Source organism: Chelatococcus sambhunathii, from assembly GCF_001418005.1.
Lineage (GTDB): Bacteria > Pseudomonadota > Alphaproteobacteria > Rhizobiales > Beijerinckiaceae > Chelatococcus_A > Chelatococcus_A sambhunathii.
In genome coordinates this window covers 108554-221004 of record NZ_LIOL01000001.1, presented here as the reverse complement: position 1 = coordinate 221004, position 112451 = coordinate 108554, and the positions used below count along the sequence as shown (strand labels likewise).

General features: G+C 68.2%; 106 protein-coding genes, 1 tRNA gene, 1 other RNA gene and 1 riboswitch (2 of these 109 running past the window's edge). Of the genes, 63 read left to right on the top strand and 45 right to left on the bottom strand.

Going from position 1 to position 112451, the window contains the following annotated elements; translation table 11 throughout:
- The 5 genes from lpxC to ASC46_RS01080 form a co-directional block, all read left to right on the top strand.
- Positions 1-675 carry the 3' portion of a UDP-3-O-acyl-N-acetylglucosamine deacetylase gene (gene lpxC, locus ASC46_RS01100; RefSeq protein ID WP_055457456.1) on the top strand. It extends 273 nt beyond the left edge of the window, so the window shows 675 of its 948 coding nt (coding positions 274-948); the start codon falls outside the window, past its left edge; it ends in the stop codon at positions 673-675.
- Positions 676-896: 221 nt separating this feature from the next.
- Complete coding sequence (locus ASC46_RS01095; RefSeq protein ID WP_055457885.1) at positions 897-1763, top strand: outer membrane protein assembly factor BamD; 867 nt, start codon at positions 897-899, stop codon at positions 1761-1763.
- Positions 1764-1779: 16 nt separating this feature from the next.
- Positions 1780-3447: a DNA repair protein RecN gene (gene recN / locus ASC46_RS01090; protein ID WP_055457455.1), complete on the top strand. Its 1668-nt coding sequence runs from the start codon at positions 1780-1782 to the stop codon at positions 3445-3447.
- 358 nt (positions 3448-3805) lie between these two features.
- Complete coding sequence (ligA, locus tag ASC46_RS01085) at positions 3806-5983, top strand: NAD-dependent DNA ligase LigA (protein ID WP_055457454.1); 2178 nt, start codon at positions 3806-3808, stop codon at positions 5981-5983.
- Positions 5984-6055: 72 nt separating this feature from the next.
- Complete coding sequence (locus ASC46_RS01080) at positions 6056-6973, top strand: 50S ribosomal protein L11 methyltransferase (RefSeq protein WP_055457453.1); 918 nt, start codon at positions 6056-6058, stop codon at positions 6971-6973.
- Positions 6974-6983: 10 nt separating this feature from the next.
- On the opposite strand, the gene ASC46_RS21830 is transcribed toward ASC46_RS01080, so the two are convergent.
- Both ASC46_RS21830 and ASC46_RS01075 read right to left on the bottom strand, forming a co-directional pair.
- Positions 6984-7106 carry a hypothetical protein gene (locus ASC46_RS21830; protein WP_019402720.1) on the bottom strand — a complete coding sequence of 41 codons (123 nt, stop codon included), beginning with the start codon at positions 7104-7106 and terminating at the stop codon, positions 6984-6986.
- Between the two features lie 47 nt (positions 7107-7153).
- Complete coding sequence (locus ASC46_RS01075; protein ID WP_019402719.1) at positions 7154-7366, bottom strand: hypothetical protein; 213 nt, start codon at positions 7364-7366, stop codon at positions 7154-7156.
- A gap of 258 nt (positions 7367-7624) precedes the next feature.
- On the opposite strand from ASC46_RS01075, the gene ASC46_RS01070 reads away from it, so the two are divergent.
- The gene (locus ASC46_RS01070; RefSeq protein ID WP_055457452.1) at positions 7625-9451 is read left to right on the top strand and encodes an aminopeptidase P family protein; all 1827 of its coding nucleotides are present in this window, start codon (positions 7625-7627) and stop codon (positions 9449-9451) included.
- A 181-nt stretch (positions 9452-9632) separates the two neighbouring features.
- Here ASC46_RS01070 and ASC46_RS01065 read toward each other — a convergent pair whose 3' ends face one another.
- The 5 genes from ASC46_RS01065 to ASC46_RS01045 are packed head-to-tail and all read right to left on the bottom strand — an operon-like array spanning position 9633 to position 14300.
- Positions 9633-9935 (bottom strand): AzlD family protein, encoded by a 303-nt coding sequence (locus ASC46_RS01065; protein WP_055457451.1) that lies wholly within the window; start codon positions 9933-9935, stop codon positions 9633-9635.
- On the bottom strand, positions 9932-10663 hold the full coding sequence (locus ASC46_RS01060; protein ID WP_055457450.1) for an AzlC family ABC transporter permease: 732 nt from the start codon (positions 10661-10663) through the stop codon (positions 9932-9934). Before ASC46_RS01060 ends, ASC46_RS01065 begins: the two co-directional genes overlap by 4 nt.
- Complete coding sequence (locus ASC46_RS01055; protein ID WP_055457449.1) at positions 10660-11523, bottom strand: AraC family transcriptional regulator; 864 nt, start codon at positions 11521-11523, stop codon at positions 10660-10662. The genes ASC46_RS01060 and ASC46_RS01055 overlap by 4 nt, the downstream gene beginning before the upstream one ends.
- A 60-nt stretch (positions 11524-11583) precedes the next feature.
- Positions 11584-11886, bottom strand: coding sequence for an HlyU family transcriptional regulator (locus ASC46_RS01050; protein ID WP_055457448.1), 303 nt, complete (start codon positions 11884-11886; stop codon positions 11584-11586).
- A gap of 14 nt (positions 11887-11900) precedes the next feature.
- Positions 11901-14300, bottom strand: a complete 2400-nt coding sequence (locus tag ASC46_RS01045; protein ID WP_055457447.1) for an ATP-dependent helicase — start codon at positions 14298-14300, stop codon at positions 11901-11903.
- 114 nt (positions 14301-14414) lie between these two features.
- On the opposite strand from ASC46_RS01045, the gene ASC46_RS01040 reads away from it, so the two are divergent.
- Positions 14415-14690, top strand: coding sequence for a hypothetical protein (locus ASC46_RS01040; RefSeq protein WP_141659639.1), 276 nt, complete (start codon positions 14415-14417; stop codon positions 14688-14690).
- 6 nt (positions 14691-14696) lie between these two features.
- On the opposite strand, the gene ASC46_RS01035 is transcribed toward ASC46_RS01040, so the two are convergent.
- Complete coding sequence (locus tag ASC46_RS01035) at positions 14697-15248, bottom strand: thioesterase family protein (protein WP_245280432.1); 552 nt, start codon at positions 15246-15248, stop codon at positions 14697-14699.
- Positions 15249-15435: 187 nt separating this feature from the next.
- On the opposite strand from ASC46_RS01035, the gene ASC46_RS01030 reads away from it, so the two are divergent.
- From ASC46_RS01030 to ASC46_RS01020, 3 genes are all read left to right on the top strand, one after another.
- On the top strand, positions 15436-16854 hold the full coding sequence (locus ASC46_RS01030) for an FAD-binding oxidoreductase (RefSeq protein WP_055457445.1): 1419 nt from the start codon (positions 15436-15438) through the stop codon (positions 16852-16854).
- A 158-nt stretch (positions 16855-17012) separates the two neighbouring features.
- Positions 17013-17576 carry a toxin-activating lysine-acyltransferase gene (locus tag ASC46_RS01025; protein WP_055457444.1) on the top strand — a complete coding sequence of 188 codons (564 nt, stop codon included), beginning with the start codon at positions 17013-17015 and terminating at the stop codon, positions 17574-17576.
- Positions 17577-17702: 126 nt separating this feature from the next.
- Positions 17703-21452 carry an AsmA family protein gene (locus tag ASC46_RS01020; protein WP_055457443.1) on the top strand — a complete coding sequence of 1250 codons (3750 nt, stop codon included), beginning with the start codon at positions 17703-17705 and terminating at the stop codon, positions 21450-21452.
- A gap of 6 nt (positions 21453-21458) precedes the next feature.
- Here ASC46_RS01020 and ASC46_RS01015 read toward each other — a convergent pair whose 3' ends face one another.
- The 5 genes from ASC46_RS01015 to ssrA all read right to left on the bottom strand — a co-directional run bounded on the left by ASC46_RS01015 (position 21459) and on the right by ssrA (position 24419).
- Entirely contained in the window at positions 21459-21695 is a 237-nt protein-coding gene (locus tag ASC46_RS01015; RefSeq protein WP_055457442.1) for a ribbon-helix-helix domain-containing protein, read from the bottom strand.
- Complete coding sequence (locus ASC46_RS01010) at positions 21692-21883, bottom strand: DUF4169 family protein (protein WP_055457441.1); 192 nt, start codon at positions 21881-21883, stop codon at positions 21692-21694. Before ASC46_RS01010 ends, ASC46_RS01015 begins: the two co-directional genes overlap by 4 nt.
- A gap of 10 nt (positions 21884-21893) precedes the next feature.
- Complete coding sequence (fumC, locus tag ASC46_RS01005; protein WP_055457440.1) at positions 21894-23333, bottom strand: class II fumarate hydratase; 1440 nt, start codon at positions 23331-23333, stop codon at positions 21894-21896.
- A gap of 88 nt (positions 23334-23421) precedes the next feature.
- Positions 23422-24021 carry an SspB family protein gene (locus tag ASC46_RS01000; protein ID WP_055457439.1) on the bottom strand — a complete coding sequence of 200 codons (600 nt, stop codon included), beginning with the start codon at positions 24019-24021 and terminating at the stop codon, positions 23422-23424.
- Between the two features lie 42 nt (positions 24022-24063).
- Positions 24064-24419: a transfer-messenger RNA gene (gene ssrA / locus ASC46_RS20695) on the bottom strand.
- Positions 24420-24896: 477 nt separating this feature from the next.
- Here ssrA and ASC46_RS00995 point away from each other — a divergent pair.
- From ASC46_RS00995 to ASC46_RS00965, 7 genes are all read left to right on the top strand, one after another.
- The gene (locus ASC46_RS00995) at positions 24897-25691 is read left to right on the top strand and encodes a thymidylate synthase (RefSeq protein WP_055457438.1); all 795 of its coding nucleotides are present in this window, start codon (positions 24897-24899) and stop codon (positions 25689-25691) included.
- Between the two features lie 39 nt (positions 25692-25730).
- A complete protein-coding gene (locus ASC46_RS00990) occupies positions 25731-26216 on the top strand; it encodes a GNAT family N-acetyltransferase (protein WP_055457437.1) in 486 nt (161 codons plus the stop codon).
- Positions 26213-26776, top strand: a complete 564-nt coding sequence (locus ASC46_RS00985; protein ID WP_055457436.1) for a dihydrofolate reductase — start codon at positions 26213-26215, stop codon at positions 26774-26776. The genes ASC46_RS00990 and ASC46_RS00985 overlap by 4 nt, the downstream gene beginning before the upstream one ends.
- A gap of 124 nt (positions 26777-26900) precedes the next feature.
- Positions 26901-28049 carry an FtsH protease activity modulator HflK gene (hflK, locus tag ASC46_RS00980; RefSeq protein ID WP_055457435.1) on the top strand — a complete coding sequence of 383 codons (1149 nt, stop codon included), beginning with the start codon at positions 26901-26903 and terminating at the stop codon, positions 28047-28049.
- The gene (gene hflC / locus ASC46_RS00975; protein WP_055457434.1) at positions 28046-29002 is read left to right on the top strand and encodes a protease modulator HflC; all 957 of its coding nucleotides are present in this window, start codon (positions 28046-28048) and stop codon (positions 29000-29002) included. Before hflK ends, hflC begins: the two co-directional genes overlap by 4 nt.
- A gap of 27 nt (positions 29003-29029) precedes the next feature.
- Positions 29030-29224 (top strand): DUF2065 domain-containing protein, encoded by a 195-nt coding sequence (locus ASC46_RS00970; RefSeq protein WP_055457433.1) that lies wholly within the window; start codon positions 29030-29032, stop codon positions 29222-29224.
- A gap of 222 nt (positions 29225-29446) precedes the next feature.
- On the top strand, positions 29447-30931 hold the full coding sequence (locus ASC46_RS00965) for a Do family serine endopeptidase (RefSeq protein WP_055457432.1): 1485 nt from the start codon (positions 29447-29449) through the stop codon (positions 30929-30931).
- A gap of 62 nt (positions 30932-30993) precedes the next feature.
- On the opposite strand, the gene serB is transcribed toward ASC46_RS00965, so the two are convergent.
- A complete protein-coding gene (serB, locus tag ASC46_RS00960) occupies positions 30994-31893 on the bottom strand; it encodes a phosphoserine phosphatase SerB (protein WP_210165956.1) in 900 nt (299 codons plus the stop codon).
- 26 nt (positions 31894-31919) lie between these two features.
- On the opposite strand from serB, the gene miaA reads away from it, so the two are divergent.
- From miaA to ASC46_RS00935, 5 genes are all read left to right on the top strand, one after another.
- Positions 31920-32861: a tRNA (adenosine(37)-N6)-dimethylallyltransferase MiaA gene (gene miaA, locus ASC46_RS00955; protein ID WP_055457431.1), complete on the top strand. Its 942-nt coding sequence runs from the start codon at positions 31920-31922 to the stop codon at positions 32859-32861.
- Positions 32862-33072: 211 nt separating this feature from the next.
- A complete protein-coding gene (locus ASC46_RS00950) occupies positions 33073-34833 on the top strand; it encodes an acetolactate synthase 3 large subunit (protein WP_055457430.1) in 1761 nt (586 codons plus the stop codon).
- 145 nt (positions 34834-34978) lie between these two features.
- The gene (locus tag ASC46_RS00945; protein WP_055457429.1) at positions 34979-35671 is read left to right on the top strand and encodes a glutathione S-transferase family protein; all 693 of its coding nucleotides are present in this window, start codon (positions 34979-34981) and stop codon (positions 35669-35671) included.
- A gap of 44 nt (positions 35672-35715) precedes the next feature.
- Positions 35716-36249 (top strand): acetolactate synthase small subunit, encoded by a 534-nt coding sequence (gene ilvN / locus ASC46_RS00940; protein ID WP_019404412.1) that lies wholly within the window; start codon positions 35716-35718, stop codon positions 36247-36249.
- 68 nt (positions 36250-36317) lie between these two features.
- Positions 36318-37466, top strand: coding sequence for a glycoside hydrolase family 5 protein (locus ASC46_RS00935; protein WP_245280450.1), 1149 nt, complete (start codon positions 36318-36320; stop codon positions 37464-37466).
- 3 nt (positions 37467-37469) lie between these two features.
- On the opposite strand, the gene ASC46_RS00930 is transcribed toward ASC46_RS00935, so the two are convergent.
- On the bottom strand, positions 37470-38015 hold the full coding sequence (locus ASC46_RS00930; RefSeq protein ID WP_055457427.1) for a DUF924 family protein: 546 nt from the start codon (positions 38013-38015) through the stop codon (positions 37470-37472).
- Between the two features lie 212 nt (positions 38016-38227).
- On the opposite strand from ASC46_RS00930, the gene ilvC reads away from it, so the two are divergent.
- Complete coding sequence (gene ilvC / locus ASC46_RS00925) at positions 38228-39247, top strand: ketol-acid reductoisomerase (RefSeq protein ID WP_055457426.1); 1020 nt, start codon at positions 38228-38230, stop codon at positions 39245-39247.
- A gap of 195 nt (positions 39248-39442) precedes the next feature.
- On the opposite strand, the gene ASC46_RS00920 is transcribed toward ilvC, so the two are convergent.
- The gene (locus ASC46_RS00920) at positions 39443-39961 is read right to left on the bottom strand and encodes a DedA family protein (RefSeq protein WP_055457425.1); all 519 of its coding nucleotides are present in this window, start codon (positions 39959-39961) and stop codon (positions 39443-39445) included.
- Between the two features lie 175 nt (positions 39962-40136).
- On the opposite strand from ASC46_RS00920, the gene ASC46_RS00915 reads away from it, so the two are divergent.
- The 8 genes from ASC46_RS00915 (at position 40137) to ASC46_RS00880 (ending at position 46958) form a co-directional block, all read left to right on the top strand.
- On the top strand, positions 40137-40973 hold the full coding sequence (locus ASC46_RS00915) for an ABC transporter ATP-binding protein (RefSeq protein WP_055457424.1): 837 nt from the start codon (positions 40137-40139) through the stop codon (positions 40971-40973).
- A complete protein-coding gene (locus tag ASC46_RS00910) occupies positions 40970-41767 on the top strand; it encodes an ABC transporter permease (protein ID WP_055457423.1) in 798 nt (265 codons plus the stop codon). Before ASC46_RS00915 ends, ASC46_RS00910 begins: the two co-directional genes overlap by 4 nt.
- 33 nt (positions 41768-41800) lie before the next feature.
- Positions 41801-42817 carry an ABC transporter substrate-binding protein gene (locus ASC46_RS00905; RefSeq protein WP_055457422.1) on the top strand — a complete coding sequence of 339 codons (1017 nt, stop codon included), beginning with the start codon at positions 41801-41803 and terminating at the stop codon, positions 42815-42817.
- A gap of 26 nt (positions 42818-42843) precedes the next feature.
- Complete coding sequence (locus ASC46_RS00900) at positions 42844-43035, top strand: DUF6494 family protein (RefSeq protein WP_055457421.1); 192 nt, start codon at positions 42844-42846, stop codon at positions 43033-43035.
- A 220-nt stretch (positions 43036-43255) separates the two neighbouring features.
- A complete protein-coding gene (gene pdxY, locus ASC46_RS00895; protein ID WP_055457420.1) occupies positions 43256-44104 on the top strand; it encodes a pyridoxal kinase PdxY in 849 nt (282 codons plus the stop codon).
- Positions 44105-44191: 87 nt separating this feature from the next.
- Complete coding sequence (locus ASC46_RS00890) at positions 44192-45328, top strand: endonuclease/exonuclease/phosphatase family protein (protein WP_055457419.1); 1137 nt, start codon at positions 44192-44194, stop codon at positions 45326-45328.
- Positions 45329-45339: 11 nt separating this feature from the next.
- Positions 45340-46245, top strand: a complete 906-nt coding sequence (locus tag ASC46_RS00885; protein WP_055457418.1) for a PhzF family phenazine biosynthesis protein — start codon at positions 45340-45342, stop codon at positions 46243-46245.
- A complete protein-coding gene (locus tag ASC46_RS00880) occupies positions 46242-46958 on the top strand; it encodes a hypothetical protein (protein ID WP_055457417.1) in 717 nt (238 codons plus the stop codon). Before ASC46_RS00885 ends, ASC46_RS00880 begins: the two co-directional genes overlap by 4 nt.
- A gap of 55 nt (positions 46959-47013) precedes the next feature.
- Here the strand turns inward: ASC46_RS00880 and ASC46_RS00875 are convergent, their stop codons facing one another.
- A complete protein-coding gene (locus tag ASC46_RS00875; protein WP_055457416.1) occupies positions 47014-47346 on the bottom strand; it encodes a hypothetical protein in 333 nt (110 codons plus the stop codon).
- A 446-nt stretch (positions 47347-47792) separates the two neighbouring features.
- Here ASC46_RS00875 and ASC46_RS00870 point away from each other — a divergent pair, with 446 nt between their 5' ends.
- Together ASC46_RS00870 and ASC46_RS00865 are read left to right on the top strand one after the other, a co-directional pair.
- Positions 47793-49361, top strand: a complete 1569-nt coding sequence (locus ASC46_RS00870) for a 2-isopropylmalate synthase (RefSeq protein ID WP_055457415.1) — start codon at positions 47793-47795, stop codon at positions 49359-49361.
- 164 nt (positions 49362-49525) lie between these two features.
- Positions 49526-49601: transfer RNA gene (locus ASC46_RS00865), tRNA-Lys, on the top strand.
- Between the two features lie 263 nt (positions 49602-49864).
- Here the strand turns inward: ASC46_RS00865 and ASC46_RS00860 are convergent.
- Entirely contained in the window at positions 49865-50296 is a 432-nt protein-coding gene (locus ASC46_RS00860; RefSeq protein WP_055457882.1) for an SAM-dependent methyltransferase, read from the bottom strand.
- 253 nt (positions 50297-50549) lie between these two features.
- Here ASC46_RS00860 and ASC46_RS00855 point away from each other — a divergent pair, with 253 nt between their 5' ends.
- From ASC46_RS00855 to ASC46_RS00845, 3 genes are read left to right on the top strand one after another with little or no spacing between them, the layout of a single operon-like run.
- On the top strand, positions 50550-51323 hold the full coding sequence (locus ASC46_RS00855) for an SDR family NAD(P)-dependent oxidoreductase (protein WP_055457414.1): 774 nt from the start codon (positions 50550-50552) through the stop codon (positions 51321-51323).
- Between the two features lie 17 nt (positions 51324-51340).
- Entirely contained in the window at positions 51341-51880 is a 540-nt protein-coding gene (locus ASC46_RS00850) for a 2,4'-dihydroxyacetophenone dioxygenase family protein (protein ID WP_055457413.1), read from the top strand.
- Between the two features lie 27 nt (positions 51881-51907).
- Positions 51908-52690: an SDR family oxidoreductase gene (locus ASC46_RS00845; RefSeq protein WP_055457412.1), complete on the top strand. Its 783-nt coding sequence runs from the start codon at positions 51908-51910 to the stop codon at positions 52688-52690.
- A gap of 20 nt (positions 52691-52710) precedes the next feature.
- Here ASC46_RS00845 and ASC46_RS00840 read toward each other — a convergent pair whose 3' ends face one another.
- A complete protein-coding gene (locus ASC46_RS00840; protein WP_055457411.1) occupies positions 52711-53712 on the bottom strand; it encodes a UDP-glucuronic acid decarboxylase family protein in 1002 nt (333 codons plus the stop codon).
- Positions 53713-54167: 455 nt separating this feature from the next.
- On the opposite strand from ASC46_RS00840, the gene ASC46_RS00835 reads away from it, so the two are divergent.
- The 3 genes from ASC46_RS00835 (at position 54168) to ASC46_RS00825 (ending at position 56313) form a co-directional block, all read left to right on the top strand.
- On the top strand, positions 54168-54887 hold the full coding sequence (locus ASC46_RS00835) for a sugar transferase (protein WP_055457410.1): 720 nt from the start codon (positions 54168-54170) through the stop codon (positions 54885-54887).
- A gap of 186 nt (positions 54888-55073) precedes the next feature.
- The gene (locus ASC46_RS00830) at positions 55074-55511 is read left to right on the top strand and encodes a hypothetical protein (protein WP_055457409.1); all 438 of its coding nucleotides are present in this window, start codon (positions 55074-55076) and stop codon (positions 55509-55511) included.
- Positions 55480-56313: a WecB/TagA/CpsF family glycosyltransferase gene (locus ASC46_RS00825; RefSeq protein WP_055457408.1), complete on the top strand. Its 834-nt coding sequence runs from the start codon at positions 55480-55482 to the stop codon at positions 56311-56313. The genes ASC46_RS00830 and ASC46_RS00825 overlap by 32 nt, the downstream gene beginning before the upstream one ends.
- A gap of 3 nt (positions 56314-56316) precedes the next feature.
- On the opposite strand, the gene ASC46_RS00820 is transcribed toward ASC46_RS00825, so the two are convergent.
- Positions 56317-57741 carry an O-antigen ligase family protein gene (locus tag ASC46_RS00820; protein ID WP_055457407.1) on the bottom strand — a complete coding sequence of 475 codons (1425 nt, stop codon included), beginning with the start codon at positions 57739-57741 and terminating at the stop codon, positions 56317-56319.
- Between the two features lie 166 nt (positions 57742-57907).
- Between ASC46_RS00820 and ASC46_RS00815 the strand changes: the two genes are divergently transcribed.
- From ASC46_RS00815 to ASC46_RS00795, 5 genes are all read left to right on the top strand, one after another.
- Positions 57908-59167 carry a glycosyltransferase gene (locus tag ASC46_RS00815; protein ID WP_055457406.1) on the top strand — a complete coding sequence of 420 codons (1260 nt, stop codon included), beginning with the start codon at positions 57908-57910 and terminating at the stop codon, positions 59165-59167.
- A gap of 15 nt (positions 59168-59182) precedes the next feature.
- On the top strand, positions 59183-60700 hold the full coding sequence (locus ASC46_RS00810; RefSeq protein WP_055457405.1) for a hypothetical protein: 1518 nt from the start codon (positions 59183-59185) through the stop codon (positions 60698-60700).
- A complete protein-coding gene (locus ASC46_RS00805) occupies positions 60697-61794 on the top strand; it encodes a glycosyltransferase family 4 protein (protein WP_055457404.1) in 1098 nt (365 codons plus the stop codon). Before ASC46_RS00810 ends, ASC46_RS00805 begins: the two co-directional genes overlap by 4 nt.
- Before the next feature lie 29 nt (positions 61795-61823).
- On the top strand, positions 61824-62576 hold the full coding sequence (locus tag ASC46_RS00800) for a metallophosphoesterase (protein ID WP_055457403.1): 753 nt from the start codon (positions 61824-61826) through the stop codon (positions 62574-62576).
- Between the two features lie 217 nt (positions 62577-62793).
- A complete protein-coding gene (locus tag ASC46_RS00795) occupies positions 62794-64938 on the top strand; it encodes a GumC family protein (protein ID WP_055457402.1) in 2145 nt (714 codons plus the stop codon).
- Positions 64939-64956: 18 nt separating this feature from the next.
- Here the strand turns inward: ASC46_RS00795 and ASC46_RS00790 are convergent, their stop codons facing one another.
- The 7 genes from ASC46_RS00790 to ASC46_RS00755 form a co-directional block, all read right to left on the bottom strand.
- The gene (locus ASC46_RS00790; protein ID WP_055457401.1) at positions 64957-65571 is read right to left on the bottom strand and encodes a transglutaminase-like cysteine peptidase; all 615 of its coding nucleotides are present in this window, start codon (positions 65569-65571) and stop codon (positions 64957-64959) included.
- Positions 65572-66570: 999 nt separating this feature from the next.
- Positions 66571-67461, bottom strand: coding sequence for a glucosamine kinase nucleotide-binding domain-containing protein (locus ASC46_RS00780; protein WP_055457399.1), 891 nt, complete (start codon positions 67459-67461; stop codon positions 66571-66573).
- 69 nt (positions 67462-67530) lie between these two features.
- Positions 67531-68391, bottom strand: coding sequence for an ABC transporter substrate-binding protein (locus tag ASC46_RS00775; protein ID WP_082464651.1), 861 nt, complete (start codon positions 68389-68391; stop codon positions 67531-67533).
- 15 nt (positions 68392-68406) lie between these two features.
- Positions 68407-69144, bottom strand: a complete 738-nt coding sequence (locus ASC46_RS00770; protein WP_055457397.1) for an ATP-binding cassette domain-containing protein — start codon at positions 69142-69144, stop codon at positions 68407-68409.
- 8 nt (positions 69145-69152) lie between these two features.
- Entirely contained in the window at positions 69153-69857 is a 705-nt protein-coding gene (locus ASC46_RS00765; protein WP_055457396.1) for an ABC transporter permease, read from the bottom strand.
- A 168-nt stretch (positions 69858-70025) separates the two neighbouring features.
- Positions 70026-70385: a winged helix-turn-helix domain-containing protein gene (locus ASC46_RS00760; RefSeq protein ID WP_055457395.1), complete on the bottom strand. Its 360-nt coding sequence runs from the start codon at positions 70383-70385 to the stop codon at positions 70026-70028.
- A 37-nt stretch (positions 70386-70422) separates the two neighbouring features.
- Positions 70423-71460, bottom strand: coding sequence for a cysteine synthase A (locus ASC46_RS00755; RefSeq protein WP_055457394.1), 1038 nt, complete (start codon positions 71458-71460; stop codon positions 70423-70425).
- 179 nt (positions 71461-71639) lie between these two features.
- On the opposite strand from ASC46_RS00755, the gene uraH reads away from it, so the two are divergent.
- From uraH to ASC46_RS00715, 8 genes are all read left to right on the top strand, one after another.
- A complete protein-coding gene (gene uraH, locus ASC46_RS00750; RefSeq protein ID WP_055457393.1) occupies positions 71640-71996 on the top strand; it encodes a hydroxyisourate hydrolase in 357 nt (118 codons plus the stop codon).
- Positions 71997-72055: 59 nt separating this feature from the next.
- A complete protein-coding gene (gene lysM / locus ASC46_RS00745; RefSeq protein WP_055457392.1) occupies positions 72056-72502 on the top strand; it encodes a peptidoglycan-binding protein LysM in 447 nt (148 codons plus the stop codon).
- A gap of 143 nt (positions 72503-72645) precedes the next feature.
- Positions 72646-72963 carry a rhodanese-like domain-containing protein gene (locus ASC46_RS00740; RefSeq protein WP_055457391.1) on the top strand — a complete coding sequence of 106 codons (318 nt, stop codon included), beginning with the start codon at positions 72646-72648 and terminating at the stop codon, positions 72961-72963.
- A 331-nt stretch (positions 72964-73294) separates the two neighbouring features.
- Positions 73295-74434, top strand: a complete 1140-nt coding sequence (locus tag ASC46_RS00735; protein ID WP_210165955.1) for an efflux RND transporter periplasmic adaptor subunit — start codon at positions 73295-73297, stop codon at positions 74432-74434.
- 63 nt (positions 74435-74497) lie between these two features.
- Positions 74498-77692, top strand: a complete 3195-nt coding sequence (locus ASC46_RS00730) for an efflux RND transporter permease subunit (protein WP_055457881.1) — start codon at positions 74498-74500, stop codon at positions 77690-77692.
- Between the two features lie 28 nt (positions 77693-77720).
- Positions 77721-80036 (top strand): xanthine dehydrogenase family protein molybdopterin-binding subunit, encoded by a 2316-nt coding sequence (locus tag ASC46_RS00725; RefSeq protein WP_055457389.1) that lies wholly within the window; start codon positions 77721-77723, stop codon positions 80034-80036.
- Between the two features lie 165 nt (positions 80037-80201).
- Positions 80202-80636 carry a c-type cytochrome gene (locus ASC46_RS00720; RefSeq protein WP_055457388.1) on the top strand — a complete coding sequence of 145 codons (435 nt, stop codon included), beginning with the start codon at positions 80202-80204 and terminating at the stop codon, positions 80634-80636.
- Positions 80637-80643: 7 nt separating this feature from the next.
- Positions 80644-81591 (top strand): c-type cytochrome, encoded by a 948-nt coding sequence (locus tag ASC46_RS00715; RefSeq protein WP_055457387.1) that lies wholly within the window; start codon positions 80644-80646, stop codon positions 81589-81591.
- Here ASC46_RS00715 and ASC46_RS00710 read toward each other — a convergent pair.
- From ASC46_RS00710 to ASC46_RS00685, 6 genes are all read right to left on the bottom strand, one after another.
- Positions 81569-82186 (bottom strand): helix-turn-helix domain-containing protein, encoded by a 618-nt coding sequence (locus tag ASC46_RS00710; protein ID WP_055457386.1) that lies wholly within the window; start codon positions 82184-82186, stop codon positions 81569-81571. The two genes, ASC46_RS00715 and ASC46_RS00710, sit on opposite strands and share 23 nt — an antisense overlap.
- A gap of 118 nt (positions 82187-82304) precedes the next feature.
- Positions 82305-83408 (bottom strand): TRAP transporter substrate-binding protein, encoded by a 1104-nt coding sequence (locus tag ASC46_RS00705; protein ID WP_055457385.1) that lies wholly within the window; start codon positions 83406-83408, stop codon positions 82305-82307.
- 1 nt (position 83409) lies between these two features.
- Positions 83410-84213 (bottom strand): bifunctional hydroxymethylpyrimidine kinase/phosphomethylpyrimidine kinase, encoded by an 804-nt coding sequence (gene thiD / locus ASC46_RS00700; RefSeq protein ID WP_055457384.1) that lies wholly within the window; start codon positions 84211-84213, stop codon positions 83410-83412.
- A 19-nt stretch (positions 84214-84232) separates the two neighbouring features.
- Entirely contained in the window at positions 84233-84907 is a 675-nt protein-coding gene (thiE, locus tag ASC46_RS00695; protein ID WP_055457383.1) for a thiamine phosphate synthase, read from the bottom strand.
- Positions 84904-85674 (bottom strand): hydroxyethylthiazole kinase, encoded by a 771-nt coding sequence (gene thiM / locus ASC46_RS00690; RefSeq protein ID WP_055457880.1) that lies wholly within the window; start codon positions 85672-85674, stop codon positions 84904-84906. Before thiM ends, thiE begins: the two co-directional genes overlap by 4 nt.
- 30 nt (positions 85675-85704) lie before the next feature.
- Positions 85705-85811, bottom strand: a riboswitch (TPP riboswitch).
- A gap of 40 nt (positions 85812-85851) precedes the next feature.
- Positions 85852-86781, bottom strand: a complete 930-nt coding sequence (locus ASC46_RS00685; protein ID WP_055457382.1) for a DMT family transporter — start codon at positions 86779-86781, stop codon at positions 85852-85854.
- A 174-nt stretch (positions 86782-86955) separates the two neighbouring features.
- Between ASC46_RS00685 and ASC46_RS00680 the strand changes: the two genes are divergently transcribed.
- Entirely contained in the window at positions 86956-87789 is an 834-nt protein-coding gene (locus ASC46_RS00680; protein WP_055457381.1) for a UDP-2,3-diacylglucosamine diphosphatase, read from the top strand.
- The gene (locus ASC46_RS00675; protein WP_055457879.1) at positions 87789-88823 is read left to right on the top strand and encodes a glycosyltransferase family 4 protein; all 1035 of its coding nucleotides are present in this window, start codon (positions 87789-87791) and stop codon (positions 88821-88823) included. The genes ASC46_RS00680 and ASC46_RS00675 overlap by 1 nt, the downstream gene beginning before the upstream one ends.
- Before the next feature lie 8 nt (positions 88824-88831).
- Here ASC46_RS00675 and ASC46_RS00670 read toward each other — a convergent pair whose 3' ends face one another.
- On the bottom strand, positions 88832-89839 hold the full coding sequence (locus ASC46_RS00670) for a hypothetical protein (RefSeq protein WP_055457380.1): 1008 nt from the start codon (positions 89837-89839) through the stop codon (positions 88832-88834).
- A gap of 166 nt (positions 89840-90005) precedes the next feature.
- Here ASC46_RS00670 and ASC46_RS00665 point away from each other — a divergent pair, with 166 nt between their 5' ends.
- Positions 90006-91187, top strand: coding sequence for an MFS transporter (locus tag ASC46_RS00665; protein WP_055457379.1), 1182 nt, complete (start codon positions 90006-90008; stop codon positions 91185-91187).
- Here ASC46_RS00665 and dgcA read toward each other — a convergent pair.
- Positions 91139-92134, bottom strand: a complete 996-nt coding sequence (gene dgcA / locus ASC46_RS00660; RefSeq protein WP_055457378.1) for an N-acetyl-D-Glu racemase DgcA — start codon at positions 92132-92134, stop codon at positions 91139-91141. The genes ASC46_RS00665 and dgcA overlap by 49 nt on opposite strands.
- 171 nt (positions 92135-92305) lie before the next feature.
- Between dgcA and ASC46_RS00655 the strand changes: the two genes are divergently transcribed.
- The 4 genes from ASC46_RS00655 to ASC46_RS00640 are packed head-to-tail and all read left to right on the top strand — an operon-like array spanning position 92306 to position 96013.
- The gene (locus tag ASC46_RS00655) at positions 92306-93457 is read left to right on the top strand and encodes an ABC transporter permease (protein WP_082464649.1); all 1152 of its coding nucleotides are present in this window, start codon (positions 92306-92308) and stop codon (positions 93455-93457) included.
- A 1-nt stretch (position 93458) separates the two neighbouring features.
- Positions 93459-94265 (top strand): ABC transporter ATP-binding protein, encoded by an 807-nt coding sequence (locus tag ASC46_RS00650; RefSeq protein ID WP_055457377.1) that lies wholly within the window; start codon positions 93459-93461, stop codon positions 94263-94265.
- 19 nt (positions 94266-94284) lie between these two features.
- Complete coding sequence (locus tag ASC46_RS00645; protein WP_055457376.1) at positions 94285-95397, top strand: MlaD family protein; 1113 nt, start codon at positions 94285-94287, stop codon at positions 95395-95397.
- A 1-nt stretch (position 95398) separates the two neighbouring features.
- Positions 95399-96013, top strand: coding sequence for an ABC-type transport auxiliary lipoprotein family protein (locus tag ASC46_RS00640; protein ID WP_055457375.1), 615 nt, complete (start codon positions 95399-95401; stop codon positions 96011-96013).
- Between the two features lie 10 nt (positions 96014-96023).
- On the opposite strand, the gene ASC46_RS00635 is transcribed toward ASC46_RS00640, so the two are convergent.
- The 3 genes from ASC46_RS00635 to ASC46_RS00625 form a co-directional block, all read right to left on the bottom strand.
- Positions 96024-96488, bottom strand: a complete 465-nt coding sequence (locus tag ASC46_RS00635) for an AraC family transcriptional regulator (protein WP_055457374.1) — start codon at positions 96486-96488, stop codon at positions 96024-96026.
- Positions 96489-96569: 81 nt separating this feature from the next.
- Positions 96570-96995 (bottom strand): GNAT family N-acetyltransferase, encoded by a 426-nt coding sequence (locus ASC46_RS00630; RefSeq protein ID WP_055457877.1) that lies wholly within the window; start codon positions 96993-96995, stop codon positions 96570-96572.
- A 165-nt stretch (positions 96996-97160) separates the two neighbouring features.
- Complete coding sequence (locus ASC46_RS00625; RefSeq protein ID WP_141659638.1) at positions 97161-102671, bottom strand: apolipoprotein A-IV repeat region-like domain-containing protein; 5511 nt, start codon at positions 102669-102671, stop codon at positions 97161-97163.
- Positions 102672-103005: 334 nt separating this feature from the next.
- Here ASC46_RS00625 and ASC46_RS00620 point away from each other — a divergent pair, with 334 nt between their 5' ends.
- Both ASC46_RS00620 and ASC46_RS00615 read left to right on the top strand, forming a co-directional pair.
- Positions 103006-103380: an Hpt domain-containing protein gene (locus ASC46_RS00620; protein ID WP_082464647.1), complete on the top strand. Its 375-nt coding sequence runs from the start codon at positions 103006-103008 to the stop codon at positions 103378-103380.
- A 91-nt stretch (positions 103381-103471) separates the two neighbouring features.
- Positions 103472-103792: a 2Fe-2S iron-sulfur cluster-binding protein gene (locus ASC46_RS00615; RefSeq protein ID WP_055457371.1), complete on the top strand. Its 321-nt coding sequence runs from the start codon at positions 103472-103474 to the stop codon at positions 103790-103792.
- A gap of 12 nt (positions 103793-103804) precedes the next feature.
- On the opposite strand, the gene ASC46_RS21825 is transcribed toward ASC46_RS00615, so the two are convergent.
- Positions 103805-104677 (bottom strand): AraC family transcriptional regulator, encoded by an 873-nt coding sequence (locus ASC46_RS21825; RefSeq protein WP_055457370.1) that lies wholly within the window; start codon positions 104675-104677, stop codon positions 103805-103807.
- Between the two features lie 219 nt (positions 104678-104896).
- On the opposite strand from ASC46_RS21825, the gene ASC46_RS00605 reads away from it, so the two are divergent.
- Positions 104897-105340, top strand: coding sequence for a universal stress protein (locus tag ASC46_RS00605; protein ID WP_055457369.1), 444 nt, complete (start codon positions 104897-104899; stop codon positions 105338-105340).
- Between the two features lie 12 nt (positions 105341-105352).
- Here the strand turns inward: ASC46_RS00605 and ASC46_RS00600 are convergent, their stop codons facing one another.
- The 6 genes from ASC46_RS00600 to ASC46_RS00575 all read right to left on the bottom strand — a co-directional run bounded on the left by ASC46_RS00600 (position 105353) and on the right by ASC46_RS00575 (position 112066).
- The gene (locus tag ASC46_RS00600) at positions 105353-106009 is read right to left on the bottom strand and encodes a hypothetical protein (protein WP_210165954.1); all 657 of its coding nucleotides are present in this window, start codon (positions 106007-106009) and stop codon (positions 105353-105355) included.
- Between the two features lie 132 nt (positions 106010-106141).
- Entirely contained in the window at positions 106142-107317 is a 1176-nt protein-coding gene (locus tag ASC46_RS00595; RefSeq protein WP_055457367.1) for a vWA domain-containing protein, read from the bottom strand.
- A 121-nt stretch (positions 107318-107438) separates the two neighbouring features.
- A complete protein-coding gene (locus tag ASC46_RS00590) occupies positions 107439-107990 on the bottom strand; it encodes a Spy/CpxP family protein refolding chaperone (protein WP_055457366.1) in 552 nt (183 codons plus the stop codon).
- Positions 107991-108219: 229 nt separating this feature from the next.
- Complete coding sequence (locus ASC46_RS00585; RefSeq protein WP_055457365.1) at positions 108220-108603, bottom strand: hypothetical protein; 384 nt, start codon at positions 108601-108603, stop codon at positions 108220-108222.
- 127 nt (positions 108604-108730) lie between these two features.
- Positions 108731-110488 carry a cation:proton antiporter domain-containing protein gene (locus tag ASC46_RS00580; protein WP_055457876.1) on the bottom strand — a complete coding sequence of 586 codons (1758 nt, stop codon included), beginning with the start codon at positions 110486-110488 and terminating at the stop codon, positions 108731-108733.
- Positions 110489-110782: 294 nt separating this feature from the next.
- On the bottom strand, positions 110783-112066 hold the full coding sequence (locus ASC46_RS00575) for a cystathionine gamma-synthase family protein (protein WP_055457364.1): 1284 nt from the start codon (positions 112064-112066) through the stop codon (positions 110783-110785).
- A 155-nt stretch (positions 112067-112221) separates the two neighbouring features.
- Here ASC46_RS00575 and ASC46_RS00570 point away from each other — a divergent pair, with 155 nt between their 5' ends.
- Positions 112222-112451 carry the start of an Lrp/AsnC family transcriptional regulator gene (locus ASC46_RS00570; protein ID WP_055457363.1) on the top strand. It continues 247 nt past the right edge of the window, so only the first 230 of its 477 coding nucleotides appear in the window; the start codon lies at positions 112222-112224; the stop codon falls past the right edge of the window.

Below are 112451 nucleotides of genomic sequence, written 5' to 3'. Positions count from 1 at the left end.
GGCATCGACAATGCGCTGATCGAGGTCGACGGTCCGGAGATCCCGATTCTCGACGGCAGCGCCGCCCTCTTCGTCGAGGCCTTCGACCGCGTCGGCCTCGCCTCCCAGTCGGCGGCGCGCCGCTACGTGAAGGTACTGCGCCCGGTGCGCGTGCAGCAGGGCAAGGCCTTCGCCGAGCTCAGGCCGCGCGACAAGGGCTTCCGCCTCGATGTCGAGATCGATTTCGACACGCCGCTGATCGGCCGCCAGCGCAAGATCGTCGATCTGTCGGCGACGGTCTACCGGCGCGAGATCGCCAATGCCCGCACCTTCGGCTTCATGCGCGACGTGGAGCGGCTGTGGAAGGCGGGCTTTGCCCTCGGCGCCTCTCTCGACAACACGGTGGCGCTCGGCGAGGACCGCATCCTCAACGAGGAGGGCCTGCGCCATCCCGACGAGTTCGTGCGCCACAAGCTGCTCGACGCGATCGGCGACCTCGCCCTCTCCGGCCTGCCGCTGATCGGCAACTATCACTCCTATTGCGGCGGGCACCGGCTGAACTTCATGGTTCTCGACGCCCTGTTCTCGGACCGCGCGAACTACGCGATCGTCGAGGGCGAGCCCCGGCGCGAGCATGGCCACGCCGAGATCGCAGGCGGCATCGCGGTGCCGGCCTTCGCACCGGACATTCACTGACGTCTACCTGCGACGCCATCGAAACGCCGTTTTCAGCCTCGCAGGTTGCCGGCGTCGAAAACGGCTCGCAACGCTTTTCCAGACCTTGGCGGAACCGGTGGCTTTGGGTTAAACAGCCCAACCGTCGAGCGATGGTAAGCCGTGGCCGTCGGGCCGCAGTGGAGGAAGGTGAGGTAATGCGCTCTGCATTTTCGTCCAAGACCGCCCGGACCGGCGCGCTGATGCCGAACATCGGCAGGCTGCTCGCATGCGCGGCGCTGGGCCTTTCTCTGACGGCGTGCGACACGCTCTCCTCGCTCAATCCCTTCGAGAAGGACGAGAAGTACAAGCCCGAGCTCGTCCCCGACGTGCCGGCCGCGAACCTCTACAACGAGGGGCTCGCGCTGATGGCCAAGAACGAGTACCCGGACGCCTCGAAGAAGTTCGACCAGATCGACAAGACCTATCCGCGCAGCGAATGGGCGCGCAAGGCGCTGATCATGAAGACCTACGCCTCCTACGAGGGCGGAGAGTTCAGCGAATCGGTCAACGACGCGCGACGCTACCTGACGCTCTATCCCAACGGGGAGGATGCGGCCTACGCGCAGTACCTGCTGGCGATGTCGTACTATCGCGAAGTTCCGGACGTGACGCGCGACCAGGAGCGCACCGAGAAGGCGCTCGCCGCCTTCCAGGAACTCGTCGAGCGTCATCCGCGCTCCGAATATGCCGAAGATGCCAAGTTCAAGCTGCAGGTGGTGCGCGACCAGCTTGCCGGCAAGGAGATGGAGATCGGCCGCTATTACCTTCAGCGGCGGAACTACACGGGCGCCATCAACCGTTTCCGCGACGTCGTCAGCAAGTACCAGACGACCCGGCACGTGGAGGAAGCGCTACAGCGCCTGACGGAGGCCTATCTCGCTCTCGGCGTTGTCAGCGAGGCGCAGACCGCTGCGGCCGTGCTTGGCCACAACTTCCCCGACAGCCCCTGGTACAAGGACGCGTACAAGCTGCTGCAGAGCGGCGGGCATGAGCCGCGCGAGGACACGGGTTCGTGGATCAGCCGGACCTTCCGCGGCTTCACGCGGTCCGTGGGGCTCGGCGGCTGATCGCGGCGCGGGCGGCATGCTCGTCCAGCTCGCCATCCGCGACATCGTTCTGATCGACCGGCTCGATCTCGCCTTCGATCGCGGCCTTAGCGTCCTTACCGGCGAAACCGGTGCCGGCAAGTCCATCCTGCTCGATGCCTTCGCGCTGGCCCTCGGCGGACGTGGCGACGGCGGCCTTGTGCGCCACGGCGCGGCGCAGGGGCAAGTCACCGCCGTCTTCGAGGTGGCGGGCGAGCATCCCGCCTGGCAGGCGGCACGCAGCTTCGGCATCGCCGAGGATGGCGCGCTCATCCTGCGCCGCCTCCAGCATGCGGACGGGCGCACGCGCGCCTTCGTCAACGACCAGCCGGTCAGCGTCCAGGCGCTGAAGACGATCGGCGCCACGCTCGTCGAAATCCACGGCCAGCACGACGACCGGGCGCTCGTCGATGCGGCCACCCACCGCGCCATCCTAGACGTCTTCGGGGAGTTGCAGCAGGAGGCTGCGGCGGTGGAGACGGCCCATGCGCGCCTGCGCGAGACGCGGGCAGCGCTCGTGCGCCATCGTGCTCGGATTGAGGCGGCGCGCAAGGAGGCCGATTTCCTGCGCCATGCGGCGGAGGAACTTGAGGCGCTCAATCCCGACGCCGGCGAGGAGGAGGCGCTCGCTGAGCGGCGCCAGCTCATGATGCAGGCGGAGAAGGTGGCGAGCGACCTGAACGAGGCCTTCGACGCGGTTGCCGGCAATGCCTCGCCCGTGCCGGTCCTGTCGGCCGCCGTGCGCCGGCTGGAGCGGCGGGCGCAGCAGGCGCCGAGCCTCGTCGAGCCCAGTGTCGCGGCGCTCGACGCGGCCCTCGTCGCGCTCGACGATGCGCGCGCCGCCCTGGAGGAGGCGCTGCGCGCGGCGGCCTTCGATCCGCGTGAACTGGAGCGCGTGGAGGAGCGGCTGTTCGCGCTTCGGGCCGCCGCGCGCAAATACGATGTGCCGGCGGACGACCTCGCGCCCCTACGCCAGCGCTTCCTCGCCGATCTCGCCGCTATCGATGCCGGCGAGGCGGAACTCGATCGGCTCTCCGCCGCAGTGGACGAGGCGAGCGCGGTCTATCGCGCAGCGGCGGCGCACCTCAGCGCCGGGCGGGCCGAGGCCGCGGCGCAGCTCGAAGCAGCCGTCAATGCGGAACTGCCGCCGCTCAGGCTGGAGCGGGCGCGCTTCATCGCGCGCATCGACAGCGACGACAGCGCCGAGGCGGCGGAAGGCTTCGACCGGGTGGAATTCTGGGTGCAGACCAATCCGGGCACGCGGCCGGGCCCGCTGATGAAGGTCGCGTCCGGCGGCGAGCTGTCACGCTTCATGCTGGCGCTCAAGGTGGTGCTGGCGGACAAGGGCTCGGCGCCGACGCTGATCTTCGACGAGATCGACACCGGTGTCGGCGGCGCCGTGGCCGATGCCATCGGCCAGCGCCTGAAGCGCCTCGCGGCGCGGGTGCAGGTCGTCGCGGTCACCCACGCCCCGCAGGTCGCCGCGCGCGCCGCGAACCATCTCCTCATCGCCAAGGAGGCGGCAACCGCGGACAAGGTGGCGACGCGCGTGACGCCACTCGCCGAACGCATGCGCCAGGAGGAGATCGCCCGCATGCTCGCTGGGGCAACCATTACGGACGAGGCGCGCGCCGCCGCGGCGCGGCTGCTGGAGACGGAAGGCTGAGCGCCTGAAGGCCAGGCGCGGAGCTCCTTTAATCCCTCGTGCATCATGTCGAAGGACGCGATCGGCTCCGTGACGGTGCCGAAGCATCGCAGGCAGTCGAGCGACAGGGGGAAAGGCCGCCTCGCCGCCGCGGCCGCCGGTGGCCTCCCTGACGGGGGCCACGAAATCCTCGCGCCCGCGACGCTGCCCGCATCGCTCCGCGGAGGCAACGGGGCCTATCCCCATATGCGTGTCGAGCACTGCGAATGGTCCTGCGGGCGGACTGGATGGCGAAGGGCGGGTGGCGATGACGAGGTAGGTGAAGACGGCCGGCTTTGTCATATAGTCTGCGCTCCCCGAATCCCTGAGCGTGACGCCCATGTCCGAACGTTCCTCGTCCTCCACAGCGGGTGCTTCCCTGCGCGACGTCGCCGTCGAGGTATTGACGCCGCGGGAGGCGAAGCGCGAGCACGCGGCCCTCGCCGCCGAGATCGCCGAGCACGACCGCCGCTATTTCGGCGAGGATGCGCCCACCATCTCCGATGCCGATTATGATGCCCTGCGGCGCCGCTACGAGGCGCTGGAGGCTCGCTTTCCCGACCTTGCCACCGACGAGAGCCTGACGAAGAAGGTCGGCACCCGGCCGAGCGAGAAATTCGCCAAGGTGCGCCACCGCGTGCCCATGCTGTCGCTGTCGAATGCCTTCGCCGACGAGGACGTCGCGGAGTTCGTCGTGCGGATCCGCCGCTTTCTGGGCCTCGCCCCCGACGCGCCGCTTGTCATCACCGCCGAGCCGAAGATCGACGGCCTGTCCATCAGCCTGCGCTACGAGAAGGGTCGCCTCGTCACGGCCGCGACGCGCGGCGACGGGGAGGAGGGGGAGGACGTGACGGCCAATGCCCGCGTCGTCGACGCCATCCCCAAGGAGATCGACGCCGCCGACATGCCCGAGGTGTTCGAGGTGCGCGGCGAGGTCTACATGCGCCATGCGGATTTCGCGGCCATCAACCAGCGCCAGGCAGAGGCCGGGAAGCCGCTCTTCGCCAATCCGCGCAATGCCGCGGCGGGCTCGCTACGCCAGCTCGACCCGGCAGTCACCGCACGCCGGCCGCTCGCCTTCTTCGCCTACGCCTGGGGTGACGTGTCGGCCCTGCCGGCCGACACGCAGATGGGGGTGGTTGAGGCGCTGGGGCGCTGGGGCTTTCCCATCAACCCGCTGATGAAGCGCTGCCACAGCGTCGAGGATCTGCTCGCCCGCTATCACGCCATCGAGGCCGACCGGGCCAATCTTGGCTACGACATCGACGGCGTCGTCTACAAGGTGGACAGTTTGGCTCTACAGGAGCGCCTCGGCTTCGTCTCGCGGTCGCCGCGCTGGGCCATCGCTCACAAGTTCCCCGCCGAGCGGGCGATGACCGAGTTGCTCGACATCGAGATCCAGGTGGGGCGGACGGGGGCGCTGACGCCCGTGGCGAAGCTGAAACCCGTCACGGTGGGCGGCGTCGTTGTCGCCAACGCGACGCTGCACAACGAGGACTACATCCGCGGCATCGGCGGCGACGGCCAGCCGATCCGCGGTGGCATCGATATCCGCATTGGCGACACGGTCGAGATCCAACGCGCCGGCGACGTCATCCCGCAGGTGCTCGGCGTCGTTATGGAGAGGCGCCCGGCCGGCTCCGAACCCTACCGCTTCCCGGCCACATGCCCGGCCTGCGGCAGCCATGCGGTGCGCGAGATCAACCCCCGCACGGGGCGGGAGGACGCCGTTCGGCGCTGCACGGGCGGGCTTACCTGCCCGGCGCAGGCCATGGAGCGCCTGAAGCACTTCGTGTCGCGCAACGCGCTCGACATCGACGGCCTCGGCGACAAGCAGATCGAGCTCTTCTTCCGCGAGGGACTGGTGCACGGCCCGCAGGATATCTTCACACTGGCCGAGCGCGATGCGGCGAGCCTGAAGAAGCTGAAGGACCGCGAGGGCTTCGGCGAGACGAGCGTGCGCAACCTCTTCGCGGCCATCGAGGCGCGCCGGCGGGTGCCACTCAACCGCTTCATCTTCGCGCTCGGCATCCGCCATGTGGGCGAGACGACGGCGAAGCTCCTCGCCCGCCACTACGGCACCTTCGAGGCGCTGCGGGCGGCCCTGATCGCCGCCCGCGACCGCGCATCGGAAGCCTGGGCGGAGCTCAACGCCATCGACGGCATCGGCGAGGTGGTGGCGGAGGCGCTGGTGCAGTTCTTCGCCGAACCGCACAATGAGACGACTCTGGACGCGCTGCTTACACAAGTGACGCCGCAGGAGATGGAACGGACGGTGACCATCGAGAGTCCGGTCGCGGGCAAGACGGTGGTCTTCACCGGCACGCTCGTGCGCATGTCTCGCGACGAGGCCAAGGCCATGGCCGAGCGCTACGGCGCCAAGGTAGCGGGTTCGGTATCGAAGAAGACCGACCTCGTGGTGGCCGGGCCGGGCGCTGGCTCCAAGCTCGCCAAGGCGCAGGAGCTCGGTGTGGAGGTCATCGACGAGGACGGCTGGTTCACGCTCGTTGGGGCGTGAACCGCTCCCGCCCTTTCCCCGGGCGGCGACACGGTCTAAGACACGCGCCATTCGTTACTGAAAGCCAGCCCCATGCTCGAAGGCCTGCCGCCGCACAAGCCCACCCATTCCATGCGCCTTGCCGCGGACGAGAGCTCTGCCCAGGCCATGGTCGAGCTTCTCGGGGAGTTCTTCGATCCGGCCGAGACGGCGGTGGCAGCCTTCGAGGCTCCGGACGGGCGCTGGCATCTGGAAGTCTATTTCTCGAGCGCACCGGACGAGGCGGCGATCCTGAACCTGCTGCGCCCCATCGTCGGCGATGCGGTGGACGGCGCGGTCTTCGCGCCGATCGAGGTGAAGGACTGGGTGAAGGCGAGCCTTGAGGGCCTGAAGCCCGTGCGGGCGGGGCGCTTCCTCGTGCACGGCAGCCATGACCGGGCCGTCGTGCGGGCGAATGACATCGCCGTCGAGATCGACGCGGCGCTCGCCTTCGGCACGGGCCACCATGGCACGACGCTCGGCTGTCTCCTGGAACTCGTCGCGGAGCTGAAGCGCGGACGGCCCCGCCATGTGCTCGACGTCGGCACGGGCACTGGCATCCTTGCCATCGCTGCGGCGCGGGCTTTGCACAGGCCGGTGGTGGCGGGTGACATCGATCCGGTGGCCGTCGCGGTCGCGCGCGCCAACGCGAGACTGAACGGCGCGCGCGACCACGTGCGGCTTTACGCAGCGCCGGGCGTGCAGCACCATTTCGCTGCCCGCAAGGGTCACTACGATCTCGTCTTTGCGAATATCCTTGCCCGGCCGCTCAGGCTTCTCGCGCCGTCCCTGCGCAAAGTGCTTGCCCCGCAGGGCACCTTGGTGCTCTCGGGGCTGCTGATCCGCGATGTGCCGGGGGTCGTCAGCGCCTATGCCTCGCAGGGGCTGGCGCTCGTCAGGCGTGCCGAGCGTGAAGGCTGGGCGACGCTGGTTCTGAGGCGGGGAGGCGCTGCCCCCCGCCCGCGTCGATGAAAGGCCGCTGTCAGTAATCGATGGCCGGGTAGCGGCGACGCATCTCGCGGCGCATGGCCTGCGCCTCAGCGACGATCTCGGCCATCGTGACCGTAAAACGGCCGATTGCCCTCAGGATGGTCACGATGAACATGTCTGTTGCCTTTCGATCGATGTGAACCGGCTGCGCGGTCCCTCGCCTCAGCGGGCGAAGGGCAGGGCGCCGGACTTGCCGAGGCTGACCTTGTCGAGGTCCGCGTCCTTCAGGGTCAGCGGGCCGTAGATCGCCTCCAGGCGGCGGATTTCCCGGTCGGCAGCGCGCATGCGCGCCTCGACGAGGGCATTGAGGATGCGCTTGAAGACTCCGGTCTTCTTGGGCGCTACATAAGCGATGTCGGTCGTAACGTAAGCCATGGGTCCATCTCCGCACGTTGGAGGACAGCCCCGGGAACGCTTCCTCGCGTGTTTATGGTCGCAATATAGGGAATGCTGCATGTGCGAAGAAGATGGGTCAGCGCATATGACCTATGCATGCTGAGCGGGCCTGTTTGCGGGATGCTTGCCAGAGCAGCGTGAGGTGCATGACAATTGTGCGACGCTGCCGCCGCATTGGGCGCGCGATGCCAAAAACCGGTTACATATGAAACATTTGCATGAGGGAGCCCGAAGCTGATGAGGCAGAGCCGCTTTCAGGCCTTCGACAACGATCGCGACCCGGCCGCCTGCGGGCCGCATCTTGCTGCGCTGCGGCATGAATTGCGCCGCCGGGGCCTCGACGGCTTCGTCGTGCCGCGCGCCGACGAGCACCAGGGCGAATACGTGCCGCCCCATGCGGAGCGGCTCGCCTGGCTGACGGGCTTCGGCGGCTCGGCCGGCACGGCCGTGGTGCTTATGGACAAGGCGGCGATCTTCGTCGACGGGCGCTATACGCTGCAGGTGCGCGAGCAGGTCGACACCGAGCTTTTCGCACCGGTTGCGAGCAACGAAATGCCGCCAGCGGCCTGGATCGGCGAGAACCTGCCGCAGGGGGCGAAGCTCGGTTACGATCCATGGCTGCACACCCCCGCGGCGGTGGACAGGCTCGCCCGCGCGGCCGAGGACGCGGGCGGCACGCTGGTGCCGGTGGCCGACAATCCCGTCGATGCCATCTGGAGCGACCGTCCGGTACCGCCGCGAGCCCCGGCGCGGCCCTATCCGCTCATCTTCGCCGGCGTCTCCGCTGCCGACAAGCTGTCGCAGCTCAACGAGAAGCTAGCGAAGGCGCGCAGCGATGCCCTCGTCGTCAGCGATCCGCATAATCTCGCCTGGCTCTTCAACCTGCGGGGGGCTGACGTCGCCCATACGCCGCTGGCCCTCGGCTATGCGCTCGTGCCGCGCGGCGGCCGGGCAACAATCTTCATCGACGAGGACAAGATCGGGACGGAGCTGCGCGAGGCGCTGGCGCCGCTCGCCGACATTGCCTCGCCTGACACTTTGCTCGCCGCGCTCGCCACGGCGGCCGCCGGCGGGCGGCGCGTGCGGCTCGACGCGGCGACGGCGGCGGCGGCCTTGCGCGAGACGGTGAGCGCCGCTGGCGGCACGGCTGATGTGGGCGATGATCCGATCAGCCTCATGAAGGCGGTCAAGAACGAGGCGGAGAAGGCCGGCGCCCGTGCCGCACAGCGCCGCGACGCCGTGGCGGTCACCCGCTTCCTCGCCTGGTTTGCCCGCGAGGCGCCCGGCGGTAGCCTCACGGAGATCGACGCCGCGGTCGCGCTGGAGAATTTCCGCGCCGAGACGAACGCGCTCGTCGACATCTCCTTCGACACCATCGCCGGCGCCGGGCCGAATGCGGCCCTGCCGCATTACCATGTCACGATGGCGAGCAACCGCCGCATCGGTGAAGGCATTTTCCTCATCGATTCCGGCGCGCAATACGAGGACGGCACGACGGACATCACGCGCACCCTCGCCGTTGGCACGCCGAGCGCGGAGATGCGGGAGCGCTTCACCCGCGTGCTCAAGGGTCATATCGCCATCGCCACGGCGGTCTTCCCGAAGGGCACCAGCGGCGCGCAGCTCGACAGCTTCGCGCGCCGGCCGCTGTGGGAGGCGGGGCTCGACTTCGACCACGGCACGGGCCACGGCGTCGGCGCCTTCCTCTCGGTGCACGAGGGGCCGCACCGCATCTCCAAGCTCGGCACGACGCCGCTCGAGCCGGGCGTCATCCTCTCCAACGAGCCGGGTTACTACAAGGAAGGCGAATACGGCATCCGCATCGAGAATCTCGTCCTCGTCGAGGAGCGGGACATGCCCGGCGCCGACCGGCCGATGCTCGGCTTCGAGACGCTGACGCTGGCACCGATCGACCTCGCGCTGGTCGAGCCTTCGCTGCTGAGCGACGAAGAGCGTGCGTGGCTCGACGCCTACCATGCCCGCGTGCGCGAGGCGCTGATGCCGGCGCTCGAGGGCGCGGACCGGGCGTGGCTGGTAGAGGCGACACGGACGGTTGGGGGCTGAGCGCGGGCTTTCCGTTATGCCCGCGCTTGTCGCGGGCATCCACGCCATGCTTGCACTCGGCCGAAAGGCGTGGATGGCTGGGACAAGCCCGGCCAAGGCGGGCGAGGAGGTTGCGCGCCGCTGTTCCCCGTTTTCGTGTGCTAAGCGCGGGCATGATGGCTGAAAATCGCGGCTGCCGTGCCTATCCCGCGATCATCCGCAGCAGGACCACGCTCGCGACACCTACGGCGATGGTGGCGAGGAGGGGCAGGCGCGTCGCGGCCACGGCGGTGACGAGGGCGGCGAGCGTCTCCGGCCAGCCGGTGGCGAGCGCGGTCGGTGCGATGACGGCGACGAGCACCGCCGGCGGGATGGCGTCGAAGGCCGCCTTGGCGCGGCCGGAGAGGGCGAGCCGTCCGACGAGGAAGATGCCGGCGATGCGCGTGAGGTAGGTGATCACCGCCATCGCGAGGATGGCGGCGAGCGTGGTCGGGTCGATGGTCATGCGGCCTCCGGAGGCTCCTCGCCGGCGGGGGCGGCGACATAGGCGGCGGCGATGCCGGTGAGTGCGCCGGCCGCCACGTGCCACGGCGGGCCGAAGGCGAAATAGGTGGCGGCCGAGACGGCGGCGCTCGCGCCGATGGCGGCGGCGCTGACGCGGCCGTTCCAGAAGCCGGCGATGAGGCCGATGAAAAGCGCGGTGAAGGCGAAATCCGCGCCGATGCGCGCCGGATCGCCCAGGAACGAGCCGAGGACGGCCCCGGCGATGGTTGCGCCCACCCAGGAGAGGGGCAGCAGTCCCGCGACTGCGAACCAGTAGGCCGGGGTGAGCGGCCGGTCCTTCGCCCGCCGCTCGGCCAGCGCCCAGGATTCGTCGGTGAGGACGTAGAAGCCGGCGAGCTTCTGGCCGAGGGAGAAGCTGCGCATCTTCGGCGCCAGCGAGGCACCCATGAGGATGTGGCGGGCGTTGATGAGCAGGGTCGAGAAGGCGAGCGTGGCGATGGGCACCGGCCACGTCCACAGTTCGAGCGCCGCGAACTGGGCTCCGCCGGCGAAGACGAGGACGGACATGAGGCCGGCCTCGGCCGGGCTCAGCCCCTTGCCGGCGCACAGGGCGCCGAACAGGAGGCCGATGGGGGCGGCGGCGACCATCACGGGCATGATGTCGCGAATGCCGGCCGCGCGCTCGCGCGCCATGTCGACCGGCGCCGAGGGCGCAAAGGGCTTGTTCATCGGGCAAAGGCCATGCGGTAGGCGCCGGGCGTGACGCCGCGGCGCAGCTTGAAGGCGCGGGTGAGGTGGCTCTGATCGGCAAAGCCCGTCGCCTGCGCCACCTCGGCCGGCGAAAGCCCGGCGCGCAGCAGGGTTTCGGCGGCATTGATGCGGCGATTGACGAGAAAGGCGTGCGGGGTCATCCCCGTCTCGCGCGCGAAGGCGCGGATGAGATGATGGCGTGACAGGCGCGCCTCCGCTGCCAGGTCTTCCAGCGTGAGGGGCTCGGCGAAACGCTCGCCGAGCAGCGCCTTGACGCGCGCGACGGGGCCGTGCTCACGCCCGGGCTCGCGCGCGGGCAGGCGGGCATGGCGCACGATGACGAGGGACAGGAACCTGTAGAGGAGTTCGGCGCCCTTGAGGGCGTCCTCATCCTCCTGGAGGGCCACATGGGCCTCCACGAAGAGGGCGAAGCCGGCCGGATCGTGCACCACGGGCTGCGGGAAGAAGGGGATGCCCACGTCTGAGCGCCCGCTGACTTCCGCGGCGACGGCGCCCAGCGTCTCGATGGACGGATAGCTCATGCGGTAGGCATAGCCGCCGTCGTGCGGGGCGCCGTCGTGAACCTCGTGCGGGTTCATGAAGACGAGTTCACCCGGTCCCGCATAGCCGCGGCCCCGGCGGCTGGAGAAGGTCTCGCAGCCCGCGAGGATGGCGCCGACGGCATAGGTCTCGTGCGCATGCGGAGCGTAGCGATGCAAGCGGAAGGTGGCGGTCAGGCACTCCAGCCCGCCGAAGGGCGAAGCCGCGAAGAAACGCGCCCGCTCGTCATCCGCGAGCGGCGTCGCCGCAACAGCCTCTTCCTGAGTCACCGTATCCATGCCGCCATCATACGCGAAAGCGCTCGAGGCCGGTCTTGAACAAAAGTGATGCAAGCGATCTCAATCCTTGAAGATGCGCTCGCCCTGCTCGTCGATGATCTGCCGGCCCTTGGTGAGCGCGAAATTCTCCGCGTCGCCGCGGCTCGCGTGGGTCTCGGCGCGCACGAAGCGATATTCCTTCGTCTCGCCGCCGATCTCCTTCTCGATGATGCCGGCGGTCTGGAACTGGGCGCCGGCGGGGTAGGGCGCGGGGCGGATGCGGAAGCCCTTGTATTCCACGGCCTCGCCCGCAGGCGCATCCTCGGGCGAGGCCTCCCGCCCGCCGCCGAAGAGCCCGCCCAAAAGTCCCTTCCAAAAGCTCATTGGCTCGTCTCCCCTCAGCTGCCGCGTTCGACGAAACTGTCGAGCACCATCTTGCGGCCGGCCTTGTCGAAATCGACGGTGAGCTTGTTGCCGTCCACAGCCGCGACCGTGCCGGGACCGAACTTGAGATGGAACACACGGTCGCCCGTGCCGAAGGCCGAGGCTGTTCCCGTCGACTTGGCGACGAGTTCGCCCTCGATCATCAACGGTCCGCCACGCCTCGCGCCGGCGCCGCGCCCCGACGCGAAGCTGCCGGATTGGCCGCCGCGTCCACCGCCCCAGCCGGCGCTGTTGGCCTGCGCGCGCTGCCAGCCCGGCGTCGCATAGGAGGAGCGGAAGGGCTCGGCCATGTCGAAGCGGCTCTGGCCGTAGCTGCCGTAGGTATAGGCAGCCGGCGCTTCGGTCACCTCGACGCTCGCCTCCGGCAATTCGTCGATGAAGCGGCTCGGGATGGTCGAATTCCACAGGCCGTGGATGCGGCGGTTGGAGGCAAAATAGAGCTTGGCCCGGCGCCGCGCCCGCGTGAGGCCGACATGAGCGAGGCGCCGCTCCTCCTCGAGGCCGGCACGGCCGCTCTCGTCGAGGGCGCGCTGGTTCGGGAACAGCCCTTCCTCCCAGCCGGGCAGGAAGACGGTGTCGAACTCGAGCCCCTTGGCGGCGTGCAGGGTCATGATGCTGACGCGGTCGTCGCTGTCGCTCTCGACCGCGTCCATGACGAGCGAGACATGTTCGAGGAAGCTCGGCAGGTCGGGGAATTCCTCGAGCGAGCGGACGAGCTCCTTGAGGTTTTCGAGCCGGCCCGCGGCCTCGGCCGAGCGGTCCTTCTGCCACATCTCAGTATAGCCCGATTCCTCCAGCACCGTCTCGGCGAGCTCGGTGTGGGGCGTCGCCTCGAGGCTCTGCGACCAGCGCGAGAAATTGGCGAGGAGGTCGCGCAGCGTCCTGCGCGGCTTCGGCTTCAACTCCTCGGTCTCGACGATGAAGCGCGCCGCCTCCATGAGCGGGATGCGCGCAGCGCGGGCATGGGCGTGCAGCACCTGCAGCGTGGCATCACCCAGGCCGCGCTTCGGCGTATTGACGATGCGCTCGAAGGCGAGGTCGTCGGCCGGCTGCACGACGCAGCGCAGATAGGCGAGGGCGTCGCGGATCTCCATGCGCTCGTAGAAGCGCGGGCCGCCGATGACGCGGTAGGGCAGGCCGAGCTGGACGAAGCGGTCCTCGATCTCGCGCATTTGCGCCGAGATACGCACGAGCACGGCCATTTCGGAGAGCGGATGGCCCTTTCCCTGCAAGGCCTCGATCTCCTCGCCGATGAGGCGGGCCTCCTCCTCCGAATCCCAGGCACCGGTGACGGTGACCTTCTCGCCCGGCTCGTCCTCGGTGCGCAGGGTCTTGCCGAGGCGACCCTCGTTATGCGCGATGAGATGCGAAGCGGCGGCAAGGATATGGCCGGTGGAGCGATAGTTGCGCTCGAGCCGCACCACGGTGGCGCCGGGGAAGTCGTGCTCGAAGCGCAGGATGTTGTCCACCTCCGCGCCGCGCCAGCCGTAGATGGACTGGTCGTCGTCGCCGACGCAGCACAGGTTGCGGTGTGCCTGGGCAACGAGGCGCAGCCACAGGTACTGGGCGACGTTGGTGTCCTGGTACTCGTCGACGAGGATGTAGCGGAAGCGGCGCTGGTAGTCGGCGAGGACGTCGGGATGCTCCTGGAAGAGCCGGATCGATTCCAGCAGCAGGTCGCCGAAATCCGCCGCGTTGAGGATCTTCAGCCGCTCCTCATAGAGCGCATAGAGTTCCGCGCCGCGCCCGTGGGCGAAGGCGGCGGCCTCGCCGTGCGGTACCTTCGCGGGCTGCAGGGCGCGGTTCTTCCAGCCGTCGATGAGGCTGGCGAGCTGGCGGGCCGGCCAGCGCTTGTCGTCGATGTTCTCGGCCTGCAGCACCTGTTTCAGCAGCCGGATCTGGTCGTCGACGTCGAGGATGGTGAAGTCGGACTTGAGCCCGACGAGCTCGGCGTGACGGCGCAGGATCTTGGTGCCGATGGCGTGAAAGGTGCCGAGCCAGGGCATGCCCTCCGCCGCGGGGCCGACGAGGTGGGCGACGCGCTCCTTCATCTCGCGCGCGGCCTTGTTGGTGAAGGTCACGGCGAGGATGCCTGACGGCCAGGCGAGCCCGGTCGCGATGAGATGGGCGATGCGCGTCGTCAGGACGCGCGTCTTGCCCGTTCCGGCGCCCGCGAGCACGAGGACCGGGCCTTCGGTCGCCTCCACCGCCCGACGCTGCTCGGCATTGAGACCGGAGAGGTAGGGCGTCGGCGCGGCGGCCGCGCGCGCCCGGGCGGCGAGCGAGCCGGGGCGGGGCGTGTGGGCGAGATCGTCGGGGCCGGACGCAGGGCCCTGTGTGGGTACGCGAGTCATCGGTCGGACCATGGACCAAAAGGCGAACGGCGTCGAGTGTCGCGGTCACTCGCCGGCCTAGGAGGGGAGGCATGCGGCCCCTATATAGGGGGCATGATGAGAGGAGTGGACAGGATGCCCCGCAGAATGGTGTTGCTCGCGCCGGCCCTTGCCGCGGGCGCGGCGCTCATGATCGGCCTCGCCGCCGGTCCGCTGCCGGCGCACGGCCAGGAAGGGGCCCTCAACCGCGTAGAGCGGCAATATCGCCAGTCTGACCGCGATGTGACGCGCGAGCTGCAGCGTTCGCAGGACCGGCAGCAGCAGCAGTTCGAATTCAACCAGATGCGGCAGCAGCAGCAGATCGACCGCTTTCAGCAGCCCCTGCGCACGATGGAATGCCCGCGCTGCTGATGTCGCTCAGTGGCGGGTGCCGGAGGCGATCTGAGGCTCGTACTCGTCCTCGCCCCGCTCCGGCATGGTGATGGACCTGCCGGCGTCTTCCGGATGCGGAAGACGGGCATGCGCCGCACGCATGACGGCGAGGTTCGCCAGGATGTCCGGCGGGAAGGCCGCTACCTTGCGCGTGCGCATGTCGACGTGCAGCGACAGGTTCTCGCAGGAGGCCGCCAGCCAGCCTTCGGCGGCGTGATGCAGCTCCATGAAATAGTGGATGCGCTTCTCGTCGAAGGCGAGGAGTTGCAGCGTGACGCGGACCGGGTCGTTCTCGCGCAGCTCGCGCCGGTAGCGGATATGGCTCTCGACCACGAAGAAGGAGGCCTTGCGCTCCTCGACATAGCCGGGGCCGAGGCCGACGAGCCCGAACGCCTCGTCCACCGCCCGGTCGAAGAAGACGTTGTAGTAGGCGGCGTTAAGGTGGCCGTTATAGTCGATCCAGTGCGCCTCCGCCCGCATGGTCGAGGAGACGAAGGGGGCAAAGAACAGGGCCGGTGCGTCTGCCGGGTTGCGCAAGGAACCTCTCCGGATCGTGCTGGCTGCCGGGCGCCGGGCGAGGCACCCCAGGATCAAAGTTTAAGCATTCCAACCTGAATGCAAACCTAACGAATCGTGTCGCCTTGCGACGAATGCGCACTTGTGCGCGGCGCAAGGGCATAGAAGATGCGCTCGAGCCCATGAGCAATAGCCCGAGGATTCGCGCATGACCTCCGCCGCAGAACAGCCGGCAAGACCGGACGAGACGACCGTGGCGGCCGTCGTCGCCGCGCTCGCCGAGCGCTTCGGCAACCGCCTCGTCACGAGTCAGGCCGTGCGCGAGCAGCACGGCCATACCCTCACGTGGATCCCTAACCAGCCGCCTGACGCTGTGGTCTTCCCCGAGAACACCGAGGAAGTCGCGGAGATCGTGCGGCTATGCGCGGCGCATCGCATGCCCGTCATCCCCTTCGGTACGGGCACCTCGCTCGAAGGCCATGTCAATGCTCCCTACGGCGGCGTGTCCATCGACATGAGCCGCATGAAGCGCATCATCGCCGTCCATGCGGAGGACCTCGACTGCACGGTGGAGGCGGGCGTCACGCGCAAGGAGCTCAACGAGCACCTGCGCGACCAGGGGCTCTTCTTCCCCATCGATCCGGGGGCGGACGCCTCTCTCGGCGGCATGGCGGCGACGCGGGCCTCAGGCACCAATGCGGTCCGCTACGGCACGATGAAGGACAATGTGCTGGCGCTCACGGTGGTCACGCCGGCGGGCGAGATCGTCAAGACCTCGACGCGCGCCCGCAAGACTTCAGCCGGCTATGATCTGACGCGGCTCTACGTGGGCTCCGAGGGCACGCTCGGCGTCATCACCGAGGTCACGCTGAAGCTCGTCGGCATTCCCGAGGCGGTGTCGGCCGGCGTATGCCCGTTCCCCTCCGTGAAGGCCGCGTGCGACGCCGTCATCGCCACGATCCAGATGGGCCTGCCGGTTGCCCGCATCGAGCTGCTCGACGAGGTGATGATTCGCGGCGTCAATCTGCACGCCAAGCTTGGCCTCCAGGAGACGCCGATGCTCTTCGTCGAGTTCCACGGCACGGAAGCGGGCGTGAAGGAGCAGGCGGAGCGCTTCGGCGAGATCGCGGCGGAGTTCGAAGGCGGCGCCTTCGACTGGGCGACCCAGCCCGAGGATCGCTCCCGCCTCTGGCAGGCACGGCACGACGCCTATTGGGCGGCGCTGGCGCTGCGGCCCGGCGCACGCTCGGTTGCCACCGACGTGTGCGTGCCGATCTCCCGCCTCGCCGAATGTGTTGACGAGACGAAGCGCGACATCGAGGCGAGCGGCCTCATCTCGCCAATTGCCGGCCATGTGGGCGACGGCAATTTCCATTGCCAGCCTCTCCTCGACCTCGACAATGCGGACGAGGTGGAGCGGGTGAAGGGCTTCATCGACCGGCTCGTGCGTCGCGCCATCGCCATGGGCGGCACTTGCACCGGCGAGCATGGCGTCGGTCAGAAGAAGATGGTCTATCTCGTCGAGGAGCATGGCGCGCCGGCGCTCGCGGTGATGCACACGCTCAAGGCCGCGCTTGACCCCCTCAACATCATGAATCCCGGCAAGACGCTGCCGCCGCGCTCGTGAAGGCCCGGTGTGGGGAGGCGTATTGCTTCTCCGCCCCGCCCCGACGGCAATCACAAGGCCGGGACCCGACATTCTGCTTCTTCTTTATGCGATCGGGTTGGGCTATAGAGGCGCGCATTGTGATCGCCTCTCTATTTTCAAAGCAAGATCGTTTTCAGATGAAGGCAACCCGTTTCTGGGAGCAGCAGGCGCTCGGCGCCGCGATTTCCCTGCTGCCGCGCTCGCCACGGTATCGCGACATGCGCCTTCAAGATATCGAGCGGCGCCTCGTGCCGGCCATTTCACGCGGGCAGATCAAATTCTACCTTGCCGACGGGGAACCGCAGGCCTTCGCCACCTGGGCCTATCTGACGCGAGAGGCGGCCGATGGGCTCCTGACGGGCGGGCGCGAACTCGTCGAAGCGGATTTCGATGCAGGTGATGAGCTGTGGCTGGTCGATCTCGTGGCAGCGCCGGGCAAGGCTTTGCCCGTCGTCCGCGACCTGCGGGGCACCGTCTTTTCCGGCCGCAGCCTGCGCCGTCTGCGTCGGGGGCCGGGCGGGGGCTGGCGGTGCGTGCACATGTGGAAGGTGCAGGAAGCCGGGAAGACGCAACCGGGATCCGGCGAAGCGCTCGCCGCGCTTGCTGCGCGCCACGCCCGCTTCATGGCGGGAGACGCGGCGAGGCGGTGGCTGCTGCCCGGCGACGCTGGCGAAATCATCGGCCGGCGCCCGGTCCATTGAGCTTGCCCCGTTGTCGTGCCAGAGATGGAAGGGCCGAGCCGCGGTTGGCGATGCAAGGCTCGCCATAGCCGCGCCGTCAAATCCGCTAAAGTGAGGTGAAAACCTCGATCAGCCGAGCCCACGAGCGTGCGCGACTTTCTGACGGTCTTTGCCATCCTCCTCATCCTTGTGTTGAGCGCGGCTCTCGCGGTGCCCTATTTCATCGACTGGGAGGCGCATCGCGGCGAGGTGGAGGGCGTGCTGGGCGAGGCCCTCGGGCTGCCAGTGCGGACGGGCGGTGCCATCGAGCTGCGTCTGCTGCCGACGCCGGAGATCATGCTGAGCGACGTGAGCCTCGGCGAGAGCGGCGGGGCCCGGCTCTCCGCCCGGAGCGTATCGGTCGAGGTCGCGCCCATGCCGCTCGTCAAGGGTGAGGTGCGGGTGATCGAGGCCGCGCTCAATGCGCCGGTACTCACGGTGCGTGTCGGGGAGGACGGGGCACTCGCCGTGCCGCGCCCGCGCTCCGTCTCCGCTGCAAACGTGGAGATCGCCATCGAGCGTCTCGGCATTTCGCGCGGCGAGATCCGCGTGGAAGCTGCAACCGGCAGCGAGATCGCGCGCATCGGCGACATCGAGGCTGAGGTCGTGGCGGCGAGCCTCGCGGGGCCGTGGCGAATCGAGGGCGAGGTGCAGGGCGTGCCGCTGCGCATCGCGACCGGGGTGCGCGAAAACGGCGGCGACATGCGGCTCAAGGCCGTGCTGGGCCGTGCCGCGGCTGGAGGCCTTCTTGACGTCGATGGCGTGCTGAAGCTCGCCGAGGGGCTCAGCGGGCGATTGCTGCCCGGTCTTGCGGCCACCGTGCGATACGCCGAACCCTTGGCCGGCACCGGAGAGCCCCGCCAGATCATGCTCTCCGGCGCCGTGGAAGGCGACATCCGCAGCCTTTCGGCGCGCGATCTCACGCTTGACGTCACCCACGGCGAGGGCAGCAAGGACCTTGCGCTGACGGGCACGGCGACGCTCGACCTCGGCGGCCGGCCGGCCCTCCGGGCGAGCCTCGGCGGCCGGCGCGTCGACCTCGACGTGCTGCGCGAGCGGATCGACGACGGCGCGCTCGGGCTTCACGCGGCCACCGTGCTTGCGCAACTGCCGCTCTACCTCGACCTGTCGCTCGAGGCATTGGCGATCGCGGGCGAGGAGTTCGGCCCGCTCACGGCCGGATTGCATCGCGACGGGGACGTCCTCGCCCTGTCCCGGTTCGATCTCGGGCTGCCGGGGGAAACCCGCATCGCGGCACGCGGCGAGGGGCTCATCCCGCTCGGCGGGCCGAAGCACGACATCTCGGGAACGGGGTCCATTTCGCTCGACAGCGGCCAGCCGCTGGTGTTCGCGCGGGCGCTAGTGCGCATGGGGGCGCCGCAGTCGCTGGCCGAAGCGCTCGCGGGCCTGCCGCGATTGTCCGCCAGCGCCGAGCTCGCGCTCGATCACGGCAGCATCGGCGCGCGCAACATCGCCGTGAAGGCGGGTGAGGCGGAGGTCGGCGGCGCGATCCGTTTCATGCCCGCGGATGGCAGCGGCGGGCGCCCGCGCTACGAGGCCGAGGTGACGGCGAGCAGGGTCGATATCGCCGCCCTGCCACAATTCGACGGGCTGCTCGCCCTGGCTTCCGGCGCCGACATCGGCCTGTCGCTCGATGCGCGCGATCTTGGGCTCGGTGCGCCCGGCGGCGATGCGCTCGGTCGCCTCAGTGCCCTCGTGGAGGCCGGATCGCAGGGCATCGTGGTCGAATATCTCAATGCATCGGGTTTCGGCGGCGCACAGATCGAGGCGCAAGGGCGCATCGATGCCGCTGGCGGGAGGCTGGGCGCGACCATCGACGCCGACCGTCCGCAGGCGCTCGCCGCGCTCGCTGCCCGCTTCCTGCCGGCGCGCGCCGCGGCCGTACTGACGCGCGCGGTCGCGGACGGCAGGGCGCTCCGCCTCAGGCTCGAAGCGGGGCGCGTGGATGCGGGTGCGCCGCTCTTCGTCAAGGCCGACGGCAGGATCGGCGACACCGAGGTGGACATGGGGCTGTCGCTGCCGCCCGCTTCAGGGGTCGGCGCGGAGCTTGAGATCAGCCTCGGGGCCGGCGACGGGGCGCAGCTGCTCGGGCAACTCGGCTTCGATGTCCTGCCCCTGCCGGACGGCGAGGGCGGGCGCCTGTCGGTCTCGGCGCGCGGCCCTTCGCTCGACGACATGGCCGGGCGCTTCTCGCTCGCGGCTGCCGGGGCCAGCCTATCCGGCGAGGGAACCTTCAGCTTTTCCGAGACGGCGCCGCTGTTCGCGGGGCGGGTGACGATGAAGGCGGGCGACCTCGGTCGGCTCGCGGAGGTGCTGGCGCGGCCCTTGCCGGGCGCGGGGGCATTGCCGCTCGAACTGACCGCCGATGCGACGCTCGGCAGCAAGGGGTTGTCGCTCGTCAACCTTGCGGCGACGGCGGGCGGCGTTCCGCTGCACGGGCGCCTGACGGTGGACGAGGGCGGTCGTCTTGAGGGGGCGGTCCATTTCGAGCGTTTGGCGCTCGCCGATGTCGCGACGCTCGCGCTAGGCCCCCTGCCCATGGCGCCCGAGGGGCGCGCATGGTCTGGCGAGCGCCTTGGTGCCGCCGCCCCGCCTGTCGACGGGGCCCTGACGCTGACCGCCGGCAGCCTGGCCCTGACGCCGACGCTCACTTTGCGCGATGCGGCGCTGCGGTTGTCGCTGCATCCGGCCGGGCTCTCCATCGACGATCTCAATGGCGAGCTCTCGGGCGGCCGCATCGAGACCAGTCTGACGATGCGCCGGGAAGGCTCCCTCGCCGCCATATCGGCGCGCGGCAAGCTCACGGCCATTCCGCTTTCGGCCATCGTCGGGCAGAGGCTTCCCGGTACCCTCAGCGGCGATTTCGAGATCGGCACGGCCGGGGAAAGCCCGGCGCGGCTTGTGGCCAATCTTGCCGGCGGCGCCACCCTGTCGGTGGCGGATGCGTCCATCTCGGGGCTCGATCCGTCAGCCGTCTCCCGCATGGTTGCGCAGGCACTCGCCGCCGACACGCTGCGGCCGGACCTGCCGGCCGTGACGACGGCGCTCGCCGAGGCGCTCGACGCGGGCGCATGGCCTTTGCCGCAGCTGTCTGGCCCCGTCAGCCTGTCGGGCGGCGTCCTGCGCTTCGGCCCTCTGACGATGCCGGCGCAAGCCGGCGTGGCCGAAGGGACACTCTCTGGCACGCTTGACCTGCGCAGCCTCACTGTCGACTTGCGCGCGACCGTCATCGCGGCGACGTCGCCCAAGGGCTGGACCGGGCCGGCGCCCCAGGCCATGGCCGTCTGGTCGGGGCCGGTCGATGCGCCGGTGCGCAGCCTCGATGCGGGCAGCCTCGCCAATGGCCTTGCCGCCATCGGCATCGTGCGCGAGCTCGAACGTATCGAGGCGATGGAGGCCGATGCGCGCGAGCGCGCCTTCCACAACCGCCGCCTCAGGGCGGAGCGCGAGCAGCGGGCCCGCGAGGCCGAGCGCCGGGCGGCAGAGGAAGCGAGGCGGCGCGAGGAGGAGGCGCAGCGGCAGCAGGAGTTGCAGCGCCGGGAGGATCAGAGGCGGCTGGAGGAGTTGCTACGCGAGGAGAGCCAGCGGCAGCAGGCGCCTGTCCCATCCGAAACCCCGTTCCGCCTGCAGCCGCAGTCGCAGGAGGGGCGCGGGCCGACACAGCTTCAGCTTCCAGCTATCCATCGCCTGCCGGAGTTTGAGCCGGATGGGGCAGGGGTGACGGCGGTGTCGCCCATGGGCGGCAGTGACGCCTCGCCCCGAGCTCCGACGGCGCCAGCCGTCCGCGCGCCGTCTCCTCAGGGCGGGCCGCTCGATATCCGGCCGACGGCCCGCTGACACAGCTCAGCCACGCGCCGCGTCCCGAACATAGGCAAGCACCGCCACGCGAACGGCGGAGGACAGGTTCCGTCCGCCGCGCTCCTCGTCGATGGCGGCGACCGCCTGGGCGACGGACATGCCGCGCGCCGCAGCCATCTCCCTGAGCGCTGCCCAGAACGGCTCTTCCAGCGACACGCTCGTGCTGTGCCCGGCGATCACCAGCGAGCGCTTGACGATGCCGGCGCGGCCGGGGGGCGTCATGCGTCTTCGTCCGGTGTCGTCAGCCGGTGGCCCTCGTGCGCTCGCGCCAACCTCTCCTGCTCACGCTCGGTCTTGAGACGCTCGGCCTTCGGCCGGCCAAAGCGGACGCGATTGGCGTCGGCCTCAGCCTCCTTCCGGCTGCGGGACTTCGCCTTGCGGGCCATGCGCAGGTTCACGATGTCGGCCATGACGCCCTCCTTATCGCGGGCCGAGCATGCCCGACGGGTCGACCCAGCGGTCGAAGTCCTCGGCGCGGACGAGGCCGGAGGCCAGCGCCTCCTCGCGCAGCGTCGTTCCGTTCCTGTGGGCTGCCTTGGCGATCTTCGCCGCGTTGTCATAGCCGATATGCGGTGCGAGCGCCGTGACAAGCATCAGCGAGCGGCCCATGAGCTCGCCGATGCGCGCCTCGTTGGCGGTGATGCCGGCGACGCAATTGTCGGCAAAGCTCGTCGCCGCGTCGCCCAGGAGGCGGATCGACTGCAGCAGGGCATGGGCGATCACCGGCTTGAAGACATTGAGCTCGAAATGTCCCTGGCTCGCCGCAAAGGCGACGGTGGTGTTGTTGCCCAGCACCTGGGCGCAGACCATGGTCATGGCCTCGGCCTGGGTGGGGTTGACCTTGCCGGGCATGATCGAGGAACCAGGCTCGTTCTCGGGCAGCGACAGCTCGCCGAGGCCCGAGCGCGGCCCCGATCCGAGCAGGCGGATGTCGTTGGCGATCTTGAACAGGGCGGTCGCGGTGCTGGCCAGGGCGCCGTGGGCGAAAACGGCGGCCTCATGGCCGGCGAGGGCGGCGAACTTGTTCGGTGCCGAGGTGAAGGCGAGCCCCGTGTGCTCGGCGACGCGGGCCGCGAACCGCATGGCGAAGTCGCGATGGGCATTGAGCCCGGTGCCGACGGCGGTGCCGCCCTGGGCCAGGGAGAGGAGGCCCGGCTCCGCTGCGCGGATCTGATCCATGGCGAGCGCGATCTGCGCCGCATAGCCGGAGAATTCCTGACCGAGCGTCACCGGCGTCGCATCCTGCAGGTGGGTGCGGCCGATCTTGATGATGTCCGCGAAGGCGCGGGCCTTGGCGTCGATGACGCCGCCGAGATGGGCGAGGGACGGCAGCAGATGGCGTTCGATCTCGGTCGCCGCTGCGATGTGGAGCGCCGTCGGAAAGGTGTCGTTCGACGACTGGCCGAGGTTGACATGGTCGTTGGGGTGGACCGGGCTCTTGCCGCCGCGGCCGGCGCCGAGGATCTCATTGGCGCGACCGGCGATGACCTCGTTGACGTTCATGTTGGTCTGGGTGCCCGAGCCGGTCTGCCAGACGACGAGGGGAAACTCCTCGTCGTGCCGCCCCTCGAGGATCTCGTCGGCGGCGGCGGCGATGGCTTGCGCGAGGCGCGGCTCCAGAAGGCCCAATTCGCCGTTGGTTTCCGCAGCAACGCGCTTGATGAGGGCGAGGGCATGGATGAGCGGCAGCGGCATGCGCTCGTCGCCGATACGGAAATTCTGGATCGACCGCTGGGTCTGGGCGCCCCAGTACCGGGCGGCCGGAACGGTGATGGGACCGAAGCTGTCCTCCTCCTGCCGAACGGCGCTCTCCGCTTTGGAAAACGTGCCGGATGCGATCTTGCCGGATGAGTCGGACATGGCAGTCGCCTTTCACGTCAAAGGGCGAACAGGCGCAGTTCGCGTGGCAGCGGCCGGAGGTACCGTGCAGCGGGAGCGGCCCGGCCCATCAGGTCTTCTTGCGGAAGGCGTCGAGGCTAACCACCTGGGCGCCCTTGCCGTCCGCGTTGTCCTGGGGCTCGCGCTCCGCGACCGGTGTCTCGGCGGCGGTCGCCTTTTCCCCCGCCTTGGGCGCCTCTGCGGCCGGAGTCTCGATCCTCTCCGCGGAGGGCATCACCTCGGCCGGCTCGGGGGCGTCTCGCACCTCTGCGGCAGCCGGTGTCGGTCCCCCGCCTTCGGCCTCGCCGGTCTCGCCATCCTGGCCAAACTTGAGGCCGAACTGGACCGAGGGGTCGTAGAAGCCGACCACGGCCTCGAAGGGGATCATCAGCCGCTCGGGCACGCCCTGGAACGACAGGCCGACCTCGAAGGCCTGGTCCGTGACGGCAAGATCCCAGAACTGGTGCTGCAGCACGATTGTCATCTCGTGCGGATAGCGCTCGCGCTGGCGGCTCGACAGCCGTACGCCGGGATGATCGGTGCGGAAGGAGATGTAGAAATAGTGGTCGCCGGGCAGGCCGTCGCGCACGGCATCGGCCAGCAGCTTGCGCACAACGCCCCTGAGCGCCTCCTGGACGAGCAGGTCGTAGCGGATGAGATCCTTCGCCATGTGTTCCGGAGCGATGCCTTCTGAGCCGGCGATTGACAAGGAAGTGGAGGCTTCTGTTGCCAGGTGCCTCCGAACCCCGCCTGCCGGGGCTAACCGTCAGGACTTTGGATCGGTAACCTAAGCTGCGTTACGCAGCCGCGGCGACCGGAGCATAGTTGTCGTTGGCAACTATAAGTTCGGCCCGATAACGGCGGAACCATGCCGAGCGAAAGCGCACCCTTTACACCCTCGTCGATCCTATTTCGCCCCCGCCGAAACGCGAGGCCCGCTCGCGTTTGGGTGGAGGCGCCGGGTACCGCCCCCGGGTCCGATGGGTTTATTGCGATGGCCGTTTATCGCCATAGCCGCCTTGCGACGGCATCCAGAATATAGGGGCCTTCTCGGCCCGATGGAAGGCCTTGAGCGCCATTCTCGCGCAGTTGCCGACAGGCAAGGGAGGGCCGGCGACATGCCATCCGAACGGCAGCTTGCCACGCCCTCCCGACAGGGCTGTAGCCCTGCAGCCTGCGAGAGCGCGCGTGAGAAGATATGTTGTCGCTATTTATTTTATGAGTAAATTTCAGTTATTAAAGTTATATTTGTTGACATGAGAGATGTGTGAAGCATTATTTGGGTGCTTTTTTGGCATTATGTGTGTATAATTAAACAACAATAACCATACAATTTTGTTCTGACCAGGTCGTTGTCGTGGCGGCCATTCGTGTATTGCGGCGCCACGGCTTCATTGTGAAAGTCGGTTGCCTCCGGGCGCAGGCGGATGAACGTCTGCGCTCGTCCTTTCGTGGCCCGCAACCCGCCTTCGCCGGCGCCGGAGGCATTCACCGGCGCCGCTGCCGATGCTATGCCTCGACGGGACGGAATCACGTGAGGCGACGATGCGCGCTTATCTCGACCTGCTGCGCCGCGTGCTCGACGAGGGCGCGCGCAAGAGCGACCGGACCGGGACGGGCACCTTGTCCGTCTTCGGCCACCAGATGCGCTTCGACCTTGCCGAGGGCTTTCCGCTCGTCACGACCAAGAAGCTTCATCTGCGTTCCATCGTCCACGAGCTGCTGTGGTTCCTGAAGGGCGACACCAACGTGCGCTATCTCCAGGAGAACAAGGTCAGCATCTGGGATGAATGGGCGGACGAGAACGGCAATCTCGGCCCGGTCTACGGCAAGCAGTGGCGCGCGTGGGAAGGTGCCGACGGGCGCACGGTGGACCAGATCGCCTGGGTGGTGGACGAAATCCGCCGCAACCCCGATTCGCGGCGCCTTGTCGTGTCCGCGTGGAATCCGGCGGAGATCGACAGGATGGCGCTGGCGCCCTGCCACTGCCTGTTCCAGTTCCATGTCGCCGACGGGCGCCTGTCCTGCCAGCTCTACCAGCGCTCGGCGGACGTCTTCCTCGGCGTGCCCTTCAACATCGCGAGCTATGCCCTGCTGACGCAGATGATGGCGCAGGTCACGGGTCTCGTGCCCGGCGACTTCGTCCATTCCTTCGGCGATGCGCATCTCTACCTCAATCACCTCGACCAGGCGCGCGAGCAGCTTGCACGCGCGCCGCGGCCGCTGCCGCGCCTCGTGCTCAACCCGGCGGTGCGCTCGATCTTCGACTTCACCTTCGAGGACATTGTCATCGAGGACTATGATCCCCATCCCGCCATCAGGGCGCCCGTCGCCGTTTGAGGGCTCCCGCCCCGGAAGGCTCACCGAAGAAGACCCGCGATGTCCCTCGTCATCCGTCCTGCACAACCGGCCGATCTCGGCCTCATCGCGGCGCTCGTGCGCGAGCTTGCTGACTACGAGAAGCTGGCCCACGAGGTCGAAGCGACCGAGGGCGATCTCGGCGCGGCGCTCTTCGGTGCCAATCCGCGCGTCTTCTGCGACATCGCCGAGTGGCGGGGCGAGCCGGCGGGCTTTGCCCTGTGGTTCTACAATTTCTCCACCTTTCTCGGCCGGCACGGCCTCTATCTCGAGGACCTCTTCGTGCGTCCGGCCTTCCGTGGCGAGGGCATCGGCAGGGCTCTCCTTTCCCATCTCGCCCGGCGCTGCGTCGATGAGGGGCTCGGGCGGCTCGAGTGGTGGGTGCTCGACTGGAACGAGCCCGCGATCGGCTTCTACAAGCGCCAGGGCGCACGCATGATGGATGAATGGACCGTCTGCCGCGTCACGGGCGAAGCGCTGGCGAAACTGGCGGAGCAGGCGCCGTGAGCGGGGGTGGCGCACCCGTTGCGCTCGCCATCATCGTTGCGGCCGCGGATAACGACGTCATCGGCCGGGACAACCAGCTGCTCTGGCGGCTGCGCACGGACATGCGGCGCTTCCGCAGCCTGACGATGGGCCATCCCGTGCTGATGGGGCGCAAGACCTTCGAATCGATCGGCAAGCCGCTCGCCGGCCGCGAGACGATCGTGCTGACGCGCGGGGGCGGCGAACTGCCACCGGACATCGTGCGGGCATCGAGCCTTGACGAGGCACTGGCGCTCGGGCGGGAGGCGGCGCGCCGCCTCGGTGTCGGGCGGTTGATGGTCGCCGGGGGCGCGCAGGTCTACGCCGAGTGCCTGCCGCTTGCGGACGAGATCCTGCTCACCCGCGTCCATGCCGCTCCCGCCGGCGATGCCGTGTTCCCGGCGATCAACCCGGAAATCTTCGCGGAGGCGAGCCGCGAGGCGCACCCGGCCGGCGCCGAGGACGAGCACGCGTTCACCTTCATCAACTACAAGCGCAAACGTGAACGGTCGCCGGGGGCACCAACCGTCGAAAACCGTTGACGTTCAGCGCTTCATTCCCCACTTCCGACCTTGACAGGCCGGGGATGGACAACCCATCAACGCTGGCGGATCGTTGCAACGCTGCGGCTGCGGCCGCCCGGAAACAGGTGAGGAACGTCTCAGCATGCCTTGGAGCAACCAGAGCGGCGGACCGTGGGGCCAGAAGCCCGGCGGCCCGTGGGGTACAGGACCGCAGGGCGGGGGAGGCAACACGCCTCCGGACCTCGAGGAATTGCTCCGGCGCAGCCAGGACCGTCTGAAGACCATGCTGCCCGGCGGCGGCATGGGCGGGCGAGGGGTCGCCTTCATCGTGCTCGGCGCCGTGCTGCTCTGGCTCGCGACGGGCTTCTATACCGTGCGGCCCAACGAGGTCGGCCTCAACCTCATCTTCGGCAAATATGTCGGCAAGACGAACGAGGGCCTGCGCTACAACCTGCCGTATCCGATCGGCACCGTGGTGAAGCCCGAGGTCACGACGGTCAACACCATCGAGGTGGGCATGCGCACCGGCGACACGACGCGCCGTGTCGCGGCCGCTCGCGAGGTGCCGGAAGAAAGCCTGATGCTGACGGGCGACGAGAACATCGTCGACATCAACTTCGCCGTTCAGTGGCAGATCGATCCGGCCAGGCCCGAGGACTATGTCTTCAACCTGCAGAATCCCGATGCTGCCATCAAGGCCGTGGCCGAGAGCGCCATGCGCGAGGTCGTGGGACGGCGCAACATCCAGACCGTGCTGACGACCGACCGTGTCGCCATCGAAGGCGAGGTGCGTCAGCTCATGCAGGAGACGCTGGACAGCTATGGAGCGGGCGTGCAGGTCCGCCTCGTGCAGTTGCAGAAGGTCGACCCGCCGCAGCAGGTCATCGACGCCTTCCGCGACGTGCAAGCGGCTCGGCAGGACCAGGACCGCATGCGCAACGAAGCCGAGACCTACGCAAGCCGCATCGTACCGGAAGCCCGCGGCCAGGCAGCTCAGATCCTGCAATCGGCCGAGGCCTATCGCGAACGAGTCGTCGCCGAGGCCCAGGGTGCGGCATCCCGATTCACGCAGGTCTACGAGACCTATCGCACCGCGCCCGAGCTGACGCGCGAGCGCATCTTCCTCGAAACCATGGAGCGTGTGCTCGGCGGCATGGACAAGGTGATCATCGACCAGAAGGGGGGCGGGCAAGGCGTGCTGCCGTACCTGCCGTTGAACGAGCTCATGCGGCCACAGCCGCAACAGCCGCAGCAGTCGCGCGGCAACCTGCAGCAGGGAGCGGCCCGATGAACGGCAACGTCTGGAAAATGGGCGGCCTCATCCTTGTTGCGGCGGCGCTTATCCTTGTCTACGCCTCGACCTTCATCGTCTATCAGACGCAGTCCGCCCTGGTGCTGCGCTTCGGCGGCGTGCGCAAGGTCGTCATGGAGCCGGGGCTCTACTTCAAGGTGCCGTTGGTCGAGAACGTCGTCTATGTCGACAAGCGCGTGCTCGATCTCGACCTGTCCGAGCAGGAGGTCATCGCCGCCGATCAGAAGCGTCTCGTCGTCGATGCCTTCACGCGCTACCGCATCACCGATCCGGTGCGCTTCTACCAGACGGTGAACAATGTCGCCGGCGCCAACCTGAGGCTCGGCAACATCGTCAATTCCACGGCCCGCGCCGTGCTGGCAGATGCAACCTTTACCGACATCGTGCGCGAACAGCGCGCCAGGCTGATGCGCGAGATCCGCGACGACGTGAACAAGCAGGCTCAGGGCTTCGGCATCACTGTCGTCGATGTGCGGCTGCGCCGTGTCGACCTGCCGCAGGCCAACAGCCAGGCGGTCTTCCAGCGCATGCAGACGGAACGTCAGCGCGAGGCAGCCGACATCCGCGCCAACGGATCCCAGATCGCCCAGAGCATTCGGGCGCGTGCCGATCGCGACGTGACGGTGATCAAGGCCGATGCCGACCGGAGGGCGCAGGAACTGCGCGGTGAGGGCGACGCCGAGAGCAATCGTGTGTTCGCTGAGGCCTACGGGCGCGACCCGGATTTCTTCGCGTTCTACCGCTCCATGCAGGCCTACGAGACGAGCCTGCAGGCTTCGGACACGCGGCTCGTCCTGGCGCCGGAGACGGACTTCTTCCGCTATTTCGGCAACGCCTTCGGGCGCAACTCGGCTCCGGCCGGAGGTGACCGGCCGCCCGCGCCGCAGCAGCAACCTGCGCCGGGGCCGCAGTCGAGCCTGGCGACGCCCTGACGGCGCGAGCGAGGGGGGCGCTGGCGTATGACGGATTTTCTCGCGGCGCTCGGCCTCGTGCTGGCCATTGAAGGGCTCATCTTCGCGGCCTTTCCGACCGCGGCCAAACGGGCGCTGGCGGAGGCGTCCGAGGCGCCCGTGGAGCGCATGCGGCTCGTCGGCGTTGTCTCGGCGGTCGTGGGTGTCGTCATCATCTGGTACGTGCGCTGGGGCGGCGCCTGAGGCGGGGCCGCCCGATGCGGCCGTCCGTTTCGGCACCCTGCTCTGCGCGGGGCGCCTTGCGGCAGCAGGCACGATCACGCACAGTTGCGTGTGCGAGCCGCCGTTCCGCCGCATTTGAAGAATGAAACCTCGGTAGACCGGAAGGTTCCGCGGTGCGGGCCGCTGCCGGGGCAACCAGCGACACGGGGGCGCGGGTCTGCGCCCCAGGGAACGAGGATCACAATGACATTTCTTCCGCCCATTCCACGCGCTATCGGCGGCTCGGGGCTGAGGCGCGCGTTCTCGGCCCTTGCGGTGGCGGCCGTCATGGCCGTCCAGCTCCCTACCGCTGCCTTGGCGCGCGGGCCGGAATCATTGGCCGATGTCGCCCAGGAGGTCATCGATGCCGTGGTGAACATCTCGGCCTCGACCACAGTGGAGGCGCGCGGCCCCTCGTTCCCGCAATTGCCGCCCGGCACGCCGTTCGAGGACCTGTTCGAGGAATTCTTCAACCGCCGCGGACAGGGCGACAACGCGCCGCGCCAGCAGCGCCGCTCCAATTCGCTCGGCTCGGGTTTCGTCATTGATGCCGACGGCATCATCGTCACCAACAACCACGTCATCGGCGAAGCCAACGATATCACGGTCGTCTTCACCGACGGCAGCAAGCTCAAGGCCGAGATCGTCGGCAAGGATTCGAAGCTCGACCTCGCCGTGCTCAGGGTGAAGCCGGATCGGCCGCTCAAGGCCGTCCGCTTCGGCGATTCCGAGGCGCTGCGAATCGGCGACTGGGTGCTCGCCATCGGCAACCCCTTCGGCCTCGGCGGCTCGGTGTCGGCGGGTATCGTCTCGGCCAACAAGCGCGACATCGATTCGTCAGCCTTCGGCAATTACATCCAGACCGATGCCGCCATCAATAAGGGCAATTCGGGCGGTCCGCTGTTCAACATGAACGGCGAGGTCATCGGCATCAACACCGCCATCCTGTCGCCCACGGGCGGCTCGGTCGGCATCGGCTTCGCCGTGCCGTCCTCGCTCGCCGAGCCGACGATCCGCCAGCTCATCGACTTCGGCGAGACGCGCCGCGGCTGGCTCGGCGTGCGCATCCAGAACGTCGACGATGCCACCGCCGAGGCGCTCGGCCTCGACAAGGCGCGCGGCGCGCTCGTTGCCGGTGTCGACGACAAGGGCCCCTCCAAGGCCGGCGGCATCGAAGTCGGCGATGTCATCGTCTCCTTCGACGGCAAGCCGGTGGCGCAATCGCGCGACCTGCCGCTGATGGTGGCGCAGACGCCCGTCGGCAAGGAGGTTGAGGTCGTCATCATCCGCAAGGGCAAGGAAGAGAGGAAGCGCATCGCCCTCGGCCGCCTCGAGGAGGCGACGGACGATGCGACGCCCGGCCAGAGCGGTCAGAGCGACAAGCCGGCGGTCAGCCAGGCGCTCGGCCTCGAAATGTCGGCGCTCAATGGCATGCTGCGCCAGCGCTACAACATCAAGGACGACATCAAGGGCGTCGTCGTCACCAGTGTCGATCCCAATTCGGCCGCAGCCGACAAGCGCATTCAGGCTGGCGATGTCATTGTCGAGGTTAATCAGGAGCCGGTAGCGAGCCCGCAGGACGTGACCAAGCGCATCGACGCCGTGAAGAAGGAGGGCAAGAAGTCCGTGCTTCTGCTCGTCTCTTCCGCCCAGGGCGAAGTGCGTTTCGTGGCCCTCAGCCTGCAGTGAACCGTCTCGCACGGCGTGAGGAAGGGCGGCCCCCGGGCCGCCCTTTCTGTTTGCCGGCGGGCTCAGGTCATGAATTCAGCGCGGCGATAGCCCTGGACGTAGAGCAGGGCGCTCAGGTCACCATAGTCGATGCGGGCATGGGCAGCCGCGGCCACTGCCGGCTTGGCATGGTAGGCGACGCCGAGGCCCGCTTCGGCGAGCATGGCGAGATCGTTGGCGCCGTCGCCGACCGCCAGCGTCTCGCTGCCGGCGAGGTTGAAGCGCGCGCGCAGCTCGTGCAGCGTCGACAGCTTGGCCTCGCGCCCGAGAATGGGCTCCTCCACCCGCCCGGTGAAGGTGCCGTTCTCCGTGACGAGGAGGTTCGAACGGTGCTCGTGAAAGCCGATGCGGGCGGCGATGGGGCCTGTGAACAGGGTGAAGCCGCCGGACACGAGGCAGGTATAGGCTCCCTTCGCGCGCATGGTGCGCACGAGTTCGGTGCCGCCCGGCGTCAGGGTGATGCGCTCGGCGATGATGCGGTCGACCACCGAGACCGGCAGGCCGCCGAGGAGGGCGACGCGCTCGCGCAGCGCGGGCTCGAAGGGCAACTCGCCGCGCATGGCGCGCTCGGTGATGGCCGCGACCTCCGCCTTCAGTCCGACGAGATCCGCGAGCTCGTCGATGCACTCCTGCCCGATCATGGTCGAGTCCATGTCGGCGAGGAACAGGCGCTTGCGCCGGCCAGCGAGGGGCTGCACGACGATGTCGACGGGTGCATCGCTCAGCGTCGCGCGCAGTCTTTCGCGGGCAGACACGCCTTCGCGGGGCGTGAAGTTGATGTCGGCCGCCACGCCTTCGTCCAGCCAGGCCGGCGCCGAGGCCGTCTCGAGACTTCTGGCCGCCGCCGCGACCAGATCTTGGCTGAGGACGGGCGTGGCCGGATTGGTTATGAGAGTAGCGACGTGGGTCAAGGTCTCAGTCATTGCCGGAGAAGATCGTGACGGAAAGGATGCGAGCCGTCCTCATCGCAGGGCCGACGGCTTCCGGCAAGTCCGCATTGGCGCTCGCGCTCGCGCAGGAGCATGGCGGCATCGTCGTCAATGCCGATTCCATGCAGGTCTACGGCGACCTGCGCACCATCACCGCGCGGCCGTCTGCGACCGAGGAGGCAATGGTGCCGCACCGGCTCTACGGACACGTGGACGGGGCGGTGAACTATTCCGTCGGGCGCTACCTCGCCGATGCCGCAACGGTGCTCGCCGAGGCGGAGGCGAAGGGCAGGCTGCCCATCTTCGTTGGCGGCACGGGCCTCTATTTCAAGGCGCTCTGCGAGGGGCTGTCGGAGATCCCGCCGGTGCCGGACGAGGTGCGGGCGGCCGTGCGCGCCGCCGCCGACGGCCGGGGGACACCGCTGCTTTATGCCGATCTTGCCGCGCGCGATCCCATCACGGCGGCCCGGCTCAACCCGACTGACCGGCTGCGCATCCTGCGCGCCATGGAGGTCTTCGCGGCGACCGGCCAGCCGATCGCGAGCTTTCACGGCCGGCGCAGCCGGCCGCTTCTCGCCGGCTGGCGCCTCCACAAATGCTTCCTCGCGCCGGAACGGGCGGCGCTCTTCGCCCGCATCGATGGCCGCTTCACGGCGATGATGGAGGCGGGCGCACTCGAGGAGGTGAGGGCGCTCGCGGCGCGGGGGCTCGATCCCGCGCTGCCGGTGATGCGGGCCCATGGCGTGCCCTGGCTCATCCGCCATATCCGCGGGGAGATCGACCTTGCGGAAGCGATCGAGAAGGCGCAGGCCGACACGCGCCATTATGCCAAGCGGCAGTTCACCTGGGTGCGCCATCAGCTGCCGGATTTCTCGTGGCTCGCCCCGGAGGCCGCGCATGGCGCGATCGGCGAGGCCCTGCAGGCGGAATCCCGAGACGGGCAGGCGCGATCTTCCGCTTGACCACCCGGCGGGGCTCGGCTAGCGTGCCCGCCACAGACGTGGAAGGAACGTGCGGCTTATGCGCGCAATTCTTATTGTAACGGGGGCGCCATCGACGGAGCGGAGATGATCCGCAGGTCCGGCTGGTGGCGCATGCAGGGTCCTTCGGGGCCCTTTTTTGTTGCCCCGGTCCGACCCGTCCGGCCACGCCGACGAGGAAACGGAGAAGACGATGAGCGAGACGATGACCGGCGCCGAGATGGTGGTTCGCGCGCTGCAGGACCAGGGAGTCGAACACATCTTCGGCTATCCCGGCGGCGCCGTGCTGCCGATCTATGACGCGTTGTTCCACCAGGACAAGGTCAAGCACGTGCTTGTGCGGCACGAGCAGGGCGCCGTGCATGCGGCCGAGGGCTATGCGCGCTCCTCCGGCAAGGTCGGCGTCGTGCTGGTGACGTCGGGCCCGGGCGCGACCAATGCGGTCACCGGCCTCACCGATGCGCTGATGGATTCGATCCCGATCGTCTGCCTCACCGGGCAGGTGCCGACGCATCTCATTGGTTCGGACGCCTTTCAGGAGGCGGACACCGTCGGCATCACGCGCCACTGCACGAAGCACAATTATCTCGTCAAGCGCATCGAGGACCTGCCGCGCATCATGCATGAGGCCTTCTACGTCGCGGCGAACGGCCGGCCCGGTCCGGTCGTCATCGACCTGCCGAAGGACATCCAGTTCGCGAGCGGCACCTATGCGCGCCCGGCCAGCAACCAGCACAAGACCTATCGCCCGCAGGTGCAGGGCGACATGGAGAAGATCAAGGCTGCGATCGCGCTGATGGCCTCAGCCAAGCGGCCCGTGTTCTATACCGGCGGCGGCGTCGTTAACGCCGGACCGCAAGCTGCGGCACTGCTGCGTGAACTCGTGCGCCTGACGGGCTTTCCCGTCACCTCGACGCTAATGGGCCTCGGCGCCTATCCGGCTTCCGACCCGCAGTTCCTGGGCATGCTCGGGATGCACGGCACCTACGAGGCCAATCTCGCGATGCACGGCTGCGACGTGATGATCAACATCGGCGCGCGTTTCGACGACCGCATCACGGGCCGGCTCGATGCCTTCTCGCCGCACTCGCGCAAGATCCACGTCGATATCGACCCATCGTCGATCAACAAGAACGTCAAGGTTGACATCGGCATCGTCGGCGACTGCGCCCACGTGCTCGAGGACATGGTGCGCCTGTGGCGCTCCACGGCGCCGCAGGTGGACAAGGTGGCGCTCAAAGGCTGGTGGGACAACATCGCCGGCTGGCGGGGTCGCAAATGCCTCGCCTATCGCAAGTCGAGCGACGTGATCAAGCCTCAGTACGCCATCGAGCGGCTGTACGAATTGACGAAGGACCGGGAGGTCTACGTCACCACGGAGGTCGGTCAGCACCAGATGTGGGCCGCCCAGTTCTTCAAGTTCGAGGAACCGAACCGGTGGATGACCTCCGGCGGTCTCGGGACCATGGGCTACGGCCTGCCGGCAGCCATCGGGGCGCAGCTCGCGCATCCGAATGCGCTCGTCGTCGACATCGCAGGCGAAGCCTCCATCCTCATGAACATGCAGGAAATGTCGACCGCCCTGCAGTACCGCCTGCCGGTCAAGGTCTTCATCCTTAACAATGAATACATGGGGATGGTGCGCCAGTGGCAGGAATTGCTGCACGGCGGGCGCTATTCGGAGAGCTACTCGCATTCGCTGCCGGATTTCGTGAAGCTGGCCGAGGCCTATGGTGGCGTCGGCATCCGTTGCGACAAGCCGGACGTACTCGACGATGCCATCCGCGAGATGATCGACACGCCCCGACCCGTGATCTTCGACTGCGTGGTCGACAAGGCGGAGAACTGTTTCCCGATGATCCCCTCGGGCAAGGCGCACAACGAGATGATCCTGGGCGACGCGGCCGAGGACATTGGTTCGGTCATCGACGCCAAGGGCAAGATGCTGGTGTGAGGCTGGGCACCGCACCCTTCCCCGCAGGGGGAGGGTGCGCCGCGTGCGCGTCAACCGTGATCGTTTGCGTCACATGCCTTGATTGGACCGGCGCCGGTTGCCGCGGCAGTCTCGGCGCCCCACAGTCGAAACCGGACGAAGGCCCATGAAGCTCGTCATCGCCAACAAGTGCTATTCCTCCTGGTCGCTGCGCCCGTGGCTCGTCATGCGCCACTTCGGCATTTTCTTCGAGGAGGTGAAGGTGCCCTTCGGCCCGACCTTTGACGATCCGGCGTGGAAGGCGGAGATCGCCCGCTATACGCCGGCCGGCAAGGTGCCGGCGCTTGTCGACGGCGACATCGTCGTCTGGGAATCGCTTGCCATCATCGACTATCTCGCTGACATGCATCCCGACCTGCCCATCTGGCCGCGCGAGCGGGCGGCACGGGCCATGGCGCGGTCGCTGGCCGCCGAAATGCATGCCGGTTTCTCAGCGCTGCGCTCGGCCTGCCCGATGAATCTCGGCAAGAAGTATGCTGCCATGGACCTCGGCCCGCAGGTCGCGCGCGACGTGGCACGCGCCGCCTTCGCCTGGCGGGAGGCCCGGGAACGCTTCGGCGCCGAGGGCCCCTTCCTGTTCGGCGCCTTCACGGCAGCCGATGCAATGTATGCGCCGGTCGTCACCCGCCTCGAGACCTATTCCTTCCCCGTCGATGCGGCGACACGCGCCTACATGGACGCGGTGCTCGACCTGCCGGCCTTCCGCGCATGGCGCGAAGATGCGCTGGCCGAGCCCTGGATCGTCGCCGAGGACGAGGTGGACGCCGAGCCCATCGCGAATTATCGCAAGAGTGCGTGAGGACAATCATGCAGCATGTTCAGCCCCCCTTTGCAGGTCCGCCGATGAAGTCTCACTATTCAGATGCTCCCGCTGCCGAGCCCATCGCGCGCCATACGCTCGCGGTGATCGTCGACAACGAGCCGGGCGTGCTGGCGCGCATCGCCGGCCTGTTCTCCGGCCGGGGCTACAACATCGAGAGCCTCACGGTTTCCGAGACCGAGCACGAGAAGCATCTGTCGCGCATCACCATCGTGACGACGGGCACGGCGCACGTTATCGAGCAGATCAAGGCTCAGCTCTCGCGCCTCGTGCCCGTGCACCGGGTGGACGACCTGACGGTCAACGGCGACGCCATCGAGCGCGAGCTGGTGCTCGTGAAGGTAGTGGGCAAGGGCGAAGCTCGCGTGGAGGCGATGCGTCTTGCTCAGGCCTTCGGCGCCCGCACGGTCGATGCGACGCTCTCGTCCTTCATCTTCGAGCTGACGGGGACCAGCGACGAGACCGAGCGTTTCATCAGTCTCATGACGGCCTGCGGGCTGACGGAAGTGGCCCGCACCGGCATCGCGGCCATCGGCCGCGGCGCGGAGTCGATGTGAGACAGGTGCGGCGCGCAGGCTGTGGGAGCTTCAGCCGTCGGGTATGGGCGCGGCCGACATTGGCGGCCGTGCTTGCTGCCGGCTTTTTCACCCTGCCGGCCGCCGCTGGCGAGGCAGGAGGCTTTTGGGGGGAGCAGCGGCGTGGCGCCAATTTCTTCAACAAGGTCGAGACGCGCGCCCGCCTCGATGCTGCAAAGAACTTCGGCGTCGATTTCGTGCGCCTGACCTTCGACAAGTGGCGGGGCGAACGGCGCGACTTCCTCGCCGGCAGTCTCGATGTCTATGCGGGGCTCGTGCCGGCCGATCTGGCGCGGCTCGGGCGGGTTCTCGATGCGGCTGCCGCTGCGGGCGTCAAGGTGGTGCTGACGCCGCTCGGGCTACCGGGCGCCCGCTGGGTGCAACTCAACGGCCGCCGCCACGACGGCCGACTCTGGCGCGACAAGGTCTATTGGGATCAGGCCGCAGCGTACTGGCACGACATAGCGACGGCCTTCAAGGGCCATCCCGCCCTTGTGGCCTATAACATCGTCAACGAGCCGGTGCCGGAGAATGGCTACCGGCTTCCCGAGGGTGACATTGCCGAACGTGACCGCTGGTGCGCGGCAGCGAAGGGCACGGCGCGCGACCTCGATGCCTTCTATCGTCACATGGTTGCGGCCATCCGCGTCGTCGATGCTACGATACCCATCGTCCTCGACACCGGGTCCTATGGCCAGCCGGCGGCAGTGCGCTGCCTGACGCCGATCGCAGACGACAATCTCATCTACGCGGTGCATCTCTACGCGCCTTACGATTTCACCAGCCACGAGAACCGGGGACGCTTCACCTATCCTGGCGTGGTGCGGGCCCATGGTCGGGCGGAATACTGGGACAGGGAGAGGCTCGCGAAGCACCTGTCGCCCTTCCTGGAGTGGGCCGAGGCGAAGGACGTGCCGCGCTCGCGCCTGATGGTCGGCGAATTCGGCTGCGTACGCTGGAACAAGGGCTGCGACGCCTATCTTGCCGATGTCGTCTCGCTCGTCGAGGAGGCGGGCCTGCACTGGGCCTTCTACTCCTTTCGTGAGGATGCCTGGGACGGCTACGATTATGAGCTCGGGACCGGGAGCCCGAAGGCCTCCGTCGGCGCCGCGCTGCAGCGACGCGAACAGCCGCGCGGAGCCGAGCGCCGTGAGGCGCTCATGGGGATCCTGCGCAGGGTGCTCGCCGGGCGTTCGTGAACGTCAGCCGGAAAAGCCGCCGTTTGCAAGAAAGGCGGCCTCCTCTTCCGTCGTGGCACGGCCGAGGATGGGGTTGCGATGCGGAAAGCGGCCGAAGCGGGCGATGATGTCACGGTGCTCGACGGCATGGGGCAGGCCCTTCTCGTCGCCCGCCGCCTCGTACAGGGCAACGCAGCGCTCCTGGTCGACGAGGTTCTCCGAATGCATGAACGGCAGGTAGAAGAAGCCCTTCAGTTCCGATGGCACTTTCTGGTCGAAACCCTTGGTCAGCGCCCGGTCGGCGATGGTGCGGGCCAGCGCGTCCGTGGCGAAGGCGCGCGGCGTGCCGCGGAAGAGGTTGCGGGGAAACTGGTCGAGCAGGATGAGCAGGGCGAGGACGCCTTCCGGCGTCTCCTCCCACCGGTTCAGCGCACCGGCGGCCGCTGCCTCGTGGATGGCGAGAAAGCGCGTGCGGATTTCCTCGTCGAAGGCCTCGTCGCGCGTGAACCAGCGCTCGTAGCCGGCCTCGCGCCAGAAGGCGATGACCTCATCGGCATTCGCTGCAACCATGGTGCAACCTCCCTGTCGGATTGTTCCATATTACGGATCGTTAGGACGAATGTCGGAACTCTCTTGGTCCCCCGTGCCGGATTTTACTTGACCCACAGCGCTTCTCGGGCTTTACCGCCGTCACAGAAACGTTCCACGACACGACCCGCGCCGCGCAGGATGGTCGGGGTCAGCGTGCCATCATAACCACCTTGCCAAGGAAAGGGCCCATCATGCGTGTGTATTACGATCGCGACGCCGATCTCAATCTGATCAAGGGCAAGAAGGTGGCCGTCGTCGGCTATGGCAGCCAGGGCCACGCCCATGCGCTCAACCTGCGCGACAGCGGCGTCAAGGACGTGGCGGTCGCCCTGCGCAAGGGCTCGGGTTCGGCGAAGAAGGCCGAGGCCGAGGGCTTCAAGGTGATGGAGGTGGCCGAGGCCGCCAGGTGGGCCGACGTCATCATGATGCTGACGCCGGACGAGCTGCAGGCCGACATCTACCGCGAGCACCTCGCCGACAACATGAAGAACGGCGCCGCGCTGCTCTTCGCGCACGGCCTCAACGTGCACTTCAACCTCATCGAGCCGCGCGCTGACCTCGACGTGCTCATGGTGGCGCCCAAGGGCCCCGGCCATACCGTGCGCTCGGAATACCAGCGCGGCGGCGGCGTGCCTTCGCTCATCGCCATCCATCAGGACGCCTCTGGCAATGCCCACGATCTCGGCCTCTCCTACGCCAGCGCCATTGGCGGTGGCCGCGCCGGCATCATCGAGACGACCTTCAAGGAAGAGTGCGAGACCGACCTCTTCGGCGAGCAGGTGGTGCTGTGCGGTGGCCTTGTCGAGCTCATCCGCGCCGGCTTCGAGACGCTGGTCGAAGCGGGCTACGCTCCCGAGATGGCCTATTTCGAGTGCCTGCACGAAGTGAAGTTGATCGTCGACCTCATCTACGAGGGCGGTATCGCCAACATGAACTACTCGATCTCCAACACGGCCGAGTACGGCGAGTACGTCACCGGCCCGCGCATCATCACGGCGGAGACGAAGGCCGAGATGAAGCGCGTGCTCACCGACATCCAGTCCGGCAAGTTCACGCGCGACTGGATGCTCGAGAACAAGGTCAACCAGACCTCGTTCAAGGCGACCCGCGCGCGCGTCAATGCTCACCAGATCGAAGAAGTCGGCGAGAAGCTGCGCGCCATGATGCCTTGGATCAAGGCCAAGGCGCTGGTCGACAAGTCCAAGAACTGAGCATCCCGGCCGCCACCGTCGTGGCCGGGCTCATCCCGGCCATCCAAACCTTTCAGCCTGGCGCTGCCAGGCATCCGTGGATACCCCGGGAACAAGCCCCGGCATGACGGTGAAGGGAATTCGTCCACAAAACTGCGCGAGCTGGTTCTGCTTGCGCTCCCCATCAGAGCCCCGGTGCACCGTGCCGGGGCCTTTCTACAGCAGCCTGTGAAAGGCGAAGGCACCGGGGGCAAGCAGGACGAAGGCCCAGACCATGGCGGAGGAGACGTTCGCCATCTGGAAGAGGAACCGGGGCATCGCAAAGATGCCGGCGATGAGGGGGACGACAGCCCGCAGCGGCCCGAAGAAGCGGCCGATGAAGATGCCCCAGGGTCCCCAGCGCATGAAGAAGCGATGGCCGCGCTCCACCATCTGCGGGTGGCGTGACAGGGGCCATACGCGCGTCGCCGCATCCTTGAAATGGAAGCCGATGAGGTAGGACACCCAGTCGCCGAGGCTTGCGCCTGCGGCGGCCGCGAGCCAGATCGGCCAGAATTCGAGGCCGCTGACGCCGATGAGGGCGCCGATGCCGACGAGAATGCCCCAGGCGGGCACCAGCAGCGAAATGAAGGCAAAGGATTCCGCGAAGGCGAGCCCGAACACGATGGCCGGGGCCCACTCGCCATGGTCACGGACGAAGGCCACGGTGCCGGAAACGAAATTGTCAAAGGTCATCAGGGGCCCGGGTGGAAGGAACGGCTCCATATGTCGGGAGGCAACGGGATAGTGCAAGTGGCAGAGGGCAGGCGCCGTCACGGAGCCGCGGCGGTTGCGTCGCAGGCCGTATCGGTTAACGTTTCCTGCTTCGAACGAAGACAAGGAATCGAGGACGCGCGATGACAGGACGGGCATGCACGCTCCGGCACAGGTGAAGGAGGCGGACAGCCCGGCGGTGCGGCTGTCGCAGGTGGCGATCACCTTCGCGCTCAAGGGCGGCGGCACCTACCAGGCTGTACGCGACATCGATCTTACCGTCGGTGCCAGCGAGTTCGTTGCCATCGTCGGGCCGACGGGCTGCGGCAAGTCGACCCTGCTCAACGCGGCGGCCGGGCTGCTCAAGCCCTCGGCGGGCGGGGCGGACATCTTCGGCGAGCGATTGTCGGGGCTCAATGCCCGTGCCGGCTATCTCTTCCAGCAGGACGCGCTGATGCCCTGGAAGACAGCCATCGACAACGTCGCCGTGGCGCTGGAGCCGAAGGGTGTGCCGCGGGCCGAGGCGCTGGCGAGGGGCCGGGAATGGCTCGGCCGTGTCGGCCTGGCCGCCTTTGCCGACCGCTATCCGCACATGCTGTCCGGCGGCCAGCGCAAGCGTGTCGCGCTGGCACAGATGCTGATCCGCAACCCGCAGATCCTGCTGATGGACGAGCCTTTCGGGCCGCTCGACGCACAGACCCGTCAGATCATGGGCAACCTGCTGCTCGACCTGTGGGCGCAGGATCGAAAGGCCGTGATGTTCGTCACGCACGATCTCGAGGAGGCTATCGCGCTGGCGGACCGGGTGGTGGTGATGTCGGCGGGACCCGCGGCCCGCATCGTCGGCGACTATCCCGTCTCCCTGCCGCGGCCGCGCGATATCGCGGAGATCCGCCTGGATCCTGCCTTCCACGCCATCCACAAGGCCATCTGGGCGACCCTGCGTGTCGAGGTTCAAAAGGCCTACGCGCAGGGTGAAGGGGCGAACGCATGAGACGCACGACGCTTCTTGCCATGCAGGTGGGCGTCGGGCTTGCCTTCCTCCTCGTCTGGCATCTCCTCACCGCCGTGCCGGTGAGCGGCGGCAAGCCGCTGTTCGATCCCTTCTTCTTCTCGACGCCGCTCGATGTCCTCGCCCGCACGTGGAAGGATCTCGTCTCGGGCGAATTGTGGTATCATCTCGGTATCACCCTGACCGAGACGGTGCTCGCCTTCACCTTCGGCGCCATCGGCGGCATCGCCTTCGGCTTCCTCTTCGCGCGGCGCGAGATTCTCGCCAGTGTGTTCGACCCCTACATCAAGGCGGCGAACGCCCTGCCACGCGTGGTCCTGGCGCCGATTTTCGCCCTGTGGTTCGGCCTCGGCATCTGGTCGAAGGTGGCGCTCGGCTTCACGCTCGTCTTCTTCATCGTCTTCTTCAACGTGTATCAGGGTGTGCGCGAGGTGAGCCCCGTGGTGCTGGCCAATGCCCGCATGCTGGGCATGAACGAACGGCAGCTCCTGCGCCACGTCTACTGGCCGGCGGCGCTCACCTGGATGTTCTCCTCGCTGCACACCTCTGTCGGTTTTGCGCTCGTCGGAGCCGTCGTCGGCGAATATCTCGGTTCTTCGGCCGGGCTCGGCTACAAGATCCACGAGGCCGAGAGTGTCTTCGACGTCACCGGCGTGTTCTCGGGCATGCTGGTGCTCGCCGTCTTCGTCATCGTCATCGACACCTTCGTCACGGCCATCGAGAAACGGCTCACCGTCTGGCAGCCGGGCACCGGGGCGGCGACGGCGCAGGGGTGATTACGGGACAGAACAACAGGTGGGAGGAAACCAATGACATTCTGGAAGACGATCGCGGCAGCGGCCCTGTTGGCGGTTGCCGGCGGCGCGGCCCATGCGGCCGACGTGGAAAAGCCGAAGCTGACGTTGGGCGTCGGCGGCAAGCCGCTGCTCTACTACCTGCCCCTCACCATCGCTGAGCGGAAGGGCTTCTTCAAGGAGGAGGGGCTCGAGGTCGAAATCAACGATTTCGGCGGCGGCGCCAAGTCGCTGCAGGCGCTCGTCGGCGGGTCGGTGGACGTCGTGACCGGCGCCTATGAGCACACCATCCGCATGCAGGCCAAGGGCCAGGACATCCGCGCCGTCATCGAGCTCGGGCGCTTTCCGGGCATCGTGCTGGCCGTGAAGAAGGAGAAGGCCGACGCCATCAAGTCGCCGGCGGACCTCAAGGGCGCCAAGGTCGGCGTCACGGCGCCCGGCTCGTCCACCAACTTCTTCGTCAACTATCTCATCGCCAAGGCGGGCGGTAATCCGAAGGATGCGGCCTATATCGGCGTCGGCGGCGGCGCGGGCGCGGTTGCGGCCATGAAGAAGGGCGAGATCGAGGCCATCTCGAACCTTGACCCGGTCATCTCCAAGCTCGAGGCGGACGGCGACATCGTCGTCATCGCGGATTCGCGCACGGAGAAGGGCACCAAGGAGATTTTCGGCGGCTCCAATCCGGCCGCCGTCGTCTACCTGAAACAGGACTTCATCGAGGCGAATCCGAAGACGGTGCAGGCGATCGTCAACGCCTTCCACAAGTCGCTGAAGTGGCTGGAGACGGCCAGTACGGACGATATCGTCGCGACCGTTCCGGAGGCGTATTATTTGGGCGACCGGGCGCTCTACGAGCGCGCCGTCGAGGCCTCGCGCGAGACCTATTCGCGCACCGGTATCATCCCGGAGGACGGCATGAAGAGCGCGCTCGGCATGTTGACGCAGTTCGACGAGGAACTCGCCAAGGCCAATGTCGACCTGTCGAAGACCTTCACCGACACCTTCGTGAAGAAGGCCGCCGGCGGCAGCTGAGCCGGGGCGTAGGAGAGGAGGCAGCCATGGACGAAGAGAAGTTCAACATGGCCCTGCGCAAGTTCCTGAAGCAGGTGGGCGTCACGTCGCAGCGCGAGATCGAGCGCGTGGTGCGCGAGGGGGCGGTGCCCGGCGGCCGGCTGAAGCTGCGCATGCAGCTCACGGCCGAGGGCGTGCCGCTCGACCATGTTGTCGAGGAGACGATCGAGCTGAAGTAACGGTGTGGTGTGGGTCAGGTGCTCTGGTGGACCCCAAGCGAGGCTCCTCGTCACGCTCGCCGCCGGTGCGGGCGTTACAAGACGCACTCGCCACCGCGTTCCCGGCCGCAACGCATTCGGCCGATCCATCTCGTGGGCGTGGGGCACTCCTCACGCCTTTTCATTTCTCCTTCGCGTCCTGCGCCGCTAAACCGAGGCTCTGCGCTCGGGAGGGCTCGGGATGAACGTTCTTTCCATTCAGTCGCACGTCGCCTTCGGCCATGTCGGCAATGCCTCGGCCGTCTTTCCCATGCAGCGCCTGGGCGTCGAGGTGTGGCCGATCCATACGGTGCAGTTCTCCAACCACACGGGCTACGGTGCCTGGAAAGGGCGCGTGTTCGACGCGCCGATGATCGAGGAACTCGTCGACGGCATCGCCGAGCGCGGCGTGCTGCCGGTCTGCGATGGCGTCCTGTCCGGCTACATGGGCTCGGCCGACATCGGCAACGGCATCCTCTCAGCCGTCGGGCGGGTGAAGAAAGCCAATGCGGCCGCGCTCTATTGCTGCGATCCGGTCATCGGCGATGTGGGGCGCGGCATCTTCGTGCGGCCGGGCATTCCCGAGTTCATGCGCGAGCACGCCGTGCCGGCGGCCGACATCGTCACGCCGAATCAATTCGAGCTCGACTTCCTCTCCGGCCGCAGCTCGGCGAGGCTCGCCGACGCGAAGGCGGCGGTTTCGGCCGTGCGCGCTGCCGGCCCGCGTGTGGTGTTGGTCACGTCCCTCCATACCGAGGAGACGCCGGCAGACGCCATCGACCTCTTGGCGGCCGACGGGGAAGGCACCTGGCGCGTGCGCACGCCGCGCCTGTCGCTGGGTATCAACGGGGCGGGCGATGCGATCGCGGCGCTGTTCTTCGTCCATTTCCTGCGGAGCCGCTCGGCGGCGAAGGCCCTCGGCGCGGCGGCGGCCTCCGTCTATGGTCTGCTCAAACGGACGCAGGAGGCGGGCTCGCGCGAGATCCTCACCGTCGCGGCGCAGGACGAGTTCGTGACGCCGAGCCACAGTTTTCCGGTGGAGGCCGTCTAGGGGCTTCACACCTCGCGCGGCCGGGCGCCTAATAGGACACTGCGGCAGCGTCGCCGGGCGAGGCCGACAGGACGAGGATTTGGGCGGATGCGGCTGCGGGTGGCGACGTTCAATGTCGAGAACCTCATTGCGCGCCACCGCTTCGGCACGGCGGCGCGCATCGAGACGGCGGCCGCCATGTCACTGTTCGAGTTCTCCTCCAAGGAACATCGCGAGGCGGTGGAGCGCTCTGTGGCGGTGGCGCTCGAGGACGACAAGCGGCAGATGACGGCGCTTGCCATCGCCGAGGCTCATGCCGATATCCTGTGCTTGCAGGAGGTGGACAGCCTCTCGGTGCTGGAAGCCTTTTTCGCCAATTACGTGCATCGTCTCGCCGACAAGCGCTACGGCCATTTCCGCCTCAGGCACGGCAATGACGTGCGCGGCATCGATGTGGCCTGCGCCATGCGGCGCGATCTCGTCGCCGGGCCGGGCGCCGTGCGCGCCACCTCGCACGCCGAGCTGACCTTCCGTGACCTCGATGTGTTCGATGACGACCTCGCCGCGATGGGGCGCCTCGAGACGGACCGGCTCTTCCAGCGCGACTGCCTGATGGTCGATGTCGATCTCGGGGAGGCGACGCTCACGCTTTTCGTGTGTCACTTCAAGTCCATGAGCAACGGCCGCGACGACGGGCGCATCGCCACGCGCCCTCTGCGGCGAGCCGAGGCGCGGGCCGTGCGCCGCCTCGTCGAGGCGCGTTTTGGACCCGCCGTCGCCGAGGCGAACTGGCTCATTATCGGCGATCTCAACGGCTGCGAGGAGACCATCGGTCCCGGCGCCCGCGTGATCGCGGAAGGGGAAAGCGGGCTCGAGCCGCTGACGCACGGCTTTGCCGTCAATCCGCTCGCCGACCTGCCGGCGCACGAGCGGTGGACGCATTTCCGCCGCGCATGGTCGGAGAGCGAGGGGCACATCGTCGAGCGGCACATGCAGCTCGACTACATCCTTCTGTCGCCTGCGCTCGCCGCGGCCAATCCGGCACCCGAGGTCGAGATCGTGCGCCGCGGGCTGCCCTATCGCGTGCCGCTCGACCCGCGGCAGGAAAATCGCTCGCTGGCGGCACTTGCGACCTCCTGCGATCGTTATCCTCGTGTCGGCTGGGACCGGCCGAAGGCGAGCGATCATTGTCCGCTCGTCGTCGGGATCGACCTGCCGGCCCGACGCAACCCGCCGCAAGCATAGGAATTGAGACGATGGGACGCCGCTTCTTCACGCTCGACGTCTTCACCGACACCGCGCTCGGTGGCAATCCGCTCGCCGTCGTGCTCGATGGGCAGGGCCTCGGCGATGCCGGCATGCAGGCCATTGCCAAGGAGTTCAATCTGTCCGAGACGGTCTTCGTGCTGCCGCCCGAGGATGCGCACCATCGTGCCAGCCTGCGCATCTTCACGCCGACGGCGGAACTGCCCTTCGCGGGCCATCCCACCGTCGGCACCGCGGTACTGCTCGGGCTCATCGACCACGGGCCGAGCCCCGGTGCCCTCGCCTTTACGCTCGAGGAGAAGGTGGGCCTCGTCCCCTGCGCCGTCGAGATCGCCGGCAAGGGCAATGGGCGGGCGACCTTCACCTTGCCGCGCCTGCCGGAGCGGCTGAGCGAGCTTGCCTCGCCCGCAGCCCTTGCCGCGGCGCTCGACCTCGCCGTCGAGGACATCGGTTTCGGCATGCACCAGCCGGCCAAATACTCGGCCGGCGTGCCCTATGCCATCGTGCCGGTGGCGGGGCGGGCGGCGGTCGACCGGGCGCGGCGGCGGGTCTCCGCCTGGGATGCCGCCTTCGGCGACGGGCCACGCGCCAATGCCTTCATCTATTGCCGCGAGCCGGTGGACGCCGGCCATGCCTATTATGCCCGCATGTTCGCGCCGGACCTCGGCATCGGAGAGGATCCGGCGACGGGCTCGGCGGTGGCGGCCTTCGCCGGCGCGGTCATGGACTACGACACGCCGGCGGACGGGGAACACATCCTCGTCATCGAGCAGGGCTATGCCATGGGGCGCCCCTCCCAGATCGAGCTGACGCTGACGGTCGAGGGCGGGACGCTCGTCAAGGCCGCCATCGGCGGCGCGGCCGTCGTCGTCAGCGAGGGAGCGCTGTTCCTGTGATCGAAGAGCCGATGATCCTGCCGCTCGCCGGCGTCGAGGCCTGGTGCGAAGAGGGGGCCTGGCCCTGGGCCGAGGAGCACAGGGCGGCGATCGACGCGCACTGGGCGCGCCGGACGGCCGAGAGCCCGGCGCTCTACAACGGGCGCGTGCTGATCTGCTGCGAACGGCGGGTAGAGGACGGCATCCTCAAGGTGCGCTACCGGGAAAGCGACTATGCGAGCTTCCTCGCCATGCGCGATCTCGACTTTCCTCCCGGCAGCGCGGGCAACTGCTTCGCCATGGCGGCGCTGCAGGCAGCCGACGGACCCTATCTGCTCGGCATCATGGGCGACCATACGGCGAACGCCGGACGCATCTACTTCCCCGCCGGGACGCCGGATCCGGGTGATGTCCTGCCCGACCGGCGCGTGGACCTCGCCGGCAGCGTCAGCCGGGAACTCCTCGAGGAGACCGGGCTCGGCGAGGACGATGTCGTCATCGCGGAGACGTGGACAGCCGTGTTTCACGGCGCGCGCACCGCACTGATGCGCCCGGTGCGCTCGCCCCTGCCAGCAGACGTGCTTCGCGCGCAGATTGATGCGTGGCTGGCGCGGCAGGAGCAGCCGGAACTGGCGGGAATGCACGTCGTGCGGGCACCGGCGGACATCGATTCGGAGCGAATGCCCTATTTCACGCAGGTCTTCCTGCAGCATCTGCTGGACGGCCCGCGGTGAGGAAGCGGGCAGCAGGCGGCAGGTTCGAAGCGCAGCCTGCCGCCGGTCGTCCGGCTCAGCGATAGCCGTAGCGCGACTTGGTGGCGGCCAGCATGGCGACCGCGTCGCGGTCGGCGCCGCTCGTGCAGGTGCTCGCGGCCTTGTCCACTTCCGGCGTCATCTTGGCGTAGACGGTGGGGCTGAGATAGCCGGTGTCCACGTCGCGGCGGGTGATCTCGCGGAAGGTGTTGATCTCGCGGGCGCAGGCGCTGTCGCCCGGCAACTGCGGCACGGCCGGGGTGGCGGCGGCCTGCTGCTGCGTCGGGCTTCCGCCCGTCGTGTTGCAGGCGGCGAGGGAAAGTGCCAGCACGGTTGCGCCGAAAAGCGTCGGCAGCGCGCGGATCGTCATGTCTCAACCTCTCCATTCTGGTGTGGAATCGCGACACGGCAGCCTTGGCGGGCAATTGGGACGCGTCAATGGCAAGAGCCGGATCGACCGGCCCTGCCGTGCATTCGCCGCTAAAGTGTTGCTTGTCAGCACGGGGTGTCGTCGTTTAGAAGCAATCTGGACATGTCGCCAGCGCATCGGGTGCGCTGGGCGAGCGCGAGGGGAACGGGCCGTGGTCATTTCCGGCTCCAGCATGACGATGGCAGACGCGGCATCCGCCGCCGCATCGTCGCGCGCGCTCGGCGTTCTTCGTCTTTCCGGTCTGCTTCTTCTCCTTAGCCGCCCCTGAGCGCCGGCTGGGCACGCATGCCTGGGCACTCAGGGGACGACGCGAAGATCTCGATCATCGACGAATTTCGACGACGCGCCGGCCGCTGTGCCGTGCTGCCCGAAGAGGACAGTTCACCATGACCCATCCCACGACCGACGCCGATAAGAAGGCGAGCGACCGCGTCATCATCTTCGACACGACGCTGCGCGACGGCGAACAATGCCCCGGCGCCTCCATGACCTTCGAGGAGAAGCTGGAGGTCGCTGAACTCCTTGACACGATGGGAGTGGACGTCATCGAGGCAGGCTTCCCCATCGCCTCGGTCGGCGACTTCGAATCCGTATCGGAGATCGCGCGGCGCACCAAACGCGCCGTGATCGCCGGCCTCGCCCGCGCCATCCCCGGCGACATCGCCCGGGCGGGGGAGGCGGTGCGCCATGCGCAGCGCGGCCGCATCCACACCTTCGTATCGACCTCGCCGATCCACCTCGCCCATCAGATGCGCAAGTCCGAGGAGGAGGTGCTGGAGATCATCGCCGCGACGGTGGCCCAGGCGCGCAACCTCGTCGAGGACGTCGAGTGGTCGGCCATGGACGCGACGCGCACGCCGGTCGAGTACCTGTGCCGCTGCGTGGAGGCCGCCATCAAAGCCGGCGCCACTACCATCAACCTGCCGGATACGGTCGGCTACGCGACGCCCGACGAATACCGCACCATGTTCCGGACCATCCGCGAACGGGTGCCGAATGCCGACAAGGCCATCTTCTCGGTGCATTGCCACGACGACCTCGGCCTCGCGGTCGCCAATTCGCTGGCCGGTGTCGAGGGCGGCGCGCGCCAGGTCGAGTGCACCATCAACGGTCTCGGCGAGCGCGCCGGCAATGCGGCGCTGGAAGAGATCGTCATGGCCATCCGGACGCGCCGTGACATTCTGCCCTACGAGACCGGCATCGACACGACGATGCTGACGCGGGCCTCCAAGCTCGTCTCGGCGGTCACGTCCTTCCCGGTGCAGTACAACAAGGCGATCGTCGGGCGGAACGCCTTCGCGCACGAGAGCGGCATCCACCAGGACGGCATGCTGAAGAACGCCTCCACCTACGAGATCATGACGCCCGAATCCGTCGGCGTGAACAAGACGTCGCTGGTGATGGGCAAGCATTCGGGCCGCCACGCCTTCCGCGAGAAGCTGAAGGCGCTGGGTTACGACCTCGGCGAGAACGCGCTGGAGGATGCCTTCCGCCGCTTCAAGGACCTCGCCGACCGCAAGAAGAACGTCTACGACGAGGACATCGAGGCGCTCGTCGACGAGGAGATCCTGACGGCGCACGACCGCGTCAAGCTGGTGTCGCTGTCAATCATCGCCGGCACGCGCGGCCCGCAGCGGGCGACCATGAAGCTCGACGTCGGCGGCGAGATCCGCACCGAGGAGGCGGAGGGCAACGGCCCGGTCGACGCCACCTTCAACGCCATCAAGGCGCTGGTGCCGCACGAGGCCGTGCTCGACCTCTATCAGGTGCACGCGGTGACCGAGGGCACCGATGCCCAGGCCGAGGTGTCGGTGCGGCTCTCGGCGCAGGGCTCGTCCGTGACCGGCCGGGGCGCCGATCCCGACACGCTGGTCGCCTCGGCGCGCGCCTATCTCGCGGCCCTCAACAAGCTGCTGATGCGCGGCGAGCGGCTGCACGCCCACGCCGCCGAATAAGGAAAGGCGGCCCGGCATTGCCGGGCCGCACCTGTCCCGGCCCGCGGCTATCCACAGCCGCGAGGCCCGTGACGGAAAAATGAACAGGACCTGCTGGACAAGCCCCGCGGTCTTTGCTACTTCCCCGCTCGTTCCGCCGGCAATGGCTGGTGCGGCATGTTGATGGGCGCATAGCTCAGTTGGTAGAGCAGCTGACTCTTAATCAGCGGGTCCTAGGTTCGAGCCCTAGTGCGCCCACCATCAACTCAGTGAAATTGAACCTTTCTGCGATTGTACCGTTCATCGACCGTTTGCCCGGCTGACGTTCCGGCGCGGAGAAGCGGGCGCTGCCGGCCCAATGGGCGACGGAAGGATGTCGTCCGTTCCGCGGCTGCGGCGGCAGGCGATATGACCGGTCCCGTCGCGAGACCAGGTCGCTTCTCCGGGTTACGGGGGAGAGGGCGCGAGACTCTTCCCATCCATGACTGACGGTCAGCAACCGTATCGCTAGCAAAGACAGAGGATCAATCGTCGAGCGCGATCTCACGCAGGGGATCGCCACCGTCGATGAACAGCCGCCCCTGCGGCGACAGGGCCGCGACGAGGCGGCGCCTGATCCTGCGGCCAGCCTCGGGGTAGCGGCCGTCCAGCGCACCGACGCGAATGGCAACCGCGATGTCGTAGGACGCTTCGCCTGGCGCGCGTTCGAATTCCTCGGCCGCGATCTGGCGCAGGCTCAGGCGCCCCGCAGCGATCTCCTCCTGTGAGAGCGCTCGTGCCTGCGCGATGACCTTGGCCGAGCGATCGATCGCCAGCACATGCCCGTCGCCGATGCGTTGCGCGATGGCGCGGGCCATCGCGCCGGGCCCGCAGCCGATTTCCAGTACGCGAAGGCCATTGGACAGTGGAAGGGCATCCACAATGGCGCGCAGGCGCGGCGAGAGTTCCGTCCCCATGCGATGTCCCGGTCGATAGCCCCGTCGGCGGAGGCCGGCAAGCATCATGGAATTCTGGCAAGCGCCCTAGACCGGCGCAAGCCAAGCGCCGGGAGCGCGGCAACGGGCGAGCTGCCGCGCCAGCACAACCCGCGCCTGCATCCCGCGAATGGCGTTCGGCGTCAACATGGTCGATGGTAGGGCAAGGGTTGCGAGCCCGCGCAACAATCGGCCCAAAGAGGCTTCCGCGCCGGCGGCGCGGCCTGGAGGAAACATGACGGCAACGACACCGGGCTCGGGCCCGGCGATCACTCAGGCTTTCGCGTCCGATCTCTTCGCCGGCCGGTCCGTGCTGGTCACGGGTGGCACGAGCGGCATCGGCCTCGGCTGCGCCAGGGCCTTTGCGACTCTTGGCGCGGGCGTCGTCGCGACGGGCGCGACGGCCGCCGAATGCGAGCGTGCCGCGGAGGCTGGCGGGGAGCGGCTCACCTTCGTGCCGCTCGACGTGCGCGACAATGAAGCCATCAGTGGCCTCCTTGCGGGCTTCGAGCGCCTCGACGTGCTGGTGAATGCGGCCGGCGTCATTCGCCGCGATGTCGAGTTCGAGCCCGAGGTCTTCGCCGACGTGGTCGATATCAATCTCAACGGCACGATGCGCATGTGCGCCGGTGCGAAGGCGAAGCTCGCGCAAAGCGGCGGCGCCATTGTCAATGTCGCCTCGATGCTGTCTTTCTTCGGCGGTCCGCGCGTGCCGGCCTACAGTGCCTCCAAGGGTGGCATCGCGCAGCTCACGAAGAGCCTCGCTGCCGCCTGGGCCGCCGACGGCATCCGCGTCAACGCGGTCGCGCCCGGCTGGATCGCGACGCCGCTGACGGAGGCGCTGCAGAAGGATAAGGAGCGCAGCGGCGCCATTCTTTCCCGCACGCCGATGGGGCGCTGGGGCACGCCGGAGGAGGTGGCGGGCGGCGCCGTCTTCCTCGCGTCGCCCGCGGCACGCTTCATCACCGGCGCCATCCTCGCCATCGATGGCGGCTATCTCACGGTCTGATTTCGGGAGGACAAGACATGAACGGGCAAGATCCCGCCGCCAGCGGCATCGATGAGAAGTGGCTGCCCTATCGCCATCCGCAGCCCAGGGAATCGCCGCCGGAGCTCGTCATCCCCAATGCCATTCCCAACGACGAACGCATCTGGGTGCCGGTGGAGGAGAACGTCTGGTTCCGGCCGCTGCTGATGGCCGCCTCGCGCGGCTACTGGATGAACTTGCTCAAGGTGCGCAAGTCGGGTGTGCTCTCGCGCCATCGCCATCCGCAGCCGGTGCACGCCTTCGTGCTGAAGGGCGAGTGGCGCTATCTGGAGCACGACTGGGTGGCGCGCGAGGGCTCCTATGCCTACGAGGCGCCGGGAGAGACGCACACGCTCGTCGTCGACCCGCATGTGGAGGAGATGATCACCCTGTTCCAGGTCAACGGGGCGATGATCTACGTCGATCCGGACGGCAGGACGGTGGGTTATGACGACGTCTTCACGCGCATCGACAAGTGCCGGGCGCATTATTCCAAGAACGGCCTCGGCGCCGACTACATCGACCAGTTCATTCGCTGAGCGGACCGACCACGAGGGAAAAAAGCAATGGATTTCGGCATCGCAGGGCGCAACGCCCTCGTCTGTGCGGCGAGCAAGGGTCTCGGCAAGGGCTGCGCCCTTGCTCTGGCCCGCGAAGGCGTCAATGTCACCATCACGGCGCGCACGCCTGCGGATTTGGAGAGGACGGCGGACGAGATCCGCCGCGCCGCGCCGGGCATCAGGGTGCAGACGGTCGCGGGCGATATCGCGACCGCTGAGGGGCGCGAGGCGGCGCTTGCCGCCTGTCCGGCGCCCGACATCCTCGTCAACAATGCCGGCGGTCCGCCGCCCGGCGACTTCCGCGACTGGTCGCGCGAGGACTGGATCAAGGCGCTCGACGCCAATATGTTGACGCCGATCGCGCTCATACAGGCCACGGTCGACGGCATGATGGAGCGCGGTTTCGGCCGCGTGGTCAATATCACCTCGAGCGCGGTGAAGGCACCGATCGACATCCTCGGCCTCTCCAACGGCGCGCGCTCCGGCCTCACAGGCTTCATCGCCGGCTTGTCGCGCAAGACAGTGCGGTACGGCGTTACCATCAATAACCTGCTGCCAGGACCGTTCGAAACAGACAGGCTGCGCGGTACGGCTGCGGCGCGCGCCGCCCAGAGCGGGCGGACGCTGGAAGAGGAGATCGCGGCCATGGCAGCGGCCAATCCGGCCGGGCGCCTCGGCACAGCGGACGAGTTCGGTGCAGCCTGCGCCTTCCTCTGCAGCGTGCACGCCGGCTACATCACCGGCCAGAACTGGCTGATGGACGGCGGTGCCTATCCGGGCACCTTCTGAGCGCCTGCGCCGGGCGGTCGTTACGGAAAGACCGCTGGCGCACGCTGCGACAGGAGGGCGTCGAAATACTCGATGGTGCGGCCGAGGCCGACCTTCATCGGCACTGTAGGGCGCCAGTCGAGCACCTCGTCGGCCAGCGAGATGTCGGGGCGGCGCTGGCGGGGATCATCCGCTGCCGGCGGGCGTCGCACGATATGCGAGCGCGAGCCGGTGAGCGAAATCACGAGTTCCGCCAGTTCCGCCATCGACACCTCCTCCGGATTGCCGAGATTGATGGGGCCAGTGACATTGCCGTCGGTTTCCATCAGTCCGACAAGGCCGCGGATGAGATCATCGACGTAGCAGAGCGAGCGCGTCTGGGTGCCGTCGCCGAAGATCGTCAGATCCTGCCCGGTCAGCGCCTGCACGATGAAGGTGGAGACCACGCGCCCGTCGTTGGGATGCATGCGCGGCCCGTAGGTGTTGAAGATGCGGGCCACCTTGATCGGTACGCCGTGGGCGCGGTGATAATCGAAGAACAGCGTCTCGGCGCACCGTTTGCCTTCATCATAGCAGGCGCGCGAGCCGATGGGGTTGACATTGCCCCAGTAGCTTTCCCGCTGCGGGTGCTCGGTCGGGTCGCCGTAAACCTCCGAGGTCGAGGCCTGGAGAATCCGGACGCCAAGGCGGCGGGCGAGATCCAGCATGTTGATGGCGCCGAGGACGCTCGTCTTCGTCGTTTCCACCGGCGAAGCCTGATAGTGCAGCGGCGAGGCCGGGCAGGCGAGATTGTAGATCTCGTTCGCCTCGATTTGGACCGGCACGGTCACGTCATGGCGCACGATCTCGAATTTGTCGCTGTGCAGCAGACCTTCGACGTTGCTGCGGTCACCGGTGAAGAAGTTGTCGAGGCAGATGACGTTGTATTTCTTGTGCAGTAGCGCCTCGCAAAGATGGGAGCCGAGGAAGCCTGCACCACCCGTGACGAGGGCCGTGCGCGATGCGCGGGAGGGCAAGCGGTCAGCGATATCGATATGACGCATGGGACGCCCCGTCCGGCCGTGACCGTCGTGCTCGAATTGGGCCCGAACGGAAAGAAGATATCAAGTCAAATTGAATCGGAAGGTGAACGCGGGTGCAACGGCGAGCCGCCGAATTCGGCCGAAAGGCGCGTTACTCTCTTCAACGTGAACGCAGTTCCCGGGACGAGCGGTAACGAATGGACCTGTGCTTGTCGATAAGGCGACCGCTGAAGTTGTTCTGCGTCATTATTCCATTCATGTTAACGATATTCGTCAAAGGTTCAGGATCGCGCGACGGCAAGAACTTTCCGTAGTATCCTGTTTGGAGATCATCTAAACTGTCGTTCTAAGAGCAGGGGCCCGTCCCGTGGGGGATTGGCGTCGGTTCGTATGGCATGATGAGTTGCTTCATGCGGTTGTCGACGTGGAGCGGCGCCCAGAGGGCGACGCTGGGGCAGAAACCGTCGGGAGGTGGCGTGAAGACGCCGTCCTGGCTGGATCGGTTTCTGGCCGCGAGGTGCGGCGGGTACGAAGCGGCCGACCTTGCGGCGCTTGCCGAGGACCTTTCGGAGCGGGGCGTTCGCTGGCCACGAACCGCGCGGGCATGCAAGCGCGGCATGGACATCACCGGCGCGCTCGGCGGCTTGCTGCTGCTGCTGCCCGTCCTCCTCCTCATCGCGCTTCTCATCAAGGCGACGAGCCGGGGGCCGGTCTTCTTCGGCTCGCCGCGCGTCGGCCTTGGCGGCCGACCGTTCTTCATGTTGAAATTCCGGACGATGTACGCTGATAGGGGCGATCCGACGGGCGTGAAACACACCGTTGTCAACGATCCGCGCGTGACGCCGCTCGGATCCGTGCTGCGCCAGCGCAGCCTCGACGAACTGCCCCAACTGATCAACGTGCTGCGGGGCGACATGTCGCTTGTGGGGCCGCGCGCCCATCCCGTCGGTATGCTGGTCAATGGCGAGCGCTACGAAACCGTGGTTCCTGCCTATCCGCTCCGCCATCTGGTGCGGCCCGGCATGACGGGCCTTGCCCAACTGGCTGGTTGGCGGGGTGCGGTCACCGACCCGACGCACGCCACGCGGCGCGTCATCTGCGATCTTGCCTACATCCGTCGTTATTCCCTCCTGCTCGATCTCGTCATTCTCGTTGTGACGGCCGCGCGGGAGTTCTGGACCGGGTCGGGGACGTGACATGCCGCCGATCCTTCTGGCCGCGGTCGATGTGGAACGAAACCTCTTCTTAGCAGTCGGGCGCGAGACTGGAGCTGCATTCGGGACAATGGTAAGGTCTTGTCGATTCAATCAGAGGCCTGAATGCGCTCCGGCAGGGATATCCTGCCCCAATGTTCCGTTCCCAGAACCGTGGAACGTATCGCCATGCTGATCACCATCGCTCTCGGGGCACTGGTCCTTGGTCTCGTCGCCGGTCGGCGCGGCAAGGCCGTCGCCTGGGCCGGCGGATCCTTTCTAGCCGCGGTCGCAGGCGGCATTGCGGGCGGCGCGTCCGGTGGATGGTCCGGCCTTGCGGCCGGCGCCGGAACGGCCGTCCTTGCCTTCAACGGAGGCCTCATGCTCGTCCTGCTGCTAGAGCTGGCGCATTCGCAGCGCAGCGGTGCTGTGCGCCACGCGGCCGCTGGTGGGCCGGACGACGTTGCCGAGCGTCTCGGCGAGGTTGACATCGCTGCTTCTGCCCTCGCGCGCACCGCCGCGATGATGAAGGAGCGGGAAGGCCGGCGGGCCGGCGAGACGGCTCGCAAATCGATCGGCAAGACAGAGGGCCAAGGTGCCGACAGCCCGATCCGCAAGTCCCGCTGAGGCGGCGCGCGAGCCGCTCGCCGCGCCAAGGATCAAGTTCCTCGGCGCCCCCTTCGATCTTCTGCCCAAGGATGCGGTGCTCCACCGGCTGAAGGCCTGCAGCCCGGCAGACCGCTTCGCCTATGTGGCGACGCCGAATGTCGATCATGTCGTGCGTCTGTCCCGCCAGCCGGACCTGTTGGGCGCCTACGAGGCGGCCTGGATGTGCTGGTGCGACAGCCACCAGATCGAGCGTCTCGGCAAGCTCGTGGGGCTCGACCTGCCTCATCTCAACGGCACCGACGTGATGGAGAGGCTGTTCGCCGAGGTGCTCGTGCCGGGCGACACGCTTGCCGTGGTTGGCGCGAATGCCGCGCTCGGCGAGGCGCTGCAGCAGCATTTTCCACAGTACCGCTGGCACTTCCATGCCCCGCCCATGGGATTGGCCCATAACCCGCTGGCGTGGCGGGCTGCGCTCGATTTCGTGGCGGAGCATCCCGCGCGCTTCGTCTTCCTCGCCGTCGGCTCTCCGCAGTCGGAGCGGCTCGCGCTTGCCATTCTGGAGGAGGGGCGCAGCTGCGGCACGGCCTTCTGCATCGGGGCGGCGCTCGAGTTTCTTGCCGGCCGCAAGCGGCGGGCGCCGGCGCTGATGCAGACGCTCGGGCTCGAATGGCTGCACCGCCTCCTGCAGGAGCCGCGTCGCCTCTGGCGCCGCTATGCCGGTTCGCTCCTGCCCTTGATGCTTCTCTTTCTGCGCGAGGTCAGGGAAAACGGCCTGCGCCGTGCGCAGAAAGTGATTCCGGAACGGCAGGCAAGAAGCTGATTTTTATCGGCTTTGGCGTGGTCGTGCTGGTTCGCTCGCCGGCTTGGCCGCACTGACGATGCCCATGGCGAGGGCGGCGGCGGCGGTCAAGGTGATCGCCTGGTACTGGAGCGCGAAATCGACGAGGCCCTGGACCGCGAGCAGGAGCCAGCTCGTCAGGGCGAAGAGCGCGACGTGCCAGTCGCTCTCGGAGCGGCGCAGCGCGCGGGCGCACATCAGCATGAGCAGCATGACGAGCAGGAGCATGGCCGCCGCGGCCGGCAGGCCGAGCTCGACGGCGAGTTCCAGGTAGATGTTATGGGCCTGAGCCCAGATGAGAAACATCTCCTGCCCCGGCTCGCGCCACGCCGGGAAGACGAGCTGGAAGGTGCCGGCGCCGATGCCGGTGAGCGGCCGGGCCGCGATCATCTCGGCGACCGTGCGGTAGAGCCACAGGCGTGACTGGCCCGATCCACCGTCGGCCTCGATGCGCGCCATCAGATGGGCGCCGCTGACATGCAGGGTCGCCAGCGCCAGGCCGACGAGCATGACGGCGAGGAGCGGGACGATCAGGACAGGCGCGCGCCGGACGCTGACGAGGAGCAGCAGGCCGACGCCCGCCGCAAGGGCCGTTGCGGCCGCGCCGGAGCGCGAGCCGGTGAGGACGATGGCGTTGGCCAGGATGGCGAGCGGCACGAGGAGCAGAAGCAGATAGGCGAGCGAAGTCGCCGACCGCCGCCGGACGGCGCAGATCGCTTCCGCGAGCGCGGCGAGAAGGCCGATGCCGAAATAGGCCGCGGCGGCATTCCGGTTGACGAAGGTGGCGGTCAGCGAATCGCGATAGGCCCATTTCTCGAACCAGAGGATGGTGCTGGACCCCATGAGGTTGAGCACCAGGCCGTAGAGCGCATAGGCGGCGCTCGCCCACATGAGCCAGCGCAGGAGGGCCGCGGCGCCGCCCGGGTGCGTGGCGAGCCGCAAGGTCACCCAGAAGACGGCGGCGGCCGTGGCGAAGCGCAGCGCCGCGAGCAGCGTCTGCCAGGGCGCCGCGGTGATGCGGGCCGTCAGCGGCTCGCCAAGGGCCTCCGCAGCCGCCGCCCAGATCGGATCAGCAAGGGGAGAGCCAAGTGCGAGCGGCATCAGCGCCTGCACCAGCATCCAGCCGAGAAGGGCGGTGGCAAGCAGCGCGCTCAGGACAAGGCCGGTGCGAATCAGGCCATCGAAGCGCGTGGGCGCTGGTCGTAGCAGGGCGACGGCCGCGACGAAGCAGCCCGCAACGACAGCGTTGATGCACCAGAACAGCGGACGGTTCGACGCGAGCGGCAGGGGCAGCAGGCCGAGAAAGATGCCCCAGGCAGCGATGAGAAGGCGCGCGGGGGTGGAGAGGACGGCCTGCGGCGCCGTGATCGTGCGGTCCCCTTCCGGATGGCTGGCAACGCTTGCTGTCATGGCTGTTTGGTCGCCTGCCCGTGATCTTCCCGCGCCGCGATCCTAGTTCAGGTCTGCCGCACCGGTCCATGGCGGGCGGCAGTGTGCCCCTTGCGGCCGAGCAAGGCCGGCCCGACAATGATGCCGGCGGGCGGGCGCGGAGGCGTCCCACGCCGGAGGAGATGCGTTGGGGCAGGCGGGGCCGAGAATCCTCATCGTCATGCGGCGGGTGCCGACCCATGCGCGCGTCGGCAACACGGCCGTTCTCGTCGCGCTGGCCGAAGCGCTGCGGGACCGAGGGGCGCGCGTCGACCTCCTCGTCGTCTCTGCGCGCGCCTTCGGGCGGCGGCCGGCCATGCGCATCGACCTACCCGCTGGCAGCTTCGACCGCCTCCATTGCGCGCAGGCTCTGCGGCTGGGCCGGTGGGTCGTCGCGACGCGGCCCGGCCCGTGGATCGGCGCCATCGGAGCGATCGCCGGGCGGATCCTGCGCAGCGGGCGGGGCTCGCCCGGCGTCTGGCCGGCCACCCTGCCCGTGACGGCCGGGGAGATCGCAACGGTCGAGGCCGAGCTGGCGCGTGCACCATGCCGCGCCGTCATCGCGGACTATGTCTTTCTTGCGCCGCTTGCCCGCCTTGCCATGGCACATGGCGCGCGCGGCATCGTCTATCTTCACGATCTCATGTCGCTGCGCCACCACCGTTTCGTGGAGCAGGGGCGTTTGCCTGACGTGCCGGCGATGACGCTCAACGAGGAGGTGGGGCTCGTCAGCGGCCTCGATGCCGCCGTGGCGATCCAGGAGGAGGAGGCGCGGCAGCTCTCGGCCCATCCCGCTGCCCCGCCCGTGCTGGTCGCCTCGATGCCGCGCAGGGCGGTGCGTGTTGCGCAGGCGGCCGCCGATCCCGATCGGCTCGTCTTCGTCGGTTCGCACAATCCGGCCAATGTCGATGCCCTCGAATGGTTTTTGGGCGACGTCTGGCCGCGCCTGCAGGGGCGGCGGCCGAAGATTCGCCTCGATGTCGTCGGCGCCATCGGCACGGCTTTCCCCGATCTGCCGCGGGGGGTGGAGCGGCATGGCGCCGTGGCCGATCTTGCACCGTACCTGTCGCGCGCGGCACTCGCCATCGCGCCGCAGCGCATCGGCAGCGGGCTCAACGTCAAGCTCCTCGACTATCTGGCGCACGGCCTGCCGGTGGTGGCGAGCCCGCTTGCGCGCGCCGGCCTGAAGGAGGAGGCCGCGGGCTGCGTGCTCGAGGCCGCGGACGGCGAGGCCTTCGCCATCCGCATCGAGGCGCTCCTGGCTGATGACGGGAAGAGGGCCGCCTGCCGGGCTGCCGCCTTCGCCTATGTCGAGCGTCATCATTCGCCCGAGGCGGTGTATCAAGGCCTCTTCCGCGTCATCGGTCTCGACTGTCGGCCGGTGCCGTCGGACGTCGCGGGGGACTGATCTGTGCATGCGCCCGTGAGCCTCGGCAGCAGCCTCCTCATCTTCGCCAGCGGGCGCCTCGCCGCCGTCGCGCTCGGCTTTGCCTTCCAGCTCCTCGTCGTACGCGTGCTGCCGCTCGCCGATTATGCCGGCTATGCGGTGGCAATGGCGGCAGCCCTCCTGGCGCAGTCGCTCCTGCTCTTTGGCGTGCCGACGGTGCTCGCCTATGAGGCGAGCGCGCGTCATCATGCGGGCGACGGTCCCGGCCTGCGGCGCTTGCTGGGCCGCGTCGCGGCGGTGCGGCTCGGCGTGCTCGCCCTGTTCGCCCTCGTCGCCTTCCTGGCGTCGGCGGGCGGTTTCCTGCCGGCATTGGCCCACGGCGTGCTGATCGCCGCCGCCGTTGTCTGGGCAGCGGGACTTCTCCTCGCGAGCGACGCCGAAAGCATCTGCCAAGTCCTTGGGCAACAACGGCTGAGCCGCGCCGTCGCCGTCGGCGAGCCACTTGTACGGCTCGCCGCCCTCGTGACGGCCGTTGGGCTCGGCTGGCCCGTGGAGGCAGCGACCGTCGTCATGCTTTGCGCCGCGACCACAGCCCTTGCCGGGCTCGCCCTCGTCGGCGCGGCAGCGGTGGGTGTTGCCCGGCTCGGCGCGATGTCCGGGAGCGGGCAGACGCCGCGGCAGAACCTCGTGGCGCTTGCCGGCGCGAGCTATCTCAGCACGGCCGGCGCCATGGTCATGAGCCCGCCCGCAGTGCGTCTGGCGGTGTCGGGGGCGATGCCGGTCGAACTCCTCGCGGCCTTCTCCTTCATGCAGGGGCTAATGTTGAGCTTCCTGCGCCTGACATCGGGCATTGTGCTGTCGCCCTTCATCGAGCCGGCGGTGATGAGCCATGCGGCGCGCGCCGGCTCGCAGGCCCCAATGGCGGCGGCGCTGTCGCTCGTGTTCAAGCTCGACCTCGTCGTCTTCTCCACGGCTGTCGTCGGCCTGCTTGCCGGCGGGCCGGCGGTGCTGGCGCTGCTCGCCGGCGGGCGTTTTGCGGGTCTCGACTGGCTGCTGCCGGTGCTCTTCGTCCTGCCGCCGCTCTATGGCTTCTATCGCAGCCTGGAGACGGCGGCTGCCGTGATGGCGCGCCGGCGGGCGCTCGCCACCGTCCTGCCCATCGGTCTCTTCTGGCTCGGGATGCTCATCCTGACCGGTCTGGTGATGCCGCTCGTTGCTGCCCTTGTCATCCCGATTCTCGACATCGGCGCGCGTCTGCTCCTGCTCGCGGCGAGCCTCAGGAGGAGCGGCGTGCGCGGCATCTGCGATCTGCCCTTCCTCCTCGTCGTCGTCGCGAGCGCGCTCATTGTCGGCATGGGCGCGCGTCTGATGGCGGCGGATGTGATGCCGGCCATGCAGATCCTCGTCGCGGCGCTGGCGGCGCTCGTGCACCTTGCCGTGGTGCTCGGCCGGGCGCGGCGGCTGCCGGCGGCGGAACACGCCATCGTCGCCGCAGCGATGCCGCGACTTCTGCGTTTCCTGCCCGCGTCCGCAGGGCGAGAGGCCGTGCCATGACAGCCGCAGCCGCCGGGCCGACCCTGACCGTTATCGTGACCCGCCTCGGCATCGACGGGGGCATGGACCGGGTCGTCGAGGCGATGGCCGCAGCGCTCGCCGACAGGGGCGGGGAGGATGTGCGGCTCATCTGCGTGACGACGCGGGGCCGCCTCGGCAAGCTCCTGTCGCCCCTTGTCTTCGCCGGTGCGCTCGCGCGCTGCCTTGCTCTCGGCCTCAGCGGCGGGGCGGATGTGGCGCATCTCAATCTCGCCACTCGTGGCAGCGTGCTGCGCAAGGCGTTGATGGAGCGCGTCCTGTCGCTCGTGGGCGTTCCTGTCGTGGTGCATCTGCACGGAGCCAATTTCGACGATTACTACGCCGCCTGCGGCTCCTTCATGCAGGCGGCGATCCGCACCCTGTTCCGCCGTGCGACCTGCGTTGTGGTGCTTGGCAATCACTGGCGGGATTTCGTCACGCGCATCGCCGGGCCGGAGGTGGCGACGGCGATCGTCTACAATGCCGTGCCACGCGTCCCGGCTGCGGCGGAACATGAGGATGGCGGCGTACATCTCGTCGTGCTTGGCGAGGTCGGCGAGCGCAAGGGCACCGACGTGCTGCTCGACGCGCTGTCCCTGTTGCGCGGGCGCAGCGTTGGTGGCTGGCGCTGCACGATCGCCGGCAACGGAGCTGTGGAGCGCTTTCGCGCGCGGGCGGAAAGCCTCGGCCTGTCGGGGCTCGTCACCTTTCCCGGCTGGCTCGATGCGGGCGCGGCAAAGATGCTGGCGGGGCGGGCCGATATCGTCGTCCTGCCGTCCCGGGCCGAGAACCTGCCGATGAGCATCGTGGAGGCGATGGCGGCGGGCAAGCCGGTTGTGGCGACCCCGGTCGGAGCTGTCCCGGAGATCCTCCATGACGGGGTCGAGGGCCGGCTCGTGCCCGTGGGCGACGCGGGTGCGCTTGCCGATGCGCTCACCGTGCTCATCGGCGACGGGGAGATGCGCCGGCGCATGGGAGAAGCGGCGGCGGTGCGCCATACGGCCGATCTCGACAGCGCGGTCTTCATCGAACGGCTTGTGCAGGTGTGGCGCAGGGCGGCGGGGAGGACGGGATGATCGCGGCGCGACGCGCACGATGGTCGGGGATGTTTTCGGCGCGCCGCCGGCTGCGCACCGTCAGCCTCGGCGCTGCGGCAGTGCCGGAGGGGCTGCGCGTCTATTGCGTCGGCGATGTCCACGGGCGGGCGGATCTGCTCGCCCGCGTGCTTGCCGCCATCGCGGAGGACACACGAGGCCATGGCGGAGAGGTGGCGCTGGTGACGCTCGGGGACTATGTCGACCGGGGGCCGGACTCGGCGCAGGTGCTTGAGATGCTGGCGGCCGGGCCGCTACCGGGCGCCGCCTTCCATCCGCTCATCGGCAACCATGAGGTCATGCTCCTTTCCGCGCTGATGGGCAGCGGCGATGCCATGGCCTGGCTGACGAACGGCGGCGACGCGACGCTCGCATCCTACGGTATCGATTGGCGCAACCTCGCGCCAGAGCGCGGCTTTCCGGAACTGCCAGATGTCCTGCGGCGGCACATGCCGCAGGGTCATGTCGATTTCCTGCGACGCTGCGCGCTGACGCATGTCGTCGGCGACTATCTCTTCGTGCATGCTGGCATCAGGCCGGGGGTGCCACTCGCGCAGCAGCGTCCGGAGGATCTCGTCGGCATCCGCCGGCCGTTCCTGAATGCGGCAGAGGTCTACGAGAAGGTTGTCGTTCACGGCCATACGATCGTCGCGGCGCCCGAGGTCTGTCGGAACCGCATCGGAATCGACACAGGAGCCTTCGCCTCGGACGTGCTGTCGTGCCTGTGCCTCGAGGGGCGGGGGTATCGTTTTCTCACGTCATAGGCAGTCGTCGTGCGCGTTGTCGCCCGCCCCTTCAGCGTGCTAGCCTTTTTGCTGTCAGTTGTCCCGTTCGGGGATAAGGAGAGCTCATGGCGTTCGTGCGTCTTCCGCATTCGCCGCGCAACGCCATCTCCGCTGCGCTCTTCCGAAAGCCGATACCCTGGTCGACGAGTCCCGTGCCGCCCCGCGACGGGGCGACCGGCCGGGAGGAGGGGCACCCTTGAACGAGTTCGATCTCCAGTCGCTTACGGGCCTGCTGCGTCGCCAGCGATTCACCATCGCCGTCACGGTCATCGCCGTTCTGGGGCTCGTCATCCTTGTACTGTCGCAGATCCCCTCGCGCTATTCCGCGACGACGCTCGTCATGATCGACCCGCGGGAGCAGAGGCTGGTCAGCCTCGACAACGTTACGCCCGCTCCGCCCAATATCGGCGCCGTCGACGGTGAGGTGGAGATCATGGCCTCGCCGGTGATCGCGCGGCGCGTCATCGCCCGGCTCAACCTGCAGGACGACGAGGAATTTAACCGGCCGGATCTTCTAACCCAGATCGCCGCGGGATTGTGGCCGGCCGCCGTCGATGGGTCCGAGGGGCAGGCGCAGCCGGGACAGCCCCTTCCGCCGCGCGTCGAGCGGCGCATCATCGACCGGCTGGCGCGGCGCGTCGACATCGCCCGCCGCGGCGTCACCTCGATCATCGCCATCGAAGCCTCCTCGCGCGATCCGGACAAGGCGGCCCGCATCGCCAATGCCTATGCCCAGGCCTATATTGAAGACCAGATCGCGAGCCGGCTGCGGCTCGTGGCGAATGCGGAGCGCGTTCTCGCCAGCCGCGTGACCGACCTCGGCGAGGAACTGCGGCGGGCCGAAGCCGAACTCGACCGATTCACGCTGGAGCAGGCGATGGAGCGGATGGGGGAGGACGGCCGCAACCGCCTGGTTTCGCTCCGGACGGCTCTCGAGGAGGACATTGCCGCACGGACTGATGCGCTCGCGCGGCTGCGAACGCTCGAGCCCCTGGTGCAAGACGCAGACACCACCGGCATCGCAAGGGCCTTGGCAGGGGGCGAGAGCGATGCCCTCACCGAGGAGCGCCGGGAGATCGAGCGGCAACTGTCGGCCGGAAGGTTGCCGCCGGCGCGGGTTACAGCCCTGCGCACACGCATCGCTGCCATCGATGCCCGGATCGTGGCGCTCGGCCGTGCCCGCACCGAGGAACTGCAGCGCGCGGCCGATGCGTCCGAGCAGCGCGCACAGCAGGTGCGCCGCGACCTCGACATGCTCGTCAACACGTCAGACTTGCCGGCTGATGCGTCGGTCCAGCTCTACAAGCTGCGCGAAGAGGTGGCGGCGAACCGCGCGCTCTATCAGAACTACCTCGGTCGCCTTAGACAGGTGAGCCAGCAGCGTGGCCTCGTGCTGGCGGACAGCCGCATCGTCGCCGAGGCGATGGCCGCGGTGCGGCCGAGCTTTCCGCCGACGTTGCCGATCCTCGTCGCCTCGCTGTTCCTCGCCTTCGGTGCGGGTTTCGGTATCGCCTGGGTTCGCGACACCTTTGGACGCGGCTTCCTCAAGGCGGACGAGGTCGAGGAGGCGACGGGGCTCGACGTCGTCGCAAGCCTGCCGCAGGTCGAGTCGGCCAGAGCCGCCGTGCCAGTGCAGGACAAGGTGGTGCGCGAGCCCGGCTCGGGCTACGCCGAGGCGATCCGCCGCCTGCGCCTGGGGCTCGACATCCTGATGAGCGCCGGCGAAGGCGAGGCGGGGGGAAAGGTCGTGCTCGTCACCTCGACGAAGCCGGGGGAGGGCAAGTCCGTCACGGCCGTCGCACTCGGCCGGGCGGCGGCTCTGGCAGGCCGCAGAACGCTCCTCATCGACTGCGACCTGCGCAAGCCGAGTGTGCATCGCCTGCTCAAGGTCGACGTCAAGACGGGCCTTGTCGACATCCTCGCCGACCGGGCCACGACAGCCCATGTCAACGATGTGCGGGTCATAGACCCGCTCAGCGACATGTCGGCCTTCATCAGCGGCGATGCCCAGTTCTTCCCGGCCGAGAGCATCCTCGATTCAGCCCGTTTCCGGGCGTTGCTCGAGGGTTGCCGCAAGGCCTTCGACGTCATCATTCTCGATGCGCCACCGCTGGCCGTCGTCTCCGATCCGTTGCTGCTCGCCGTCTATGCCGACGTGGTGCTCTATGTCGTGCACTGGAAGACGACGACGCAGCGCGAGGTGCTGCAGAGCCTCAAGGAACTTCGCCGGGTCAAGGGCGAGACGGTCTATGTCGCGCTCAACGGGGTCGCTGCGGCATCGGGGGAGGGAAGCTACTATCCCTATGCAGCCAAAGGTCGAAAGCCGGGCGGGAGCGCGTGAGGCCCGCCCGGCGCCAGATCAGACGTTGTGCCAGACCCACATCTGCGTCGGTGACTGTACCTTTTCCCAGGAATAGGACGTGCTGCGCCAGGGCTTGACCTCCTGAACGAGGTTATCGAGGGCATAGTCGCCCCTGTCGGTGCGCACCAGCAGCACGGCGTGCTGCTGGCCCCACGACGTGCGCACAAGCGCGATGAGAAGGGCGCTGGAGGGCCAGCCCTGCGCGAGCAGGCGCTGGCGCTTCGTCAGAGCGAAATCCTCGCAGTCGCCCGACGCACCGCCAATGCTCCACTTGTCCGCGACGCCGAGCCGGTTGATGTCCTCGACAGCGCGCATGCTGCGGTTGACCGCGGCGTTGACGGCCACCATCTGCTGCAGCCTCTTGCGCGACAGGACCACCTGACCGTCGCGTGTGACATCCGCCTGGCCCTTGCGCGGGCGACAGACGGACGGCTGGGCGATGCAAAGTTCGTAATAGCCCTGGGGGATCGGCACGGACATTCCGAGGTGGATGTGCGTCGAAGTGCCGAGCCCAACCTCCTCGAGCGGGTCGACAGAGGGGGCGGTCATGGCTGGGGCCGCAGACATGCACAGCATTGCGGCTGCGGCAATGGCAAGCTCTTTGGTCTTCATGGTGGGACGCCTCTTATTGTTTCGAATGCGGCAATTCTGCGTCCCTTCTTATAAATATCCCCTGCTGATAAAAGCGCAATTGTACGTATTCATTGTCGAAGATTATCATCCTAATCTTAATTCAACTTATGGTAAAATTTGAAGTAACTGTTAACCATAGGGTTTTATGGGTTTGGTGGTTGCCTTTGATCGAGGCGCGCGGCGTTCAATCGTTCAGTGGCGAGGTATTCTCTACCTTGCGGGGCCCCGGCTCCGGCCTCAGTGCGCCGATGGGCGTGCGGCATGACGGCCGCGCGTGTCCTCGCGCGGCGTCGCCGATCCAAGGGGATATCGAGGGCAGCATTCCTGCCCTGGCCCTCGAATCCTGGACGATTTTCTGCGGGAAGGGGCAGGCGGGCTGCCCGGCCTCATGCCGGGGCTGCGTTCCCCTTTGGGGGCTCCAGCCACAGCCGTGCAGACCGGCGGAGCAATGTCGCAAGGAGGGGAAAGGCTGCCGCTCGGGCCGCGCTCAGGAGCAATTTGTCCGGGCGGGGCGGACGGTTGGATGCAAAACAAAACCCGCAGAAGGTCTGCGGGTTTTCAGATGAAACTGCCGAACGCTGTCTCGTCTACGCTTCTTCTTCTGCCGGCTTAGCCGCTGCTGCTCGAGTTGTCAGCAAGCGGAGAGGGCGCGTCAATCGCGGCAGGCCGATCGGCAACCACGGCGACGAATCCGACGGGGCACTGGCCGCCGCGCTCGAGCACGAAAGCCGGAGCCGTGTTTGGCGGAACAGGCTGGCACACGATGGCCTGGAACGGGCCGAGGTTGATCGTCGGAGCCTGCTGGGCACCGGCCGGGACGAAAGACAAGGCATAAGCACCTGCTGCGGCCAAGGCCGCCAAGGTGTAACGAGACCGAATGAGCGGTAACATGGCCGCGCCCCTCCATTAGAGATCGGTAAAAATTTATCAGTTTTTTAGTAAAAGAGAAAGCGGCCTTATTGACCGTAGTCTGCAGGGTCAGTTGCCGCCAGCCGCCCGGCAGGCCATCAGGATAGCCCCTTCGGTCGCGTCGGCCGCCGCCGGGACGATCCTGTCAGTGACATAGGGCGGCAGCCAGGGCCTCAACGCGCCGGCGACGCCGCCCATGAGGCACAGTCGTGGAGCGCCAGCGGAAAGAAGGCGCTCGGCGATGCGGGTGACATCACGCGCGGCTGTCTCCACGAGGCTTATGGCCAAGGGATCACGCTGGTTCGCATAATCGAAGACGAGTGGCGCCAGGCGCGCGAAATCGGCCGGACGGGCAGAGCGCGCCCAGTCGATGATCATCTCGGGATTGCGGCCGAAGCCGTCGAGCAGCGTCTCTGCCAGCGCGGTCATCGTCGCCCGCCCGTCATGGGCCCAGAGCGCCCGCCTGATCGCCTCGCGGCCGATTGCTAGCCCGCTGCCTTCGTCGGAAATCTCGGCCCCCCAGCCACCCACGTAGGTTCGCTCCCCGTTGACGATCGACAGGCCGCAGGAGCCGGTGCCGACGATGAGGATGGCCCCGTTCTCGCCACCGAAAGCGCCGAGCCAAGCGGCATAGGCATCCGTATCGAGCGAGATCGAGCGGAAGGGCAGCCGGCTTGCCAGGAACTGCTCGCGGGCGGAGGTCTGCGCCGCCCCGGCGAGGCCGAAGCCGGCGTGGATGAGCGATGTCGTCTCGCGTGGAAGGCCGGCGCGGTCGAGGATCGCGTGGCAGCCGGCGAGGATGGCGCGGGCTACCGTCTCAGGATCGAAACGGATATTGGAAGGCCCTCCGCTCGCCTCGCCGACGAGGGCGCCGTCGCCGGAGCGCAGGCGCAGGCGGCACTGGGTGCCCCCGCCGTCGACGCCGAGAAGGAAGGTGTCTGCTGCGCCCGATACGAACATTGCGCAAGTATAGACGGATTCGGGCGCGGCGCAGGAAGCGGCGTTGCGGCGCAGGCTGCCGTCGGACGGTCAGGCGCCCTTCCTGCGGGCATTGGGGAAGAAGAGCTGCTCGCCCTCGATCCTGTAGGCGGCGATGGCCGCCTGGCCCTCGGGCGAGATGACCCAGTTGATGAAGGTGCGGGCTTCCTTTTCCTTCACATGCGCGTGGCGCGCCGGATTGACGAGGATGATGCCGTATTGGTTGAAGAGCCGGTCGTCGCCCTCGACGAGGAGAGTGAGATCGCCGCGGTTCTTGAAGCTCAGCCACGTGCCGCGATCGGCGAGGATGTAGGCGTCCATGGCGGCCGCGGTGTTAAGGGCGGGCCCCATGCCCGAGCCCGTCTCGCGATACCAGTTGCCGTCGGCCTTGGGATGGAGCGCCGCGCGTTGCCAAAGGTCGAGCTCGGCCTGGTGCGTGCCGCTGTCGTCGCCGCGCGAGACGAAGGGCGCCTTCTTGCGGGCGATGGCCTGCAGCGCCTTGACGGCATCGCGACTACCCTTGACGCCGGCCGGGTCACTCTTCGGCCCCACGAGGACGAAGTCGTTGTACATGACGTCGGAGCGGCCAACGCCGAAGCCCTTGGCAACAAAGTCCTCCTCCGCGCTTCTGGCGTGGACGAAGACCAGGTCGGCATCGCCGCGCTCGCCGATCTTCAGCGCCTGGCCGGTGCCGACCGCGACGACGCGCACCTCGATGCCGGTCTTCCCGGTGAACTGCGGCAGGAGATGCTTGAAGAGGCCGGATTGCTCGGTGGAGGTCGTGGAGGCGACGGTGATGAAGGGCCTTTCCGCCGTCTGCGCCCCGGCCGGGGCCGCAAATCCCCAGATTGCTGCGCCCACGGCCGCGGCGATGACGGCGCGGCGGGTCGTTTCGAACAGCCTCATTGTCATCGCCGGCCCAATCGTTCAGGCCACGAGGTCGCCGCGCAGGAAGGCGGCCGCCTGCGGCGTGCGCGGGTGCTCGAAGAATTCCCCAGCGGGGGTATGCTCCATGAGCCGGCCGCGGCAGAGAAACAGCACCTCTTCGGCGAGGCGTCGGGCCTGGCCGAGATCGTGCGTCGTCATGATGATCTTGGTGCCGGCGGCGTCGATGGCGCGGATGGCGTCCTCGATCGCGCGGGAGGCGCCGGGATCGAGGCTGGCCGTCGGCTCGTCGAGGAAAAGCACGTCCGGCTCAAGGGCGGCCGCGCGCGCAATCGCGAGGCGCTGCTGCTCTCCACCGGAGAGCACGCGCGCCGGCCGCTCGGCGACATGGGCGAGACCGACGCTCGCGAGCGCTTCGCGGGCACGCGCATCGCGCTCGCCGCGCTCGAGGCGGCCTTGCAGCGCCAGGGCATAGGTGATGTTGGCGAGGGCCGAGCGGCGCAGCAGCACCGGCCGCTGGAAGACCATCGCCTGCCGCCCGGCGGTGTCGCGGCGTCCGAAGGCGTCGGCGCCGGCCCAGCGCACCGCGCCGTCGGTCGGCGCGACCAGGCCGTGGCACAGGCGCAGCAGCAGGCTCTTGCCGGCGCCGTTGGGGCCAAGGACGACGGTGCGGCTCGACGAACCAATGGTGACCGAGATGCCGTCGATGAGTGTCTCGCCGCCGCGCGCATAGGTCACCCGGTCGAGGCTGAGGGGAAGGATGGTGGCCCGGGCATGCATCGGCGGCCTCATCCCGCGGCGCGGCGGGCCGTGGCGCCAAGCATGTGGGCCGCGGCGTTGATGGCGAGCACGATGACGAGCAACACGATGCCGAGGCCGAGGGCAAGGGGCAGGTCGCCCTTGCTCGTCTCGAGCGCGATGGCCGTCGTCATGGTGCGCGTGACGCCGTCGATGTTGCCGCCCACGACGAGGATGGCGCCGACCTCCGCCATGGCGCGGCCGAGCCCGGCAAGGATCGCCGTGACGAGGCTGGAGCGCGCGTCCCACAGAAGCGTCGGCACGGCCCGCAGTCGGCCGGCCCCGAGGGAGGTGAGTTGCTCGCAGTATTCCGCCCAGAGGTCGGTGACCACCTGCCGGGTCAGCGCCGCGATGATCGGGATCACCAGCAGGGTCTGGGCGATCACCATGGCCGTCGGGGTGAACAGCAGGCCGTACGGGCCGAGGGGACCGGCGCGGGAGAGGAGAAGATAGACGAAGAGACCTGCGACCACCGGCGGCAGGCCCATCAGGGCATCGATGACGACGATGACGGGACCGCGACCGGGAAATCGGACGAGCGCCAGGACCGCGCCGAGCGGCAGACCGACCACGGCGGCACAGAAGACGGCGGTAAGGCTGACCTTCAGCGAGAGGGCGACAATCTCGACGAGGGCTGTGTCACCCGTGACGATCAGCCGCCACGCCGCCGCCAATGCTTCATCTAAACCCTGCAATCTGGCCTCTCATCCGGCCACGGTCGCTCCCGCGCGACCGTGCCTCAAGTGCCATGATGCACAGCCGTGCCTTGAAACCGATATGATATCTGCGGCATATCGGGGATAGGCGGCACCTATCCCCCTCCGGTATCGGCACGAGCTGGGCCGGTCTCGGGAAGGGAGGAATCACTCCTCTGGTGCGTCGCGCATCATGGCACGCAGCCCGGCGACTTCGCCGGCGATGGACTGCCGCGCCTTGCGCTCCATCTCCTCATAGAGGACGAGGACGCGCAGGCCCGCGTCGGTGAGGCGCGCGCCGCCGCCGCCAGAGCCGCCCTTGGCGGCATCGACGAGCGGCTCGCGGAAGCAGGTGTTCATGGTACGCACCAGGAGCCAGCTGCGTCGGTAGCTCATGTTCATGCGCCGGCCGGCTGCGGCGATCGAGCCTGTCTCGCGGATGCCGCGTAGCAGCTCCGCCTTGCCGGGGCCGATGGCGATGGACGGGCCCAGCAGGAGGCGCAGGCGGACCTCGACTTGGCTCTCCATGGCGCTGCGACAGCCTCCCGTTCGGAAATCGAGGGGATCATGCGGCGACGAGCGGCGCTTTCACCTGCGGGCCGCGATCGAGCCAGGCTGGCACCGGCAGGCCCTTCTCGCGCAGAAAGTTGGGGTTGAACAGCTTCGACTGATAGCGCGTGCCATAATCGCATAGCACCGTCACGATGGTATGGCCCGGGCCGAGATGCCGGGCAAGGCGAATGGCGCCGGCGACATTGATGCCGGACGAGCCACCGAGGCACAGGCCCTCATGCTCCAGCAGCTCGAAGACGAGGGGAATGGCCTCCTCGTCCGGGATCTGGAAGGCGACGTCGACGGGCGCCCCTTCGACGTTCTTGGTGATACGGCCCTGGCCGATGCCCTCGGTGATGGACGAACCCTCGGCCTTGAGGCTGCCGTGGGCGTAGTAGTGGTAGAGGGCGGCGCCCATGGGATCGGCAAGGCCGACGGTGATCTTCGGGTTGCGCTCCTTCAGCGCCATGGCGACGCCGGCGAGCGTGCCGCCGGTGCCGACGGCGCAGATGAAGCCGTCGACCTTGCCGCCCGTCGCGTCCCAGATTTCGGGGCCCGTAGTCTCGATATGCGCCTGCCGGTTGGCGACATTGTCGAACTGGTTGGCCCAGATCGCGCCCCGGGGATCGCTCGCCGCGATCTCCTCGGCGAGGCGGCCGGAGACCTTCACGTAGTTGTTGGGGTTGGCATAGGGGACGGCCGGCACCTCGACGAGTTCGGCCCCAAGGAGGCGAAGCGTGTCCTTCTTCTCCTGCGACTGGGTGTCGGGAATGACGATGACGGTGCGGAAGCCCATCGCATTGCCGACAAGCGCGAGGCCGATGCCCGTGTTACCGGCCGTGCCCTCGACGATGGTGCCGCCGGGCTTCAGGGTGCCTTTCGCCACCGCGTCCTTGATGATGAACAGCGCCGCCCGGTCCTTGACGGACTGGCCGGGGTTCATGAACTCGGCCTTGCCGAGAATCTCGCAGCCCGTCATCTCGGAGGCCCGCGCGAGGCGGATGAGAGGGGTGTTGCCGATGGCTTCGACGACACTAGGCTTGATGCTCATGGGCAGGCTCCGTTGCAGCTCATCACCGGCTGCTGCAGGCATTAAGGCATGGCGGATGAATTGTCCAACGACGCCGCGGCGGCCGCTTCAAAGCACGTTTTTCGACGGGTTTTAGTCGCCGCCGATATGGTTGACGCGGTCAGCGCCTTGCCCGAAGAATCGTCCAGCAGGAGGAGCCGATGGGCCGGCTGACCACACATGTGCTCGATACCGCCGCCGGCCGCCCGGCCGCCGGCATTCGCATCGAGCTCTTCCGGATCGAGGCGGACGGGACACGGACGCCGGTCACCGAGGCCGTGACGAATGGCGACGGGCGGACCGATGCGCCGCTCCTCGCAGCGGCCGACTACCGGCCCGGGCGCTACGAACTCGTATTCCACGTGGGTGCCTATTTCCGGCGCGACGGGCGCGGCGGGACGGATCTGCCTTTCCTTGATGATGTGCCGGTGCGGTGCGGCCTTGCCGAGCCCGACGGCCATTACCACGTGCCTCTGCTCGTTTCTCCCTGGAGCTATGCCACCTACCGCGGCAGCTGATGCAGTCGATCCCCGCGGATCGGGCGGGCCCAAGTTTTTTTGAAGAGGGAGTTGATGTCATGGGATTGTTCAGCTTCATCAAGGAAGCCGGAGAGAAGCTCTTCGGCGCAAGCGAGGCGAAGGCCGCGACGCCCGAAGAACTGAAGAAGGAAGTCGCCAAGCACGGCCTCAAGGTCGACGGGCTCGACATCGCCGTATCCGGCGACACCGTGAAGGTGTCCGGCAAGACCCTGTCGACGGAGGAGGCCGAGAAGGTCATCCTCGCGCTCGGCAACACTGTCGGCGTCGCGGCAGTGGACGATGCGCTCATCGTGGAGCAGGAAGCGCCCAAGGCGACGATGTACACCGTGGTGAAGGGCGACACGCTGTGGAAGATCGCCGAAAGCCATTACGGCAAGGGCAACGGCGCCAAGCACACCGTGATCTTCGAGGCCAACCGGCCGATGCTGACCCATCCCGATAAGATCTATCCGGGCCAGGTATTGCGCATTCCGCCGATCTCGTAACGTCTTGGCACCTGTCTTGCGGCACGGTCGGGAGACAGGTCGCTCCCGTATCACCGCTCTTGTCTTGTCCGCCGGGAGGCGACAATCTCCGCGTCCGCCTCCGAATCTCCGGAGGTGGAAGGGCGCGACGGCGAGGGCAGGACATGACGACGGTGATTGACCTCGATCGCGAGACCGTGGCGGCGGGACTTGCCGACGGCTCGCTCGTGCTCGTCGATGTGCGCGAGCCGCATGAATTTGCCGCCGGGCACATTCCCGGCAGCGTTTCCCTGCCGCTTTCCAGCTTCGATCCCGGCGCTCTTGCCGCCTATGCGGGACGTCGAATCGTGTTTTCCTGCGCGGCGGGTGTGCGCTCCCAGCAGGCCCTGATGCTGAGCCGGGCAGCAGGCCTTGATCTGTCCGAGCACTATCGCGGCGGCTTCAAGGACTGGATCGCGAGCGGCGGTCCAGTCGAAGGCTAGGCTTTCGCACCTTGACGGAGGCCGCCCCGGTTCAGAGGAAAATATCCTCACCGGCGGGAACGCACTATCATCAGCACGATAGCGGTTTTTCGCCCTGAATGGAATCAAGAGCCTCCACGGCCGTTTGCTGCGCGAATGAGGCTGCCGCGCGGCGGAAAGACGGTCTTCGCGCCATCATTTCGGTGTTGCATTGAAGCAACCATGGCAATTCGGTGGCGAATGTTGCATCCGCTGCCCTTGTTATCCCGGGGCGTGCACTCGATATAGGCTCCTGCCAAACGTCCTTGAGCGGTAGCGTCTCTTTCTCCCCTTGCTGAACTGGTGGATTTCCATGCGCGCGATGCGTCCCCTTTTCCTTTCGCTCATCGTCGCTGGGCTGGCGGCATGTTCCGACACCGGCGGGCAGCAGGCCGGGCAGGGCGCTCCACCGCCTCCCCCGGTGACGGTCGCCAAGCCGGTCGTGAAGCAAGTTGTCGAGCGCGACGACTTCACGGGCCGTTTCGCAGCGGTCGACATGGTTGAGGTGCGCTCGCGCGTCTCGGGCTATCTCGAGCGCGTGGACTTCGAGGACGGCGCCAATGTCAAGGCCGGCGACGTGCTCTTCGTCATCGACCGGCGGCAGTACAAGGCCGCGCTCGACCAGGCTCAGGCAACCCTCGTGTCCGCCCAGGCGCGGCTCAACTTCGCCGAGAGCGATCTGGAGCGCGCCGAATCACTGCGCCGCACGGGCAACATCTCCGACCAGTTGCTCGACCAGCGGCGCCAGAACTTTCTCACTGCCAAGGCCGAGCTCGACCGGGCTCAGGCGGCGATGCAGGAGGCGAGCCTCAACTACGAGTTCAGCGAGGTCAAGGCACCGATCTCGGGCCGCATCAGCCGTCGCTTTGTCAGCGTCGGCAATCTCGTCAACGCCAATGACACGCTGCTGACCACCATCGTCAGCCTCGATCCGATCTACTTCTATTTCGACGTCGATGAGCGCTCGTTCCTGGCGTACAACCGTGTTTTCAACCTCGATGCGTCCAACGGCTCGGGCGAGCCGGTCGCGGTCCAGATCGCGCTGACGGACGAGACGAAGCCGGCTCGCGAGGGCAAGCTCGACTTCGTCGACAACCGGCTCGACGAGGCGAGCGGCACCATGCGCCTGCGCGCCATCGTGCCGAATGCGGAGCTGTTCATCACGCCGGGCCTCTTCGGCCGCGTCTCGGTGCCCGGCTCGCCGCCCTATCAGGGCGTGCTCGTGCCCGACGAGGCGATTGCCACCGACCAGGAGCGCCGGCTCGTCTGGGTTGTCGGCGAGGACAACACGGTCAAGGCGCAGCTCGTGCGCCCCGGTCCGCGCATCGACGGCTACCGCCTGATCCGGGAGGGCCTGAAGGGCGACGAGACCATCGTCGTCAACGGCCTTCAGCGCGTGCGTCCCGGCGCGGCGGTCGCGCCCGAGATGACGACGCTGCCGCCGACGCGCTGACGTTCCCTCTTGACGCCGCGGCCGCCGGCACGGCCGCCCGCATTCCCGCTGGAGTTCTCCGCGATGAAGTTCCCGCATTTCTTCGTCGACCGGCCGATTTTTGCCTCCGTGCTGTCGATCGTGACGCTGCTCGTCGGCTTCATCGCCTACGCCAACCTGCCGGTTGCGCAATATCCCGACATCGCCCCGCCGACCATCGTCGTCAGCGCGCAATATCCAGGCGCCGACGCCAAGACAGTCGCCGAGACGGTGGCGACGCCGATCGAGCAGGAGGTCAACGGCGTCGAGGGCATGCTCTACATGTCCTCGTATTCGACGGCCGACGGGACGATGCAGCTCACGATCACCTTCGACATCGGCACCGATCTCGACCAGGCGAACGTGCTCGTGCAGAACCGCGTGTCCGTCGCGCTGCCGCGGCTGCCGGAAGAGGTGCGCCAGCTCGGCGTGACGACGCGCAAGAGCTCGCCGAACTTCCTCATGGTTGTGCACCTCCTGTCGCCGGACAACACCTTCGACGAACTCTATCTCTCGAACTACGCCCTCATCCGGGTGCGTGACCAGCTTCTGCGCCTCGAAGGTGTCGGCGACATTACCGTCTTCGGCGTGCGCGAATATTCGCTGCGCGTCTGGCTCGATCCCAACCGCCTGTCGTCCTACGGCCTGTCGGCGGGCGACATCGTGCAGGCGCTGCGCGAGCAGAACGTGCAGGTCTCGGGCGGCGCGCTCGGCCAGCAGCCGGCGCCGGCGGACCAGGCTTTCCAGATAACGGTACAGACGCAGGGGCGCTTCAGCGACGTACGCCAGTTCCGCGATATCATCGTCAAGGCAGGCGAGGGCGGGCGGCTGGTGCGTCTGCAGGACGTGGCACGGGTGGAGTTCGGCGCCCGCGACTACGTGACGAACTCCTATCTCGACAACAAGCAGGCCGTTGCCATCGGCATCTTCCAGCGCCCGGGCACCAACGCTCTCCAGGCATCGGAAGACGTCATCGCGAAGATGGAGGAGATCAAGAAGGATTTCCCGCCCGGCATCGACTACACGATCGTCTACAACCCGACGGAATATATCGCGGCATCGGTCAAAGAGGTCTACAAGACCCTTTTTGAGGCAGTCCTGCTCGTCATCATCGTTGTCGTCGTCTTCCTGCAATCCTGGCGCACGGCGATCATTCCCATCGTCGCCATTCCGGTATCGCTGGTCGGCACCTTCGCGGTGATGGCGCTGATGGGCTTCTCGCTCAACACGCTGACGCTGTTCGGCCTCGTGCTCGCCATCGGCATCGTGGTCGACGACGCCATCGTCGTGGTCGAGAACGTCGAGCGCAACATCGCCCTCGGCATGTCGCCGCGCGATGCCGCGCACGAGACGATGGATGAGGTGGGCACGGCGCTCGTCTCGATCGCCCTGGTGCTGTCGGCGGTGTTCATCCCGACGGCGTTCATCCCGGGCATTTCCGGGCGGTTCTACCAGCAGTTCGCACTGACCATCGCCGTCTCGACGATCATCTCGGCCTTCAATTCGTTGACGCTGTCGCCGGCCCTGTGCGCGCTCCTCTTGAAGCCCCACGACCCGCACCATCAGCCGCGCTCGCTGCTCGCGCGCATCGGCAATCGGCTCGCGGGCGGTTTCAACCGGGGCTTCGACAAGGCCTCCAACGGCTATGCACGCTCCGTACGCGGGCTTGTCGGGCGCAAGTCGGTGCTCGTCCTGGCGCTTGCCGTCTATGGCGGCCTCGTCGCGGCGACGGCCCATATCACCCAGCGCGTGCCGACGGGCTTCATTCCCGCGCAGGATCAGGGCTATCTCATCGTCGTGCTGCAACTGCCGGACGGCGCGTCCCTGTCGCGCACGGATGCGGTTGCCAAGCGCGCCAGCGAGATCGCCATGCAGGTACCAGGCGTCGCCCATGCGGTCGGCATCGTGGGCCTCAACGGCGCGACCTTCACGACCAACTCGAACTCGGCCGTGATCTTCGCGACGCTGACGCCCTTCGAGGAGCGCCTGCCTCAGGGGCTCAACGCCAATGCCATCGCCGGCCAGCTCATGGGCCAGCTTCAACAGATCCAGGAGGCGTTCACGATCGCCATTCCGCCGCCGCCCGTGCAGGGCCTCGGCAATGCCGGCGGCTTCAAGCTGCAGCTGCAGGACCGCATCGGGCTCGGGATCGAGCAACTGCTCGCGGTGACGCAGGAGGTGATGATCGCGGCCAACCAGAACCCGAACGTGACCCGCGTGTTCACGACTTTCGGGGCCAACACGCCGCAGATCTACCTCGACATCGACCGCACCAAGGCGCGCATGCTCGACGTGCCGCTGGCGAACGTGTTCGAGGCGCTGCAGATCAACCTCGGCTCCGCCTATGCGAACGACTTCAATGCCTTCGGCCGCATCTACCAGGTGCGCGTGCAGGCGGACGAGCGTTTCCGCATCGAGCGGTCGGACATCGAGCGCCTGAAGGTGCGCAGCGCCAACGGCGCGCTCGTGCCGCTCGGTTCGCTGGTACAGATCCGCGACGTCGCGGGGCCCGTGCTGATCCAGCGTTACAATATGTTCACCAGCGTCCCGCTGCAGGGTGACGCGGCGCCGGGCGTGTCGACGGGTGCGGCGCTCGATGCCATGGAGCAGGTGACGAACACCACCGTGCCGCCAGGCGTCGGCTTCGAATGGACGGACCTCGCCTTCCAGGAGAAGGCAACGGGCAACACGGCGATCTTCATCTTCGCGCTCGCCGTCGTCTTCGTGTTCCTGGTGCTGGCCGCCCAGTACGAGAGCTGGGCCCTGCCGCTCGCTATCGTGCTCATCGTGCCGATGAGCGTGCTGGCCGCCATGATCGGCGTGACGCTGCGGGGGATGGACAACAACATCCTGACGCAGATCGGCCTCGTGGTGCTCATCGGCCTTGCGGCGAAGAACGCGATTCTCATCGTCGAGTTCGCCAAGCAGGCGGAGGAGCAGGGCAAGAAGCCCGTGGAGGCGGTGGTCGAGGCGGCGCGCCTGCGTCTGCGGCCCATCCTGATGACGGCCTTCGCCTTCATTCTCGGCGTCGTGCCGCTCGTCATCGCCAGCGGCCCCGGCGCCGAGATGCGCCAGGCACTGGGCACGGCCGTCTTCTCGGGTATGCTGGGGGTGACGTTCTTCGGCCTCTTCCTGACTCCGGTCTTCTACATCGTGCTGCGCTATCTCGTGATCGCGCTGCGCGGCGGCCGCCGGGGCCTCAGGGAAGCCTCGCAGTCGGCGGGGGGCGAGGCCAGCTGACCGAAACGACCGACGAAAGGACCATGCGATGCGTGCGATGAAGTTCGGTGTGGGGCAGGCGGTGCGGCGCGTCGAGGACGCGCGTTTCGTGACGGGGACCGGACGCTACACGTCCGACATCGCTGCCGAAGGCATGGCCCACGCCGTCGTCGTGCGCAGCCCGCACGCCCACGCGCGCTTCGCGATCGAGAACGTGGCCGAGGTGCGCGCCATGCCAGGCGTGCTCGCGGTCTACACGGCTGAGGACGTCGCCCATCTCGGCGACATCCCCTGCCTCGGCCCGGTCAAGAACAGCGACGGCAAGCGCATGGTGCTGCCGCCGAACCCGGTGCTGCCGAAGGACACCGTGCGCCACATCGGCGAGGCCGTGGCCTTCATCGTGGCCGAGACGGAAGCGGCCGGGCGGGATGCGGCGGAAGCGCTCGTCATCGACTGGGAGCCGCTGCCGGTCGCCGTCGGCATGGAGGCCGCGCTCGCCGAGGGCGCGCCGCTGGTCTGGCCCGAGGTGCCGGGCAACGTCGCCTTCGACACGCACCACGGCGACAAGGCGAAGACCGACAAGGCCTTCGCCAAGGCCGACCGCGTCGTCTCGCTGACGCTCGTCAACAACCGCCTCATCGCCAATTATCTCGAAACGCGCGCCTGTCTCGCCGAATATGACGCCGGCAAGAGCCGCTGGACCCTGACGCTCGGCAGCCAGGGCAGCCACGACATCCGCGACATTCTCGCGAGGCACATCTTCAAGGTCGAGCCCGGCAATATCCGCGTCGTCACGCCGGACGTCGGCGGCGGCTTCGGCACCAAGATCTTCATGTATCGCGAATATCCGCTGACGATGTTCGCGGCCGAGCAGCTCGGGCGGCCCGTGCGCTGGGTGGCCGAGCGCTCCGAGCATTTCCTCGGCGACACGCAGGGGCGCGACAACGTCACGACGCTCGAGATGGCGCTCGACCGCCGTGGCCGTTTCCTTGCCATGCGCGTCGACCTCAAGGCCGATCTCGGCGCCTATGCCTCGCAGTTCGGGCCCTATGTGCCGGCGGCCGGGGCGACCATGTCGCCGGGCTGCTACGACATACCGGCGATCGATGTGCGCGTGCGCGGCATCTACACCAATACCGTGCCGGTGGACGCCTATCGCGGGGCCGGCCGTCCCGAGGCCGCCTATGCCATCGAGCGCTTCGTCGACTACATCGCCCACACCATCGGCAAGGCGCCGGATGCGCTGAGAGCGCTCAACTTCATCAAGCCCGAGAAGATGCCCTACAGGACCTCGACCGGCCGGGTCTACGACACCGGCGAGTTCGAGGGGCATCTGCGCCGCGCGCTCGAGGTGGCCGACCATGCCGGCTTCAAGGAGCGGCTCCGCGCCTCGCGCAAGAAGGGGCTGCTGCGCGGCATCGGCATGGCCTCCTATATCGAGGCCTGCGCCGGCGGCGGGCCCGAGGCCGCAGAGGTGCGGATCGAGGAGGGCGGGTCGGCGACAGTGCTGATCGGCACCCAGTCGACGGGGCAGGGGCACCTGACGGCCTATGCCCAGCTCGCTTCGCAGCAGCTCGACCTGCCGATGGACCGGATCCGCGTCCTGCAGGGCGATACGGATGCCATTGCGACCGGGAGCGGCACGGGCGGCTCGCGCTCCATCCCGGTCGGCGGCGCCGCCGTGCAGAAGGCCTCGATCAGCCTTGTCGCGAAGCTCAAGCAACTCGCCTCCGAGGCGCTGGAGGCCGGGCCGGCGGATCTCGAGATCGCCGCCGGCGGCGTGCGCATCGCCGGCACCGACCGCGGCCTCTCCTTCGCCGAGATTGCCACGCTGCCAGGCGCGAGCGCGGACATGCTCAGGGCCCGCGAGGACTGGACACCGCCGGCCGACACCTATCCCAACGGCACCCATGTCGCCGAGGTGGAGGTCGACCCCGAGACAGGCGCGGTCACGATCGTGCGCTACACGGTTGTCGATGATTTCGGCGTCACCCTGAACCCGTTGCTGCTTGCCGGGCAGGTGCATGGCGGCGCCGTTCAGGGCATCGGCCAGGCACTGCACGAACGCGTCATCTATGACGAGGGCGGCCAGCTCGTCACTGCCTCGCTCATGGACTATCGCCTGCCGCGAGCCGACGACCTGCCTTCCTTTACCTTCGAGACGCGCAACGTGCCGTCGACGACGAATGTGATGGGCATGAAGGGGGCTGGCGAGGCAGGCGCCATCGGGGCGACGCCCGCCACGATGAATGCGGTGATCGATGCGCTGCACCGGGCCTACGGCATTGCGCATGTCGACATGCCGGCAACGCCCGACCGCATCTTCGCGGCCATCCGCGAGGCTGAGGCGCGGCGGGCGGCATAAGGCTCCGCGCGGGAGCCACGCGGGGCTTTTGGCCGAAACGGGCGGGGAGAACGCCACCGGTTCACGAGCTCGTCATTGGAACGACGCCAGAGCATGCGCTTTCTATCCGCCGGGTCTGGCGGCGCCGACTGCCGGCGAGTCGTTTGGACGAGGGAGAGAGGACGCATGAAGCTGATCGTTACGGCTGCTGCCGTTGTCGTCATTGGGGCCACGGCCGCGCTGGCGCAGGAAAACGTCATCGGGCAGCGCCAGCAGCTGATGAAGGATGCGGGGGCCGCAACGCGGACGGGCGCCGCCATCGCCAAGGGCGAGGCGCCGTTCGAGCTCGAGAAGGCGCGACAGGTGCTGACGACCTACGTCACGGTCGCGGAAAAGGCGGTGACGCTGTTCCCTGCCGGCAGCGACGTAGGCGAGACGACGGCCGCGCCGGCGGTGTGGCAGGACAATGCGGGCTTCAAGGCGGCCTTCGCCAAGTTCGAGGCGGATGCGCAGCAAGGCCTGTCGTCGACCAGCGACCTCGACAGCTTCAAGGTCGCGTTCGGTACCGTCACGAAGAACTGCGGCGGCTGCCACGAGACCTTCCGCATCAAGAAGAACTGAGGCTGGCATGCGGCGGGCGCTCTCGGCCGTTGTCGGGCTCGCGATCATCGGCGCCGGGGCCTTCTGGGTCGCGACGAGCCCGGCGCTGACCGCCTCCGGGGCCGACGAGGCGCCCGGCGGAGTGCCCGATCTCGCCAATGGCGAGGCTATGTTCTACGCCGGCGGCTGCACCTCCTGCCATGCGACGCCGGGGCAGGACGACAAGCTGCGCCTCGGCGGCGGCCATGCGCTCGAGACGACGTTCGGCACCTTCCATGTGCCGAATATCTCGCCGCATCCGCGCGACGGTATCGGCGCCTGGAGCGAGGCGGACTTCATCCGCGCCATGCGCCAGGGTGTCTCGCCCGACGGCGAGCACTATTACCCGGCCTTCCCCTACACCTCCTATCAGCGCATGGCGGCCGCGGACCTGCGCGACATGTTCGCCTTCATCCGCACGCTGGCGCCCGTGGAGGGTGAGGCGCCGGCGCACGACCTTGCCTTCCCCTACAACATCCGCCGCGGCATCGGGCTGTGGAAGCTCGCCTTCCTCGACGGGGAGGCGTTCCAGCCGGACGCCTCGAAGAGCGCGGCCTGGAACCGTGGAGCCTATCTCGTCGAGGGACCTGGGCATTGCGCCGAGTGCCACAGCCCGCGCAATGTCCTCGGCGGCATCATAGCAGAGGCGCGCTTCGCCGGCGGCCCGTCGCCGGATGGCAAGGGGTCCGCGCCCAATATCACACCGTCGCCCGACGGCATTGGCGGCTGGTCTAAGAGTGAGGTGGTCGAGCTCCTGACGAGCGGCTTCACGCCGGAGTTCGATTCGGTCGGCTCCACCATGGCGCCGGTTGTCGGCAACACGGCCAAGCTGCCGCAGGCCGACCGCGAGGCGATGGCGGAATATCTCCTGTCGCTGCCGCCGCGGCCGAAGGCGACGCAGCAGGCGGGCGCTCTCAGTCCATCACTGCGGCCTTGAGGATACAGACCATCACCGCACGGCCGGGGGCGTTGCCGATGCAGCGCACGGTATGCGGCCGGTCGCAGCGGTAGCGCAGGCTCTCTCCGGTCCTTGCCTGCTGCACGACGCCGCCAACCTCGACCTCAAACTCCCCCTCGAGAACGGACAGGCACTCGACGGAGCCGCGCTGGTGGCTGTCCGAGTCCAGAACGGCGCCAGGCTCCGCCTGGACGTCGTACCACTGCAGCCATTCCACCGTTTTGATCCAACCGATGATGGCGAGCCGCATCTTGCCGTCGTCGGAGACGAGGATGGGCGTGTCGGCGCGGGAGGATTTCTGGATGAAGGGCTCGTCGTCGGCGCTCGACAGGACGCGATCGATGGAGATATCGAGCGCCTGGCTGAGGCGCCAGATGGTGGCGAGCGTCGGGTTGGTCTCGTTGCGCTCGATCTGGCTGATGATCGACTTGGCGACGCCCGACTGCTCGGCGAGCTCCGACAGCGAAAGGTTGTAGGCCTTGCGCAGGCGCTGCACCGTCTTGCCGAGCTGGCCCGAGAGCATCTGGGCGCCAGCTTCCAGAGCCTTGCTGCGATCCTTGCCTTCGACGGCCATGCGACAGGTCCTTGCGTTCCGCTAAAGCGGACGGATGTTTGAAAGGTCGGACGCAATGTGGCCGACCGGAGACGGCGGATCAAGCGCCGACTGCATCCGGCCTTCAATGTGTAGGCGATCAGTGCGTCGCGAGTGCTGCTGCCATGCCGGCGGCAAGCCCGGCCCAGGCACGACCGCCTTCCTGTGCGGCGGCGTAGCTCCGGGCGATCCGTCCGGCGAGCGGGCTCGTCGCAGCGATGTTGGCGAGGATGTCGCCGGCCGCCTCGCGCGCCGCGTCGAGCACCGGCTTGGGGAACAGCGGCGTGCGCACGCCGTGCCGCTCGACGAGCACCTTGAGCGCCTCCCCATTGAGGCGCGCGGCGTCGGCGAGGGCCTCGGCATGTTCGGCGCGGCAGGCGTCACGGACGATAGCGCGCAGATCGTCGGTTAGGTCGTTCCACGCCTTGAGCGAAACGAGGCACTCGCCGGCACCGTTCGGCTTGTTGAAGCCCGGCGCGTAATAGAGCTGCGTGGCCCGGTGCAGCCCGAGCGCGAGGTCGCTCGACGGGGCGAGGAACTCGACCGCATCGATAGCCCCGGTCGACAGGCTGGTCGCGATCTCGCCGGGCGGCAGCGTCACGGGCGTCGCGCCGAGGCGGCGGAAGACCTCGCCGCCGAGGCCCTGGACGCGGATGCGCAGGCCGTTGAGGTCGTCGGGGCTGCCGATCGCCCTGCGGAACCAGCCGCCCATCGAGGGGCCGGTGTTGCCGGCGAGGAACGCGCGCACGCCGGATGGGGCATAGAGCTCGTCCCACAGCGCCTGACCGCCGCCGATCTCGATCCAGGCCAGATGCTCGATCGGCCCGAGACCGAAGGGCACGCTGGTGAAGAAGACGGCAGCCGGCATCTTGCCCTGCCAGTAGAAGGCGGCGGTATGGGCCATCTCCACCACGCCGCCCGCCACGGCGTCGAAGACCTCGAAGGCGGGCACGATCTCGCCGGCGGCGAAGACGTCAATCACGAGGCGTCCGCCGCTGGCGGCGCCGATGCGGTCGGCGAGGCGCTGGGCCGAGACACCGGGGCCGGGCAGGTTGCGCGGCCAGGAGGTGGCCATACGCCAGCGCCAGCGTGTCTCGGCCCGCACGACGGCCGGGACCGACAGGATGCCGGCGGCCGCAAGGCCGCTGCTGGCGAGGAACCGGCGGCGGTTGGTCCGCATGGCGTCGCTGTTGGCCTTGCTCATGTCAGTTTACCCACCACTGGTGGAAGTGGTGGACGGGGCCGTGGCCGGCGCCGATGGCAAGCCGCTCGCTCGCCGCGATGGCCGCGCTGACATAGGCCTTGCCGCCGGCCACCGCTTCTTCGAGCGTCGCGCCACGGGCGAGCTGGGCGGCGATGGCGGAGGAGAGGGTGCAGCCGGTGCCGTGCGTGTTCTTGGTCGCCACGCGCGGTGCCGAGAAGCGGTGCACACCATCGGGCGTGACGAGAAGGTCGGTGCTGTCGGCGCCGTAGCCGTGGCCGCCCTTGACCAGCACGGCCTTCGGGCCGAGCGCCAGGATGCGCTCGCCCACGGCCCGCATCGCCGCCTCGTCGTGCGGCACCGGCATGTCGACGAGCGCGGCCGCCTCGGGCAGGTTGGGCGTGACGAGGAGGGCACGGGGCAGCAGCAGGCTGCGCAGGTTGTCGACGGCGGCCGGCGCCAGCAGTCTGTCGCCGCTCGTCGCCACCATGACGGGATCGACGACGATGCGCGTCGCGCCGTGGCGGTCGAGCCCCTCGGCGACGGCGGCAATGACGTCGGGCTGCGAAAGCATGCCGATCTTCACCGCGCGCACGAAAAGATCGGAGAAGACCGAATCGATCTGCTGCGCCACGAAGGCGGCGGGCACGTCGTGGATCGCCTGCACGCCGAGCGTGTTCTGCGCCGTCAACGCCGTGATCACGCTGGCGCCATAGACGCCGAGCGCCGAGAAGGTCTTGAGATCGGCCTGAATGCCGGCGCCGCCGCTCGAATCGGAGCCGGCGATGGTCACAGCGATCGCTGCCATGGTTCCGTGTTTCCTTCCCTCAGCGTCCGGCGTCGGTCGCGCCGCGAGCCGCAAGCGCCCCGTCGACGATGCCGCGCAGCTTGCGTGCTGCCGCCTCCACGTCCTCTCTCATGAAGAGGGCAGAGATCACGGCTATGCCGTCGGCGCCGGCGCCGATGACGGCGGAGGCGTTGGTCGCATCGATGCCGGCGATCGCGCCGACGGGCAGGCCGGGCCGTGTTCCGCGAGCGCTGTCGACGAGTCGCGCGAGACCGGCGAGGCCGACCGGCGGATCGGGATTGTCCTTGCTCCCGGTGGCGAAGACCCCGCCGATGCAGCCGTAGTCGACCGGCAGGGTGGCGAGCTCCCCGAGGTGAGCCTGCGTCTTCAGCGTGACGCCGATGATGGCCTGCGGACCGAGCAGGCGGCGGGCATCGGCGGCGTCCATGTCGTCCTGGCCGACATGGACGCCGTCCGCACCGGCAGCGAGCGCGACGTCGACCCGGTCGTTGACGAGCAGCGGCACGCCGGTGCCTGCGAGGGCCGCCTTGATGGCGCGGGCGCGGGCGACGAGGTCGCGCGTGCCGGCGTGCTTATCGCGGTACTGGACGAGGGTAGCGCCGCCTGTGGCCGCCGCACGGGCGAGGTCGGCCAGGTTCCGGCCGCGCGTGCGCTCCGGATCGAGGATGGCATAGAGCCTGAGGTCGACCTTCATTGCTCGCACCTCAGCCGGGCGGCGATGGCCGCGTCGTCCAGCGCGTCGAGCGCATCGAGCAGCAGGGGCGGAAAGGTGCCGGGCCCGCCGGCCTTCTCGCCAGCGACCTCGGCGGCGATGCCCATGATGGCAAGCCCGGAGGCCGTGGCGAGAAGCGCGTCGTCGCTCACGGCGAGGCAGGCGGCGACCACAGCGGTGGCCGCGCAGCCCATGGCCGTGACCCGGGCCATCAGCCGGTGGCCGTTGGCGATGAAGATCGAGTGCCGCCCGTCGGTCACGATGTCCGTCGGCCCGGTCAGGGCGACGATGCAGCCGCGCTCGCGGGCAAGGTCGATGGCGCCCTTGCGGTCCGCGGGCCGGCGCGCCAGGGCCTCGAACTCGGCGGCGTTCGCGCGCAGCACCTTCGGCTTGCGGGCGAGAAGCTGCTGGGCGATGGCGAGGCGGCGGGGCGAGGCGTCGACGAACACCGGGTCGAGCAGCCAGGGCAGGGCCGCGTCCTCGGCCGCCGCGATGGCGAGCGGGATGGCGGCGCGGCGCTCCGTGTCGAGCGTGCCAAGGTTGACGAGCAGCGCATCGGCGCGGCGCGTGAAGTCGGCGACCTCGTCGGCGACGATGGTCATGGACGGCACGGCACCGGCCGCGAGCAGCATGTTGGCGGTGAAGTTCTTCGCCACCGCATTGGTGATGGCATGGACGCGGGGCTGCCGCTCGCGCAGCCGCACGAGGATCTCGTGGGCGACGTGGGCGGAGAAATCGCCGGATCGCATGGTCCTGTCCGTCCGCCCGGGCGGGGGCCCGTCGTTTCGCATCTCGCATTCCTCCGCCGGCACGACCCGGTTCAGGTTCGGTGGGTTGACGCATTGCGCCTCTCAGCCCGGCCTTATGGGCACCCCAAGGAGATCAGTGTGGCTTTAAGGCGGCTCGCCGTGCAATGCAAGCGCGGCTCAGGTGGCGCGCGGCGGGGCGGCGGCGTTGGCGCGGCGGCGCTCGAGGCCGAGGCGATGCTCGCGCCAGATGACGAAGAGGCCGGAGCCCATGACGATGGACGAGCCGATGATGACAGCCGGCACCGGCAGCTCGCCGAAGATGAACCAGCCGATGAGGATGGCCCAGATCATGGTGGTGTATTCGAACGGCGCGACCAGCGAGGCATCGGCATAGCGATAGCTCTGCGTCAGCAGGATCTGCCCGAGGCCGCCGAGAATGCCGATGCCGACGAGGATCGAGAACTCTGTGAAGGTCGGCGCATTCCAGCCGAGCACGATGGTGGACAGGCCTAGCAGCGTCGTCAGCATGGAGAAGTAGAAGACGACCGCGCCGGTCTTCTCTGTGCTGATGAGCCGGCGCACCTCCACCGTCGCGCCCGCGGCGCAGCAGGCCCCGACCAGCGCGAAGACGGCACCGATGGCCGCGCCGTCGCCAAAACCGTTGACGAGCACGCTCGACTGGAAATGCGGCGTGAGCATGATGAGCACGCCGACAAAGCCGACGGCGACCGCCGTCCAGCGATAGACCCGCACTGTTTCCTTCAGCACGAGCGCCGCGAGGATGACGACGATCAGCGGTGCCGTGTAGCCGATCGAGATGGCATCGGGCAGGGGCAGGAACGACAAGGCGAAGAAGCCGCAGAACATGCCCGTGGAGCCGATGACGCCGCGGCGGGCGTGGCCGAGGATGTTCTTCGTGCGTACCGCGTCGATCAACTCGCCGCGCCAGCCGAGCCACAGGAGGAGCGGCACCAGCGCGAAAGCGGAGCGGAAGAAGACCAGTTCCCCGGTCGGAAACGCCGTACTGACGAGCTTGATGCCCGCTGACATCAGGGTGAACGAAAGCGCCGAGAGGACTTTAAGGCCAATGCCTAGGAGGGGGTTCACGACACTCTGCCGCCTTGGATACAGGCGTAACCAAACCACGAAACATCGGCTTGCCCAAGGCCCGCCGCGGCAAGCCTGTCATGCGCCGGGGGCACGGGAACGGAGCACGTCATCAAAGTGAGATGTGAATCGGCTCTTTAGGGTCAACGCGATCAGACGGACGGATCTGCCCCCGTGTCCCAAGAAAGCGACGCTGTCCGCGTCCGGACCTTGTTCATCTCGGACGTCCACCTCGGCACCAAGGGGTGCCAGGCGGAGCTGCTGATCGACTTCCTGCGCCACTATGATGCCGACACGGTCTTCCTCGTCGGCGACATCATCGACGGTTGGCGGCTGAAGTCGGGCTGGTACTGGCCGCAGGCCCACAACGACGTGGTGCAGAAGCTGCTGCGCAAGGTGCGCAAGGGGGCGCGCCTCATCTATGTGCCCGGCAACCACGACGAGTTCCTGCGCGACTATGTGGGCAGCAATTTCGGTGGCATCGACATCGTCGAACACGCCATCCACGAGACGGCGGACGGCAAGCGCTATCTCGTCATCCACGGCGATCACTTCGACCTTGTGGTGCGCCACGCCAAGTGGCTCGCGCTTCTTGGGGACTGGGCCTACGGCGCGGCGCTGACGATCAATACCTATCTCAACGTCGTCAGGCGGCGGCTCGGTCTGACCTATTGGTCCTTGTCTGCCTGGGCCAAGCTCAGGGTCAAGAATGCCGTGAACTACATCGGCCGCTTCGAGGAACTGCTCGCCTCGGAAGCGCGGCGGTACGAGGTGGACGGCGTCATCTGCGGTCACATCCACCATGCCGCGATGCACGAGGATTTCGGCGTGAGCTACATCAATACCGGAGACTGGGTGGAATCCTGCACCGCGCTTGTCGAGCATTACGACGGGAGCCTCGAGATCCTCAACTGGGCCGGACGCATGCCGCAGCGCGCTGCCATGGCGGGCGAACCGGTTGCCGACCAGCCCCCACGCGCCGCGAAGGCGGCCAGGGTGGCGGCATGATGCGCGTCGTCATCGCCAGCGACGCCTGGCGTCCGCAGGTCAACGGCGTGGTGCGCTCGCTGGAGAACGTGGCGGCCCATGCCTGTTCGCTCGGCGCGGACGTGCATTTCGTCACGCCCGACGCCTTCAGGACCGTGCCCCTGCCGTCCTACGGCGAAATCCGACTGGCACTCGCCGGCACCCGCCGGATGCGTCGCATGCTCGCCGAACTGAAGCCGGATTTCGTCCATATCGCGACGGAGGGGCCGATCGGGCTCGCCATGCGGCGCGTGTGCCTCGCCGAGGGCCGTGGCTTCACGACAAGCTATCACACACGTTTTCCGGAATATCTGTCGGCGCGCCTGCCGGTGCCCGAGCGCTGGGGCTACGCCGCCCTGCGACGCTTCCACAACGCCGGCGCGGGCGTCATGGTGAGCACGCCGACGCTGGCGCGGGAGCTCGGCGCGCGCGGCTTCGCCAATATCATGCGCTGGTCGCGCGGCGTCGACGCCGACCTGTTTCGCCCCAGGGCGGATGCACGTGGCGCGCTCGGCGTGCCAGCGCCGGTCTTCCTCTATGTCGGCCGCGTCGCAGTGGAAAAGAACCTAGAGGCCTTCCTCAAGCTCGACCTGCCGGGCACGAAGGTGGTGGTGGGCGACGGGCCGGCGCGCGCCCGCCTGCAACAGAGCTTCCCGCAGGCGCGCTTCTTCGGCACGCTGACGGGTGAGACGCTGGCGGAGGTCTATGCCGCGAGCGACGTCTTCGTCTTCCCGAGCCTGACCGACACGTTCGGCATCGTGCTGCTGGAGGCACTGGCCAGCGGGTTGCCTGTCGCCGCTTTCCCCGTCACCGGCCCGCTCGACGTGGTGGGGGGCACCGGCTGCGGGGTCCTCGACATGGACCTGCGCACCGCAGCGCTCGCGGCGCTCGACATCGACCGCAGCCTCTGCCGCGATCTGGCGCTCACCTACAGCTGGCGGGCGAGCGCGGGCCAGTTCTTCGACAACATCGTGCAGGCGAACGCCTCGGCGGGCGGCGTGCCGCTGGCCGCCTGACCACACGCTCAGGTGAAGCGGCGCAGCTTCTCCTGCCAGCTCAGGGCGTCGAAGGCGGCGAGCACGGACGGCTCGAAGCGCGGCTCGTCGCTCTTCTGCGCCGTCTCCTGCCGCTGCGGAACGGGCTGTGGCGCCTCGTCCCGGGCAAGCGCCGCGCTGCCGCGGCGCGTGTTGCCGGGATCGACGAAGACGACATTGCCGGCATAGCGCCGCACCCGTGCGGGCTGCACCTCTCCCGGGCTCGGCGCGGTCCGCGCGACCGGCGGTTCGTCTGACGGCGACGCCTCCTGCGCTGGTTGAGCCGGATGGCTCGCGGCATCGTCCGGGCGTGATGTTTGCGAGGTCGTTTCCGGCGCAGCGGACATGCGGGCGGGTGCGTCGGTGCGTCGGCGGCGCAGGCCGTTGTCGCTGCCACCGGGCAGGCTCACGACGACGTCGGGCTTGTCGCGTCCGGCGCGGGGCGCTTCCTCGCGCGGGGCGAGGCCGCGCAGGCGCTGCTCGACACTGGCGAGGAGCGCGAGCGCCTGGCCGAGGCGGCGCACGGTGATGTCCTGCATCAGGCCGAGGGTGTGCAGGTCGCCGGCATGCTTCTCCAGCGCGGTGCACAGCGTCTCCTCGGCGCCACGCTCGCGCAGCGCCCAGGCAAGGTCCTGGATCTGCTCGGTGGCGTTCGCCATGCCGTCGGCGGCGGCGCGGGCGGTGCGAAGCACGGGATCGGTGCTCTCGTCCGCCTCAGGCACGGGATCGTCCCGCCGCGTGGCTGCGATCGCGGCCTGCCCGGTCGCGACGAGCGCCGCGATATCCGCGATCTCGGATTCGAGATAGACGAGCCGGGGCGAGCGCCCGGGAATGGCGCCTTGCATCTTCTCGATCGCCCGCAGCACGGAAAGCGTGTCGCTGTTGCGGTTGCGGCGCGCGAACTCGTTGAGGAACCAGCGCCCGCGCTCGCTCTCCATCACCGCGGCCTCGATGGCCTCGTAGCTTGCATCGTCGAGCGGCTTGTCGCTTTCGGTCATGCGGCCCGTCCGTACTCGTTTCACTCACACGCAGCGCCGCCGCTCAGCACAGCGACGACAGGCGACAGGCTAGTGCAAGCATCTGAACGATCCCTTACGGCTCGATTGCGGCCGATGCCGCGATTCGCCGTTCGACGCGCCGGATGCCGGCGCGGGGAGCCTTCCGATGGATGGCCTCGTTCGCCTGTGTCTGCTCAATGCCGTCATCTTCGTCGGCACCGGCCTCTATCTGCCGTTCTTCCCCGTCTGGCTCGAAAGCCGCGGGCTCGATGCGGCGGCCATCGGTCTCGTCCTCGCCATCCCGATGGTGGTGCGCATCCTCGCGACGCCCTTCATCACCGCGCTGGCCGACCGGCACCTGTCGGCCGGCGTGCTGCTCGCCATTGTAAACGCAGGCCTTCTCGCTGCCTATGTCCTGCTGGCACAGACCGGGGGGCTGGCCAGCATCATGACCGTGATGGTCTTCGTCGGCTTGTGCATGGCGCCGCTCATCCCGCTGACCGATGTCACGACCACGGCCTATCTGCACGGGCGGCCGCGGCTGAGCTACGGCGGCATCCGGCTCTGGGGCTCGGTCGCTTTCCTCGTCACCAATCTCGCCGGCGGAGTCCTGCTGACGGTCCTGAAGGCGGATGCCTTCGTCTGGCTGCTGGCGACGGTGGCGGGCCTCGGGGCCGTGGCGGCGCTCGCCGCGCCGAGTGGCGGGCAAGAGCTGCCGGTCGGCGCGCCCAGCGTCGCCCATGCACCGCGTCGGCAGCGCGGGGCGCTGTTGGCGCTCGTCATGGCCGCAGCCAGCGTGCAGGCGAGCCACGCCATGATCTACGCCTTCGGCACCCTGCACTGGCGCGGGCAGGGGCTTTCGGGCAATGCCATCGGCCTGTTGTGGTCGCTTGGCGTCCTCGCCGAGATTGCTCTCTTCGCGCGCCTGGGGCCGCTCATCGGCACAGTGGGGCGGGGGCTCGCCTGGGTCGCTCTCGGCGGCGGGGCAGCGCTCGCCCGCTTCGCGCTGATGGGGCTCGATCCCGGATTCGCCGGGACGCTGGTGCTGCAGCTTCTGCACGGCCTCAGCTTCGGCGCCACGCATCTCGGCACCATCGCCGCCATCACCGGGCTCGCGCCGCGCGGCGCGCGGGCGCGCTGGCAGGGCATCCTGACGGCCTGCAACGCCGGCGCCATGGCCGCGGCGACCATGGCGAGCGGTCCGCTCTATGGGGCCTCCGGCGCGGGCGGCTATTTTGCCATGGCGGGGCTCGGCGCGCTCGGCATGCTTCTCGCCTTCCTCGCCGCGCGGCGGGTTTCTCAGCCCCAGAGCAGGCAGGAGGGCGGCGAAACCGTGCTGCCGTCATAGACGAGGCCGTGCGGTCGGTCGCGCGCCAGCAGCAGCGGCCCGTCGAGATCGACGAAGCGGGCGCGCGGCGTCAGCAGCATCGCCGGCGCCATGGCGAGCGACGTGCCCACCATGCAGCCGACCATGATCGCGAAGCCCTGAGCCTCGGCCTCGGCGGCGAGCCTGAGGGCCTCGGTCAAACCGCCCGTCTTGTCGAGCTTGATGTTGACCGCGTCATAGAGCGGCCTGAGCCTCGGCAGGTCCGCCCGAGTGTGTAGGCTCTCGTCGGCGCAGACCGGTATGGAACGGCCGATATCGGCCAGCACGGCGTCCTCGCCCGCCGGTAGCGGCTGCTCGACGAGGGCGACGCCGTTGTCGGCCGATGCCTGCAGCAGGTCCGCCAGAACGTCAGGTCGCCAGCCCTCGTTGGCGTCGACGATGAGCGTCGCATCGGGCGCGGCGGCGCGCACGGCCTCGAGACGCCGGATGTCGCCCTCCGGCTTGCCGAGCTTGATCTTGAGGATGGTGCGCTCTCGCGCCGCACGCGCCGCCTCGGCCATCGCCACCGGCTCGGCGAGGCTGATGGTATAGGCCGTGGTCGCCTTGCCGAGGCGGTCGATGCCGGCGAGGACGTGGGCCGGCAGGCCGGCGCGCTTGGCCTCGAGATCCCACAGGGCGCAGTCGAGCGCGTTGCGGGCGGCGCCTGCCGGCATCGCCTCCTGCAGGGCTTCGCGATCGAGACCGGCGGCGATCGCCGGGGCAAGCGCCTCGATGGCGGCGGCGACGCCCTCGACGGTCTCGCCATAGCGGGCATAGGGGACGCATTCGCCGCGCCCGGTGCGACCTGCCTCGGTGATGGTGGCGGTGACGACGACCGCCTCCGTACGGCTGCCGCGGGCGATGGAGAAGACGCCGGCGATGGGAAAGCGCTCGATCGTGACGGAGAGCTTGCGGTCGGTCGTGGACATCTCTTGTTCCCGGCAAGGACACGGCGGGGTTGCGATAAAGCCACAACCGCCAGCGCAAGGCACGCACAATGGCCGGCGGGCAGGAATTCCGCGGTGCATTTGTCGACAGTCACGGTTCCGGCGCGTTATCACGGTGCCTGGATTCGACGGGGAGCGCACCCTGGGCGAGGCATGGCGGGCATCGAGGCGATGAATTCAGGACCGGCGATCGCCGTCGACGAGCGCGGCGGTGATATGCGCTTCGTCGTGTCCGGGCGCTGGACGGCGCCCCATGCCGCCGAGGTGGAGCGGCTCGCCGCCATGCTTCTGGAGGAAGCCCGCGGCGGCGGCAGCGTACGCATCGACATTTCGGAGATCGGGCGGCTCGACACGCTGGGCGCTTGGGTGCTCGATCGGACGCGGCACGAACTGGGCGACCGGGGCCAGCGCGCCGATTTCGTCGGTGCCCGCCCGGAGCATCAAACGCTGCTCGACGAGATCGCCTATCGCGGCTTCCAGGAGCCGAGCCGCGCGAAGAACTTGCACATCGTCGACTTTCTCGTCGACGTCGGCCGCACGGTCGTCGAGGTGGGCAAGGACTTCGTGCGCGGCGTCAGCTTCCTCGGCGAGGTTGTCGCGGCGCTGGTCGTCGTGCTCTTCAATCCCCGCCGCTTCCGCTTTCCCGCGCTCGTTCACCAGTTGGAACACATCGCCTTCCGCGGCGTGCCCATCATCGCGCTCATCTCCTTCCTCGTCGGGGCCATCGTGGCGCAGCAGGGCATCTTCCAGCTGCAGCGCTTCGGGGCGACGCCCTTCGTGGTTGATCTCGTCGGCATCCTTATCCTGCGCGAACTGGCGGTACTCCTTACATCGATCATGATCGCCGGCCGCTCGGGCAGCGCCTTCACGGCCGAGATCGGCTCGATGAAGATGCGTGAGGAGGTGGATGCGCTGCGCGTGATGGGGCTCGACCCGGTGCAGGTGCTGATCGTGCCGCGCGTGCTGGCGCTCATCATCGGGCTGCCACTGCTGACCTTCCTGTCGATGATGTCGGCGCTGCTCGGCGGCGGTCTCGTGGCCTGGGTCTACGGCGGCATCAGCCCCGAGATCTTCCTCGCCCGCCTGCAGGGGGCGATTGTGCTTTCCACCTTCCTCGTCGGCCTCATCAAGGCGCCTTTCATGGCGCTCGTCATCGGCCTCATTGCCTCGCTCGAGGGGCTCGCCGTGCAGGGCTCGGCGGAGTCGCTCGGCCGGCAGGTGACGTCATCGGTGGTAAAGTCCATCTTCATGGTGATCGTGGTCGACGGTCTCTTCGCCATGTTCTTCGCGGCCATCGATTACTGACATGGATGATACGCCCCAGAACTCCGCCAGAACCGCCGACGAACGCGAGCGCGAGGTCGTCATCCGCGTGCGCGGGCTCGAGGTCGGCTTCGGCGAGAAGACGATCATGAAGGGGCTCGATCTCGACGTTTACCGTGGCGAGATCCTCGGCTTCGTCGGAGCCTCGGGAACCGGCAAATCCGTGCTGACACGCGCGATCCTCGGCCTTGTGCCGAAGCGGGCCGGCACCATCGAGGTCTTCGGCGAGGATCTCGACGGCCTCAATCCGGCCTCGCGCAGGGCCATCGAGCGCCGTTGGGGCGTGCTGTTCCAGCACGGGGCACTGTTCTCCTCGCTGACGGTGAGGCAGAACGTGCAGGTGCCGATGCGCGAATACCTCGACATGTCCGACCGGCTGCTCGAGGAACTCGCCATGCTGAAGATCGAGATGGTGGGCCTCAGCCCCGACGCGGCGGACAAATATCCCTCCGACCTGTCGGGCGGCATGATCAAGCGCGCCGCGCTCGCCCGCGCGCTCGCCCTCGATCCCGAAATTGTGTTTCTCGACGAACCGACGTCAGGCCTCGACCCCATCGGGGCGGGCGACTTCGACGACCTCATCGCCACCCTGCAGAAGACTTTGGGGCTCACGGTTTTCATGGTAACCCACGACCTCGACAGCCTCCATTCGGTCTGCGACCGTATCGCGGCGCTCGGGGAGGGGCGAATCATCGCATCGGGAACGATCGAGGATATGCTGGCCTCGGATCACCCTTGGGTGAGGGCCTATTTCCACGGCAAGAGAGCCCGGGCCGTGATGGCCGAGTGAGAAAGAGACGACAGGCGGTATGGAGACACGGGCCAATTACGCTCTGATCGGATTGTTCACGCTGGTGGTCATCGCCGGCGCCTTCCTGTTCGTCTACTGGTTCGCCGGGGCAGACGTGCGCGCCAACCGCGTGAGCTATCGCATCGTCTTCTCCGGCTCCGTCTCCGGCCTGTCGCGTGGCTCCCTGGTACTGTTTAACGGTCTCAGGGTCGGCGAGGTATCGAACATCGAGCTTCTGCCCGAGGACCCGCGGCGCGTGGTCGCGCGCGTCGACGTCGACCGCACGACGCCGATCAATACCGACACCAAGGCGCGGCTCGAATATCAGGGGCTGACCGGCGTCGCCAACATCCAGCTCACCGGCGGCAATCCCGACGCACGGCCGCTGGAAGCCGGACCCGGCCAGCCACTGCCGACGATCTTCGCCGACCGCTCGGATTTCCAGGATCTTCTGGAGACGGCACAGCGGCTCGCGGGCAAGGCGGACGACGTATTGACGAAGTTCGACCGCATCGTCGGCCAGGCCGAGGATCCGATCACCCGCACGGTGCAGAACGTTGAGCGGTTCTCCGGCGCACTCGCCGATAACGCCCCGGGTCTCGAGCGGCTGCTGGGCAATGCAGCCGACCTGTCGAAGCGGCTGGAGACGCTCGCTGCGAATCTCGATGAGGTGGTGACGGCGGTACCGCCGGACCGCGTGACGCGCATCGTCGACAATGTCGATCGCTTCACCGCAGCGCTCGGCGATTCGAGCGGCGACATCGAATCGACGCTGAAGGACATCGCCTCGATCTCGAAGAAGCTCGACGTCGCGGCGGACCGTGTCGACGGCGTTCTCAAGGCAGCGGAAGGCTTCCTGTCCTCGCCCGAGGGCAAGGGCGCCTTCGAGGAGGTGGCGGAGGCCGCCCGTTCCATCCGCGTGCTGGCCGACAACCTCGATAAGCGCACGGCCGAGATCACGGCCGGCATCAACCGCTTCACCGGCCCCGGCCTGCGCGATTACGAGGCGCTGGCGAGCGAAGGGCGCCGCACCCTCAACGAGATCAACCGCGTGCTGCGCAGCGTCGAGCGCAACCCCCAGCAGTTCATCTTCGGCAGCAAGCCGGGATTGCCAGCCTACAGTGGTCGCTGACATGAACCGCAGATCGTCTGCCGCTTCTTCCGGCGGCTCCGTTCGCCCCGGCGCCTGCGCGCTGCTCGTGGCGGGGCTCGTCCTCGCCGGCTGCGCCGGCCCGGCGCCCGCGACGTTCGATCTCTCGGCGCCACGCGAGGTGACGGGGGCGGCCCGCATCGGCGGTGACCAACTCATCGTCACCGAGCCGCTGGCGCTGCAGACGCTCGATGGCAGCGCCATCATCGTCAAGGGTGCGGACGGCGCCGTCTCGCAGCTCGACGGCGTGCAATGGGCCGACCGGCTGCCCAAGCTGGTGCAGACGCGCCTGATCCAGACCTTCGAGAACGGCAGCCGCCTCGGCCGTGTGGCGCGCCCCGGCGACGGGGTCGTCGCCAATTACGCGCTCGGCAGCGAAATCCGCCGATTCGAGGTGTCGAGCGCGTCGTCCGAGGCTGTGGTCGAGATCTCGGCGCGCCTCATCGAGACGGTCAGCGGCCGCGTGGTCTCGGCCAAGATCTTCTCGGCGCGCGTGCCGGTTGCCGGCATCACCGGGCCAGGGGCAGCGCGCGCGCTCGACGAAGCGCTGTCGTCAGTGCTGCTGCAGATTGTGCGCTGGTCGCCGGCACGGGCGTGACGGGTGGCGCTCAGCCGGCCAGTGGCAGGCAGATATCGGTGCGCAGCTCTTCCGGCGGCACGATGGCCGGGTTGTTGAGATACTCGTCGAAAGGGGCTCGCGCCGGCCGTTCGCCGTGCTGTGGCAGCCATGTTTCGAGCAGCCAGCGGGAAGCCTGCGGAACGAGGGAGTAGGGACCCTTCAACCTCAGCACGGCATGGCGTCCGCCAGGGATTTCGCCGACCGTGACGACGCTATCGCTCTGCGCATCCGGGCCAATGTACATCGCGACATCGCAGCGCAGGCTGCCTGCCGGCACGAGCGTGGGATCGTCATGATAGACGCTGAACACGCGCAGGTCGACCGGAAGGGGCCCCCGCGCGCGGGCCCAGGCCCAGAGCCGGTCGAAGGTGGGGCCGGCGCTTTCGTAGGGGCCGATGTGGCGGATGGCCACGACCCTGACGGGAGCGAGTTCGCGAATCTGGACTGGATACATGACGGGTCCTTCCGGGGAGTTTCGGTCGACGCAGCCGCATCCCTTACGGCAGAAACATTGCGACAGCCGTACCGCCTATCGTCACGCCTCGCGCCGATACCAGAAGGCGTCTGCGATGCGCACCATGCCCGCATGCTCGTAGAATCCCATCGCTTCCGGGACGGAGGCCAGCACCAGGCTGACGCGCGGCCCGAGAAGCCGGCGGGTCTCGTCGAGCAACCCCTTGCCGATGCCGAGGCCCTGGGCAGAGCGCGCAACGGCGAGCTCGGACAGGTAGCAGCACCAGGAGAAGTCGGTGATGGAGCGGGCAACGCCGACGAGCGGGTGGCCGGGCACGTCGCGGCGTGCCGTCACGATCAGGTTTGCGCCGGCGAGCATCGCGGCGAGGCGGCCATCGTCCTCGACGGGACGGATGGTGCCGAGGCCGGATGCATCCAGCACCTGCCGGAATTCGGCCACCGGGAGCGTTTCCTCCCGCCCGTAGATGATCCGCGACGTCTCGTCCATGGTGATCTCCGCAGACGCGCCAGCGAGGACAGGCGACAGCCTCGCCATGGCCATCCGGCAAATTGCCGTCGAAGAGAGCGACCGCGGTTTCTGCCGGCAGCGTGAGAAAAGGAAAGGGCGCGGCCGTCCGTGGCCGCGCCCCATTTCGTCAAGCCTGCGCCGCGATCACTCGAAGCGGCCGGTGGCGTGCGCCAGCATAGTGTAGACCTTGCCGGTCTCCGACGTGAGGTAGGTCTTGGCCATCATCGAGTCCCGATCCTGGCGCGAGACCTCGGCGAGCAGGCGCTCGAACTCGTCAATGTAGCGGTCCACGGTTTCGCGGAATTCGGCGTCCTGACGGTACTTGCGGCGGATCTCCTCGAAGGTCTGCTGGCCCTGAAGGGTGTAGAGCCGGCGCGTGAACACGTTTCGCTCGCCGCGCTTGTAGCGGTCCCACAGCTCCACCGCCGCATCGTGATCGATCATCCGGGCAATATCGACCGAGATGGAATCGAGCAGCTCGATGGTGCGGCGCTGGCTGGCGGGGGCACCGGCCACGGTCTGCGCGGAGGGAGCCGCGGCTTTTGCCGTCTCGGCTTCGTCGCGCGAGGCCCGCACGAGAAGGTCCGAGAGCCAGCCACGGCCGCCGGCCTGCTGTGGCGCGGCCTCGCGCTGCGGGGCAGGGACGGGTGCACGCGCCGGCTGCGGCGCAGGGGCTGCCGCCGGCTGGGCAGCCTGCTGTGCCGGCTGGGGCCGCGGCGTCGGGGCGGCCGGGCGCTCGGCAACCGGGCGCTCGGGGGCCGAACGCTCGGCTTGGGCCGGACGGCGGGGCTGGGCCGCTTCAACGACGTCGACGGCACGGCCCGACCGGGTGACGATCTCGGTCAGCTCGTTGAGCGCCTTGATCTGGTCGGCGACGACGCGGCGCATGGCGGCGGTCGTCTCCTGCGTCTCGCGCGGCATCTCGATCACGCCGCGCTTCAGCTCGCTGCGCGTCGCCTCCAGCTCTTCATGGATACGGGCGGTCATGCCGCGCATGTCGTTGGCGACGGAGTGGAAGCGCTCGGTCGCCTGGCTGAGGCTCTGGCTCATCTCGGCGATGACCTGCTCGTAGGCCTGGCGCAGGGCAGCCGCTGTACGCTCGCGCTCCTTGCCGGTCGTCGTACGGATGAGATCGAACTGCTCGCCGATGGCCTGGGTGGCCGACTGGGCGTTTTCGGCCAGCACGGAGCCGATCTGGCGCGCCTTGCGCTCCGCCTCCTGCAGCGTCTCCGACAGGAGGGCGCTGAAGGACCGGGTGATCGATTCCATGTCGTCGGCCCGCTCGCCGACCACCGAGACGAGGTTCTCCAGCGTCTGGCGGCGCTCGTCGAGGGCGACGCCCATGCGCGATTCGACGCCTTCGAGCAGGCGCGTCGCCTCCGCGATGGCCTTGATGTGCTCGTTCGTGACTTCGGCAACGGCCCGACCCTGCTGGCCGAGCTTCTCGGCGAGGCCGGCAGCCTGCGTCAGCGTCTGGCCGGAGATGGCGCGCAGCGCCTCGACCTGGGCGGCGACGTCGCTCGCGGCGCGGCCGGTCTCCTCCTTCACCGCGCCGAGCACCTCCTGCAACTCGCCGACGCGGCTCGTCAGCCCGTCCTCGACCTGGGCGAGGTTGGCGCTGGCGCTCGCGGCCATCTGCTGCAGCAGGCGGTTGGCCTCGGACAGGCGGTCGAGCACGCCTGACAACTCGCCCTTCAGGCGGTCGTTGGTGGACATCAGCGTCTCAATGGAGCGGCTGGTGCCGTCCTCGATGACACGGCGCAGCGACTCGCTCGACGAGCCGAACAGCTCGGTGAGCTCCTGCGAGCGCTCCTGCACCGCCTCGACGATGGAGCGGCCGCGCGTCTCAAGCGTGCGCACAACCGCCTCGCCGACCGAGGCGACTTCGCGGGCGATGCTCTCGCCGCGGTCGGCGATGGCGCCGACGAGGCCGAGCCCCTTGTCGTCGAATAGCCGCTCCAGCTCTTGGGCGCGATTGCCGAGGGTTGCGTTGATCGCCTCGGCACGGGCGGCAAGGTTCTCGGAGATCGCCTGGCCGCGCTCGTCGAGTGTGGCGCTGACCGTGTCGAGCCGGTCGACGACCCGCTCCTCGAAGCGGGCGACGCGCTGGTCGAGCGTCGCCGCGATGTCGAGGGCCCGGCCGCCCAGCGTCTCGTTGATCTCCTGCGCCTTGCCCGAGAGCACCTCGGTGAGCTGCGCGCTCTTCGTCGAGATGACGCCGCCGATCTCGTCCACCTTGGAGGCCAGCGCCTGGGTGACGTCGCGCCCGCCCTCGGCCATGACGCGGGCGATCTCCTTCGTGCGCTCGACCAGGGCGTCGTTGAGGGCGCTGGCGCGCGCGCCGAGATTGTCGTCGATACGCACGATGAGCCCGTCGAGCGATTTCGCGATCTCCTGGCTCTTGGTGGCCGAACGCTCCTCGAAGCGCGCGATGTGCGCCTCCATGACGTCGCCGGCCTCTTTGGTGCGCTCGGCGAGCGCGTCTGCAAGCCGGGTGCCGTGGGTGGTCAGCAGGTTCTCGACATCGGCGAGGCGGGCGGTGACCGTCGTGGTGAAACCCGACGTGTCGTTGGCGATGCGCTCGGCGAGTGCCTGGCCCTTGGTGACGATGACGTCCTCGAAGCCGGCAAGACGCATGGACAGCGCCGCGTCGAGGCGGTGGCCGCGCTGCTCGATGGTCTCCTCGAGTGCGGCAAGGCGCGCACCCAGCGTGGCATCGAGCGTGCGGGCGCCGCTCTCGACGAGTTGCTGGAAGGAGCCGAGGCGGGCCGACAGCGTCTCATCAAGCGAGCCGGCGCGTGCGTCCACCGTGCGCTCGAAGCTGGAGAGCTTCTCGGAGAGGCTCGCGTCGAGGGTGGAGGTCCGGCTCTCGATGGCGTTCTCGAAGGCCGAGAGGCGTGCGTTGAGCGTGTTGTCCAGGCTGATGGCCCGGTTCTCAATGGTCTCCTCGAAGGCCGAGAGGCGGGCGTAGAGCGTCATCTCCAGCTTGTCGCCGCCGGTCTCCATCGTCTTCTCGAAGGCGGCAAGGCGCTCGCCCAGCTTCTCGTCGACGAGGCGGCCGCGGGTGTCGATGGTCTCCGCAAGTGCCTCGGCGTTGCGCGCCAGGGCCTCGTTGACGCGCGAGGCCTGCGTCGCGATGGCCAGCACGACGTCCTTGCCGGTGCCCGCCATCAGGGCGCGGGTCTCGTCTGTCTGGTGGGCGAGCATGTCACGCAGCTCGGAGGTGCGGCCGGCGAATTCCTCGGCAAGCGTCCGCGCGCTCTCCTCGAAGGTGACGCGGGCGCTCGCCGTGCGTTCCTCGAGGAGGGTGGCCATGTGCGTGCCGGTGGTCGACAGCGTGGTCTCGAGCGCGCGGGCGCTGTCCTCGAAGGCGGTGCGCACGAGATTGGTGCGGTCCTCAACGAGCGAGGCGAGGCGGTCGCCGACCGTCCCCAGGCTCTCCTCGATGCCGCGGGTGCCGTTCTCGAAGATCGCGCGGACGTTCTCGGCGCGGGTCTCGAGGAGATCGGCGAGGCGCTCGCCGGTGCTGGCGAGGCTGTCGTCGAGCGCGCGCGTGCCGTTCTCGAAGGCGAGGCGGATGCTTTCGGAGCGATTCTCCAGCAGGCCGGACAGCTGCTCGCTGGTATTGGCGAGGCTGCGGTCGAGGGCCTGCGTTCCGCCCTCGAAGGCGCGGCGCACGTCGTCCGAGCGGCTCTCGAGCAGGGTGGCAAGACGCTCGCCCGTGGTCGACAGGCTCTCGTCGAGCGCGCGGGTGCTGTTCTCGAACAATTCGCGGGCGACGCTGGTGCGCTCCTCAACCAGGCCGGCAATGCGCTCGCCCGCGGTGGTGAGGGTCATCTCGAGCGCCTGGGCGCCGTCCTCGAAGAAGCTGCAGGCAGCGTTGGCGCGCTCGGAGATGAGGGCGGCCATGCGCTCGCTGGTGCTGGTGAGGGTCGTCTCCAGTTCCGCGGCGCTCAACGAGAAGACGTTGCGGGCGGTGCTGGTGCGCTCCTCGATCAGGCCCGCGAGCCGATCGCCCGTCTCGGCCAAGGTCTGCTCCAGCGCGCGGCCATTGACGTTGATGACCTCGTGGATGCGCTCGCCCGTCTCGGCGAGACGCACGGCGAGGCCCTCGCCACGCGAGGCGATGGTGTCGGCGATCTCGCGGCCGGTGATCTCGATGCGCTGCGTCACCTCCTCGCCGCGGGCACCGATGGCGACGCTGAGCGTCTCGCCCGTGGAGCGCAGGGTGTCGTTCACCTCCATGGCGCGCTGGGCAATCTGCTCGGCAACGCTCGTGCCGGTCTCGGCGAGCGTGCGGGTGAGCTCGGCGGCACCGTCGTTGAGGCCGGTGGTCAGCACCTGGCCGGTGCGCTCGATGGCTTCGGTGATCTCGCGTGCCTTGCCGTCGAGCGTCGAGGTGACATCCGCGCTGGCGCTGGCGAGACGGGCCCCGACCGCGTCGCTGGTGGAGCCGAGGCGCTCGACGAGTTCGCCGCCCCGCGAGGTGATTTCGTCGATCATACGGTCGCCGGCGCGGCCGAGGGCGAGGGTAATCTGCTCGCCCTTGGAGCCGAGCTGCTCGGCAACGCGCGTGCCGGCGGAGGCAACGGCCTCGGCGATCACACGGCTCGCACCCTCGAGCTCCTGGGCGAAGTTCTCGTGTGCTCCCGAGATGGCGGCCTTCACACGCTCGCCGTTGCTGATGATGGCCTCGCGCTGGGCGACGAGTTCGTCGAGCAGCGAGCGAATACGAATTTCGTTGTCGCCGTAGGCGCGCTCCAGGGTCGAGATTTCGGTGCGCACGAGCGTCTCGAGCTCGCCGGCACGGGCAAGGGCCCGCTCCAGGCCGTCACCCATCGCGGCGACCTCGCGGCGCACGGCTTGGGAGAGGTTCACGACGGAATCAGCAGCGAGATTCTCGGGCTGGGCGAGGCGCACGGCAACGCCCGTCATGGCGCGGGCGACGAGGCGCATCTCCTGCGCGCGGGTGTGCAGTGTCGCGAGCACGAAGAATAGCACGACGGGGCCGAAGACCGTCAGGGCAAGCAGCGCGCCCTCGACGGCACCAATGGCGCCGATGGCGCCGTCCACGCCGACCGCACCGAGGTCGTAGCGCTGCCAGATGCCGGCCCCGGTGAGACCGAGCCATGCGAGCGAGGCGACGGCGGCGAGCCAATAGGCACGGGAGGATGGCCGGGCCTGCAGCGCCTGCAACAGCGCGCCCACCGTCTCCTTGTCGTCATTGGCGACGCGGGAGGGGTCCGGTGCGACGACGCCGGCGGGCTTCTGGCCGGACGGGCGAGCGGCGGAGGGATCGCGGGCGGCGGCTTTGTCGGCGGGGCGGGCGCTCATCGGCTTCTCGTCGTCCGTGGCGGGCGCGGTGTCCCGGGTGCCGGGCTTCGGTGCCGGCATCTTGAGGGAAGGCTTGGCGGGCGAGAGCTGACTCGCCTTGGGCATCTCCGGGGTGCCTTCGGCCGGCTTCTCGGTCGGGGCGCCAGTCACGGAGGCGAAGAAAGCCTGTTCGTCGATCTCGGGCAGGCGTGGCTCCTCCGCCGGATCGGGCAGCTTGCGCGCCGTCGCCGCCCGGCTGTCGAGCGCCGTCAGGTTCAGCGCCTGCTCGATCGCCGACAGGGCTGCTTCCGTCGGGTCTTTTGCCTGATTGTCCTTGGCCATGATCGCCGCCTCACTCACGCCACACCATAGGGTCTGCCGCCGCTGCCTGTTCCGGCAACGGTAGCCTGCGTCCGGACGGGGCCTCCTCGCTTGCGCAAGACCGCCCGGCCGCAGGGACCGCCATTTACCAAAACAGTCTATCGTTCGGTTCCGGCGAAAGAAACCCGACCGGACGGCCACTTGAATGTTTCGTTAACGCCTTGTTTACCATCTGGAACGTCAAAGACTTATGGCGGGAGAGTGGCATGGTTGACGGACACCGCACGAGGCGGCCCTCTTCCATGTGGACAAGCCTGATCGCCGGCCCTGCCGGCTTGCCGCCGGGACGAGGATCATGATGGATGCCCGCGAGACGGATGATGCCGCTTCGCCTTTGGACGAGGAATTCCTGCTGCGTCAGGCTGCCGGCGACACGGTCCTGATGCGCGAGGTGGCCCAGCTCTTCCGCGAACAGCTCAAGGGCCAGATGGCCATCATTGCCGGCAAGGGCGCGGCCGCACTGCGCTATGAGGCCGCCCACACACTGAAGGGTGCTTCGCTCGCGATCGGAGCCCGTCCGCTTGCAGAGGCGGCGAGGCGGATCGAGGCCGAGTTGCGGCTCGCCGCCGACGGCAGCGAGCCGGCCGGGCTCGACGATCTCCTGCCGAGGCTCGAGGCGGCCGCTGCCGATTGCGACGCCGCTCTCGCCGAGCTTCTGACACGCGCCTGATCGGCATAGACGGTCCCCCTGCGACTCACCGTCGGTGTTCACATCGCCTGCAGATGTTCTAAAGAGGGCGGGAATCGCCACGGAGCAGGGCATGCCCAAGATCACATTCATCGATGCCGATGACATCGCCCGCACGGTCGAGGCCGAGGTCGGTGCCACCGTCATGGAGACGGCCATCCGCAACGGCGTGCCGGGCATTGAGGCCGAGTGCGGCGGGGCCTGTGCCTGCGCCACATGCCACGTCTATGTGGACGAGGCCTGGCGCGAGGCGGTCGGCGAGCCCGAGCCGATGGAGGAGGACATGCTCGACTTCGCCTTCGACGTCAGGCCCAGCTCGCGCCTGTCCTGCCAGATTCGCGTGCGGCCGGAGCTCGATGGTCTCGTGGTGCGCACGCCCGAGCGACAGGGCTGAGCCGGCTTTCGCTTAAACATCGGCGAGCGGCAGGCAGATGTCCGTGACGAGGTCCTGCGCCGGCACCTCGCGCGGGTCGTTGCGATAGATCTCATAGGGCGGGCGATCCGCCGGCTCGTGCCCGCTCGCCGGCAGCCAGGCGCGGTAGAGCCAGTCGTAGGCGCGCTCGAGCTCCGCATAGGGGCCGCGGTGGCGCAGCACGGCGTGCGTGCCGGCAGCGATAAGGACAATGTGGACGGTGGCGTCGCCCTCGATCTCGCGACCGATGGAGATGCCGGCATCCGCGCTGAGGTCCTTCGCCGCGACAGTGCCGGGGTCGTCGTAATAGACGCCGACGGTGACGGCGCCGGGGCCGAGGAGGCCGCGCGCCGCAGCCCAGGGCATCAGCCGGTCGAAGGCGCGGCCGATCTCCATATAGGGACCGACATGGTGGATGGTGGCCAGGCGCAGCGCTGGCATGGGCTGCAGGGTGACGGTCCAGGGGCTGGTCATGGGGCCATCCTCTTCCTGGGGGCACCCGGCGCCGGGCAGCAGGCGGCCGCGGCGCCGGTAGGCGGCGGGGGCGTGGCCGTAGGAGACCGCGAAGGCGCGTGTGAAGGCGGCGACGCTGCCGTAGCCGGCCCGGGCGGCGATGCGCGCGATGGGCAATTGCGAGGCGACGAGGCTGTGGGCGGCGCGGTGCAGCCTGAGGCGCCGCGCCGTCTCCGCCGCCGTCTCGCCCGTCATCGCCCGGTAGATGCGGTGAAAGTGGTAGGGCGAGAGACAGGCGATGCCGGCGAGGCGCTCGAGCGACAGGTCGTCGTCGAGGTGGCCGGCGATATGTGTGGCGACCCGGGCGATCCGCTCGGCATAGTCGAGGCGTGTCTGGGACTTGCGGCCGATCATGTCTCCGTTCCGCTCCCTCGCGCGTCGCGCCGGCTCTTCCGGCGCCCGCGGAGACTACCGATAGCGGTTTGATCGGCGTTGCGCATTTTCCGTGCCGGACGGCGTGCGCTCCATGCCGCCGATGGCGCGCTCGTGCGCGCCGGGGACGGTTGACCTCGATCAACGCCGCGGCGAGGCTGGGCGACTAGGTTTCATCGTCTCGATGACAAGGGGGTTTCGATGTTCAAGTCCATCCTGGTGCCGGTCGATCTCGCCGAGGTCGAGGTCTCGCGCGCGGCCATCGACAAGGCGGTGGCCTTCGCCAATGCCTCCGGCGGTCAGGTGCGCCTCATCTATGTGCGCTCGATCCTTCCCGTGACCTTCATGGAGTTCGTGCCGCCGGATTTCGATGCGGAGCAGCAGAGCGACAGCGAGGCCAAGCTCAAGGAAATCGCCGATACCGTGCCGCTGCCGAAGGAGCGCGTGTCCACGGCGGTCCACATGGGCGCCGTCTACAACGAGGTGCTCGAAGAAGCTGCAAAGATGAAGGCCGACCTCATCATCGTCGGTTCCCACCGTCCGGCCATGGCGACCTACCTGCTCGGTTCCAACGCCTCCACCATCGTCCGGCATGCGCCGTGCTCGGTGCTCGTGGTGCGCGAGAATCACGCGGGCGAGAGCTGAACGGCAGAGCTTTCACTTCGGCGGCAGGAGGTCGGCCGGCAGATCGCCCGCGGTCGCCAGCCGCGGGCGATTGCGCAGGACGAGCGGGGCAAGCTGCCAGTAGGCGAGGGCGAGCACGGCAAGGCCGATGAGGGCCGCGGTGCCCGCGCCCTCGCTGATGGCCTGGTAGGCGAAGCCCGCCACGCCGATGACGGTCATGAGGCCGATGGCTGTCAGCAGCAGCCACGCAGCGTAGGAGCGGCCGCAGCGGATGACGACGCCGGGGTTCGCCGCTGCCACGGCCGCGACGAGAGACCGTACGAAAGCCGAATAATCGCCGTTCTGCGTCTGCGCGCCGGAGAGGCCCCAGTTGACATTGGTGAGCGACAGGCTGCGGCCGTCCGCCATGCGCAGAGTCGTGCGGTAGACATTGCGCACGGCCGTCTTCGATTCGAAGGTCAGGCGAACCTCCCTGACCGCTGACAGCGCGACGGTATCGACGCGTCGCCCGGCATCTGCCACCAGCCGGTCGCCCTCGAGCCGGTAGATAACCTCGAAGCCGACGGGCCGGGGCTTCTGGCGATAGACGTGGCCGGGAGGCGCTCCGGCATCTTCTGCGATGTCTTCCTGATCCTGCATGGCCGTCTTGTCGGCGAAGGCGGGCGCAGAGGCAAGGGGTATCCGCCTCATCTCCAGGAGAGGGCTCGCCTTCGGCAAGTTGTTGCGCTGGATCCCGGATCGCATTCCGATTCGCAGCATGCGTCCAGGATACGAGCTTGCGCCGGGGTGCGGCGGTCTGCAATTCTCCCGCCTGCCGCCGCCTCACCGCATCAGCGCACGCATCGCCCGGTCGAGGCCGTCGAGCGTCAGTGGAAACATGCGGTCACCGATCAACTGGCGCACCATGGTGATGGAGCGGGTGTAGCCCCAGCGCTCCTCGGGCAGCGGGTTGAGCCACACGCTCTTTGGGAATTGCGTGAACAGCCGCTGCAGCCAGACCTCGCCCGCCTCCTCGTTCCAGTGCTCCACGGAGCCGCCGGGCATGGCGATTTCGTAGGGGCTCATGGAGGCATCGCCGACGAAGACGGCGCGATAGTCCGACGGGAAGGTGCGGATGACATCAAGCGTGGGGATCGTCTCCTCGAACCGGCGGCGGTTCTCCTTCCACAGCTGCTCATAGGGACAGTTGTGGAAATAGAAGTGCTCGAAGTGCTTGAACTCGGAACGTGCGGCGGAGAACAGCTCCTGCGCCTTCTCGACGTGCCAGTCCATGGAGCCGCCGACGTCGAGGAAGAGCAGCACCTTCACCGCATTGTGCCGATCCGGCACCAGCCTCACGTCGAGATAGCCCTTGTGGGCCGTGGCGCGGATGGTGTCGTCGAGGTCGAGCACCTCGGCGGCGCCGGTGCGCGCGAAGCGGCGCAGGCGCCGGAGCGCTAGCTTGATGTTGCGCGTGCCGAGTTCGACCGTGTCGTCGAGGTCCCTGAACTCGCGCTTGTCCCACACCTTGACGGCGCGGAAGTTGCGGTTGCCGTCTTGGCCGATGCGGATGCCTTCGGGATTGTAGCCGTAGGCGCCGTAGGGCGAGGTGCCGGCAGTGCCGATCCACTTGCTTCCGCCCTGGTGCCGCTCCTTCTGCTCGGCCAGGCGCTGGCGCAGCGTCTCGAACAGCTTGTCCCAGCCCATGGCCTCGACCTGCCGCTTTTCCTCTTCCGTCAGGTAGCGCTCGGCGAGCCTGCGCAGCCATTCTTCGGGAATGGTGGCCTTTTCAATAGCCGGACCGAGGGTCTTCAGCCCCTGGAAGACAGTGGCGAAGACGCGGTCGAACTTGTCGAGGTTGCGCTCGTCCTTCACGAGGCAGGTGCGGGCGAGATAGTAGAAGTCCTCCACCTTCTTCTCGGCGAGGTCCGCTTCCAGCGCGCCGAGCAGGGTCAGGTATTCCCGCAAGGTGACGGGGATCGTCGCGGCACGCAGGGCGGTGAAGAAGTCGAGGAACATGCCGGCAATCTAGCAGGCCTCGCAGCGCCGCGCGACGGCTCGAAAAAGGGGCCGCCGGGCATGCCGGCGGCCAAGGTGCTGGGTTGACGGGTCTCGAAACGACCGACCGAGGGCCGGGCGCTTACTGCTGCTGAGCCGGCGGGGCCGGCGGAGCGCCACGGTGGTGGAAAGCGGCGTGGCGCATGCGATGGCCGTCACCGCGCATGCCAGCGCGCATCAGCACGTCGAAGCGGCCCTTCTGCGCCTCGTCGAGGCTGTCGTAGAGCGGCTTGGCGGCCTCGGCCAACTTCTTCATCTCGGCGGCTCGCTTCTCCATGAAGTCGGCGCGCATCTCCAGGCGCTCGATGGCACCGGTACGTTCCTTGCCCTCGGCACGGCTCTCGCGCCGTTCCCGCATGGCGTCGGCACGGGCCTTGGCCATGTCGCGCAGGGCGGTTTCGAGGGCCGGCCAGTTCTTCTCCTGGTCGGCCGTGAGCTTGAGGCCCTCCTTCAGGCCGGCGATGCGCGCGTCGAGGAATGCCGCCCGGTCGGCTTCGCTGAAGCGGGGGCCGCGCTTCTCGGCCTGCTCGGCCCGCGGCCCGGCGCCGGGCTGCGGGCCATTCTGGGCCATGGCCATGAGGGGAGTGACGGCAACGCCCGCCGCAAGGGTCGCTGCAACGATCGTTTTCTTCATCGTGGTCCTCCATTCGATGTGGACCAAGGATGGGCCTCAGGATGCCCGATTTCAAATTAAACTTCCGCAATGTTGCGGTAATGAAATTGCTTGAGAATATGAATGACCGTTCATTTCAATTAAAATATGCCGATTATTTCTGTATTTGTAAATTTATATCGCAGTGCATGCATGGATTTAATGTGAATTTTGCATGAATATCGGCCGTCAATGTGCGTTTCGGGCCGGATTAATACCAGAATGGCCCGGGCCTGCCCCAATACCGGCCCCAGGCGGCCTGCCGGTTCATCATGGCCGTCATCTGTTGCTGGTCGGCAAGGTTCTGCTCGAAGACCATCCGCTGGTACGTGCCGTAGGCGGTCTGGTCGCCATAGAAGACGCAGCGGCAGACGGTTGGGTCGGCATAGAGATAGACGACGTTGCCGTTGATGATCCGCCGCACGAAGCGGTTTGGCGGCAGGGCCTCGATGGAGGCACGCATGCCGGGCGTATCCGCCGGGCGGATCCGGAAACCGGCCGCCACCAGCATGTTCTCCCGGCTCTCGATCGTCGAGGTGCATCCGGTGAGGGCAAGACAAGCCGCGACGGTGCACAGGGCTGCAGTTGCCTTCATGTCGGCCTCCTCCGTCAGCGGTCGGTCAACGGCCGGGTGGCCATTCTATCAGAAACGGACAGGGGCACCGACAGTCAGGGCGTTCCTGCGACGCGTCCCGCGGGGATCCGATGTCGCGGGCCGGTGCTCATGGCTCGCGCGCTTCGCGCATGGCGCGCAGTTCGTTGCGGAAGAGGTCGCGCCGGTCGTGCACGGCGGCGATCGCCAGTCCCATGGGCACGCCGAGATGGACGAGGGAGGCTTCCGAGAGCTGGAGGCTCGCCTCGATGGTCTCGGGGACCGCATGCGTCACGCCGAGACCATAGAGGTGCCGGGCGTGGCGCGCATCCCGGGCTCGCGCGAGGATCTTGATGCCAGGCGTCAGGGCCTTCGCCTGGCGGACGATCTCGTCGACGGCCGTGGAGGCATCGACGGTGATGATCAGGCCGGCGGCGTCGGCGATGCCACACAGGCGCAGGTATTCGCGCCGGGTCGCGTCGCCGTAGAAGACGTTGCGGCCGTGGCGGCGCTCCGCGGTGACGGTTGCCACGTCCCGGTCGACTACCAGATGATCGATCGCCTGGGCCGACAGCATGTCGGAGACGAGGCGGCCGACGCGGCCGCATCCGATGACGATGGCATGCCCGTGCTCTCCCGGCTCGGGTTGCATCTGCGCTTCGGGGGGCAAGGCTCCTGGGCGGTCGAAGCGCCCGGCCGCGATGGCGCCGAGGCGCGCGAGCAGGGGAATGAACACCATCGTCACGGCCGTTGCCGCGATGGCTATGTCGCTCACCGGGCGGGGGACGACGGCCAAGGCGGCGGCGTGAGTGAGCAGGACGAAGGCGAACTCGCCGCCGGGGCCGAGCAGCAGGGCGCTCTCGGTCGCCACCGCGTGGCCGCCGGAGAAGAGACGCACGAGGCCGTACACGATGAGCGTCTTCACGACGACCGCCGCGGCGGCTGCGCCGACGATGACGCCGGGCTGGCGCGCAATGCCGCCGATGTCCACCATCATGCCGACGCTGATGAAGAAGACGCCGAGGAGCAGTCCCTTGAAGGGCGCGATCATCACCTCGATCTCCCGGCGGTATTCCGTCTCGGCGAGAAGCAGCCCGGCGATGAAGGCGCCGAGCGGCATGGACAGGCCCGCTGCGCCGGTCGCGAGCGCCGTGCCGACGACGACGAGGAGGGCCGCCGCCATGAACAGCTCGGGGCTGTCGGCGGCCGCGACGAGGCGGAAGAAGGGGCGCAGGGCCCGCCGGCCGATCAGGACGATGACCGCGATGGCGAAGACCGCTTGGCCGATGGCGATGACGAAGCCTGTCGCCACGGAGCCTTCCTCGCGCGCGCCGAGCACGCCGACGAGGAAGAGGAGCGGCACCACCGCAAGGTCCTGGAACAGGAGGACGGCGAAGCTCGTGCGCCCGGCGGAGGTGCCGAGGCGCCGGCGCTCGGCGAGCGATTCAAGCACGATAGCGGTGGAGGACAGGGCAAGGGCGCTGCCGATGACGAGCGCCTCCGCCGCCGCGCCGCCTGCGAGAGCGACGCCGAGGCCGAGCGCTGCGCCGCAGGTCACCACCTGAGCGAAGCCGAGCCCGAAGACGAGGCGCCGCAGAGTCCACAGGCGGGCCCAGGACAATTCGATGCCGATGACGAAGAGCAGGAACACGACACCGAATTCCGCGATGCGCGCCATCAGTTCCTGGTCGGAGATGGTGAGGTAGCGCAGCACCGGCACCTCGCCGACCAGGTTGCCGAGCCCGTGCGGCCCGAGCACGGCCCCCACTCCGAGGAAGCCGAGGACCGGGCTGATGCGGAGGAGCTTGACCATGGGCACGGCCGCACCGGCCGCAGCGAGAACGAGGAGGGCGTCCTTGTAAGTCTCGACTGGTACTGTCGCTGTCATCGCCCGCCCATGCGCGCCGCGGCGCAGAATCCGCATCCGCTCCCGGCATCATGGGCGAGCGGCAGCCGCCGATGCAATCGCGGATATGGGGCATCGGCAGCGAGGAACAGGCAGTCGCGGCGCAGAGCGAGGCCTAGACGATGCAGACCGTGCGGTGCCTGCGGCGAGGCGCGAGCGCCGGTTCCCGGGTCGCATTCCGCTTCGCTGCATGCGCCCGGGAAACGAGGTTGCTCCCCGTATGGGACGGCTGCCTTTTCCCCGACTGCCGACTGCCGACTGCCGACTGCCGACTGGCTAAGCCACCGACAGCGCCTGCGTCAGATCGGCAATGAGGTCATCCGGGTGCTCGATACCGATCGACATGCGGATGGTGGCGTCGCTGATGCCGATGCGCTCGCGCGTTTCCTTCGGCACGCCGGAATGGACGGTCGTCGCCGGATGGCAGACGAGCGATTCCGTGCCGCCGAGGCTCACCGCCAGCTTGAAGATGCGCAACGCGTTGAGGAAGCGGAAGGCGGCCGCCTCGCCACCGCGGATGTCGAAGGAGAAGGTGGTGCCGGCCGCATCGCACTGGCGCGCGAAGGTGCGCCGGGCCGGGCTCTCGGCGGGCAGCAGCGTCGGGTAATAGACGCGCGCCACCTTCTCGTGGCCGGCGAGGAAGGCGGTGACCGCCTCGGCGTTACGGCAGGCGGCGCTCATGCGCAGGCTGAGCGTCTCCAGCGAGCGGGCGATCATCCAGGCCGAATGCGGGTCGAGCTGGGTGCCGATGGCGCCGCGCAGCAGCTTGATGGGCTTCACCAACTCGCGCCGGCCGAGCACCGCCCCCGCCACGAGGTCTGAGTGGCCGCCGACGTATTTGGTCAGCGAATAGACTGACAGGTCCATGCCGTGGGCGAGCGGCTTCTGGAACAGCGGGCCGAGCAGCGTGTTGTCGCAGGCGACGATCGGGCGATGGCCCTGCCTGTCGCCGATCTCATCGGCGATGCGGCGCACGAGCGCGAGGTCGACGAGGCTGTTGAGCGGGTTCGACGGCGTCTCGACGAAGACGACGCTGACGCGGCCCTTCGCCATCGCCGCCTCGGCCGCGGCGCGCACGGCCACTTCGTCGACACCGTCGATGAAGCCGACCGCATCGATGCCGAAAGGCTTCATGGTCCTGGCGATCAGCGTTTCCGTGCCGCCGTAGAGCGGCTGCGAATGCAGGATGACGTCGCCCGGCCGGGCGAAGGCGAGCAGCGTCGTGGCGATGGCCGACATGCCGCTCGAGAAGATGGCACCCATCTCGGCGCCCTCGAAGATGGCGAGGCGATCCTCGACGATCTCGCTGTTGGGGTGGTTGAAGCGCGAATAGACGAGGCCCGGCTCGGTGCCCGGCTCCGGCTCGCGCCGGCCCGCGGTGAAATCGAAGAAGTCGCGTCCTTCCTCCGCCGAGCGGAAGACGAAGGTGGAGGTCAGGAAGACCGGCTGCTTCACCGCTCCTTCCGAGAGGGCGGGGTCGTAGCCGTAGCCCAGCATCAGCGTCTCGGGATGGAGCTTGTGATTGCCGATCTTGTCCTTGTGGTAGTCAGACGATGCCATGACAAGCGTTCCCTCGATTGGCGGTTTGCCCGTCCCGCCGGCCGCGAGGCCCGACGGATCTGTCTCAACGTTAGTGTGCGCCCTTTGGCATTGCTCGGCCAATCGGATCGCGCAAATGTGCGCGCACAGGCAGGAACTGCCAGAATGGAGGGGGAATGGGGCAGATGTCGCTCGACGCGACCGACCGCCGCATGTTGCGCCTGCTGCAGGGCAACGGGCGCATGACCAACCAGGAGCTGTCGGAGCGCATCGGCCTGTCGCCGTCGCCGTGCCTCAGGCGCCTGCGCCGGCTGGAGGAGGCGGGCGTCATCCGCGGCTATGCCGCCAAGGTCGACCAGAAGGCCTACGGCCTGCCCGTCACCGTCTTCGTCTCGGTGCGGCTGAC

Bases quoted from the DNA above. Each gene is read 5' to 3' on its own strand.
- ASC46_RS01095 (WP_055457885.1), top strand. From the start codon at position 897: ATGCCGAACATCGGCAGGCTGCTCGCATGCGCGGCGCTGGGCCTTTCT.
- recN (WP_055457455.1), top strand. From the start codon at position 1,780: ATGCTCGTCCAGCTCGCCATCCGCGACATCGTTCTGATCGACCGGCTC.
- ligA (WP_055457454.1), top strand. From the start codon at position 3,806: ATGTCCGAACGTTCCTCGTCCTCCACAGCGGGTGCTTCCCTGCGCGAC.
- ASC46_RS01080 (WP_055457453.1), top strand. From the start codon at position 6,056: ATGCTCGAAGGCCTGCCGCCGCACAAGCCCACCCATTCCATGCGCCTT.
- ASC46_RS21830 (WP_019402720.1), bottom strand. From the start codon at position 7,106: ATGTTCATCGTGACCATCCTGAGGGCAATCGGCCGTTTTACGGTCACG.
- ASC46_RS01075 (WP_019402719.1), bottom strand. From the start codon at position 7,366: ATGGCTTACGTTACGACCGACATCGCTTATGTAGCGCCCAAGAAGACC.
- ASC46_RS01070 (WP_055457452.1), top strand. From the start codon at position 7,625: ATGAGGCAGAGCCGCTTTCAGGCCTTCGACAACGATCGCGACCCGGCC.
- ASC46_RS01065 (WP_055457451.1), bottom strand. From the start codon at position 9,935: ATGACCATCGACCCGACCACGCTCGCCGCCATCCTCGCGATGGCGGTG.
- ASC46_RS01060 (WP_055457450.1), bottom strand. From the start codon at position 10,663: ATGAACAAGCCCTTTGCGCCCTCGGCGCCGGTCGACATGGCGCGCGAG.
- ASC46_RS01055 (WP_055457449.1), bottom strand. From the start codon at position 11,523: ATGGATACGGTGACTCAGGAAGAGGCTGTTGCGGCGACGCCGCTCGCG.
- ASC46_RS01050 (WP_055457448.1), bottom strand. From the start codon at position 11,886: ATGAGCTTTTGGAAGGGACTTTTGGGCGGGCTCTTCGGCGGCGGGCGG.
- ASC46_RS01045 (WP_055457447.1), bottom strand. From the start codon at position 14,300: ATGACTCGCGTACCCACACAGGGCCCTGCGTCCGGCCCCGACGATCTC.
- ASC46_RS01040 (WP_141659639.1), top strand. From the start codon at position 14,415: ATGCCCCGCAGAATGGTGTTGCTCGCGCCGGCCCTTGCCGCGGGCGCG.
- ASC46_RS01030 (WP_055457445.1), top strand. From the start codon at position 15,436: ATGACCTCCGCCGCAGAACAGCCGGCAAGACCGGACGAGACGACCGTG.
- ASC46_RS01025 (WP_055457444.1), top strand. From the start codon at position 17,013: ATGAAGGCAACCCGTTTCTGGGAGCAGCAGGCGCTCGGCGCCGCGATT.
- ASC46_RS01015 (WP_055457442.1), bottom strand. From the start codon at position 21,695: ATGACGCCCCCCGGCCGCGCCGGCATCGTCAAGCGCTCGCTGGTGATC.
- ASC46_RS01010 (WP_055457441.1), bottom strand. From the start codon at position 21,883: ATGGCCGACATCGTGAACCTGCGCATGGCCCGCAAGGCGAAGTCCCGC.
- fumC (WP_055457440.1), bottom strand. From the start codon at position 23,333: ATGTCCGACTCATCCGGCAAGATCGCATCCGGCACGTTTTCCAAAGCG.
- ASC46_RS01000 (WP_055457439.1), bottom strand. From the start codon at position 24,021: ATGGCGAAGGATCTCATCCGCTACGACCTGCTCGTCCAGGAGGCGCTC.
- ASC46_RS00995 (WP_055457438.1), top strand. From the start codon at position 24,897: ATGCGCGCTTATCTCGACCTGCTGCGCCGCGTGCTCGACGAGGGCGCG.
- ASC46_RS00990 (WP_055457437.1), top strand. From the start codon at position 25,731: ATGTCCCTCGTCATCCGTCCTGCACAACCGGCCGATCTCGGCCTCATC.
- hflK (WP_055457435.1), top strand. From the start codon at position 26,901: ATGCCTTGGAGCAACCAGAGCGGCGGACCGTGGGGCCAGAAGCCCGGC.
- hflC (WP_055457434.1), top strand. From the start codon at position 28,046: ATGAACGGCAACGTCTGGAAAATGGGCGGCCTCATCCTTGTTGCGGCG.
- ASC46_RS00970 (WP_055457433.1), top strand. From the start codon at position 29,030: ATGACGGATTTTCTCGCGGCGCTCGGCCTCGTGCTGGCCATTGAAGGG.
- ASC46_RS00965 (WP_055457432.1), top strand. From the start codon at position 29,447: ATGACATTTCTTCCGCCCATTCCACGCGCTATCGGCGGCTCGGGGCTG.
- serB (WP_210165956.1), bottom strand. From the start codon at position 31,893: ATGACTGAGACCTTGACCCACGTCGCTACTCTCATAACCAATCCGGCC.
- miaA (WP_055457431.1), top strand. From the start codon at position 31,920: ATGCGAGCCGTCCTCATCGCAGGGCCGACGGCTTCCGGCAAGTCCGCA.
- ASC46_RS00950 (WP_055457430.1), top strand. From the start codon at position 33,073: ATGAGCGAGACGATGACCGGCGCCGAGATGGTGGTTCGCGCGCTGCAG.
- ASC46_RS00945 (WP_055457429.1), top strand. From the start codon at position 34,979: ATGAAGCTCGTCATCGCCAACAAGTGCTATTCCTCCTGGTCGCTGCGC.
- ilvN (WP_019404412.1), top strand. From the start codon at position 35,716: ATGAAGTCTCACTATTCAGATGCTCCCGCTGCCGAGCCCATCGCGCGC.
- ASC46_RS00930 (WP_055457427.1), bottom strand. From the start codon at position 38,015: ATGGTTGCAGCGAATGCCGATGAGGTCATCGCCTTCTGGCGCGAGGCC.
- ilvC (WP_055457426.1), top strand. From the start codon at position 38,228: ATGCGTGTGTATTACGATCGCGACGCCGATCTCAATCTGATCAAGGGC.
- ASC46_RS00920 (WP_055457425.1), bottom strand. From the start codon at position 39,961: ATGACCTTTGACAATTTCGTTTCCGGCACCGTGGCCTTCGTCCGTGAC.
- ASC46_RS00915 (WP_055457424.1), top strand. From the start codon at position 40,137: ATGCACGCTCCGGCACAGGTGAAGGAGGCGGACAGCCCGGCGGTGCGG.
- ASC46_RS00910 (WP_055457423.1), top strand. From the start codon at position 40,970: ATGAGACGCACGACGCTTCTTGCCATGCAGGTGGGCGTCGGGCTTGCC.
- ASC46_RS00905 (WP_055457422.1), top strand. From the start codon at position 41,801: ATGACATTCTGGAAGACGATCGCGGCAGCGGCCCTGTTGGCGGTTGCC.
- ASC46_RS00900 (WP_055457421.1), top strand. From the start codon at position 42,844: ATGGACGAAGAGAAGTTCAACATGGCCCTGCGCAAGTTCCTGAAGCAG.
- pdxY (WP_055457420.1), top strand. From the start codon at position 43,256: ATGAACGTTCTTTCCATTCAGTCGCACGTCGCCTTCGGCCATGTCGGC.
- ASC46_RS00890 (WP_055457419.1), top strand. From the start codon at position 44,192: ATGCGGCTGCGGGTGGCGACGTTCAATGTCGAGAACCTCATTGCGCGC.
- ASC46_RS00885 (WP_055457418.1), top strand. From the start codon at position 45,340: ATGGGACGCCGCTTCTTCACGCTCGACGTCTTCACCGACACCGCGCTC.
- ASC46_RS00875 (WP_055457416.1), bottom strand. From the start codon at position 47,346: ATGACGATCCGCGCGCTGCCGACGCTTTTCGGCGCAACCGTGCTGGCA.
- ASC46_RS00870 (WP_055457415.1), top strand. From the start codon at position 47,793: ATGACCCATCCCACGACCGACGCCGATAAGAAGGCGAGCGACCGCGTC.
- ASC46_RS00860 (WP_055457882.1), bottom strand. From the start codon at position 50,296: ATGGGGACGGAACTCTCGCCGCGCCTGCGCGCCATTGTGGATGCCCTT.
- ASC46_RS00855 (WP_055457414.1), top strand. From the start codon at position 50,550: ATGACGGCAACGACACCGGGCTCGGGCCCGGCGATCACTCAGGCTTTC.
- ASC46_RS00850 (WP_055457413.1), top strand. From the start codon at position 51,341: ATGAACGGGCAAGATCCCGCCGCCAGCGGCATCGATGAGAAGTGGCTG.
- ASC46_RS00845 (WP_055457412.1), top strand. From the start codon at position 51,908: ATGGATTTCGGCATCGCAGGGCGCAACGCCCTCGTCTGTGCGGCGAGC.
- ASC46_RS00840 (WP_055457411.1), bottom strand. From the start codon at position 53,712: ATGCGTCATATCGATATCGCTGACCGCTTGCCCTCCCGCGCATCGCGC.
- ASC46_RS00830 (WP_055457409.1), top strand. From the start codon at position 55,074: ATGCTGATCACCATCGCTCTCGGGGCACTGGTCCTTGGTCTCGTCGCC.
- ASC46_RS00820 (WP_055457407.1), bottom strand. From the start codon at position 57,741: ATGACAGCAAGCGTTGCCAGCCATCCGGAAGGGGACCGCACGATCACG.
- ASC46_RS00805 (WP_055457404.1), top strand. From the start codon at position 60,697: ATGACAGCCGCAGCCGCCGGGCCGACCCTGACCGTTATCGTGACCCGC.
- ASC46_RS00800 (WP_055457403.1), top strand. From the start codon at position 61,824: ATGTTTTCGGCGCGCCGCCGGCTGCGCACCGTCAGCCTCGGCGCTGCG.
- ASC46_RS00790 (WP_055457401.1), bottom strand. From the start codon at position 65,571: ATGAAGACCAAAGAGCTTGCCATTGCCGCAGCCGCAATGCTGTGCATG.
- ASC46_RS00780 (WP_055457399.1), bottom strand. From the start codon at position 67,461: ATGTTCGTATCGGGCGCAGCAGACACCTTCCTTCTCGGCGTCGACGGC.
- ASC46_RS00775 (WP_082464651.1), bottom strand. From the start codon at position 68,391: ATGACAATGAGGCTGTTCGAAACGACCCGCCGCGCCGTCATCGCCGCG.
- ASC46_RS00770 (WP_055457397.1), bottom strand. From the start codon at position 69,144: ATGCATGCCCGGGCCACCATCCTTCCCCTCAGCCTCGACCGGGTGACC.
- ASC46_RS00760 (WP_055457395.1), bottom strand. From the start codon at position 70,385: ATGGAGAGCCAAGTCGAGGTCCGCCTGCGCCTCCTGCTGGGCCCGTCC.
- ASC46_RS00755 (WP_055457394.1), bottom strand. From the start codon at position 71,460: ATGAGCATCAAGCCTAGTGTCGTCGAAGCCATCGGCAACACCCCTCTC.
- uraH (WP_055457393.1), top strand. From the start codon at position 71,640: ATGGGCCGGCTGACCACACATGTGCTCGATACCGCCGCCGGCCGCCCG.
- lysM (WP_055457392.1), top strand. From the start codon at position 72,056: ATGGGATTGTTCAGCTTCATCAAGGAAGCCGGAGAGAAGCTCTTCGGC.
- ASC46_RS00740 (WP_055457391.1), top strand. From the start codon at position 72,646: ATGACGACGGTGATTGACCTCGATCGCGAGACCGTGGCGGCGGGACTT.
- ASC46_RS00735 (WP_210165955.1), top strand. From the start codon at position 73,295: ATGCGCGCGATGCGTCCCCTTTTCCTTTCGCTCATCGTCGCTGGGCTG.
- ASC46_RS00730 (WP_055457881.1), top strand. From the start codon at position 74,498: ATGAAGTTCCCGCATTTCTTCGTCGACCGGCCGATTTTTGCCTCCGTG.
- ASC46_RS00725 (WP_055457389.1), top strand. From the start codon at position 77,721: ATGCGTGCGATGAAGTTCGGTGTGGGGCAGGCGGTGCGGCGCGTCGAG.
- ASC46_RS00720 (WP_055457388.1), top strand. From the start codon at position 80,202: ATGAAGCTGATCGTTACGGCTGCTGCCGTTGTCGTCATTGGGGCCACG.
- ASC46_RS00715 (WP_055457387.1), top strand. From the start codon at position 80,644: ATGCGGCGGGCGCTCTCGGCCGTTGTCGGGCTCGCGATCATCGGCGCC.
- ASC46_RS00710 (WP_055457386.1), bottom strand. From the start codon at position 82,186: ATGGCCGTCGAAGGCAAGGATCGCAGCAAGGCTCTGGAAGCTGGCGCC.
- ASC46_RS00705 (WP_055457385.1), bottom strand. From the start codon at position 83,408: ATGAGCAAGGCCAACAGCGACGCCATGCGGACCAACCGCCGCCGGTTC.
- thiD (WP_055457384.1), bottom strand. From the start codon at position 84,213: ATGGCAGCGATCGCTGTGACCATCGCCGGCTCCGATTCGAGCGGCGGC.
- thiE (WP_055457383.1), bottom strand. From the start codon at position 84,907: ATGAAGGTCGACCTCAGGCTCTATGCCATCCTCGATCCGGAGCGCACG.
- thiM (WP_055457880.1), bottom strand. From the start codon at position 85,674: ATGCGATCCGGCGATTTCTCCGCCCACGTCGCCCACGAGATCCTCGTG.
- ASC46_RS00675 (WP_055457879.1), top strand. From the start codon at position 87,789: ATGCGCGTCGTCATCGCCAGCGACGCCTGGCGTCCGCAGGTCAACGGC.
- ASC46_RS00670 (WP_055457380.1), bottom strand. From the start codon at position 89,839: ATGACCGAAAGCGACAAGCCGCTCGACGATGCAAGCTACGAGGCCATC.
- ASC46_RS00665 (WP_055457379.1), top strand. From the start codon at position 90,006: ATGGATGGCCTCGTTCGCCTGTGTCTGCTCAATGCCGTCATCTTCGTC.
- dgcA (WP_055457378.1), bottom strand. From the start codon at position 92,134: ATGTCCACGACCGACCGCAAGCTCTCCGTCACGATCGAGCGCTTTCCC.
- ASC46_RS00655 (WP_082464649.1), top strand. From the start codon at position 92,306: ATGGCGGGCATCGAGGCGATGAATTCAGGACCGGCGATCGCCGTCGAC.
- ASC46_RS00650 (WP_055457377.1), top strand. From the start codon at position 93,459: ATGGATGATACGCCCCAGAACTCCGCCAGAACCGCCGACGAACGCGAG.
- ASC46_RS00645 (WP_055457376.1), top strand. From the start codon at position 94,285: ATGGAGACACGGGCCAATTACGCTCTGATCGGATTGTTCACGCTGGTG.
- ASC46_RS00640 (WP_055457375.1), top strand. From the start codon at position 95,399: ATGAACCGCAGATCGTCTGCCGCTTCTTCCGGCGGCTCCGTTCGCCCC.
- ASC46_RS00635 (WP_055457374.1), bottom strand. From the start codon at position 96,488: ATGTATCCAGTCCAGATTCGCGAACTCGCTCCCGTCAGGGTCGTGGCC.
- ASC46_RS00630 (WP_055457877.1), bottom strand. From the start codon at position 96,995: ATGGACGAGACGTCGCGGATCATCTACGGGCGGGAGGAAACGCTCCCG.
- ASC46_RS00625 (WP_141659638.1), bottom strand. From the start codon at position 102,671: ATGGCCAAGGACAATCAGGCAAAAGACCCGACGGAAGCAGCCCTGTCG.
- ASC46_RS00620 (WP_082464647.1), top strand. From the start codon at position 103,006: ATGATGGATGCCCGCGAGACGGATGATGCCGCTTCGCCTTTGGACGAG.
- ASC46_RS00615 (WP_055457371.1), top strand. From the start codon at position 103,472: ATGCCCAAGATCACATTCATCGATGCCGATGACATCGCCCGCACGGTC.
- ASC46_RS21825 (WP_055457370.1), bottom strand. From the start codon at position 104,677: ATGATCGGCCGCAAGTCCCAGACACGCCTCGACTATGCCGAGCGGATC.
- ASC46_RS00605 (WP_055457369.1), top strand. From the start codon at position 104,897: ATGTTCAAGTCCATCCTGGTGCCGGTCGATCTCGCCGAGGTCGAGGTC.
- ASC46_RS00600 (WP_210165954.1), bottom strand. From the start codon at position 106,009: ATGAGGCGGATACCCCTTGCCTCTGCGCCCGCCTTCGCCGACAAGACG.
- ASC46_RS00595 (WP_055457367.1), bottom strand. From the start codon at position 107,317: ATGTTCCTCGACTTCTTCACCGCCCTGCGTGCCGCGACGATCCCCGTC.
- ASC46_RS00590 (WP_055457366.1), bottom strand. From the start codon at position 107,990: ATGAAGAAAACGATCGTTGCAGCGACCCTTGCGGCGGGCGTTGCCGTC.
- ASC46_RS00585 (WP_055457365.1), bottom strand. From the start codon at position 108,603: ATGAAGGCAACTGCAGCCCTGTGCACCGTCGCGGCTTGTCTTGCCCTC.
- ASC46_RS00580 (WP_055457876.1), bottom strand. From the start codon at position 110,488: ATGACAGCGACAGTACCAGTCGAGACTTACAAGGACGCCCTCCTCGTT.
- ASC46_RS00575 (WP_055457364.1), bottom strand. From the start codon at position 112,066: ATGGCATCGTCTGACTACCACAAGGACAAGATCGGCAATCACAAGCTC.